This is a genomic window from Halalkalibacter suaedae (assembly GCF_017939705.1).
Taxonomy (GTDB): Bacteria; Bacillota; Bacilli; order Bacillales; family Bacillaceae_D; genus Halalkalibacter; species Halalkalibacter suaedae.
On sequence record NZ_JAGKSQ010000010.1, the window covers coordinates 1 to 112,412 of the forward strand.

The following is a 112,412-nucleotide window of genomic DNA, read 5'->3' on the forward strand; positions in this document are numbered from 1 at the left end:
GGTCGCACTTATTATACCATTTAGGGGGTTTTTTCTGTTTAAATCCGAAGGATGTATTTAATTTCTAATAACTAATTCCTAATTTCGAGATAAAAAGACTAATTAATCGACTTTTTCACCAGTCCCGAACCGTCCCCAAGTTTCACAAGTTTCACCAATCCACTTCACCATTTCTCCCTCCTTCAATCTATATAACTATTGAAGGAACAATCCCCAAGGAGGAATTGGCATGAAATCAGGAAAGATTGATCAGTTTGCTCATTTAAGTGAGTTCAGTACCCTTAAGCAATTCAACAGAACGATTACACAATTCTTGGAGACACACGGACATCATTTCACAAAAAGTGAACGAATTGCTTTATTCACGTTGACTCAGTTTTCTGCAAAATATATTGGGGTGTGTAATGCACGGATTGCCAAGCTCGTTGAAGCCGCACAAGTACAGCAGGGTGGGATTTCGCGTTCATCGTTTGAGCGGATGCTCCGAAAAGCGAAGAAGCTTGGCATCTTGTCCATCCATCATACCCTTCGAATCAAAGGCGGCCTCTCCCATAATGTGTATGTGTTTCACCCATTTGACGGAGCCACCACAGACAAATTGACAGACCGTCCCAAAGCTGAAAAGCCAGTTCCATCAAAGGATTCCACACCGAAAACGCAGCCTGATACTCTATTACTTAAAACTACTAAACCATTAAAAGAAAAAGAATTACGTACAGAAACGGTCGAGGAATTGGATGCTAGTTTTGTTCCTTCTTCCATCCCAACGACTTTTGTTAGAGCCGTTAAACCCTTTTTCTCTACAGCAAAGGAAATTGACTTTCTCTGGCAGCGCGTGCGAATCGCATACCGTTCGTTAAAATTCACAACATCAGTAGAGGATCTACTCCAGCCAATCATTCAGGCGTTCAAGGAATGTGTCTACCGTTATAAGCAAAAGCAAATCCGAACGACGTTTGTTCAATATTTCTATCGGACGGTAGAGGCTGTCCTACTAGTGGAAAAACGCCGAATCGTTGCGAGTGAAACCGGTTGGGGAAGTTGGTTAATGGGATGATACGTTCTTTCGTTGTCAAAGGAACTACTCCCTATGTCTAGTGTGCTAAGCATGCATTATCGAGTGACAGGGAAAACAATGGCGATGATCCCATCTGCACTTCGATCATTTCAAATGACAGCCTATGAGACCGATCGACTCGTCTATGTAAAAAAATCTCAATCGCTAACACTCATCAAATATGCCTGCATGAAGTGGCGCTCGTTGCCATTAGATAAGCACGGACAGGAGAACATCTATGCCTTTCAGCCACATGCTCTTCCAACCGCCGAGAGTGTATGGATCTTTAGTAAACATGTCAAATCCGTTAAGCCTATGAAGCAGATACCTACTCACTCACTGATTACGTTTCATAACGATCAGATACTTAAAGTCGATGTGCCTTACAGGGATATCCTTTATCGAATGCAGAGGAACAGTTTTTATATCGCGTTATTTACGTTTGATTGATAGAGGGAACTAGTCGCTTCAGCAAACAATTGTTGATGCTGAACCTAAAACAAGCATAACCCCGTTCTTAATTTAAGAAGGGGCTAAAATATAGTTATTAAAAACGATAAGAAAACACTAGTAGATTACTACTGTTTCTTATCGTTTCATTTCAAGGTATTATTCGTTTCACTAAATTGAATAGCTCTAGAATATCCTACGTATGTTGAAGTAACAATATCATGTAAAGAACGCTTATCTCCTCTGGTCAAAGCCAGGGCAATACTGCCTATGGCCACGGGAAATAGTAAATATAGTACACTAATGAAAAAACTTCTAATAAGTAGCGTTTGAAATGTTAAATTATCACCGGTTAAGGTTGCAATTCTAATCCCCATCACTCTCTTACCAACTGTCTGACCGCTCCAGAGTAATGGAACAAAGGTAAAGTAACTAATATGACCTAGTATAACGATAACAGCAAGAATGAATTCAAGATAAAGGCCATTTATAGTTATGATTGAATTGCTAGAAAAAAGTATGATTAATGTACCAATAATAATCAGGACCTCATCGATAAATAAAGCAATTACACGCTCAATTAATTCTACACTTACAGGGCTCTCCTTTGTAAACATAAGTTCCTCCAGACTTCGGTTCGGTCTTTACTGCACTAGAATTTTTAAGTAACCTTTATAAATGAGTATTTGAAAGCTATCACTATGTAAATAGATTAGTTGAACAAGAAGGGACTCTTATTAAACAATCGTTTCCTACGACATTATTTCTCTAAGGCAATCTCTAATAATTGATTACAAAGGTCAACACAAAGGCCTTGTGTTTTATACCTAATCAGCATTTCATTCAAATCAATAAATAATCCATTATCAACTAGCATTTTCTCAAATTGCCCAAATGTTACATTTGGAACAATCTTTGCTTTCTTGTCAGGAAAAGATACTTGAAGCGTTTGATTGATCTCATCTAATTTATTGCTAAGGCCTATTGCAGTAGATGTAAAAGTCAAAACGGTGTCAATGAAATCAATTTCAGTACTTGATAATCCTTTATGGCTTAACCATTCACTAACAGTCTCATTCGACATAGCCATTCCCCTTTATGTATTCATTACCACAATAATATAATACAGTTAACTTTACAATTGGGTCCGAATGTTGAACATCAATTAAATTGCTAATTCAATAAGAAAATTTTGATAGATACAAAAAAGCAAAATGAAAACGCAACGATACCTAACACGCCGGAACCTTTATTACCCTTTTTAAACTCCCTTAATCCCATTACTAACATCGTTAAACTTAAAAACAACATCATATATGGTTGAAATTTAAAATCCATAGTAATCAAACTATACCCTGCAAGTGAAACAACTGTTATTGTTAAAAGTATATGAAGAATCTTTAACAATCGATCACCACCACCTTTTTCCTTTTATACATATTCTAATGATGGTTCAATTATCCTGCTTCGTTACTTCAATATAGAAAAAGAGCTGCTGACCCTTCGTGAATCTTCAACTCAAGCACCCTAAGAAACAGGGGATTCACTTTTGTTTTCTCACATTCCTTATCAGCCATTTAATCTCACCTTTTGCAATATTACAATTTAACATCCACCATAAAAAAATAATTTTATGGTGATTTATAAAAGTATGGTCCACAATACTCTTCATGTGTGTACACATAATTCCATGAAAAATCTTGATCAACTATATAGATATCATCAATAAATTCGCCAATCCCTTCAATATCTTGTGCTTTTACTTGTTTTACATCTTCTATCCAAAAAGCATCCTCTTCGCGCTGTGCAAAAATATAGATAGGAGACGTTCTCAACTTATTAAAAGTATCAACGGCATATTGTTTTTCTAATGCAGATAGCTTTTTGTAACTAAAAACATGCCAGTAATAGTCTTTAAAAAAGATCTTACTTTTTAGTGATTCAGTTAAATGATTTGCGAATACTTCTGCCCACTGTTCTCTTAGTTCATCACCTTTACCTTCTAATTTGATAAATTCGACACCCTTATTTCCCAAAAATCCCTCTATTTCCATGTTCAGTTCCCCAACCTTGTTTCTTAATTTAGCTTCAACAGGCCTGCCAGTTACTTCAATATAGAAAAAAGAGCTGCTGATCCGTCTTGATCTTCAACTCTTGTCCCCATCTGTTTAAAAGTGTTACATGATTAGTTAGTGCTTAGTCATTCTTGAATATTGATATATACTTACTAATCCTATAAAAATTAAAACAGTCATTGCGCTGCCAAAAAAAATTGACTTAAAAGCCTGGTTAAGCGAATCCATATTACTTACCATTGCAGAACCTAACACAAAAAATAATACCAATACCAGCCGTATTCTATTTTTCATATATTTAATCCCCCATATAACCTTCCACAGTTCTGCCCCTATTCTTCAATAAGAAAACGAGCAATCCCTGCTTCTTAAAAGTTTGGTTCCCCGGTGGTTGAATAAGCGAAAGTCGGCTTACTTTGTCCTTTTTCCAGACATGGAACTAATAAAGCTATAAAATCCTGTAATGATGAGAGAGATCACAATTGGATAACCAACATAAACTGCTAGATTCATATGTTCAACTAAACTAAATTCCCCCCATTCAAGCCATATACGCCAACCCATGCCAAGGCTACTTACTAATAAGCAAATCATAAGAACAAACCATAATCTTGCTTTAAATAGACCCACAAATATGTTCGCTACCATAAAGTACATAAAAAGCGTGAAAATCATAAAAAACAGGTCAAACCCCTTCAATCCAGGAATCACGAACGTAAAGGAGATTCCAGAAAAAAATAGAATAAGGATAATAGCGAAAGCGAAAAATCCTTTAGATGATTTTTCTACTTGAGTATAAAACGGTATTTCTAAAATGTGATTTCACCTCCGATTTCTAAGCGGTCAACCATGTCCGCGATCGCTTACTTTACTAACATAGAAATCCAATTACGGTCCGATGTACTCAATAAAGCATTGTTACCCCTTCTAATACTAATAATTGAGAATCGTTGTAACACCATGCTCTGTCACTAACGTACGATGCGATAATTCTTCTAACCATCTTTTTTCATTTAGTTTAATTTTTCCATGCTCATATTGATATGTACGACTTCCAATATTGATTGTAATGTGCATAGGATTTTCCAATACATTTCGAATGGGGGCATGGTACCATTGTTGTACAGGGATTCTGTATAATTCAAGAACATCCCCTACTTCCATATACTTATCTATATAAGTCCAAAAGTCTTTGTTGCCCAATCCACTTGCTTCATATAAATATGACAAGGTTAGAATTGGTTGTACGATTTCAATCCAATATGGATCCAAATCCCAAACATAAAAACTCGATCCTTTTCCAAAAAAAACACTATTATTTTCAATATTCTTAGGAATACTAAAAGGCTTTGTTGTTGCTAAAAATTGAATTTCAGACATTGTATCACTCCCCTCCTTATTAAATAAAATAGTTTCTGGTATGTTTCGTTTATCAAAAAGGGTTCATGCAGAAAAGCACCCAGTTACTTCAACTTTTGCCTCCGTTATTTTAGTGTTTCTTTTTACAATGTCAAGTTTATCTATATGTCTTACCTTAGAGAGTTAATTAGTGCTTATACTTATTACTTCCTGGAAGTCTTTTGATTCTATTCCAGGCTTCGATCGCTGCTTTCCGACTTTTCTCTTTATTTTTGGGGTCCGCAAAATAATCACTAATAAATTGATTATATTCAAATTGAGGAGCGATGTTCTTCTTATATGTAGGGTCTTTTTTTCGTTCTTCTTCCTCATGCCAAGCAACTACAACATCACTATATGTTCTTCCGATGTTATTTTTAAAGTAATTTTGGATCGCTGTAGAAAAATGAAATTTGGGGATAACCGTCTTAAAAAACGCTCTTACCTCTTGACTACAACGGTGGTTTTCAGTAATAACTGTTTCAAGACTCAATTCTGTTTTACTTTCTATCTTTTTATTTATTTTTGTTTTCCTAATTGGCTTTCTAATTTCTCCTGTAAGAAGATAGGTTTTAACCCTATCAAAAATTTCTATTTTTGAACCAGATGTACTAATCCCCTTTTCCCTGCAAAATGTTTGTAATTCTTCCTTTAACCAATAGTAATCATCGAAATCTTTCATACTAATTTCTTTTGTTAGTTTCGGTCTGACAGTCTCCACCTCCTTTTAATCTTAGTTAAAACCAATAAATCTAGTTCACAATCCTGCACAGAGTTCTCTTTGAGCAAACATAACGCCTGCTGCTTTCGCATAATCTAATTCTTCTTTAGTTAAATAGGTGTCAGTCCAACCAATTGAAGACCAATAACGTTTAAAAAGTATTTTTAGTGCTTTTTTATTCACCATATGTTTTTGTCACTATCCTTTAATATAATTCTGTATTAAATGATACTGCCGGTTACTTCAATAAAGAAAAAGAGCTGCTGATCCGTCTTGATCTTCAACTCTTGCTCCCAATTAGTTGAAGAAAGGCTAGTAGCAAAAACAGATTTAATTTTGAATTTTCTTCTAAGGATTTTCGTTGTCGGACACTTTATTGATGCTATACATTTCTTCACTTTCGAAAATGAACACTTTTTGCCTCTTAATGTCTTAACTGATCCAACACACTTGGATCCTTAATCTTCTTATCGTCTGCAAGCATCATCACCTTGGATAGGATCTCCGCTGTTTTAGGATCTTCATCAAGGAATGGAAGGAAAAGCTTTCCTCTGTGCTGCGAGTGAACTGGAAGGATGTTTAGGTTTCCACTCGCATGTTTATAGGCCATGGCACTACCTAAGTGGACGCCGTATTCACCGAGACTTCCTGATATCAACGCGAAGCTCCCTTCAATTCTTACATTGTTGATCTTCATGACTCGCAATGCTTCCTGTAATATGGCTGCTCTCATTTCAATAGTTGTAAGGCTTGCTTCTGGGTCTACTCCACCAACATGGGCAACACTTACAACTAGGTCCACATCTCTCATGGTTTCAGAGAAGATAATCTTAGGAATCCTTGATAACTCTATGCTTTCATAGGTATTTCGATCAAAGAATTCCACTGTTTCAAGTGCTGGACTTTCGACATCAGATGGTGTGAACCAATCTGCAATCGCATAAATTTTTGCAATGATGTTTTCCTTATGATAAACCTTTTGTAGTCCTTCTTCATAGTTTACTGTCCACATGCGATTTTTTAACAGGGCAACAGCTTTCTTTGGTTGAATCTGATGTCCTGCATATCGTCTTGACTCTGTTCCTGCAGATTCTTCGTCTACATTTAGACGGTATAGTTCGCGGAACACCTGCTTAAATGGCTGCTTAATCTGATGATCAAATAGATAACGTTGGTACTCACTCCAACTACCACTTTCATATAAATGTACCGGGTGAGCAATTGTGATTGACTCATTCATCTGTAAACGATACCTTTTACCTGTTGGAGTTTGCAGTTCTTCTCCAGTAAAGAAGCCTAATTTGTCATCTGTTAGAAATACAAGCTTTTTCACAAGTGGGGCAACAACTGGATTATTCATCATGTTGACTAGCTCTTGTGAATTGAATGGTGTTTCTAGCAGCATTGAGCGTTCTAGTTCTACTTTTGCTCGGTTGAATTGCTCCTTCATTCCTTCGTTGATTGCCTTTAGCTCTAGGATGTATTCATGCTTTTTATATTTGGTTGGAACGGATTTAAGCTCTTTGTTGTTTTTGATAACTTTGATAGCACCCTTCCCGTCCTCATCGATTACTAGCTGCACTTTCATGTCATCAATCTCAACCGGTTCAAGAACATGTATCACCTCTTCCAGTTTACGGGCTTCCATATCCCAGCGTAGCCTTGTTACATCCTTATACCTAGCATTTCTAGCAAGGTTAGCTAGTGCAATCTCTACAATCTTTGCTTCACTTGCACGTCGCTGTGCTCCGAACTGCCTACTTTCTTTTAAAAATTTCTGTATAAATTCATAACGGTTTAGCACATCATTTGTCATGTCCGAATCAATTGGAATCAAGCTATAACACAGTAAATGATCCTTGTTTCGCTTTGTTTCAACAGAAGATTTCATATCCTTTAAGTTTAGTTTACCAAGCGTTGCATCTGCAAAAAGTTGGGCCCGACGATGGTTGGCACCTGCTGAAATATATTTTGCACAATCATATAAAATGTTGAAACGCTCCTCACCTAATTGTGCATATGCCTCTTTGAACCAATCAATATCAAAGGCACCCTCATGGAATTCCTCTGGTGTGATTGGTGAATAATGAGCAACAATCGTTTCTTTCTCAGCAGAAAAAGATTCGTTCGTATGCGCATGGAAATACCAGGCGGCACTCTTCAGTCCATCCCATTTTAGGTAGGCTGCTACAAGATCAAGCCACTGCGTGGCATACATTGCAGCTTCAAGTAAACGTTTGTCAGTAATTTTCTTTTCTAATACAAGCTGTGCAAGAAGATCCTCGTTCTCACCAACCTTTGGATGACAAACTTGAAGTAAGTGGCTCAACGATTCCTTCTTCGTTACATTCATATTGCCATAATAATAAAAATAGCCACGGACGAACGATTCGTTGTCGAGTCCTGATAAAAGGGTTATCAAATACTCCATACCTTCGTAATACATGATACCTGTTGCATGAGGAGTGACCTCGGTTTGGAGGTCGCCTCGCTTTAACTCTATATCTAAGATACGGGTAATCACCTTCTCTTTAATTGGCTCAAGGGAGGGGTGTTCTTTCGTTAAACCCTTCTTTGCATCTGTTAAGTCTACAATATGATCTCTACTATTCTCTCTTCCTAATAGCTCTTTTGTCAGTTCGTTCTCGTCGATAAGCTCTACTTCATATGCTCGGCTAAGCTCTGAAAGGGTCGGTCCAAAGCTCTTGAAATGATTCATAGTGTATAACGTATATACTAGGTGAAAGTATAATCTGTAGGAGTCATCATCATACACATTTGCCTTTGCCCAATCTAGCCAAGGGAATGCTATAAGCTGATACATCTGGCGCTCTGACTTCCGCTTCTCTTCAGGAAGTGCTTTGATCATCGCATGAAGCATTCCAATAGCTGTTTTGAAAATGTCTTCATTGTCTAAATCTTGGAAATATGACGACACAACTTCGTTCATCTGCTCATAGTAAAGAATATTAGTTGCAAGGCTATAGAAGGCTTTTACCTTTTCTAACGGATAAATCTTATCGAGAAACTCCTTACGCCATTCATTCGGCTTCTTGTAGTCATCCATTTCCCAGCTGTTAATCTTTTTAAAGCGATAGCGATACACTAGGTCTAGACTGAACATTACATTAAGTTCGATAATCTCTTGTGAAGTCAGATTTTTGAAATAATCCTTCCAAACCTCTGCTAGTGGCAGGTCATTGATCCCCTCCCGCTTATTCTGTATTTCAACTGTTCGACTTCGAGTTAGAGTTGCGCCAACTAAGTGTGTTTCCTTGTAGCCGTACCAGTCAACTTCATATTCATACTCCCGATGCTCGTGAATTAACTCAGAAAGACCCGTAAGGATCCCTTGAATTTTTGTAAGGTCCGTAGAAAACAAACTTTTGGGTTCAAGTTCCGGTATATGGTCAGTGGGCGGCTCGAATTGCTTTTTTGGGTCGAATAGACCAAACCCATTCTGTAAGCTATATTCCTGATTAGTTGATAGCTTGTTGATTAATAGGTTTTCCTTTTCAGTCGGTGCCTTGATAACCTTCCATTTCTCCTTCATCTTTATGAATTTTTCCTGTGATGTTTCTTTTAACTCTGATATTATTTCAAGTCCACCTACCCGTTGAAGTTCACTTTTGCTCGTTAAAAGTCGGTTTAAAGATTGTTCTAGTAAAACGTTTTCTAGCTTTAATAAAAGCCTAATGGCACTTTGACGAAGACTTCCTGTTTTTAATTTTAGAATAGCTTCAATCTTGTTTATTTCGTCAGATACGAGTTTTAAATCATTCATCCGTGTCATCGCTTTTTCACGATTACTCATGCTTTTATCAGACAAGCATGCAAAGATGTACTCACGTTGAACTGGATTGGAATCATCTGTTGTAAAGCAATCCAATAGGTAGCCTCTTGTTTCTGAGTTATACAAGTCTTTTTTCTCTATGATTTGTGCAATAAGTTCATGATCCATGTCATAAGCAGTCAGGTAAAGCATCTTCCTGACAATGACGTCAGCAGATAATACAACCTCTAAACCGCTGAACACTCTGGATTTGAACGTACTTTCTTTTTTGGGAGCAGATTCTAGCATTTTTCTAAGAAGAATGAACTGGCGTATACGTTCAGACTTCTCTTCTAGTGTCGGAATCCGTTCAAACTGAATCTTATGGACATACTGGTTGGTTTTACCGTTCCAATTCCATGAAAAGAAGCACTCGTAAGTATAGTTTGTGAGCAAAAAGACCTGCAGCTCTTGGTCAGTTTCCTCTAGATATTTGGAAGCAATCGTAAACTTTAGTAAGTCGTTCTGACTCTGGGAGAGCATATATTGGGCGACAATCTTTTGATAGGTTTCTCCTTTATTCATAAGCATATAGACATGCTGCTCAAGGTCCTCCTCCTCAATCACTGCACTCGCCCACAGGCTAGTGTACAACTTGTTCATATCCTCACTATTCAGCCATTGCTTGCGAAGGTCAGGATTTGTTAGACAGTCATGGATGTATTGAATGATTTGCTTAACAACTCGCGATTGTTCAGCTTCAAGGGTTAGACCTGTCCACACGTCGATTGCTCTAACGACTGAGCTGTATCGGATTAGGTTGTTTTCAAGGATAACTTTTAGCAGGTGCGTTGTTGCCCAAAGTGTACCTTCATCCATTGTTTCAACAATGCTCTGACGGAGGCCTTCTTGAAGCCTCGCTGCAACGAGGAGTTCCCCGATAATCGTGTACGCTTCCTCACGATGGCTAAGCAGCATTCCCTTAATCATCTCTCTTGTGAAAAGAGCTGTATTATTGTCGCCAAAGATGACTTCTTTAAGCGCATCTAGAACGTCGTTGTTTTCTTGATCTAACTCGTAGGCGATAATGTCACTGATTATCTGATTATCTAGGTCAAGGTGTTTGTTTGTTAGAATATCCATGATTGTTACACGGTGCTTGTCTAGATCATGAAGTAAAGCACACTTTTCGACAATCCTACTTAGGTGAGCTGTAGTGTTTTTCGTACGGAACGGTCTTCTCTCGTAGCCTGTTGAGTAGGAATACTCTGTTGCGTGATTGATGATATATTGCATGACTATAGCGTTGTAATCGCCAAGTAATTTGCGCGTTAATTCTACTAGTCTGTTAAGCTTATTTTGATCGGTTTCAACTTGCTGGTTTAATGTTTTAATAAAGCGACGGATATGTCGGTCCTGGTTATAGTAATCGGCTTTCATGAACTTTAGGATATGTTTAGCCAGCAATTGATCGTTTTCATCTAGGGTCGCAATCTTTGCTTCAAATTCTTTGAAATAATGATTGGTTGATTCGATCGCCATATTGTATCCTCCTTTTGAATTTACGGGCGGTTTTCTTTGTCCTTCCAATCTGGTTTGAGTCCAGTAAGCCTACCACATTCTGCCCGTGAGCATTGTCAGACGTATGAACACAACCTCGGAGTCTTCTGGTATCTCTAGTGGGGTATCTAACTGCTCAGCTTTTTCATCATTTATGAACACTCGGTATAAGCCATCCTCAAAAGCTTGAATAGAGGTTTCAATTGCCTTGTTTAAATCGGCTTGACTTTCATTGTAAATTGTTTGAAATCCAACCTTTCCTACTCGGACTTGCTGCTCGATATCTGTAGTGGAAAGATAATTTACAATTCGTAATTCTGGATTACTAGCTTTCTCGTTGAACTGTTTGACGTTTTGTGTGACGACTTCGATTATGAGCTCTCTCAATGAGTTTGGTTTGGCTTGGAGCGGGTATGATTGTTTGGTAATGAAGTTCTTTCGTTTGGCTAACGATTTTAGAGTTAGGTATATGTTCATGGCTAGATTACCTCAGTATTTTTATAGTTTTTAACATATTATAGTATGGGTTGTATGTATATTAGAAGATTTATTCCGTTGCTTTAGCTAATTAAGAAGACAATAGTAGGTATTAACGTAATCAATCATATACCCTTCATTTCCATCAATTTGTTTGGCTTCTTGTATTAACTCTTTAGATGGTTCTACACCAACAACAACTGCCCCTTCCCTGTGTAATGCCCTACTTAGTACACCAGTTCCACAACCTAAATCTGCCACTTTTTTGTTATTAAAATTAATTCCTCTAAGTTTTAAACTTTCCAATAGCTCAATGGGTAAATCATTTCTATATCTGGCGTAATCTTTTGCGACATTACCGAAATTAACCTTCATTTTCATCCCTCCAAATAAAAATTCTAATCATTCAAACTCAATCATAAGATGGTTACTCTTCTAAACTAATGATAGCTATACTTCAATAAAAAAAGAACAATCCCTGCCTCTTAAACGATCGCACCCAGTTAACTTAAGAAGCTCTCAATAGCAAAAGGTACCTAAAATATGAAAAACTACAAAAAAGGAACCATCCCATGCTTCCTCCTATTTGCTAAGTTTACTAGCTTAATGTTGGGGAATGTTTATATATAACACTAATCTTGTAGAAATGAAATTAGCGTTCTTAAATCTTTAGAGGAGGAAAAAATGGTGGTTACTATTATAAAGAGAATGCTTATGGGAGCAGCGGCTTTAGGCCTTGTTTTATTAGTCTGGGGTCTAGTGGAACCTTACTTTATTGATGTAAATGAGGAAGAAGCAACGATTGAAAATTTACCTCCAGAATGGGAAGGTAAAGAGGTTGCAGTTATAGGAGATATGCAGGTTGGAATGTGGATGGATAACACGAATACCATCTCTAGAATATCTGAAGATCTAGCGGAAATGGATCCGGAAGCTGTATTGATCCTTGGGGACTTTATTTATCATCCAGGGGAAAATGCTGAGACTAATTTAGATAAAGTGAAAGAGGTACTTAGGCCTCTTACTGAAACAGATATCCCGGTTTTTGCAATTCTCGGAAACCATGACTACGCGATGACCAAAAAGACAGATAAACCGAATATGAAGGCAGCAAATAGCGTTATCCAAGCATTAGAAGAAATGGATATAACGTTCCTTCAAAATGAATCTGTAGCATTACAACTGAATGATGCTCAGGAAGATGGAGAACCTCTTTATATAACTGGTTTAGGATCTGAGTGGCCAAGTAATGTGGATACAGAAAAAGCATTACGTGACATCCCTGATAATGCAGCTAAAATAATGATGATGCACAATCCTGAAACATTTAGTAAAGTGCCTGCTGACACAGCACCTTTAGCTGTTGCTGGCCACACACACGGAGGACAAGTTCGTATTCCCTTTACACCGGAATCATCGTACTTAACCTTTGCGAAAGAATCCGAAGTACATGCTGATGGTTGGATTGAGGATTACGGAGAAAAAGGCAATCAGCTATATGTCAATCCAGGAATTGGTTTTAGTCATTTGCCTATGAGAATAATGGCACCGCCACAAATTACTTTATTTACACTATCTTCGTCATGATAAGAGTTCGGAAGCAACGGAAATTTCTTACGAACGAAGTAAAAGGGCAATCCCTTTTCCTTTAAGGATTACGCCCTATAGTTAAAGAAGGACAATGGCCAATTTTATGACCATCGTCATTCAATCTTGCAATGCAGTTAGTGCACTATGAAGCAATTATCTCTTTAAAAAAAGTTGAACATAAAAAAAAGCCATGTAAAGTGATGACATTACCCTAGTGCTTTATCCAAATAGAAAAAGTCGATAAATAATTATCGACTTTTTCTACTGCCAAAATAGCTCCCTCTTTTAAGTTTCACGTTTGGGGTCGATTTTTTAACGCCAAAGTTTAGTTCGCTTTGAGTTCTAAACAAACGAATTTCTTCATCTAATTGTTTGTTCGTGTCCACAAGGCGCTCACTCTCATTGAAAATTTCATTAATTTCTTTCCATTGAGTACTTGGCATCTCAATCACCCTCCTTGGTTAATAAATATATTTTATCATAAAGTAATAAAGTTGCACAGACGTTCACATAAAATTCAATCGCAAGTAGGTCATCTTCAGAAAAACCCTCTATATTTTCAGACTGGATACAAAGAACTCCAATTATAGTATCTCCAACTTTTATAGGCATTCCCATTATAGACAGAAATGAGTACCTTCCATTCTGCTTTTTATTAAAGCGTTTATCTTGAGATACATCTTGGACCATTTCTGCAAAACCTTTTTCCCAGATACTCCCTGCAAAACCTTCTCCTTTTTTAAATCGCCTGGAACGAGCTGAACGAGCACCTATTCGAAAATACTCTCTAATGTGTAATTTTTGATCCTCTTTAATTTCAAATAAGGCCACTGACTTATCACTTTGATCTTTAGTCAGAACAGTAACTGACTCTGAGAGTACATTCTTTAACATTTCATCAACATAAACTTTTTTCCCAGAATTCTCTTCTAATAGAAAAGACATTGATCCCATTATACGGCTGGTATTTTGATGATGCCTAATGAAAACTGATAAATTAGATCTCAAATCTTTAATATTGCTTTCAAGTTTATTTCTCTGCATATCAGAACGTTTAAGAAGAGCATTAGCCTTTTCAAGTTGGTTTGATAACTCTTTAATCTTTTTCTTAAGATGATGTCCATTCTTATCAAAACTTTTATCATAAAAATAATTTGGGATTGAGTTTAATCCAAAAAGATTTATATCATGCTCACGACTTCTCCATAAATTGCCTTGTACCGTTGTTCCATGCACTAATAAATATAAGAAGCCAATAGTTCCAATAGATATAATCATTTTATGTAAACTTTGGTCTTCTAATGCCTTAAGTTTATCTGTAATAGCCTGTCCAACAAATACATTAATAAGATTATATAAAGCAAATATAATAAAAAGTGTTAATAAAAGAGCTAGAGAATAACAAGCAAAGTTTATCCAAAAACGCTTACTTTTTCTGACATCGTCATTTGCATTCATGGAAATCACCACCTATTGTATATAAAAGGATTATTATAACTTTTTCAATAAAATGGTCACGTTACTTTTGCAACTTCTTTTCCTTCACGAATAAGGGTTACCCATTGCGTATTACAACTGTGTCTTTCGCAATAGGTGCAAAGGTTACATTGGAAACAGAATATAGTTATTAAATATTCTACTTCAAGAGTAAAATAAGACTGCTGCTTGTTTCCAGAATCACTGCCCTTAGTTGAGTATCATATGCTATTTAAGTGTTTTGCTTAATCGTTTCTTCTACATAACTCAGAAGATTACTGTATGGGGAGTTCCCTTTCAAAAATTGCGATACCACATTAAGAGGTACTATCACCATATCCCTCTTTTTAGAATAAAGAACACTCTGATTTTTGCTATTACTCAACTCACCATCAAGATTGGGCGAATAATGACGTACAGAATTAGACTCATACCAGTAGAAGTCTTGATTCATGTTACTTTTAATAACCTCACCAATATACGCACCTATTCGTTCCGCTAAATTATCAAAGTGCCTACTTAACAGTTCATTACCAAACGCCGTATTCATTAATCTTTTTGCATAGATATCAATAAAACGGACGCTTTCAATAGTGAAGTCTAAATTTCTTTTAGTAAGGTTTTCTTTATCCCATGAATCATCTGATACATCCTGATACATTAATTTCGCAATGCCCTTTAAATCATCTTTTTTTAATTTTGTCTTAATGAAAAAACGAAACATATGATAAGATTGCTCCTTTATCAATTGACTACATGTACTGCTATTTCACAATCTCAAGCCGAAAAATAAGAATCACACCCAGTTACTTTTTTGATTCTTCTCTTTTTCTGTGGTTTAAATTAATAACTAACTCACCAATCCCCATCGCAATAAAACCATTTAGTAGACCAAAAGCAGGAAAGAGGATGTCCTGACTATTAAAGAATGTCATTATCAATAGAGTAGTACTAAAAAACACAAAGATTAAACCTAATATGTATAAAACGCGACCCACAAACAAATTCCAGGCCTCCTATATTTTTTTAGACTTTCGCTCTCATAGTTTAACATTAATTTCCTTTTCGTTGACATAAAAAGAGCATTCCTTCTTGCAGGAATGCACCACTCAACTCCCTTATATTAAAACTATAGCCGATTCCACTAACCGACACCGGCAGAAAGAAAAAAAACGACTGCTACTTATTCCGCAATCGATTATCGTTAATTAAGGAAACCTTTTCTCTTTAACTACTTTCATCCTTTTTTATTTTAAATTTTGACGTCACTAAATATACTGCAATGAATGTTAATATGAAATCAGTATAAGGACTACTAGAACCACCTAGAAGAAATGCACCAAACGTAAAAACGATAAATGTCAAAACAATTAATGCTAATACATACACACCAAAATTCCCCATCATAACCCCCATTAAGTTCTAAACAAATCTTTGGTTTTCATTAATGCTGCCCGTTTGTTTTAGAAGGATTTATTCGTCCTCTAAATCGTCTTCGTTATCTTCATCTGATATTGAAATTATAAATTCTTTCAAACTAGAAGCATATTCTTCGATTTCTCCATCTTCGTGATACCAAAGATACATCTCATTCCCCATTATTCCGTCGTTTACTTTAAGGCATAATTTATCTCCTGAACCATCATCACCGATTGCAATAAGAACCTCCGACATATGTCTTTCTCTGACTTCAGTATTTTGTCTAACAACATCATCCCAGGTCTTTTTAGTATTTCCATGGTCTTTGACAGGATAAAGGATCCATTCACCTATTTCTGCGTTATTAACTAACTTGAAAAGTTCTTTATATTGGTCTGGAAAAACAGCACCTAACTTATCTTCTGCTGCTTTTATATCAGATTCATCTACCCCTGATTTCCTTGTATGAATTCGTTTTCTAACATCTTTCATTTAAAAAACACCTACCCTATTAAAGAGATCATTCATAACATTATTTAAAATACCGTTCGCTTTGTTTAGCAACATTATACCAACGCAAATGATCATTCGAATAGTACTTCGGAGCGAACTATTTGTATCTACCTTCAGTAAAGTTGAAAAATGAAAGAGAAATTCCATAAAAAGTTCTTTTAAGTTAGATTTTCACAGTCATTACCCTCTCTTAATGTGTGCTCCATTTATATATATTTAAACACACTTTTCCGTTCCACCTAACCTTTTGTCGTTCTTACAACACACATATAATAAATAAATACGGTCTTTTTTTCACAACCTATGAGAAAACAACAAGGTGTGGTTAGTAAATGGGTATTCTCAATAGTTCAAAAAAAGAATGGGTCGGAAACATCAGAGGTGATATATTAGCTGGAATCGTCGTTGCACTTGCTCTCATTCCTGAAGCCATCGCCTTTTCTATTATTGCGGGAGTGGACCCAATGGTTGGTTTGTATTCATCTTTTCTAATTCCAATAACAATTGCCTTTTTCGGCGGGAGACCTGGTATGATTTCTGCTGCAACAGGTGCGATGGCTTTACTTATGATCAGTCTGGTTCGCGAGCACGGCTTGGAGTATCTATTAGCGGCCACAATATTAACGGGACTTTTACAAATTGTATTTGGCTACCTTAAGTTAGCTAGATACATGAAATTCATTCCACGCTCCGTCATGGTCGGCTTTGTCAACTCGTTAGCTATTCTGATCTTCACATCACAGCTGCCTTACTTATTCGGGCATGGTTGGATCGTTATAGTTATTGCCGTAGTGACCTTAATGATTATTTACTTATTTCCTTATCTAACAAAATCAATTCCGTCCACCCTTGTTGCTATTGCAGGAGTCACAGCCTTCACGATTTATTCTGACATAAACATTTTCACCGTTGGGGACATGGGAACGTTAACACAAACCCTTCCTGTCTTTCTTTTACCGCAAATTCCTGTTTCATTTGAGACGCTAGCGATTATCTTTCCTTATGCGATCGGACTAACCGTTGTTGGTCTTCTCGAATCTCTATTAACTGCTGCCATTGTCGATGATATGACAGACACGTCTAGTAATAAGAATAGAGAAAGTAAAGGACAAGGGATCTCAAACATTGTTGCGGGTTGCTTTGGGGGCATGGCCGGTTGTGCGATGATTGGTCAATCTGTGATTAACGTGAAATCAGGCGGAAGAGGAAGACTGTCTACACTCGTTGCTGGCGTTGTCTTAATTCTATTAGTCATACTTCTTGGAAATGTCGTCGCACAAATTCCTATGGCTGCATTGGCTGGAGTAATGGTTATGGTATCAATTAGTACGTTTGACTGGAATTCTTTACGAACACTCTTGATTGTGCCTGCTTCTGACGCGATTGTCATGGTTGTCACTGTCATCGTTGTTGTGGTTTCACACGACCTTTCATATGGTGTCTTCACGGGGATATTGTTAAGTGCATTGTTCTTTGTTTCAAAAATTTCAAAAGTAAGTATAGAAAGTACGCTAGATGCCGAGAAAAGGAAAAGAACCTATTTTATAAAAGGACAACTTTTTTTCGCGTCTATCTCAGAACCAGTTGAAGAATTTGACTTTAAAGAGGATCTAAAACAAGTCGAAATTGATTTAACATATGCTCATATCTGGGATGACTCTGCTGTGGCTGCAATGGAGAAAATCATTTATAAGTTTGAGGATAATGGAACCCAGGTGGAAATTACTGGTCTTAATGAAGCAAGTACATTGTTAGTAAATAAATTACGAAATAAATTAAGTAGCCATTAGGAGGTAACGTATGTTTACAAAGATTTTATTGGCCACTGATGGATCGGAGCATGCATTAAGGGCTACCACGAAAGCAATTGAAGTGGCTCAGTGCAACCCCGATTCTGTCATTCATATCGTGTTGGTTGTAGACGATTCGAAATCGGAAGTATTAAACAACTGGAATGGATTAGGTGCAGAGGAGCATCGAAGAGAACGAGTCCTCCCTTCTGAAGAAAAAGTAAAAGAAGCCGGAGTTCAATATGAGGTTGAATATCTTCATGGTGAACCAGGACCAACCATCGTTAAACACGCTAATCAAAATGAGTTTGATATTGTTGTCCTCGGCAGCCGAGGCCGAAATCGCTTACAGGAACTTGTGCTAGGAAGTGTTAGCCATAAGGTGGCAAAACGAAGTAAGTGCGCTGTTTTAATTATTAAATAATCATCAATTATAACAATTGATTAGACATGAGAAAGAATAGCGTTTATTCATTGATAAAAATCTATCCAATCGGGATAGCTCCGCTAAAAAAAGGGACCCAGTAAACTGGGCCCCTTTTTATTATTTTATAATTAATACAGGACTTTTACTCTCTCTACTTTATTTTACAATAAGTACAGGGGCCATCACTCGTTTTGCGATTTTATGACTGACACTCCCCAAAACGAAGCTTTGTAGTTTGTTAAGTCCTCTACTACCTACGACAACGAAATCATAATTATTCTCATTAGCAAACTCAACGATTATCTCACCTGGTTCGCCATGTAAGATATGAACATCGTGATGGATCTGACGTTTTGTTAATTCTTCTTCAAAACCGTGTAGCTTTTCTTTTCTATCCTTTTTTATTTCTTCCTTACTGTTATGGTGAAGAACGTCATACTTAGAAGCTGTACCACTTACTACATAAACAATATCAATGGTTCCCTGTCTATTTTTCAACAACCCTATTGCTTGTTGAAATGCTCTAAAAGAATGCTCTGAGCCATCTGCAGCTAAAAGAATTCGAGTAAACATCCAATCCACCTACTCACCTATGAATTTTTGTCTTCCACTTTATGGTGTCAATACAATTCCTACATATCTTCTTCTAAACTGATGATTTTTCACCCAATCGATTCAGATTTGATATCTAGAACTTTCTTAAAAGAAGGATCTTGTCTCCATTTCCAAATTGTCATTCTTGAAACATTACATTTATGCGATATTTCATTTATTGAGTACCTTTTAGAACTAAGCAATTCAATAGCTAGCAACTGTTTCGGTTCAAGTCTCTTGTACACTTCTATCCACTTCTTTCTTTCTGATAAGTATTAAAAAAACACAGAGTTAGAACCAATGGCCAACTCTGTGTTACCAATACTAGTGACCAGACGCTTTCGATAACCCACCAATTTTCTTTTTCAAATTCTGACTTTCTTTATTTAGTCCTCTATACGAAACCACTATTCCATTCTGTTCAAATTTCATTTCAATTTTATCTAAGGCACCAATAGCAGAATCATCCCATAAATGTGCTTCTGTTAGATCAAGGATCACTTCTTTACTTTTTTCATTGTTATAGTCAAAACGTTGATGTAAATCACTTACAGAAGCAAAGAACAATTGGCCTTGTAATTTATAAATAGTACCAGAACCATTTGGGATCTTTTCTACTTTGACTTTTGAGATTTTCGCTGCAAAGAATATGGCACTTAGTACGACACCTGCCAAAACCCCTTGCGACAGGTCATGTGTGTATACGACGGTACCAACAGTCACAATCATGACAGCGGCGTCGGTTTTTGGAACCTTATGCAGAGACTTGAGTGAACCCCAATCAAATGTTCCAATTGATACCATGATCATGACACCAGCTAAAGCAGCCATTGGAATTTGAACAACTACTCCACCTAAAACAATGATTAGGAACATAAGGAAAACACCCGCTACCAATGATGATAATCGTCCTGTTCCACCCGATTTCACATTAATAACTGATTGACCAATCATTGCACAGCCAGCCATACCACCGAAGAATCCAGTTACAACATTGGCAAAACCTTGTCCACGACTCTCTTTGTTCTTGTCACTTTCAGTATCAGTCATATCATCAACGATATTGGCTGTAAGAAGAGACTCTAGTAATCCAACAATCGCAAGTGCTAACGAATATGGAAAAATAATCATGAAAGTTTCAAAGGTTAAAGGGATCGTTGGAATAAGAAATATTGGCAAACTTTGAGTAAGAGTGCCCAGGTCTCCAACTGTACTAACCCCAATGTTCCCAAAAATCACAATGGCTGTAACGACAATGATAGCAACCAGAGTTGAAGGTACTGCTGTAGTTAGCCTTGGCAACAAGTAGATGATAGCCAAAGTTAACGCTACTAAAGAGTACATCACCCACGTTGCTCCCTCAAAATGTTGTAGTTGAGACGTGAAAATTAGAATAGCTAAAGCATTAACGAAACCAACCATAACTGACCTTGGAACAAACTTCATTACTTTTGCGAGCTTAAAAACTCCGAAAAGGATCTGTAATATCCCTGTTAGAATCGTTGCTGCGAGCAAATACTGTAAACCATGATCAGCAATCAAGGTCACCATAAGAAGGGCCATTGCCCCTGTTGCTCCAGATATCATTCCATGACGGCCTCCTACAAAAGCGATAACAACAGCAATACAAAACGATGCGTAGAGACCGACCATCGGATCTACTCCTGCAATAATGGAGAACGCGATGGCTTCAGGAATTAATGCAAGTGCAACAACTATACCTGCAAGAACATCTCCCCTTACATTTCCAAACCACTCCTGCTTAATTGATTGTAAATTCAATTTCGCACCTCTTTCTTTATTTTGTTATTTATGTTTCGACTTTCGACTCTCACGAAAGTCGGGGTCCGTTATCAACAAAACGAATCATAACATAAATATTGATCATTTCGAAAATCCCATGTAAGCGAAAACAACATAATGTAATCTTGTTTTTACTCGTTATTTCTCACAAATGCTATTATATATGTACCAATTATATTTAAATATAACCTTTTATAACTGAGTATATTTATTTATATAAATGAAGTTTTTCAAGTCTAAATATAGTATGATGAAGATTATGTTAAAACTTTGCTCTGGAGGGATACAGATGGAGAAAGAAATAATGACCGTTTCCCAAGTAGCTGAATATCTTCAACTCAGTGAAATGACCACATATAAATTGGTACAAGAAGGGAAAATTCCGGCTTTTAAAATAGGCCGACATTGGCGTGTAAAAAAAGAGGATTTAAGTGAATTTATTGAACGGTTAAAAAACGGAGAAAGAATATAAATAGATATAAAAAAGAGGCTGGGACAAAAGTGATTTAACTAATGGAAAATCCGAACAATAGTGGTTGGCGGACGTAACCGCTCCTGAAACATACTTCGCTTTCCGCGGGAAGCCGGTGAGCCTCCTCGTGCTTCGCACTGCGGGGTCTCACCCTTGGCTTTTGGATCCCGCAGGAGTCTACGTATATTTCATCCGCTACATAATTGCTTTGTTCGGCATTTCAGTTAAACACTTTAGTTATGTCCCAACCTCTTTTTTATGTGTTCATTCCCTTTACGTCAGGAACTCTCTCAATTAATTGAACAAGAATTACATTTTTATTACTGTTTACCCGATTGTTCATACGGGTCATTAAACGAATACACATACATCTCAACGTCTAAAAAAGCATCTATACTTGCAGCAAACTTACTAAATTCAGGGTAAACCACTACTGCCGGAGTATCTCCATTGTACATTTGTATAACTAACTCTAATTGAACATTTAAATTAAGTTCTTCTTTTAAGTGATTAATGGCGTCTGTCTTTGTTTCGAATACCTCTAGAAGCGGACGTAATACATCTTCTGCATCTAGTGATTCTTTCGTTTCTATTTCAAAATACCAACCAGTATTTAAATGGACTGAGTGATTGATTGGATGATTCGGTACCACTCGTTCTCCTACTTTACAAGTTTTCGTAGGGTTCACGCCAAGTCTTTCTGTAACGACCTCTAATGGGAAATCATCATTTCCACTAAATAGAATATATGAATATAGCGATGTTTTGTTCATATACGACTCCATTCCTTATTTTACTTAGTGACGATCAAGTCTTTCGTAAAAATTGATCCCAAATGCTTTCATCTACAAAAAAATACTCTTCGTGAGAACACACAGCTAATATACATTTCTCATCTTGATAAAACATTAGATCTTCTGGTAGTTCACCAATCCAATCAAAGAGAGAGTGACTACGTTCTTTCAAAAATTCAGCTGTAGCATGATTCAAGTGAAAATAGAAAACATAAGCTGTGTCTTCACTAAGTCTAGTGGTTTCCCACTCTCTTTGAATTCGTTTTTCAATTAAATTCCATTTAATATCTGAAATCATATCATCAACAAAGGCAAGACGTTCTTCTTCAATTTCCATCATTCGTCTATCTTCAACAAAAGCAAAGCGGTTACAATTCCTTGAGAGTAAGTCTATTAATTTCTTATACTGTTTGCCCTTTATATTTTTGTAAATCGTTAACATATCAACCTAACCTCCGACTACTTTGCGACATACAGATGGCAACCCGTTCTCTAGTATCAAGCAGTTTAAAATCCTGCGAAGAAACGAGTATTGAAGAGGTATCCCTATCTAACTGGGGAAATTAAATATGGGTCGTACTATTTTAAAGTATGTAATTTTTCACTGATTTGTTTTAGGTGGTGTGCATCGTGTTTAACGAAAATCTTCACAAAACTTTCTGCTGAGAACTTTCTTTTCCCTCCACCAATTGTAAACCTAACATCTTCGTCTAAACTTGAAATTCTTTCCGTTAATTCTTTTCGAGTTACAACAAAATTATTTATGATCGTTTCAACTGAGTAATCTCTAAGAAATGTCATCGCCTCTTCGTTATGCTCGTCATGGTCTGGGAACTTAGGTAGATCAGCATCTTGAACCATTAAGGGTACCATCTTTTCTAGATTGAATTTATCCCAATAATATAGATGGCCCACGATTTCTCTAATTGACCATTTTCCTTCTTTAATAGGTTCAGTTCGTATCTCTTCAGATATTTCCTTTAAGTCCAAAATAGTATCAATCGTCTTTTCAAACTGACTTAGCGTTTTATTCATTTTATATCATCCTTATACATTTGTTAGAGTATTGGTTCATTTACTTTCTATGACTAACCAGTTGGCCCCTTTTAAGAAATACCTTCAATGTAAAGAACGATGTGTGGTAAGAAATAGAATAAGACAACTAAGCCTAAAACCGTTAGTGAAAATGCCCATACTTTTTTTAGCTTTAGCTGTACAAAAGTGGATAGTACGACAAGGATATTAAAAATGGCAATAGCTGTGAACCAAACCTCATATGTTCTACTTGGGTCTGGTGGAGCAGGATTATATACTCCTCCCAAACCAATAACAGTTGCGAATAGGAATATTAAAACGTGTACCAAAATCACCACCAATTTAAACATCCAATTCTCTCCTTTCCTATGTGTAAAACACCTATTGGTTTTAGTTTAACATTAATTTCCTTTTTGTTAACAAAGAAAAAACACCCTTTTGTAGGAGTGCACTCGTTACTTGAACAGATTCTGTTTTTTCTTTTTATAGATATGCTTTAATCTCCAACACTGGCTACAGCACTACCTAATATAATGAAACTAACAACCATCAAAACTCCTTCCTCAATGGATTATCAATCACTTCATTAATCTAACATCTCATAGTCTTTTAATTGCCTATTCTGATCTAACACTGGAGCATTGTTGAATTATTTTGATCTGTTACTTTAAGAAAGAAATTCATTTTTCAAATCTAACTAACGTTTTTTCAGGTATTTTAATCAGGTCTATATCGAAGTTATTGATATGTAAGGATAGTTCACCCTCTCGCTTTTCATCTTCTTCTCCTACCCAACAACTATACAACTCAAAATAATCGCCCTGTTTAAGATAACCATTCATTCTTTCACATAGTTCTAGTAGCTTCTTTTTTGATTCTGCACACGTTTTTTGATTCATATATTCCGTAATCTCAATTCCCCAATGACTTGATACTTCATAAACATATGGAGTAGTAAACTGATATTTCTTTACATTTTGCAAATCTTTATCGCCTGCAAAACATCCTCCAATATATAAAGAATCATTCGAATATTCATCATCGGTAATCGGTAATTCTATATTACAACCAATATAACTAGCTAAACTCATTTCCACTCACCTCTTTTCAACTTTCTTTGACTATTCTGCCTCGCTACTTCAATAAAGAAAAAGAGCTGCTGATCCGTCTTGATCTTCATACAGATAGGTAAGGGTTTGAAGTTATCGCTCCCTTTTCCCCCTGTTCACACCGTACATGCGACTTTCACCGCATACGGCGTTCCAACTAATCCAATTCATTCAGTTCTATGTATTGTGAAATAAGCTATTTATTCTAATTTATGATTAAGTCATTTCTGCATAGTTTGCGTAGTTCATTTACTATTTGGATTTGCTTTTTATTTAACTTCAAAGATATTACTAAAGTTTTAATTTTACTATTATCTTTCAGATGTATCAGTCTGTGAACAGGCTCAAATAGGACAATTAAATTTGAGTATGTATCATCTCTTGAGAGATGATGTGGTGTCTTATGGTGACAGTGCCAATCATGTTTGCCTAGTTCAATACCTGTTACTGCACATTTTCCATATTGGGCAATAAACTTGCTAATGCGGTTATCATTATACTCAATCGTTCGATTTGGAATAAAACTTTTCATGATATAACTTAGTACACTTTTATTAATCGCTCTTAGGTTCTGGTGTATCTTTATTCTACCACTGCTCGTATAGTTACAAATGTCTTGGGAGAAACATAGATTTGTTTTATGCCGTTGGGCATAAACTGGCACAAACACCATATCTTGAATTTTATAATATTTTGGTGAATAACCGTTATAGCGTTTTTGTAATGTTCTAGTCAACTCATTAAAATTTGCTTCAGTTCTGATATTTTTCAGTCGATTATATAGTGTCTTGTTTAGATGGGAGGACAACTCACTTAAGTTTTTAGAGATTTGAGTAGCTGCTGCGTAATAGTTTTGTATTCCCATTACGACAGTATTATAGTGCCAAACGGTTTCGGCACATGGCTTTTTCTGAATTGTTTTTATAGAATCCTTAATCTTTATAAGTGCATTGGACTTTGCTTTCTTCGTCATATCAGATTTGGCTACATAACCAAATCTAGTCTTTCCTTTTCTTATTACTCTGAGAGAGAATCCAAGGAATTCTGACGAATTCTTTTTTAAGTTAATAACTTTTGATTTTTCATCACTTGTCTCAAGATGTAACCTGGTTTTAAGAAAATCCTTAATGGCGTAATTCATTTTAATAGCTTGTGACCGAGTACGGCATAATACCTTGAAATCATCTGCATATCTTACAATGTAGCATTCTTTTAAGTTAGATTTCTTGAGTTCCTTCACTTTGCTTCCATTATGTTTATAATTATGGTTGCTTTGAAAAGTTTCCCATTGATTACTCACCCACCAATCTAGTTCATTTAGTACAATATTAGATAAAAGTGGCGAAAGGATACCTCCTTGCGGGGTTCCTTTAGTTGGTACACCTTCTCCAATGATTTCTGCATTTAATAGCTTGGAAACAATGGAGAGTAATGTTTTATCTTTTATTCCTATCGACCAGATTTGTTTAAGTAATTTACTGTGGTGGACATTATCAAAAAATCCTTTTATATCTACATCTATGCAATGATAAAGACCCACCATATTGATCAGCGATTCTAACCTCGCTTTTGCATGATGAGTGTTTCTGTTTGGTCTAAAGCCATAGCTATGTTTATGAAATTTCGCCTCACAAATGGGTTCTATTACTTGTAAAATGCATTGTTGAAAAATTCTATCCCATATCGTTGGGATTCCAAGTGGTCTTACTTTCCCATTTGTTTTAGGAATAAAAACTCGTCGAACACTTTCGGGTTCATATGCTTGAGACATAGTTTGAATGTGTTCAATTACTTCTTTTACTGACAAGTGTTTAATATCATCAATCGTTAGATTGTTTGTCCCTGCTGTTTTACTCCCTGTGTTTCTTTTAATATTTCGATAAGCAAGACGTATATTTTCATTGGAAATAATCAGTTTCATTAAATCATAGAAATTTTGACCATTAACACTTTGAGCGTACAGATTATCAAAGCAATGTTGCATATCATAATACTCACTGTGTCTCAGTTTCTTCCGTTTCAACAAGTCGGTGACTCCCTTGGGAGTTGAACCTCTATTAGTCTCACAAGAACCTTATTAATCGATAAAGAACTGTCTTACATGGTTGAATGATTCTTCATTAGTCTAGTGGCTATCCCTTCGGGTTGATTAGACCTTTCATCGGTACTGTGCCACCACTTTCACTGATATAAAGATAAGTTATACAATAACTACTCTCGTTATTACTTTCCTTATCACCGCTTCATTAGGAGTAAGCCCTCTGCGTTATCAGCTTACAATGTTGAATTATATCTATTATAAAATTGAACTTAGGTGCTCCCTGTAAGCCTGTTAGCCGTTCATATGCCTGTAACATATCATGGACTTTCATATGAGTTAGTCTTACTCATCCACTGCTAACCTCACAATATAGTGATATACACATTTCTATGTATTGAGCGTCTAGACCCGTACATTCAGAAGTTTGTCAGCTTAACCTTTTCTTTTAGGTTTATTTGCATTCTCACCATATTCATTTAACTCAAGCGTCATGATTTACACCTCCCCCGCGGTTAGGTTTTCGTCAGCTAAAATTCACTGTTACGGTAAGTTCTTACGCCTTTTCACCGAGCTCTTAACACTATCATTCTTACTAATTTCAGTGCTAATCGATTAAGAGAGAACCTTTCAGGGCGTTACCCCATCATTTGATTCTTCGATATAACCCTTCAGTTCCAATAGGAACTGCCTAGCCTTTACTAGAGTGATGTGACCACCCTCCATTTAAACTAGGAACATTTCGCACAACTCTTGCTCCCGTTTGTTTAAGTGACGTAATTCACAAAAAAATATTCGACTACATTACTCATAAAACTCACATTGGAATATAACCTTTTGTTGAGTAAACAAAAATAACCACTGGAACAAAACTAAATAGCATAGCTAAATTGCTTAATGCTAAAAGTCTATTCTTTGCTAAGTAACCGAAGTAAAAACCTATCGGGCTAAGAATAAATGTTAACATTCCATAGGGTTCTTGAATGTCAAAAACCAGATAAGGCACCCATGAAATAATACCAAAAATAAAAAGAGTTAAGGATAGATAATAAAATATTTTTGTTCTTAAATTGATTGTACTCATTTCTTCTAATCTCCATTCTAATACTAATGGCTTCTTGAATTAAACCATCTTTATTTTAACATTAATTTCCTTTCCAGAAACAGAGAAACAGAGAGACACAGGGGGACGGTTCTCGCGTTTCCAATTGCCCTCCCTTTTTCAATTCCAATAATCTGCCTAATTCAGACAAGTCTTTCCTTCGTCCTTCACTCCTCACCTTTCTAATCCAAAAAGTAAAAGGAAACACGAGAACCGTCCCCGCGTTTCCTCGCGTTTCCTATGTAGTTCTTTGAATAATAAAGTGGGAAAAGAAAGCAATATCTTTGTAAGGACTGATCTTCCCTAGTTCTGATTCAAGTGCAAGAAGATCATCAACATGACTGGCATGCTGCAGCGTACTCTTTTCATGAAGATAATCAAACACACATCGAATCCCATAGTGCTTCGTCAATTGGAATTTCAGTAGATCAAACCATTTGTAGTACGTCTCTGTACTGTATTGATGTACAACAGCTCCAATTAGAGGGTTGAATTCCTGTTCTTCTCCAATGACTTCCTTTGCCTGAGTTAGATCTTCTTCTACCAAAGCCTTTTTTAAAACCTTAGACGCAGGATTATGATTGATTATTGAAATATAACCATCTTGTGTAAGAAGCGATTGAAGTTTTTCCAAGATTTCAGTTGGATTTTCCATATACCCAAGAACATTGTGGCAAAGAATAAAATCAAACGCCTCACTTTGGAGTATCGGTTCTAAACTAGTCACATCCCCAACTAGAAACCTTATGTTCAGCCCCTTTTCCTCCGCTTTTTGTCTTGCAGTTTCAATCATATCTGGGGTAATATCGATACCTGTTACTTCATGTCCGAGCTCCGATAGCCAATTACTTGTTAACCCAAACCCACACCCGATATCTAGGATTTTTAATGGTCTTTCTTTTTTTAAATGAGCCTCAATCTGATTCCATGTGATCGAATAAAAAAGCTTACCAGAAGGGTTTTCAACATCACTAAGATAGTCAGGTAAACTTTTCGTAAATGCGTCAATTAAATGTTGCTTCTGTTCCATAGTTCCACCTACCTCATTCATCTTCTAAGTTTCAATCATGCATTGTTTTACATTTTAGCATAATTCTATAAACCTATATGTAAGCGTCCAATAGTCCCCACCTATAAATGCGAGGGGGACTATTGGACGCTTATTTTCTGTTTGATTTACTTTGACTTTAGTACACTAATACTATACCCGAATCTTACTAAGTTTAGGCACCGACCTTTGTACTCCATCACTTTCATCTCTGATGTTACTACTTTATTTCCTACAATCTTTTGCATTTCTTTCTTAGTCTACAAAAAGGGAATGCATATCACCTTTCTAATCCAGAAAGTAAAAAGAACAAGAGAACCGTCCCCATGTTTAACGAAAAAGAAGGTTTCAAGCAATTTTAAAGCAACATTATTAAATTCTCTGGAACCAACTTTAATTTACTATTTTTAAAATCACTTATTGGCTTCCAATACAATTTGAACGCTACCCCATTATCTTCGTATCCCTCAAAAGAAGGTTTCTCATAAAACGACTTGTCAACAAATTCTGCATCATATACAAAGACTATTTCATGTCCAAGGTCCCCATTATAAGTAAATATATTTTCGGTTACACCTAAAAAGTGTACGTTTATTATGTTGGCACCAATTTCCTCAAGAACTTCTCTCTTTAACGCATTAGAACTTGTTTCCCCGTATTCAATCCCACCACCAATTGGACGATAATAATACTCTTGTTTAAACTCGTCAAACCCTTCGCAAACAAGGATTGAATCTTTTTTCTTAAATACACAAATAGCAATTGCTCGAATGGTTCCTTTCTTCATCTATTCACGAACTCCCTTCTTAGCACAATAAACTCCGCCTATAATTGAAACCCAAATCCAGTTATTAAAATACCAATGATAAAAATAAAACCAGAAACGAAATATATGTACGACATCATTCGGCTTTTCACTTGTAAATGATAGCCCCCGAATAGAAGCAATGCCATTCCAAAGAGTCCACTTATCGTAACCTCTTCTCGTCTTACCGTTGTTCCACAATCCAGCCCGTTACTTCAATAAAGAAAAAAGAGCTGCTGATCCATCTTCATCTTCAACTCTTGCCTCCTTTAGCCAAAGATGACCAATATCATTCCCGTAAAAAGGACCAATGCAACAGTTAAATAGGCATAGCCAAGTTTCTTGTCACCATCTTTTTCTTTAACCTTTTCTAACCCGAATAGTAAAAACATTATAGCTAATAACGAAGAGAGTATATTCATTGAAAATTCGATACTATCAATAAAATGATGATAAAAAATTGTACTCAATACTACTACTGCAATAATAAAATTTAATTTCCTTAATAATTTCAAATAATTTTCCTTTCTTGTTAGACACCCCTGCCTCAATAGTGAAATAGCAACTACTGCTATTTCACATCTCAACCTGCTAGAAAAAGAATCGTACCCAGTTATTTTTTTGATTCTTCTCTTTTTCTATGGTTTAAATCAATAACTAACTCACCAATCCCCATCGCAATAAAACCATTTAGTATACCAAGAATAGGAAAAAAGATGTCCTGACTATTAAAGAGTGTCACTATCAATAGAATAATACTAAAAAACACAAAGATTAAACCTAATATGTATAAAACACGACCAACAAACAAATTTCAGGCCTCCTATAATTTTTTAAGACTTTCGCTTTCATAGTTTAACATTAATTTCCTTTTCACTGACACAGAAAGAGCATTCTTGCAGAAAAGCCACCATTTGCTTTACGTAGAATACTTCATAATCTCCTATCAAAAAAACGGATCACACCCGATTTCGCATCACCTAATATTTAGTTACATTTATAAATATTAGATGATGGTGTACACTTAATAAAGAATAACTTCTAAGGAGTGAGAGTTGTTGAATTTTAAACAGAGGATTAATCTTGCTATTATTTTAGGAGTGATTTTATTTATTCTGTTAACATTGATCGATTACTTCCGAAGTAGTGAGTTGAATCTGTTAAACCATTTTTTACAGAGCATTGTAGTAATGTTTGTCATTTTCATTCTTTCTTGGCTTACTAGATCGAAAAAAAAGGATTATTAAGAAAGAAAAAAGAGCTGTTGATCCGTCGTGATCTTCAACTCTTGATCCGTTTTGAAAAAGCATGTCATATAGATGTACTCAGTTTCAAAGAAAAGATTAATTCATCGACATTTCCTTTTACTGTTTTTCCTGTATTTATAAAACCGAAACTCTCGTAAAGGTTCTTTGCTCTGATGTTATCCGGCTCAAAACATATCAGAATTTCCGTGCATTCATATTCTTTCTGCATTTCCAAAACAACAAGTTCTAAGGCCTCTTTACCAAATCCTTCACCTTGAAAATGGTAATCAATCATTAATCTACAAAGTTCATATCCTTTTAGTTCACTTGAGTATCCGTACATAGTGAATCCAATTAGAGTGTCTCCATTATATATAGCTTTTATCGTCCAACCCTCTTCAATACTTGCTTGAGCAATTGATAAACAATTTGAAGCAATCATTTCTTCAAATATTTTATTTTTTTGGTCTTCACCACTACATAATAGAATGACATCTATCCAATTTTCTTTATTTATATTATCTACATATAGCACTTAAAACCTCCAAATACCCTTGAAATACATTTTTCCTGCATAAGGTATACTATCCAATTTCGCTATCCTGCTCCAATAGTGTAATAAGGCGTGACAGGGTAGAGTTAATAAACTCTATCCTGTACTCAAGATACGCTGTTTCCTATGTTACTATTAAATAAATGATGATCTTTGTTATAGTCTTCAGATCAGTTCTTACAAACTGTTTGCTACCTTTTCAATTTCCTCACGAGACAGCTCGCCTTTTATAGAGAAATAATGTTGTTGTGTAACCCACAATATCTCCGACTTTTCACTCTCAAAGATCATTAATGTAGCAGGTTGGCCATGAATGACAATATCTTCAACAAGGGTATCTTCAATATCAGTCGCGAGTCCAACGGCCATACCCTCTTCCACTGATTGTTGTTTGATTCTAAATGCTCGATCCTCATCACTTTGATAATTAAGACTTATATCGTTACTCAATTGACCCTCTCTTTTTACGATTGTTACATCAACGAGAGAAAAACCTTCTGGAATATAACCAGGTGTAATAATGGGAAAAGTAGTTGCTTTTTGTGCCTCTTCTAGTGACATTTGTTCAATCACTAATTGGCCATCTTCATGTACATATTCGTTTGTAGGTGTTGAAGACTCAAATTCAGTTTCATCAGATGATGTGATAAACGTATTTTTAACCGTTCCTTGCACGTCTGAAAATAGATTTGTAATAAAGCCAAAAGAAGAGCTTTGTTGAGGAAACACAATCGAACCACCAAAAGCTAAGAATAGTATAGCTGCAGCATACATGACATTTCGTCTTTTAGATTTTGATTTCTTGCTAGAATGTTGTTTCTTTTGTATTTGTCTCCAAATGTCATCCTTTGAAGAAATAGGTGGAGGGCTACCTTCTAATTCCTCTTCAAGGACATCTTTCACAAATTGATCAAACTTACTGTGATTCATACAATGTAACCTCCTCTCCACTATTCTGTTTGACATAAACCTCTCGCAAACTCTGTTTCGCTCGATGTAGCCTTGACTTTGTAGCACTTACACTCAATCCGATGGCCTCAGATATTTCGGCATCTTTCAAATCAAATGTATATTTGAGCAAAATGACCTCCTTGTACTCTGGCTTTAGGTCAGACAATGCCAATTTCACTTGTTTTTTTAATAAATTTAATTCAAATTCCTTCTCTACTGTGTGACTGATAGAAGTCCTATTACTTTCTATCTCTATATAGACGTCATCTGTTGGCGTTTCGCTTCGCTTATTTTTCTTACGTAAGAAATCAATTGAAGTTGTGGTCGCAATACGTCCAATCCACCCTTTTAATTTACTGCCATCCTGAAGCTGATCAATATTGTTGAAAATCTTCAAAAAGGTTTCTTGTGTGATGTCCTGTGCCCAATGAGGATCTTTGACAATATAGTATGCGGTTTTATAGACTAGTTGAAAATACTGATCATACAATAATTTCTCGTAATCCTTTGTCTTTTCTTGTTTTCTCTTCTTTCCAAACACACAAAACCCCTCCCCTCTAGTCCAAGAATATCATAAATTATGTAAAAACTTACATTCCTTTTTATATTTTCACTCTAGTTTACTTAATCCCCGTCTGTTTAGTGCTGTATTTTTAAGACTAGTACATCAAATCTTGTTTCCTTTGTAGGCTGTTACTTATTGTAAGGGATGTGAGTTGGGATTGAATAAGCGATTTACTAAGGGACAAAGCTTCATAGTCGACTACATGCACTTTAATCAAAAAGGAGGATTTTTGTTAGAAAAGAAGATTTGCATTTTTTGTGTTTTAATGTGCCTTGGAACTAATATACCTGGTGCTAATAGTTGAGCCGGCAATTGAGCTGTATTGGATTTTCTCAACTCACATTCAGGTAGAATAATCATATGAAAATAAAAGGAGACTCCCTGATTGGAGCCTCCTCTTTTTCTACTGTTATAACTCATTACTAATAGATCAGTTACTATTTAAAAATAAATCGTTACACCCGTACTATCCATTTTTGTTACTTTTGTTGCACCGGTAACAGACAAATTGTTGGTGCTGATTTTCACACCAATACTACCTGCAATTGCCACCTCTGTATGAGAGTAATGTCCATAAGCATTTGCTGATGTGTAATTCTTATTTGATCTTTCTATTTCTACGTATGCAAAACCTCGATGGTTTACACAAACATAATCTCCATCTCTTCCTTTTAGATCATACCTAAAAGCTACACCTGGATCTTTATCTTGTGCGGACCATACGTATCCACTCTTAGTATCATAATAATTACCACCAAATACATTTTGATATCGATCATAAGTATACTTGAGATACTCTGAATTAGCTAAATAAGTTAAGTGACTAGAATAGCTTATTCCTACTGCATCTTGTAGTACAAAAACTGGTTCAGTCTTCCAAGTGTAACTGTTTTTAATTGCATATTTATTGTTACCTAAGGAAGAAACAGTTGTAGTCATTTTCATCCAACTTAAATCTTCCGTATCAGGAACCGCTTTAAAAGCCTGCGTGCTCACTTCTCCATGATTATTTACTGTTTGATTCTTAGCTTTTTCGATTTCAATTAACGCTTCATCTTCAGGTACAACTTCTGAACCTTCTTTGGTAACCTTATAATATGTATCTTCTACGCTAACTAAGCTACCATGTTTATCTTGAAGCTTTGCAATGTCAGCTTCAGTAAAATCTAATACTTCTTCCTTTGAAAAACCAAGCTCTGCATATCTTAAAAAATCTTTATTCTTTAATTTTAGTTGTTTTTGAGTTTTTAATTTACTTTTCGAATTTAGTTCGACCTTTTGTCCAACAGGTTCCTTTTCATTTAAAAAAGTATCTTCTGGATTGGCTTCAAGTGTGCTTAGATTTTCGTACCCTAATTTTTCAAATAATTTACTTTTATCCCCATTATTCACGCTATCAGACTTTGCGGCAAAGCCGCTCAATGGAAATGCGAATACAAATGAAACAATTAATATAAATGACAACAATTTTTTCACTATAATCCCACCTTTGCTTAAATTAAGTTACTAACTAGACTCGTAAGTGCTCCTCCTTTCTTCAATTCTTAAAAACTATGACGACTAATCACTAGATTTCGATTCGCAATTTGGAAGAAAATATTATTTTTTACAAAATTTAAAATAGCACCAACTTATAGTCGGTGCTATTTCATGAATTTCATATTTCAGCTGATAAAACTTGATATTGTTATAGTTCCTACGATATAGACAAAAGCAAGAGTCATCCAAAATGTATTTTTGGCTGTATCCTCCTTCTGGTTTCCAGATACCTTCTTCAATATCTCAACTAGATTAATACAAAAAACGATTGCTAATACAGGATTGATGAAAACCGAAGCGTAAATTAAAAATCCCATTAAGATCCCCCCACCATTATGTTATGTTAATGACATTATGTCAGCTAACTCTTCTCGAAAACCACATCTGCCATGGGTGTTCCACTATTAATCCCATAGGTGTTACTAGGAAGTTCTGTTAATTCCAACACCTGCTGTCATCAAAAAGTCCAAATAAAAGAAACAAAATAAACAATCCTTTATACTTCATATATAATACCCCCTATTGAAAATCTCATCTATAAGACGTAGTTTAGGAATCTAAAGATTCGAATTTTTAAAAAGAGAGCATCGGTTTATCGAATTGATACGTCTATATAGTGACTACTATATTAGGAGGTTTTCATTTGAAACTATTTAGATTCTTACTAGTTGCTATTATAGCTGTATTGTTATGGGGAACAACAGAAATATCTGCAGATGCAAAACAAAAGGTAAATGAAAGACCAACTGAGGGAGTTGCAGCAAAGAGTGATTTAGGTGAATCTTCCATAGACATTCGCTTTTCAATTCAGGCTTACAGATACATGGAAGCTGGCTATAACTACCTCCGTCTAGCTCAGTATGGTCAAGCTGACATAGGTGGAGAAACTCATGCTAAACAACAAGTAGACAGCATAGGTGTTGATGTCTACTTACAAAAATGGAATTCTGATCAGAAAAGATGGGTTGATTTATTTAAAGCTGATTCTGCCTCAGCTATTAATTCGAGAACGGTTGAAACAAGCAAAAAAGTCAGCCTAATAAAGGGCTCACTTTATAGAACAAAAACATACCATTGGATTGTTGATGGCTCCAGTTCAGAAAGTACCACTGCCTACTCTTCATATCTTACCGCAAAGTAAATAGAAAAACATTATGTAAAGAGCCTTCATTTTGAGCGGAATTGAATCGAGATGAAGGCTTTTTGTTGCAATAACACTCCCAGTTACTTTAATAAACAAGTTATTATTTTTTTAGCAATCGTACTAACAATTGTCTTGTTTTCTCGAAATTTTTATACTCCTGAAAGAACTCTTTATAGTTATCAATTTTGTCTTCAAAAAATGTATATTGAGCAAATTGTTGAAAGAAAGACATTTCTAAATCACTAATTTGACATTTTGGTATTTGGCTTGTATTCCTAGCTAAAACATAGCTCAGAGTACCTGCAATATTCATACAGTAAGTATTAAAATCACCCGTTAAAAAATCTTCGTCTTCCAATAGCTTCAAGAAATCAGCAGAAAAGTCTTCTTGGATTTTATCAATATCACTATAAGGAAAGGGCTTACTCAAATCATTTTTTATTTCAGTTAGTTGATTTATAATATTATCCATAATTCCCCTCTCCTTAAGTAAGCATTTTTCTAATTTCTCATGTTTTTACTATTGCACTAAACTGCTTTAGTTTTTTCATAAATTCCACCTCAGTTTAGTATTAGAACCTAAACTGGTCTTATTCAAGGATTCTGTCTCGTTAGTTAATTAATTCAACCATAAAGAGCGATTACCCTTTATTAAGCAATCGCACTCCGTTTGTTGAACTAAAACTGTCTTAAGTTTAAGAATTACTCAAAATGTTTTTTTATAGCTTTAAGGCTTTGTGTCTGTAGAAGCACTTCTTCATTTGGTCCACCAATTATAATGGAAGGGAGTATCTTAATATCGAAATGCTCTGTATAAACAGGATCAGGGTTAATAAAGTAAACAATATGGTCTACATTACAAACATTCATGGATTTCCTTAATTTAACTTTGAAATGTTCTGTAGGGTTTTCTTCTATAAATACGGTAATTGTTTGTTTTCCATCAGTATTTGGAGTAATACCAAACTCCCCTTCTGTACTTTGGTTTACTTCTTCCTCTAATACCTCACAAGAATTACTATTGTGTCTACAACCAACCATCATTACTATGAAGAATACTATTGCCATTAATTTATAAATAAAAACCATCCCCTGACTAATTACCCTAGTTCTACTAATCTACCCCATAGTAAAATATTAAAGCGATTTTTTCTTAATAGTGAAAACTACTATAAGGTTTACTAAAGTACCCAATACCAATGAAACAGAAAAATAAACACTGATAATCGCTATACCAAAACCTCCACCAATTATGCCAAAAGAGGCAAGAATTGCTGGTACTAGAAAAACTAAAATAGCCAATAACACAAGCATTATAATTGGTGTAAACCTTTTTGAATAATTGATTTTCATTGTCCAATAAACAGAAGCTACAATTAGTATAAATGGTATTAAGAGCCCAACGATAATAGTAGTCATTGATGTATCCAAGATAACTCCCCCTTCAATACAAGTTACCACATCCGCCCTTTAGTTTAACATTAATTTCCTTTTCTGTGACATAAAAAGGAGCACTCCTTGTTGAAGGAATGCTCCCAGTTAGCTTAAGTACACCTTTTCACAAACTTTTACAGTTTAACGATTACAAAATGGATTACCCTTCAACAATTGCAAGGTATTTCAAGATTTCTCCTTCTAATTCAACGATTAAAATATCTCCTCTTTCCTTGGCTGAAAAAATCTTTGCACCAACTGGAAGTTTATTTGCCATTTCATCTTTGAAATCTGTATTAGTATCATTTTTTGTTTTTATTTCACCGATTTTAACGTCTTTTGTTAAAGACAATTCTTCTACCCAATCGATATTAGTTTTGTAGATTAATCCATCATACTGAAAAATATCAGCATCAGGGTCTAATGTTATTACTTCTTCAGCATCAATACTATCAATTGTTACTTTTGTTGTTTCCCCTCCATTAGAGCATCCAGTAATCATAAATAATACAAATGTAATCAAGACATAAAATAATTTTTGAACCAACGTATTACCCCCTTTTTATATATAGACGGTTATTCTCTATCAAAAGTTCCATCTTCAACTAAACTGTCATTTATTTCAAGTGAAATTCTTCACAATATTACACACCTTCTAACTAAATCATATCAGAGATAACGAATTCCTGTTTATATTTTCCAAAACCATAGTAAAGTCGCTACACAGTATTTAGTCATATTTGAAGTAGAGACGATTAGCAATTAAGTAATCGTCTCCGTAATTAACAGCTAATCACACCGTCATTAACATTCCGAGAAGGCAAAAAAGAAACATGAGAACCGTCCCCATGATTATAAAAAAGCGACTGCTGCTGTTCAGCAATCGCTCCATATAGTTGAACAACAAAAAGACATTAACAAAAGTTTTCATGAACAGTTAAAAATATAACAATCCTTTATTTCATTCTTTACTTCGCTTTTCTAACAGTTGAATAATTCTTTCGTTTTGCTCTAATTGAGTTTCACTATTCTTCTTAATTCTGTATACCCATATCAAAAGAACAGCAACTGTCACAGGTATGCTAAATACTAGTAAAACTAAATAAAAATCCATATTATAAACCCCTCAATTACTTATTCCTTGTAATAGTAAACTGCTTCTATACGTCCTATACTTCAATAAGAAAAAGGACAATCGTATCTTCTTTAAGGATTGCACCCGTTACTTTAAGTACACTTTTTCACAAAATCTATATACTATCTTAATTAGTTGACTCTTTCAGATCTGAAATGCTATTGTGAAAATTAGATATTCGATCCAAACAGTCTAACTTCATTTTATCTCCAACATTTCCAGTCATTGCAGTTTCAACAAACCCATAAATAATTTTTATCATTGCTTGTGCATCATTTTTATCCAACTGCTCAATTCTTCCTTTTATATTATCGTCTATCAATATATACACTTCCTTTCAAATAATCAATATCCTGCTCCTTATATAACAAAACGATCAGCACTAACTGACTGCATTTTCTTATTCAATTCTCGCCCTCTAAGTTTTTGTACAACTATTTATACTTCATTTAATGTTTTTAACGAATTCATAATTTGGTGGAAGTTCTTTAATTTTATTTTCTTCAAAGGCTTTTATCAGAATTTTTTTGTTTTTCATAAAATGATATTCAATTTTTAACTCTTTAGGAACAGTGTTAGAAGCTATTCCATCGTTAAGGAAAAGATATAAATTAAGCAATGTGCCACCACTATGGCTAGGCTTTCCACAAATCATATAAGATTCTATATCCTCCCATCCAATTTCAACGTCTCTTTTATCTTTTTCAACAATTACACCTGCTTCAGTCAAAGTTATAACTAATGTTGGATTTATTATTTGTTTAAACGTATAAACGATTACACGTAAGCAAATGAAGGAAAATAATAGTTTAACAACCATACCCGCCCAATATTTCCAATTCATTTCAAATGTTAATATAGAGTAAGTAGTAAATTTAGCAATCCAGAAGAACAAATAACCAAAAACAATTAATGCTAACAACATAAAAATTCTAGAGTTATAAAACTTTTTTTCTTCCAACTAATTACTTCCTTTCTTTTATAATACGAACATGATGTATGCTAATATATAAGCAAATACACTGGAATACCTTTTTATCATAATAATTACTCCTACAAAATTCTTCGCAAATGCTTATTCATTAAAGCTCCTATTTAGCTGAAGATTACATCTTTAATAAATTCATTAGCTTAACAATTTGATTCCTCATATTCGAGCAAGTCACCGTTCTCGTCATCTACTTGAATAGTCCCAAATTCGCAATCCTTGTCGATTTCCCAATCAACGATGTACTTCCCCCAACCTTTGCTGACAGATTTTTTTTTTAATTTTATCTTTATCTTTGCTGAAGTTTTCTGTGAGGTCTTGCACAACAATTGATTCTGCTCCGGCTTGAGTAATTTTAGATTGAGAATTCCCACAAGCAGCTAATAATAAAAGAAGTAAAACAAATAACATAGAGACTATTTTTTGCATGTTTTTGTCCATCTCCTTTTCTAGCTTAAATTAGATTGATAGGTACACTATGTCCTTATTAAAGTGGCATTATATACTTCAATAAGAAAAGAACAATCCCTGCTTCTTGAAGGTTTGCTCCTGTTTGTTGATTAAAGTGTCACAACAATGGGTCCATTTTTAGTAAGAATAATCGTATGCTCTAATTGTGCTACATAGCTTTTTTCTGTAGCATAGGTCCAACCGTCTTCCTTTAGGAATACCTCTTCTTCAAAGGTTGAGATAAATGGTTCGAATGCGATAACCATTCCTTCCTTTAATATTTCCTTATCCCATGGATCGTAGAAATTTAAAATATGTTCAGGTGCTTCGTGTATGTTACGTCCAACACCATGTCCAGTTAGGTTATTAATAACAGTGAATCCATTTTGGCTAGCTGTTTCAAATACCGCTTTTCCTATTCTACTTAATTTGGATCCGGGTTTTGCTTTCTTAAGACCTGCTTCAAATGCCTCCTTAGCAATCTTACACAGTCTCGTTAATTCCTCGTCTCCTTCTCCTACGACAAATGAGATTCCTGTATCAGCGAAATAACCGTTCTTCGAAGCAGACACATCGATATTTACTAGATCCCCTTCTTGGATAACTCGATCACCAGGAATACCATGTGCAACTTCTTGATTTAGGCTAATACACGTGTAACCTGGAAAATTATATTCACCTTTTGGAGCTGAAACAGCACCTGCTTTTTCTAAAAGTTCTCTCGCTACATCATCAAGTTCTTTCGTCGTTATGCCAGGAATGGTTCTTTGTTGCATTTCATCTCTAATGAACGCAATAATCTTTCCGATTTCCTTCAAACCAATAAAATCTTCTTCTGTTTTTGCAATCATTTTTTTCCTACCTCATTATTTTTATTGTCAATAAATTATTTAAGTATGAACAGGGGAGTCCCTTCTTCTTAAAGGAACGCTCACGTTTGTTGAAGAAAATCTTATTAACCTTATTCGTTTTAATTGTTCGGCCTATCACTCTTCTAACTTCTACGAATAAACTACCTGGATGTTTCATGAAATGTTAAACATTCAAGTATCCTGCTTCAAGAAGAAAAGAACAATCCCTGCTTCTTGAAGGTTTGCTCCCCGTTACTTTAAGTGAAACTATTCACAACCCTTTCTCTTTTTGAAGCAATTTTTTAATCAATTAATAGCTGGGATTAATCCTCCAAATAGAGATTCACCTAGTTTCCTCTCTTTATTATAAAAAAAATTCTGATAATCGAGAAGTAATAAAACCTTCTACAAAAGCAGCTATAAACAATAATGGCATAACAACTATTATGTAGCTTCTTAAAGATTGCTTTAATAGTTTTCCGATTGGTTCTGAATCTTTCTTTTTATGAAAGTATACTTTTGTTAAGATATTTCGATTAAGAAAGTTCCCTATTGCTGTGCAATAAATAAGTGCAGTAAGTTCAATGAGGGCGTGAGGTAAAAAACTATAAGCAAATGCACCTATTACATTGTGTCCCATTGCATAAAGTCCCCCAAATACAACACCAACTATAACAAATTGTAAAATTGCAAATAAGGAAGGCAATCGATAGAAAGGGATTAATCCAAATAATATTGCAATGATCCCTATCTTGAGGTTGTTCCAAAAAATCACTAAGAATGTTTGTATATTTGACAGTCTACTTGTTTTTTCACCTGACATTTCAGCTATATTGTTAGCTATATTTTCAGCAATTACTTTTGTTTGTTTTATGAAAAAATCAGCCATAAAAAAAGATAATGTGAAACAAAATATCGCAATAATAATTGCAAAAATGAAAGTCCATCGAAAGCTTTTTTGATACTTTTTTTTGTAAATCTCAAATTCCTCCGAATAGACTTTCTTCATCTTTAATCCTCCGTTTCTTCTTGATTATTTAAGTAATCTCGTACCATCCATCTTAAAATTAAACTAATTAAGATTAGGTATCCAATCAACTTCGGATATGTAATAGTAATTATCGAGTTTTGAATTAGCAACGTCCCAATAAGTAAAACGAGTATAGTTAACCAATACATAAGATTTCCTGCAAATAAGGCATTTTCTCGTGTACGTTGGTCATGCTGAAGATTAATCTTATTCCAACTGCCTTTCTTCTGAATACCAAGACCAAAAGTAATCAATTGAATTGTTGCTAAAATAGCAATGACTAGTGTTAGTTTAGAGTGTGAGATGAAAAAATAACTAATAAACAGAAACAGTGGAATCACCATGCGCAAAAGAAAATTGCTTCGATACGTTAGATTCATTTTATTCCTCTCCTTCAATCCAAAATAATTTTTCAAGCGTAGTTTCTAAAGTAGTTGCTAATTTAAGTGCAGTACCAATAGATGGTTCATATCGTTGTTTTTCAATCGCTATAATCGTCTGTCTTGTGACGGATATACTTTCAGCCAATTGGTCCTGTGTGATACCTTTCTCCTTCCTAAATTCTTTGACAGAATTTCGCACCCCATGCTTCATGAATTACACCCTTCCCAAAATGTAACGTATGCATTACATAACCTAATAGTATAAAACTTAAAATGTAATGTCAACATTACATTTTAAGTGATACAAATTCATCTTATTACTTGTGAACTAAAAACAGTCAGCACCTATATAAAAAAGGACTGACTGTTTTGTATATAAATAAATCTTGTCGGATTTTGAATTAAACCACTCTTCCTCCTTAAAAAGGAATAAACAATCGTTGTTATTGAAATATAGCACTCCGTTAGTGAAAGATGTTAAGCCTCTTCTTGATATAAATTAAATCTAAGTGGAGGATGGTTCATTGGAACTTTGAATTCATCAAGATTTTCTATTTCATTAAAAAAGTCATCTACATCACCATCTGTGTCAAAATACCATTCAGATGCTTCTAATTTCTTAAACTCCTTAATCGGTTCAAAAACGAATTCACAATGTAATTGCTGAATGTCACCATTTCCATCAGTGAATTGTCTAACAAAATCATAATAAAATAGTTTTTCACCTGTGAAGTCATACATCCCACACTGAAATAATATGGCTTTTTCTTCTTCACCTACAACAGTTTCTTTTGCGAATAACTTAAATTCTTCCCACACTTTTTGAACATCTTTTGTGATTTCACCAGTTCTATTTTTGAGGTGGCTTTCAGCATTAGCAATTGTAATCATAACCTACATCTCCAATCAGAAAAATCATTAAAGGTTAGTATGCCCGATATGGCTTCTTAAATTAATCTGCCCTTTAATTTAAATGAAATCCTTCACAATATCACATACCTTCTAACTAAATCATATCAGAGATAACGAAATCCTGTTTATATTTTCCAAAACCATAGTAAAGTCGCTACACAGTATTTAGTCATATTTGAAGTAGAGACGATTAGCAATTAAGTAATCGTCTCCGTAATTAACAGCTAATCACACCGTCATTAACATTTCGAGAAGGCAAAAAGCAAAAAAGAAACATGAGAACCGTCCCCATGATTACATGATTATAGTATCTATATACCACTCTCAACTTCTTCTGGATACACATACATATCAACCTCAATGGTTGTACCTGTTAGATAGCAGAATTCAATTATTTCTTCATTAAACCCCATTAATGGTTGCTCTTCGCCATAAATACTGGGAACAATCATAATTACATAATCTACATCATATTGTTCCTTGATTTCCTTTAACAGTGATATTTTATTTTTTAAATTTTTAATTGTGTCCATGCATTGTGCTTCAACATCTAACCTACCTATGTTCGATTTTTCAGCAGCCCATTGCGAAAACAAATACTTCGAACCATTCTTTCTTGTATCACCATAGTTCCAACTGCTAAATGGTTGGATTCCAAGTAGCTTCGTTATATCATTTGGATTGAAAATACCATTTTCATAAGCAACTAAGCCTCTATGGTCTATTTCTGCTTTACTCCCTATTGAAAAATAAGTATAACTATTTGTTTTTTCCATTTTCCACCTCATAATTTTAGATTTTTATAACCCTAACCTGCACCGTTATTTCAATAAAGAAAAAGAGCTGCCGATCCGTCTTGATCTTCAACTCTCGCCACCCATTTAGTTGAATATAACTGTACCAATTTTTTAGTAATCCGACCTATAATTAGTACGATATTTGGATTGGAATGTAGCAATGAAGGGAAATAAAAATGAAGGAATAACTATTGATATCAAAACTGCCAATAGATAATAAATAAGTGAAGTATATAGAAACTTCTCTATTAAAAATAGCGTTAATATAAGTATAGGTAGCATCATCAAAGAAACTACAACCTTTGAAGGCGTCTCTATAAAATGTTCTGTATTACATTCCTTGCAATTCAAAGGTTGATTATTTCCAATTTGGGATTTGTAAATTCGGCTCCAGCTAAAAGCGGTTAAACATTTCTCGCATTTTTGCACAACAGAACCCCTCCTCTTGAAATATCACTTCTCCTGACTTCAACAAAGAAAGGCGAATACCCTGTTAAGCAATCGGGAGCTTTAGTTGAAGTACTATTGTTAATTCCAATCTTTCTTTAGAAGTGAATAGGAAAAATGGTCATAGTATTTTCCTCTAAACAAATGTTTGTCACGATAAATCCCTTCATTTCTGAAACCTAAGCTTTCTAATGTTTTTGATGACTTTTTGTTTTCCACAGCTACATATGCATTTATCCTATTTAGTTTCATATTACTAAAGCCACTCTCTATTGCTGCGATCAATGCCTCTTTCATATATCCTAATCCCCAAAATTCATACCACAAATCATACCCTATTTCAGCAATATGATTTGTTCTGTCCCATAAATGAAACCCACAGGTACCAATCTCTTCAATGCTGTCTTTTTTCTCTATAATCCATCTATTGTACCCTTTTTCTTCTGGATTTCTATTCCACTCAATATATTCGATTGCATCCTCTTTTTTCGTAAATATCTCTTCATCATATAGAAATTCACATATCTTTTCATTACTGAAAAGTTTAAAGATAAACTCGGTATCAGCATCTTTGACGTTTCTTAATTTTAATCTGTTAGTCTCTAATTCAGGGAAAAACCTTTGCTCCTTCATGGTAAAAACCCCTTTACATATATTTGCTTCTTATTAAATTATCAATACAACCCTACCCCGATCATTCAACAACTGCAGCTCTAACCCTACTTGAATTAATCTCTCAGATAGTTAACGAGCTTCTACAGTTTAAAATGGATTTGTAACTTCTTTCTTAGAAAGTGTAAGAAGAAAATAAAGATAGTAACTATTACAAGAAATGCTGGGTTTCCAATCAGTCCAGAAAATCTAAGGAGAAGAATAAGGCCAAAAATTGGGATACCTATAATAAAATAAAGACCTAAATTATTCACAACCTTCTCCTTCCCCGTTATCCTGTTTGCCCGATAGTAAAATAACGGACTAAACCTGTTCAGCAATCACCCTATGTTAGCTGAATATCCACGGAACATTCATTTGTATTTCAAACTGAATAGTTGGTGTTGGGAACTCTTCAGGCACTAAATCTAAATCCTCGCTAAAGCCTATATCAATTCCATTCTGTTCTACACAGTTTGGCGATGATGTTTCACTTTCTTCCGTAGTTGGAGCCCATAATTCAGGGCCTTCAATTATTGTACCGACAATATGATAAAAGACATGATACAAATGAGTTCCATCTTTATTCTCCAAATAATGAGAAACCTCACCCTCTTTTCTAGGGTCAATGCCAAGCGAATGAAAGAGATCTTTCACACTTTGGGGGAGTTTCTCACAAGCTAAAACATAATTAGCACAGTAATCACACTTACAATCCTCAGTAATTAAGTGACATTCATCATAAAAACTCGTTGTTTTACCTACATCTATCGCAATAGTCCAAGCTCCTATTTTTATTTGTTCCATATGCCCACCTATATCTCATTTTTCGCTTTTCATTTTCTCTGCCACTATACTTCAATAAGAAAAATGCAATCCTCTCTCCTTTTAGAATTGCTCTCAGTTACCTAGGAAACTTGAATGCCCTGTTTAGCTGAAGACCTATTTATAAATCAAATTCACACCTCACCTCCCCTTTTATATTTTTAATAATCTGTTTAACCAGCAGCCTCTATGGAAATTCCATTTATTCTTCTTAGGCTAACCTATCACTATCGTGAAAGAGCATAATTGCTTCGTACAGATAAGCTCCTAATTGACGATGTTTCTTATGCAGGCTCCATTGTCTCTAAAACCCGTGGACTATTTTCTTCTGTTGTGTACGCAGATATATATTCTTTATTCTTCTCAATTAATCCCCAGGCTAGTTCATCTTGCACTATAATCCTAAACGCTTCTTCCTTCGTTTGGTTGTTTGGGTCATAAGCTTTGATCCAATATTCCTCGTCCTCGCTCGAATAACCTTTCTCCACAACAATCAACATGGAAGAAGTAGTCGTTGGAGTCTTGACTGTATAACCACAGGCCGTAAGCAATAATAACAGAGTCATCATTACAAAACTGAAGGCTTTTTTCATCGAGATCACCTCATTTTTATTGAGCTATACTTAAAGTTTAACATTTATTTCCTTTATTAATAACCTAGGAGAAAACTGTTTTTTCCTAGTCTAAATATGTTCATCCTTCTTCTTTATTTCTCTTATCATTTATGTACTCCGTTCAATATAAAACAAACAAACCAGGGATAAGAAACAAAAGAACCGTCCCCGCGTTGATATTTACAAATTATTAACTTGTTAACAAAATTCACCATGTACTATCATTGTAAATAGCGAAGTGCTAGTTTAGTAGAACTTATATCCGTATAAGTGTTAGTAAAAAAATTTCATATTGGGGGATTTTTCTATGTTGAAGAAATCGTTGATGTTTATTTTTGCATTAATTCTGTCGTTTACTGCTTTGCAATTTGACCTGCAGACAGCCGCTGCGTTTCCACCTGGAACACCTTCAAAATCAGCAGCTCAATCTCAGCTTAACGCACTGACAGTAAAGTCCGAAGGCTCAATGTCCGGCTACTCTCGCACTTTGTTCCCACACTGGAGCAGCCAGGGAAATGGATGTGATACTCGCCAATTGGTGCTTCAGCGTGACGCTGACTACTATAGCGGCAATTGTCCTGTAACATCTGGAAAGTGGTACAGTTACTTCGACGGTATCACAGTATATTCACCATCCGAAATCGATGTTGATCACATTGTACCTTTGGCTGAAGCTTGGCGTTCTGGGGCTAGTAGCTGGACGACGAAAAAGCGCCAAGAATTCGCAAATGACCTTAGTGGCCCACACCTGATCGCAGTAACGGCAAGTGTCAACCGCTCAAAAGGTGACCAAGACCCTTCAACATGGCAGCCCCCACGTTACAGTGCACATTGTGCTTACGCGAAGTGGTGGATCAACACCAAATACAGTTGGGACCTGAGCCTACAGTCTTCGGAAAAATCTTCTCTGCAAACAATGCTCAACACCTGCTCATACTAGATTCATCACTATATTTTACAAGGACTGAAGACTCCTGCACGCGTCAGTCTTGAAACGAATTTTTGCTACGAAAGGAGGCACTCGTATGGAAAAGTTATCGACCATTTTCACCGCCACCCACGGTGTAATGACAAAGGAGGTTGGCGTAATTAGCGGTGAGCTTGAACTACTCACCACCTGTGATGAATCCGGTGATCTTACACTCGCCATTACATATGCAGGAGCTGCGGAGTGGTACACCCTTCCCGGGGAGGATTACTATTTGAACGACCCAAGTGATCACGGCGTCGTCCACCGCATGCTCGCCACTGTGCTTGAACGTCCTTGACACCATATGCCTTTGCCTAGCTCTAATATGCTTGGACTAGAAATTGAATAGGATTGTTATAAAGCCCTCGACATGTACTCATTTCGTATATGTGGGGGGTTTTTTGTGTGCAGCACATATACTGTCCTTTCATAAGAGATACCCGCTTTAAAATAACGCACCATCAAATCTACTTGTTAACCACCTTCATAACGTCAATGGGGAGTAGCGGCAAGACAGAGACCATTCGAACACTGCGGTGAATATTGGGGGTCGGTACCCATGTTTCCCTTTTGTTTTCTTTCTCTATTATCAGTTAAAGACCTGTTATTCTTCTTTTTCTTTTTCTTTTTCTTCTTTTTATTGTCCACGTTACGTCGACGTATCGTAAAAATTAATACAGACTTATCCCCTAGTCTATGTATCTACGTATGTCCACTTTCCCATTTTAAGTCACTAACCTCAACCAAGATTCCACCCAATCCCTCTCCCCATCTTATATATAGCATGTTCCTCTACTATTTGGTGAAGTGAAGCTAATCTTTCATTTATCAAGGTAAAGATCCTCCGAGGAAATCTGGGCATTAGTTCCTTTATTTTTCTTACACAAATTGAATCCAACTAATCCAAATCGATATCTATAAAAAAGAAACATGAGAACCGTCCCCATGCTTCTTGCTTCTCCATGCTCCTTATGCTTCTCTATCTCTCACAAGCGAAATTATCTTTATCTCTATCCATTTTAGGTTGATAGGCTGGATGATCTGAAGCTACGCCATTTGGATATTTCTTTGTTAGTTCAGTACAATTGGCAAAGTTCTCTGTTCCACTACTTGAAGCTGCAACTGTAGCTGCTTGGGCTTCTGCCTTCGCCTTAGCTTCTGCCTTTGCTTTGGCTTCTGCTTCCGCCTTCGCTTTGGCTTCTGCTTCCGCCTTTGCTTTGGCTTCCGCTTCTGCCTTTGCTTTGGCTTCCGCTTCTGCCTTTGCTTTGGCCTCCGCTTCTGCCTTTGCTTTGGCCTCTGCTTCGGCCTTCGCTTCTGCTTCCGCTTCTGCCTTCGCTTCTGCTTCGGCTTCTGCTTCTGCTTCTGCCTTTGCTTTGGCTTTGGCTTTGGCTTTGGCTTCTGCCTCCGCTTTCTCCTCTGCTTCTGCCTCTACTTTCTCCTCCGCGTTTGAAGTATTCGAACTACCAGATGAACACGCTACCAAACTAAAAGTTAAAAATAAAGCAAATAAACCTACTATATACCTTTTCAATGTTGTAACCCCCATAATATTTTCTCTATCTTTTTATAACAATATCATATTTTGTCATATTTTTACTTATTTCAGGAAAATTTTTATTCTACGATGGAATAAAGGGTCAAGATTTATATGATTCTCTAAACTACCTTGCATTTAACATTTATCCCCTGTTTATTCCTGTTTAAAAAACTAATAATTTACTTATTGAAATTAAATGTAATAATTTGCTATTATATCAATGTATCACCAATTGCTAGTGCAAAACTAATAGAGAGGGGATGACCTTTACCCTGCATTGATAGATTACAATTTTTTTAGAAGGTATTGACAAAAATGAACAAAAATCTGAACTATCTCTTATTCTTTGCATCAGGGATTATAATTCTCGTACTCCTCATTCTCGTTATTAGGAATGACAATGTTCCTAGCAGTGAGGGGAAAGCAACACCCCAACAGAAGATTGAGAACTGGGCTCTTGACTATGTTGGTTCTGACTCAAGTAAAGTTACCGATCCTATAAAAATAGCGATATTGGATAGTGGTATCAATAAGAAGCATAAAGAATTCAATGATGTAATCTTTAAAGAATACAACGTAATTGCTCCGGATGAGAAGATTACAGATGATTTGGGGCACGGGACTGCAATCGCTGGAATTATAGCAGCAAAAGGCATTAAAACTACTGGCATTATACAAAACGTCATACTTTATGATGTAAAGGTGCTCAATGAAAAAGGGCAAGGAAAAATTGAAGATGTGGTCGAAGGAATCGAGTGGAGTATAAAACAGAATGTAGACATGATTAACATTAGCTTCGGTTTTTCAAGTGATAAGGCGGAACTAAAATCCTCAATAGAAAAAGCAATCGAACAGAATATTGTCATCACTGCCGCCGCAGGAAACACTCTGGGTCTAACGGTAGACTTTCCAGCTCAATATAATGATGTTTTATCCATTTCTTCATTTGATAAACACTTTAAACTTGACCCTTTTTCAGGAGTCGGAAAAATTGACTATTCTGCTCCAGGTGTTGAGGTTATCTCTACAGATAACAAAGGTTCCTACTCAACATTTTCAGGTACCTCTTTCGCTACTGCTTATGCCACAGGTGTTATTGCAACTATTCTAAATGACCCATCAGTGCGTAATACCGATATCAAAAAAGAAAAACTCCTCACGTATGTTGTGAAATTAGGTGCAGAAGAACAATTTGGGGAAGGTTTTCTAACATTAAAAAAAGAAAAAGTAGAGGAGCTTCTTTATGAAAAAGAACTTGATTAAATTATTAGTTGCTACACTTTTGTTTACTAGTATTGCAGGAGTTTCTCCGACTGCGTTTGCCGAAGAACCAAAAACAGAAGATCCTTTTGAAAGTGCTCAACCAATTGATGTGAATTTTGAGGAATCAGTTGAAGAAGTTTCTAGTGATGATGATACAATAGTGTATGAAGTTACTGCAGAAGAATTAGGAATTAATAATGACTCCTTTAAGATGGTAGTAGAAGAGTCTACAGAAGAAGCAGAAGAAATGACTGTATACTCGGAGTTTGAAACGGGCTATTTGTCATTTGCATCAGAGCTATCAATTAATATTGATACTGGTGATTTTCATGTCACTGAAGAACAAACATCGGAAACTGGACAAGTAACAGAAACAACATATGATATCTTTTTTAATGAAATAGAGGGTGAAAATTTCATAGCCTACTTGATAGACAGAAATACCGGCGAGCTTTATGAGGTTAATACTATTGATGCTCAGGCTTCCGCTATTCCCGTCCTTGCCCTAGTTCTTAAACAAGGTGCAAAATGGGCTATTAAGAAATATGGAAAGAAAGCATTAATTAGTGCTTTTGGGAAATACGCACTGAGTAATGCCATTAAAAAAGTTGCTAAATTAACAGTGAAAGATAAACACCTAAAAAGTGATAAAAGAGGTTATCAAAAGTTTAATACTGATAGCCAAACTACTGCAAAAGGATGGATTAAAGAAGCATTACAAAAAGCGTCGGTTTCTAATTTTGAAATAAACGATAATGAAAAGTTATCTTTTAAGTTTGAAGTCAATTTAGGAAAAAAAGTAGGAACCAAAGGTGAAACAAAAATAAGAATAGTGATAGGATATGATGGTAAAATATGGACCGCATTCCCAGTAAAATAAACTTTGAATTCAATTTTGTTTGTGATAAGAACATTATTTCGAATAAGGATAAAAAAGATATCCCTACTATATTAGCTGTAGAGGCCACACTTACAATAAGAATTAATAATGAATTGTACTTCGAAACTGAACTTGCAATACTTGAATTTTATAAATCCTTGTATAGATGGAAGGAAAAGATTACGGAGGGTGATATACCAGAATTTCATTATTATACCGTTGAATATGATGACTATGAGGATGGAGCCATTCTGTCATTGATTCCCTTTTCCAATATGGCCAGAGTGAAATCTATATGGGCAGAACAAGATTTGTATAATGTTTTTGATTTAGACTATATTGTAAAGGAATTCATACTTTTGGAGGAGACCCTACAGCGGGATATAGAAGAATACTTTGAAATTAGTTTAAAAGACTTCATTAAATACATCCCCCACCAATATAGTTAACAAAAATGATTAGCATATATTATAGACTAACCTAGATAAAAGAGACACTATAAAACACCTTTGAAATAGACACTTAATTCAAGTGCTAATTCGGAGGTGTTTTTTCATGATCAAAATCAATTTTGACGTGAAACAAAGTGAGCAGTAGATAAGAACTCTTAAGAACTTCTTTAAGAAAGAAGGCTAAGTTAAGAAAATAATAATTAGATAAAGGCGCTTGACTATGGCCAAGTGCCTCTTTATTTTTACTGGTAAATACGTTTATTCTCTTACACATGAACCTTTTACTTTTTACCCCTATTACCAGTTAAAGATCTGTCTAATCTCTTCGTTCCTCCCAAAGAATCATTTAAAATCCTAGTGATCTTTGAAAGTATGAATAGGACATTCCTTGCCAGGCATACCTTTTTCTGAGGTGAGATGATGAACAGCATTGTTCGACTTCCAAAGAGTAAACTAATCACTGTATTCACAGAAAATGTCTCAAATGAGGATAAAAGAAGAATTGAGAAGTTGAAAGATCAATTTTTGTTACTTGATATACTTGTTCCTGTAGAGCAAGATCCCGATGAAGATGTTTACTATGTAGTCGGGAAGTACGCTATCTATGATGTTTATTATAATGAAGATGATCACGTATACTGTTTACTTGAAGAGTATTCTGGGACTACTCGGAATCAGTTAATTAAAATAGCAAGGAGATTTCTATTCCATCATCTCAGTAGCAAGACGAAGCAACGGATGGTTGATCAACTGATCATGAACCAATTCACAGAACATGAAATCTTTACTCAAACATATTTTCAACCTAGTCAAAAAAAGACTTACTTCTATCATGCTGATGTTCCTAGTTACGTCATTTCACAGAATGAGCAACACAGTCGCCCTAGTTCCATTGCCACGATTAATCAAGTTACCAGAATGACTAACCATAATCAACTTCCTGATCATATCCGCGTAAATCTTTTTGCTAGAGCCCACAATCGTACACTTACTCAAGAACAACTAAGAGCAGTTGGTAAAATGTTAAATCAGACCGAGGGATTTTTAGAACTTACTGATATACAACAAAAGAAAGTCCTACAGTTTGTTCTCTGCAACCAAGCGTTCCTCATCAAGACATGGCAACAAAAAATAGATAGTTATCTAACCGGCAAAAAGCTCTAATCGAAGATTACGTTCATCCTTCTTCATTATTTTCTTTATCGTATAGACATACCCGACTAACTTTAAATATGGAAACAAGAGAACCGTCCCCCCCGTTTACGTTTACCCCGTTCAAAAAAATCTCCAAATGCGACATTTATGCCGTGGTCACTCTCTTCTATCAGATGGATAATGTCTGTAAAAGGAGAGGACGACGTTGAGTGATGAGCAGGAGTATAAGACACAATTGGGCAAGGCCATTCGCAACAAGCGTACCGAACTAGGTGCCACAATTGAAAAAGTCGCTGGGATCGCCGACATCCATACTCGAACGCTTCAGCGGATCGAACACGGTGAAACCTCTCCACAGGTAACGACCTTGGTTAAGATTGCCATTGCCCTTGATCTTTCCTCGACTGCCGAACTACTGAAGGACGCTGACAAAACGGTCTACCCTCTATTTAAGAAAGCGTACGAAGAAGAATAGCATTCTCTCTTTACATAAAAAACTACCTCTAGCAGGTAATCATATAAATGACAAACAAACCTCTCCGTCCCATCACAACAAAAAAAGCCACGTAAGGAGCAACTGCCCATGAATCAACTCATTCTCCAGCAGTATGACATTACGAAAGACACCATGGCCCTAATCCCAGGACGACACACTGATTACGAAACACTAATCCTTGAACCACACCAGCAACTAGCAGTCACTCAAAGCGCACTTTCGATTCTAAAGATAGCCTGTCTAGAAGGCGGCTCCACCTACGACGGACGCCGACAAGCCGTGATTCATCAAACAGGTGCCCAGAGCAAAGTCCCTATCCCAATTTACCCAAAAGAATCAATCTTCACCTTCCCCACACACTCAGCAAACTCCTATGAATGCATCTGGCTCTTCTACCACCATATTAAATCAATCAAACCACACGAAAAAAAGCCCAATTATTCAATTGTCACATTCAAAAACTATCAAACATTCGAGGTTAACGTATCGTATCAAAGTCTGATGAGACAGCTGCAGCGGACGAGTTATTGTATAGTTAAGTTTGGGTATGTTGGTTTGGAAGTTTGAGAACATGATTCCAAAGACTATACTAGCTTATAAATTACATAGCATTCAGTTTTGATCTTAAGAACTAAACCCTCAGTCATAATCACTATCTATCATCAAACCCACAGACCATGACCTGCAATTAATATACGGTTCTATTTTCGACATATTTCGAGTGAAGGCAGGTAAACAAGCTACACTATTTCATTTAACTTTTTATCATTTTTTATGGGGGGTTTATAAAGGACGGAGGATTTCATATCAAGATTTGATGGTAAATACTATGCCAGAGGGTGGAAATGGACATGGAGTAATCAGAACCACAAATGACTTCGTTCTCACCATAGAATCAGGAACTGTACCAATAAGTGCCTCTAGGAGTTTCCCGATCTTCCTACCTGAGGACAAAAGCTAGAGTAAGAGCTAATTTACTATCAACAAACGTATTGTCTCTATATGAAAAGCACCCAGCTAAATCAAATTTAGCTGGGTGCTTTTCTGTTCAACTTTATCTTATTTAGGCTCAGGCACTCTGCCCTTGTCTCGGTACCTAATACGTATCACAATAATGGCTATATATAAAATGCCAGCTAGTAATGGGTAAGCTTGCAATCCAGCAAATGCAGAAAAAGCATCTGCTGCTATGTCGGCTTCAAATCCCAAAAAGCCACTTTGCTGTGCTTCTGATATATCAGAGGCTAAAGGGTTCAACATCCGAAAGAATTTATAACTCATGAAAAACAAAATCGGAACCATCATCCAGTTAGTGAAATTAGCTTTTAAGAAATGTAACCCAACGGCAGTTATACTGAAAATGACAAATAAAAATTTCAACGTTCCTATTGGTGACTCACCGTATATTAATCCATATCCACTACTTAAATTAGCAATGGTTTCATCCATCAATAACAAAACAATGACTAATGAAATATTTGATAAGACGCCAAGAATCACCCATATAATAGTAGGCTTTTTTACAATCGCTGATGATGGAGTTATTGAAACAGCGGTTTCCAGATTTGCTCCTTCTAACGACTTGATTTGTGTATCAGGATCATTAGTGCTACTAGTAACAGAACCTTCTCTTAAATTTTGGCCACAGTTCATACAATAATTAGGATCACCCACAATTACATTTCCACCAGAAGTACAATAATGCGCAGACGTTCCTTGATTGCTACTAGTATTAACATTAATAGTTTTGGAATTCAAAAAACCACTAAACTGTCTAGCAACTAAAGAAGCTATCGTTAATCCGATAACTGAAAGCAAGGCAATGAAAAACCCAAGACCTAATGAAAATTCTCCTATATCTAACTTATTAGAATAATAATTTGAAAAAACTTGTCTTAAAATTGTTAAAACAGAGAAAGCTATCGTTGCATTTTTTAACCCCTTATGAGAATAATCTTTACTAACCTTATGTAGTGTTATACTGCCAAAAACCAGTGGTAATATTAAGGATACAATGATAGCAAGAGTTACAAAACTCCCAAACGAAGAGCTACCTGTTTGAATGATAAGAGATATGTAAGAAAAGATTTGTTCAAATAAGTTGCTACTGTTTATGTCCAAGAACTCACTTCTACTATCCCCTGGTACAAACTTTGTCCATGGTAGGAAATATGAAACGATTAATAATAGCAGGAAGAAAATCTTTACCTTTTTTTCTTTATTATGTGTAACTGCCATCGCTGTGCCCCTTCAAATAGATAGTTTGATGTAGAAATCCTAACCATCATTTTACAATACTTATAAAACTCCATCTAGCCCAAAGCTAAACATAAATTTAACTTTGGGCTTACCCGTTTGACTTACTTTATCACATTAACACTTATCTTATCGGGGCCAGGCATATTGGCTTTTTGATCAAGATAGGATTATGACTAACGAAAGTGAATAATATTAGCTTAGCTTAAAAGGTATTATATGTTAATATATTAAATAAAAATAGAAAGAAAGGATTAAAAATGAAAAAAACACTTTTAAACATTTTTTTTAAAACGGAAAAAAATCATAATGCTGAATCAATCAACAATGCTTGTTGGATTACTTTATTTTTATGGGGTTCAGTACTGTTTATAAATTCGATAGGAGAACTTTTTTTTAATGGTCCTGTTATAGGTAGTTCACAATTGGTTCTTTTATTAGGAGTAGTAATATTTTTTTTAAGTGACTTTATCTACAAAAAAAGAGCACGCCCCTATTAACCTGCGTTATAAGTTTTATTTTCTCTACTTCCTCCTATCAATCTAAACAAACCAATCCAGCCGCACCAACCAACCCAGACATCTGCCCCAACTCAGCCTCAACAATCTCAGTATCCCTTCCAGACGGATTTAACGCATACATCCTTACATACTCTCTAACCGTCGCAAAAAGCAAATCCCCCGCCTGACTAACCCCTCCACCAATAATCACCTTACCAGGATCCAAACTATTAATGATCGTCACACAACCCATTCCAATATACTCAAATGTATCTTGAATAAACAAAGACATCTGTGGATCACCCAGTTTAGCGAGCTCAATCACCTCTTCTGTTGTTACTGGTTTCCCCAATATCATTGAGGCTCGTTTAGCTATTGCGGTTCCAGAGGCGAGTGAAGTCCAGCAGCCTCTTTGCCCGCAATCACATGGATCCTGTGATGCATCTAGAACGACATGACCGAATTCTCCTGCATTTCCGGTCCTTCCTGAGATCAACTTACCGTCCAAAAAGATTCCCGCTCCTATGCCAGTGCTAATTGTAAGGTATACAAAAGAATCATCTTTTTGAGCTGCTCCCACCCATTTTTCTGCAACGGCAGCGGCATTGGCATCATTCTCTAGTCGAATGGGTAAATCAACGTATTTCTTCATTTCATCGACTAAATGAAAGTCTCTCCATTTCGGTAGATTGGGAGGAGAGATAATAATTCCTTGGCTAGAATTTAAAGGACCAGGAGCACCTATTCCAATTCCTTTTAGCTCAGATTGATTAATACCAACTGATAACAACAATTCCCTTAATGAATCTATCATCTCACGTACCATTTCAGTAGGGGGTATATTCTGATTCATCTTGATCGTCTTTTGAGCTTGGATCACACCTTGGTCATCAACTAGTCCTATGGCTACCTTCGTACCACCAATATCAATACCTACTGCATAATCACCCATTACAATCCCTCCCTTCAGTTGATCGTGCCCAATAACTAGCAAGTATTTTCTGCATTTGTTACCTCTATATTAAACGATCTCTTTACCCCAATCTAGCTATACACCTAGCTTTAGATTCCAATAGATCCTTCCTGATTCTAAAGGGGGTGACGGGCACCATTCTACCAACAGCTACTCCCAAACTAAAAAAAGCACAGCTAGTGTTTTCTACACTAACTGTGCCCTTCTTACTTACAGCTGCACTCTGCGACGAGTCACAAAGTATGTGATTGCTCCGATTAGTAACAAACCAAGTCCAACGACTAGCATCGTGTATGTTGATGTGGCTGTTGATGGTAGTTTGCTGCCTTTTTCAGTGTTGTTCTTGTTGGTTGACGTTGATGTTTCGTCTGTTCCTTCTTCTTTCTCAACCGTTTCTTTGTCATTCGAGGCAGTATCTTCCTCTTTGTCCGCGATTGGCGTTCCTTCTTCTTCCTCGACAACTGGATCTGTTGTATCTCCGTCATTTTCTTCAGCAGGAGGGGTTACTTCCTCTTCCTCCTCAGCATCTGGATCTTCTTCGATTGGAGTAGCCTCCTCCAAACGATCAATTGCCAATTGTAGTGCAGCGATTGACGCATTCAATTCTTCATCCGTTTCAATAGTAGTCAGTGCCTCTTCCGCCACTGTGATGGCTTCTTGAAGGGCTGCGAACGAACCTTCTGTATAGCTTCCATCCTCATTAGAATAGCCTTGTGCTGCTTCAATTAACGTTTCTAGTTCACTAACATCTAGTTCCTCTTCTTCAGTGTCTGAAAGAGGGGCCACACGGTTAAGCGATGCTTGCTCATACGCGTAAGATAGTTCAATTAGCTTCGGCTCACTGTAAGCCATTGCAGAGAATGTGACCCCAACCGGAAGACCTTCTGATGTGTAGCCACCAGGAACGGTAATGGAAGGATAACCTGCTCTTGCTGGAGCAGCTGCACCATAGTTTTTCGGGAACAGGATGGCATCTAAATCGTGTTCAGCAAAAGCCTTATCAATTCCCTGTTCTCCAGAGTAAAGAAGGTCCAAACGACGGCTTTCTAAATAGTCAGGGTCCTTTTGATCATCACTCATACCTTGTGATTGGATGAGATACGATTGACCATATGGAATTGCTTCTGGATGTTCTTCGTTCCAAGCAATAATATCGGCTAGCGTTTTAACCGGGACATCATCCGACGTTTTACTTAAATACGCATTTAGATCATGCTTAAATTCATGGAATAAGACGATGGAGTTATTGCTTTGAATGTTGAGTTCAATAGGATCAATGATGATCGCGCCTTTTTCCTCCATAAGTGCGATGGCATTTTCCATGATCTCGACTTCTTCTTCAGAGAGCCAGCGATAGGTACTACGATCCACCCCTATACGAGCTCCTACTAATCCCTCTTCATTTAAAAAGTTACTGTAGTTATGGGTGTTTCCTTCACTCGTTGCCGTTACCTCATCAGCAGGATCATATCCAGAAATCACAGTTAGCATTGCGGCTGCATCTTCAACGGTTCTCGTCATCGGACCAGCTGTATCCTGACTACTCGCAAGCGGGATAATCCCTGTTCGACTGACTAACCCAACTGTCGGCTTAATCCCAACAAGCGAGTTACTGCTAGATGGACTTAAGATTGAACCTGAAGTTTCTGTTCCAATCCCAGCAGCAGCAAGGTTTGCAGCAACCCCGCCTCCAACACCAGAGCTTGATCCACCCGTATCAAAAATTCCTGGACCATACGGATTCATGGCTTGACCACCAAACCCACTAAACCCGTTCGGAAGACCTCTCGTTAAAAAGTTAGCAAACTCAGACATCGTACTTTTTCCAAGAATGATCGCCCCTGCATCGCGGAACTTCTTTGCAATAAATGCATCCTCACTAGCGTAATTATCCTTTAGGACAACAGCTCCTGCCGTTGTTGGCATGTCGTCAATGGTATCGACGTTATCCTTAAGCATAATTGGTATCCCATAAAGAGGTCCTCGAGTGCCCGACCCTCTATTGGCATCTAACTCCGCCGCAATGGCCAACGCATCCGGATTGATTGAGATATAGGCATTGACAATATCTTCGTACTTCTCAATCCGGTCTAAGTACATCTGGACAAGCTCGACTGAAGTCAGTTCCCCTGATTGAAGGGCAGCTTGCATTTCGGCAATTGTGGCCTCTTCAATCTCAAACGTTTGTGTGATCTCAGTTGCAGCTAGTGTGGTTTCTCCAAAGCCCCCAACAACTAACGCATATGCTAGAGAAACAACGCCTGTCATCTTTACAAATCTCTTAAATTTCAGCATACTATGTACCCCTTTCATCTAGTAAGTTGGATAATTCCTCCTTATGTTCAAATAATAGTCTACTCATCAAACACTCTCTACAAGATTGAAAGATTTTCTGACCACGTAATTTTCGAGTACCGAAATATAAATAGACAAGAGCTATAGTTAAACCTGAAAAAGCTCCTATCTCTTTTACTGAGAGATAGGAGCTTCTACTATTTATCAATGCACAATAATATACCAATGGGAACATTTTTAAATCACCAATTTTAGCAAGCTCATTCGCTTCTTCTGTAGTAAATGGTTTTCCTGCTATGCTCCTTAATCTCTCACAGCTACATCACTGTTCCTATTTCATTATCCTGTTGAAAATGGTCAACATATCATACAAGGCGTTTTCTGCTTCTACTTGACGCGTATTCTCATCTTTATAATGCAATGGATTATGTCTACTTGGATAATGAACATAAGGATTTCTAACATTAGAACTCCTACTAGTAAAGGCTGTATATTCCTAATCAGATTGAATGAGTCCAATTTCTTTCGCCTTCCTTAGGAGTGAGCGGTAATCCAATCTCTTCAAATCGACATCCAATTCCTTACGAATCATTTTTTCAATTAGTGCTTGCGAGAGCATGACTGTCGAAATATAGTTTCCATCTATGTAACTTTTGGTGGCCTCACTTAAAATGTCCTCTGAATTCGGGTAAGAGTCGATCCAAATTAGGTATTTATTATCATCAAAATAGTTATTAACAAACATTTTCCTTTTTGCTCTAGCTTTTCTACTTTTCTTGTCACTCTTTTTTAAATCCTTCTTGATGCTTTTAAGATCTAAATTGCTTTCTTTACTATGATTCAATGCTCTACGTCCTCCTTTACGCTTCTCTATTGTGATTGAATTAGTCTAAAACTTTAATTTCAATGTATCAGTTCACCAGTCATGCGATTTATGAATTTTAAAAATAATAAAAGAACAAAAGGTTATGTATTAAAACATAGCCTTTTGTTCTTTTATTAAATCTATCATTTAGACATTATATACGGTTTCAATTGCATTACAATATCATCGATCGCTTGCTTTGAGTTAATTGTTGTTGACTCAGAGCCTTTTAAACGAATATCTTCTAGAATCTTCAACAAATGTTGCTGAGACAATTTTTGTTCTTGCTTTGTCGCTAACATATAATCCTCCATATTTCATTACTGATGTAAATCAGACACATTATTTACTTATATTAACACAGACAAAAGTATTGAGGAATCTAAATATATCGACAATTTTCTCCATTTATAAACGGTAGATCTAGTAGGATTGTTAAGTTTTAATCTTTTGAAGGACCGTAGCCATTTGTATTGAGCTTACATCTATTCAGCGTCTTTCTAGCCATCTAAAAACCCGGTACATACTTTCACGTGTACCGGGTTAATTATGCAATTAGACAACTATTAAACAACCTGATCCTTTTTCACCCCATTCTCACTCATCTACTATTAGCTTTCTGTAACTGTGCCTTCAGTGAGTGAGAATTATTCTAAGAACATGTTGTTGAACGTATGGAAGAGAGGACTAGAAGAAAAAGATATCGAAGTCTTCTTGGAAGATTATATAAGAGATATACTCGGACGGTACGAGCAGAAAAGTTTGATTATTACTTCTAATCTAGAGCTTAGTCAATGGAATCTTATTTTTATTGACTCAAGGCTAACTGCAGCACTGGTGGATCGACTAATTCACCACGCTCATGTCCTAACATTCACTGGTGAAAGTTACAGGCTTTCTAATGCACTTTCCCTACGAAGATAGATTTAAAAATTGGGTTGCAAAACTCTGCATTATCTTTTGCATTTTTCTGCACTTTTTTCTTGCAAAACACAGCAACCTTAACACACTAGAGAAGTTCTAGGCAGACAACAGCTGGTGTAAACGTTAAAAAATAAACATAGGAGACTGTATTTATACGTACAAAGAGCCCCCAGCTATATCTAGTGTTTAGCTGGGGGCTCTTTGCTCAATTTACTTTAGTGTACTAACGCCTTGTCATTTCAGGGTTCTGGAACCTAACTTATTTTGTTCATGCGATTATAATTTTCATTTTTTTACACATCTTAGCAGAAATCTAATAATGTATTAAACTTACCACCCGCAAAAAATATTTAAATCTTTTTTTTAAAAAGTTTATATATATTTAGCAAATAGCTCTTTTCTTCTTTATTAAAAAGGAGGAAAAAAGAGAATAATATATATCCTATGGTAATTATTGTTCCTGCAAGCATCAAATCCCAAAAATTATTTACCTGGAAGTAAAATTGGATAATAATACTTAAAATAATTACAAACGACGCACCAATAATTGGATATAGCAAACCAACAAAATACTTCCGCAGTGGTTGATTAGTCACTAAAGAACTATATATTGGAATAAAAATAACATTCTTAGCTATTAATGAGATAGCACCTGCTAAGACGATACCATAAAGTCCTAAATTAGTATATACTGATAATGAAATAGCCAATATAAGGTTGATAACCCCTAACATGATCGTTGCTAAGCCTGGAAACATTAGTTTATTTACGGCTGTAAATATATGATTTAAAGGTAAAGGACTAAGTGTAATTATTAAATATGCGCAGCTTAATATTAGAAGCCATTTATGTGCTACAAATTCAGGTCCTAACCAAATATTTAATATCGACCCCGCAAATCCACAAATTAAAGAAGCTGGTAAAGCTATCAATAAACCATTTAATTTAACTGATTTGTTACAATAATTTATAAGGGCTTCCATATTTTTACTGGCATAATTTTTAATTATTACAGGAGCAAATACGGACGAAGTAATGTTTGCAACTGTTCTCAATAATAATGGGAGCTGTAACATAGCTCCATAAACTCCAGCTTTTGATGCACCGAATATTATATTCGCAAGTATAATTTCAACTGAGAGAAATAATATAACTCCGATTTGTCCAATTGAATTCCATATTCCAGAACTAAGTAACTCTTTTAAAATATTTAAATTAAATCTTTTAAAGTTTATAGCTATTACTGGTATTAATTTCTTAAAAAAGAAAATACTCAAAAGCAAAGAGATAACTCCAGCTATCATTGCAGCTAAATTAATATACCATATTTTCGGGGATAATACGGTAAGCAATAATAAAATAGCAGCCCCTTTTGTAACTGCATTTATAGCTTCTATACCTTTAGTAATATATAACTTATTTACTGCAAATGGACCAGCTAAAAATAGAGAATTAATAAAAGTAATAATAACCAATGTTCCGCCAAAAAATATTGCTAGTTTTACATCAGTCAATAAATACTCAGGTACGTCTATTAATTTGTTTATCTTTGTTATTAATATCACTATAATTACAATTATTATTATTGCTCCAAAGAGTGTTGAAACCAAATAAGTATTAAAATACTCTTCTGCCTTTCTATTATTACCTTTTGAAATAGATATCGCTAAAAACCTTGCAATTACAGAACTTAACGCAAAAGTTAAAACAGACAATATACTAATAACTTGTTGAGTTAATGGTATAAATCCGTAAGCTTCCGTTCCTAGATTGGTAATTATCAACGGAGTCATCCAAAAAGTAATAAATACGGTTAGAAGAAATGTAAGGATGGAGGCCCCTAAATTATAAATCAAGTTGTCTTTCATACCTATTTCCTTCCAATTGAAATCTAATGTTTCTAAAACAAAACTAAAAATCATTTCCAAAAAATGTGATATAATATGTTATAAGTAACAGATTTCTATCTATTATTATTTGTCATACTTTATTGATGATTTTATTTCTTCCAATACCTCAATGTTAATGTTATACATTAATTTCAATTCTTTTTTCTTTTCTTTCATCTTGCTTTTATTCTTGCTATAATCCCTTAATAGTTCATTTGTTCTTTTAATTGCACATGAATAGTCACTTATTAACTCATGCAAAGTAACCATATTTTCTTCAAAACCTGTCAATTTAAAGAACTCCGTAACTTTTTGTTGCCAACTAACACCAATGAAGGGGATATTTTGGGATAGTGCGACTATTGTAGAGTGCATTCTAGTCCCAACTAAAAAGTCCAATTTATCAAATAAAAGAAGAGTATTCTTTAAATTCATGAAGTTGATAAATTCCAGTCTACTACTATCGATATTCATGTATAATTTTAAGTCCTCTATAGCTTTTACATCCAACTTTTCAGTACAAAACACTGATATATTATATTTTGAATTTTCGAGGTAATGATTTATTATCTTTTTTAAATTCAAAAGATATTTCTCGTATATCTCATCTGTATAGTCTGCTAATCTTATATCCATGACATTAACGCCAATTGTTTTAATTTCACTCTCTTGTTTATCATTGTTTTGTAGAAAAATAACCGGATCAACTGTTTGAAATAACTTGTTTTGCCCCTTATTTAATTCGCTAACGAGGTCATATGACTTTCTATCTCTTACAGTTACATAATTGGCCATATCTAACACTTCAATAGTTTTGTTAATTTGGGATTTTGTTTGGAATGGACCAATACCTACGTTAATTACAAAAATAGGTTTTCCTTTCTTTTTGGCCTCTTTGAGCATTAGACCAAAGTAAAACGCTGATGATGAGCTTCTTTCAGTATCAAATATTGCATTACCTCCACCAATAATTAAAGCATCTACTTCTTCAATTTTTTTTCTATATGAAATAAGATTTTTATTTTTAATTGCTTTTTTCTTATTAAAATAGTCTCTTAAAACTGAAATTAAATAGGTTTTCCTTAAATGCTTTCTATATAAATTATTTATAAAATTGCTTGCCTTTATAGATTGAGGATGATGAGGACTGTAGTCAAAAGATTCATCTAAAGACCCATAAGAAGATAAATTAAAATCAAACCTATAAATTTCTTCCACGTAATCATTTAGCAATTTTTCAAGCTCTCGTACAATTAATTCGTCACCTAAATTTTTACTGCCATATCTGCTTATAAAGATTACTTTCATAGTTCCACCTGTTCTCTAAAGTAATATTTCCCACTCACTTATTACATTTCTATAATTATATTTCTCTAAGTTATTATTCGTATTATTTGAAAGGTATATTCTTAAATCTTTATTTAAAATTAACTTACTTATTGCGTTTGAAAATTGACTTATATTGTTTTTTTGTACTAGAAGGCCATTTTCATTATCTCTTAGTATACTTCTAGGACCATAATTACAATCAAAAGCTATAACTGGAATTCCCACCTTTAATGCTTCAATAATAATCAGACCAAATGATTCAAATCTAGATGGTACAACTAAAAAGGCGTATTCATTATAAATACTATATATATTTTCTTTGTATCCTTTTAAATTAATATAAGTTTTTAAGTTTTGTTTCGAAATTTGATTTTTAATATTAACCATTTCTGGCCCTGAACCAAATATATCTAATCGCCAATCATCATCACTAATTAAATTCAATACTCTACCAAATGATTCAACTAATAAATCAGCACCTTTCTCATAGCTTAATCTCCCAACGAAAAGTACTTTTTTGCTATCGCTATTATAGGATGATTCTATAATATTTGGATCAAGTGCATTAGGAATTGTTTTAATTTTAGATTTTTTATCCTTAAATATTTCAGCATACTCTCGCTCATTTTCTTCTGTTAATACAACAAATTTATCAGAATACCTAATTGTATGTTTTAGACCTAACCAACTTAAACCAAATCTACTATAATTACTTAATCCGGTATGGTCACGTACAATAACTTTAATTGACTTGTCTTTCAAAAACTTTTTTGGTATGAAAGGAACCAGTCCTACCCCTTCAACAACAAGAGTAGTAAAGTTTGCAGATGAAAGAAGCCTTTTACACTCAAAGTAAGTTTTTAAAAACACCTTTTTTAAATCCACATTGCCTTTTAGTGATCCTTTTAAAAATATAGTTTCAGGACCAAAGTCATATTTTGTTTCCTCAAATTGAAATAGTGATATTATTGTAACTGAGAACTTTTCATTATTCAGTGCTTTTGCTATTATTGATAACGATTTTTGTATCCCACCACCAGTTGCAGCTGAAGAAACCAAAAAAGCAATATTTTTCAAATTAGACACCTACTTATAAATTTTTCGTTCAACTTGAATATTCTGCAAGCAAAATTATTTTATTAGTCTTATTAGTTTTTCTACAATTTAATATCATCTGAGTTTAACATTATATTAATTAGGGACTACGTTATTTTGAAATAAGCTGTAATTAATCTTACTCATCTTTTTTCCAAAATAATTTAAGAAGAAAAATGGAGTCTATCTTTGAAAATTATGGTCAACCTTTAGTTAAGCCTTAACTGTGATAACTTCCCTTTCCTGTCTGTTACTTAACAAAAGAATATAAGTAAGGGAAAACCATAATATTGGTTCAATTAAATAATTACTTCCAGATAGTAAATTTACAAAAGAAAACAAAAACAAACTAAATGAAAAGTAGTATCTAAAATCACATGAATTTTTGATCGATTTTGTAAATACGAAAATGATAAATAATATGCTAATAAGCAGCAAAAATACTCCTCCATCTATTAATAAATCTAAAAATAGATTGTGAGAAAAATGCGCAGAAGGATGAATTAAATATACAGAACCAATACCATGTCCCCAAAAAGGACTATTTTGAATAAGTTCTAACGAATCTCTATATATAACTAATCGTCCAGATGTATTTTCCCAATCAATTAAGCCACCGCCACTAAGATCTAAGAAACTAAATCCTCGAAAAATACCATCCTTAAGAGTTTCATTGTTAAGGACAATGAAACTTACACTAACTAATAATAAAGATGTTAAAAGCACTAATTTACTTGTCTTTTTAACACTGACTTTTGTTTGCTTTAATACATTAAAAAAGAATAATACTAGGAAAATTATACTTAGTACCATTGCTCCCCTACCACCCGAGAAAAATAAAGCTGTATATGATATAACTAAACTTGTTAATATCAAAATGCTCTGTTGCACTTTTCTAGTAGAGTTTTTCAGATATAAATCAAATAGGAGGACAAAGCTCAACGCTATGTTTAGAACAGAAATGTAAGAAAAGTCATTATAATTAACTCCACCAAAGTTTAAAGTATGGGCTAAAAAAAATGAAGATTTATTTAAATATAAATATTTTAATAGTGATAATGAAATTAAAATATTTATTAATTTAACTTGTTTTACTTGCCAATTTATAGTCTTTCTCGTCAAAATATAAGCAAGGAGTATCATTGGAAATGCTCTTATCACTACTGTCAAATACTTAGTTTCTGCAAAACTATCAACATTTCCGTGAATAGACATTGTTAATAGTATAGAAGAGATCATGATTAAAGCTATTAAAATAATCATAACAAGCTTTTTTGGGATAGTTTTCTTAATTAATACATCCCTTAGAAATACTATTGCTATTATAAAAAAAGTAAGAAGTGTTAATGTCCTGTAAACCGTACTGTTATAAGTAATATTTAACAGGTTGTTAACTACAGGATATAATTCTGTTAAAAAAATAAAGATATATAAATACATAATATTAAAGCACCTACTTTACACGATCAATACTGTATGCATCTTTTTGAAATATCCTTATAGGAAAATTCATGTATCCCCTTTTGTTCAGCCACTTCTTTCATCCCTAGATACTGATCTCTATTATTATATAGTTCTTCAATTACTAGCATAATCTCATCAATTGAGTCTTCATATAAAAACTTACAGTTTCCGCCTAGATCAACGTGTGTAGTCCCTTCCCAGTACTTCACTACAATGGGCTTTCCTAGGCCTACCACTTGTTCCCATAGGACAGAATGTCTTCCAGGAAAAACAACTAGATCCGATGACGCTAAATGTTTATAGCTTTCATGGTTTTCAAGCCACCCAATAAATTGGACCTTTTTCCCATCACATAAATCATTTACTTGCTTCTTTAAATCATTTACAACCGAACCAAAAACAACTAATTTAATATTATCATTATTAATATTCTTAATAGCTTGCATTAACAGAAGGGTTTGTTTTTTTGCATGATCTATTTTTCCACCAGTCATAACTAAAAAGTCCTTCTCCTCAATGCCGTAACTATTTCTTACTATTTGTTTTGACTTTTCACTTTTTGCCTTTTCTACTTCATCATCGTCAGCTCCCATAACTAACAGCTCTACCTTTTCTTCTGGGATCTTATACATATTTACTAGAAAGTCTACTCTAGCTGGCAACACTCCATAAAATTTTGTTGTATATGGCTCTATCTCAGACGCACAATGTTTCCATACAATTTTATGAAGGATATGTTTAGAGATCCAATTCTTAGCACTATTTGAAAAGTCCGCATGATTATCAACATACACTTTAACCAGAGGATTTTCTTTTACGTATTTGACTATATATTTTATATCATAAAATTGACAGCCATGTATAAATATAATATCAGGTCTAGACTTCTTTATTGCTGCAAAAGTTCCTTTATATTGACGTAATCTTTTGCTAAACTTTGATTTCTTATAGTCTAATCTAGTAACTGGAATATCATACTCATTAATATAAGAACCACCTGATTTCATTAAGCAACTGTTTCCATTCTCATCAAAAGACACCAGAGAAGCGAGTATTTCTACATCTAACCCCATTTGTTTATGATGCTTTGGCAACATATTTTCTTGATATGAATAATTATCGATATAAAAAGATGCTAAGCATACATGTAATACTTTCAAATTCTATTCTCCTAACTTCAAAAAGGTTTTAACGTCATTAAAACAATTGGCTTCTCTTGATAAAGTAATATCTCCCCATTCCCACCAATTGCTTTCTAAAAGCTTTTCTATCACATCGTCATCAAAACGTTTACGTATAAATTTTGCTGGATTACCTGCCCATATTTCATATGCACCAACATTCTTGGTAAGGACTGAACCCATACCAATAACCGCACCATGTTCTATTTTGATACCACTTTTTATCAAACAATTATTACCAATCCAAACATCATTTCCAATAACCGTTTCTTCCACAGTATTATACTCATGAGATGCAAAGTTTTTTTTCATTATATTACGTCCTTCATGGAAAACAGGCGAGCTAGAAACCCAATCTATAGGATGACTTGCACCACCAATAATACAGTTATCGGCAATTGAGCAAAAACTTCCTATTGTTACATTAACAACAGTGCAAGAATTTCCTATATAGGAATACCTCCCTAACATAGTATTTAATACATGAGAAGCAGAACATACTCTCGCCGTCCTATCAACTCTTGAATTTCTGATTGCAGGAATTTGAACTTTTTTTATAAGCTTTGCTAATAAATAATTATATTTCATTTATTCCTCCAAGGTATAATTTTCATTTTCTCCAAACAACTCTGTTAACGTAATCAGTATAAGACAATATAATCCTAAGTACCTTATCCGATACATTAGGCATGCTATAGTCTGCAACTTCCCTTAAATCCCCTTCTTTTTGAGTTTCTAATACTTCTAGTCCCTGAAGGATTCGTTCTTTCTTTAGTCCTACCATCATAACTGATGCTTCTTCCATTGCTTCTGGTCTTTCGTGAGCTTGTCTTATATTAAGAGCTTTAAAACCTAGAATTGAAGACTCTTCACTAATCGTTCCACTATCGCTTAGAACTGACTTAGATTTAATTTGTAGCTTTACATAGTCATTAAACCCTAATGGTTTTAACGTCTGAACTAAAGGGTTAAACTTTACACCTTTGGCATTAATCATATTTCTAGTTCTGGGGTGTGTACTAACAATAACAGGTGAGTTATATTTCACCGCAATTGCATTTAAACTATCAACTAAATCTTGAAAGTTAGTGTCCGAACTAATATTTTCTTCTCTATGAGCCGAAACGACAAAATAATTTCCTTCTTCTAATCCCAATCTTTCTAACACATCAGAGCTCTCAATATCGTTTTTTCTTGAATTGAGAACTTCAAACATAGGGCTGCCAGTTTTAATAATTCTATCTGCAGATAAACCTTCTCTTAAGAGATACTCTCTTGCAATATCACTATACGTTAAATTAATATCTGCAGTATGATCCACAATTTTTCTGTTTGTTTCTTCTGGCACCCTTTGATCAAAGCATCTATTTCCAGCTTCCATATGGAATATTGGTATATGTCTTCTTTTCGCAGCGATTGCACATAAGCAACTATTTGTATCACCTAGTACTAATAAAGCATCTGGTTGAACTTCTTCCATAATTGGATCAATTTTCACAAGAATATTACCTATTGTTTCAACAGCAGTGCCGTTAGCTGCATTCAAAAAAAAGTTGGGTTTCTTCAAATTAAAATCTTTAAAAAATACTTCATTTAATTCAAAATCATAGTTTTGGCCTGTATGAACAAGTGTATGATCTATGGCATTTGATTCTTCTAATTTATTCATAACAGCCGACAGTCTGATTATCTCTGGCCTAGTACCAACGACTGTCATAACTTTTAATTTTTTCATATGGTTAAACCTCCAGGTAGTAAGTATCTGGCTTTTCTGGATCAAATAGCTCATTTGCCCACATAACAGTGACCATATCCGTATCACCAAGATTCTCAATGTTGTGCGTATATCCAGTAGGTATATCAACTACTTCCAACTTGTCCCCACTGACAAAATATTCAATAACTTCATTAGAATCAATTTCTCTAAAACGAATAACTCCATGTCCGCTGACAACCAAAAACTTTTCATTTTTTGTATGATGCCAGTGATTGCCCTTTGTAATCCCTGGTTTAGAAACGTTTACTGAAACTTGACCTCGCTCTGGTGTTTTAATAAACTCAGTGAATGAACCTCTATTATCTACATTCATTTTTAAATCATAACTAAATTGATCTTCTGGTAAATAACTTAAATAAGTACTATATAACTTTTTAAGAAGTGAATTAGACATATTAGGTATTGTTCGTTCTTCTCGACTTTGTCTAAAAGAATAAATCAAATCAACAATTTCACCTAGAGTAATAGTGTATACTACTGGTACCACACAAAAATCATCATTTTTATTTTCACTACCTTTTAATGCATTAATAAGTTCTTCTACAACATCATCAATATAAACTAAATTCATCTTGATATTCGGGTCATTAACATTGATTGGTAAACCATGAGTAATATTATGACAAAAGGTAGCTATTGCACTGTTATAATTCGGTTTACACCATTTCCCGAAAACATTAGGAAAACGATATACTAGCACTTTTGCTCCTGTTTGATTACTGTATTGAAATAGTAAATCTTCGCCTGCTTTTTTACTGATACCATATGGGTTTTCTTGCTTGGCTTGGATAGAAGATGAAATCATAACTGGACAAGGGTTGTTGTACTTTTTTAGAGTTTCTAGTAATGTAGATGTAAAACCATAGTTTCCCTCCATGAATTCAGATTGATCCTCAGGTCGATTTACTCCTGCAAGATGAAATACAAAATCCGTATCTCTACAATAATCGTCAAGTAAAGATGAATCTGTGTCCCTATTATATTCATAGATATCAATATAGTTTTGGTTTCTTAACTCTGCTATGAGATTTTTACCAATAAAACCTTTTGATCCAGTTACTAGTATCTTCATCATTTATTCCAACCTTTCAATTCTTCATGCACATAATCAAGCATTAAAAGTTTATCTTTAATCGCCTCAATTCTTAATCGCTCTGTGTTATGAGAATTATACTCCTCTTCAGAAGATAAATTTTGGTCCCCTTCTTCAAAGTACTTTTCATAGTTAAGATCTCTTTTGTCTGCAGGTACTCGATAAAATCCACCTAAATCTTTTGAAACTACATGTTCTTCTCTTGTAAGCAACGTTTCATATAACTTTTCACCATGACGAGTGCCAATGACTTTTATCTCATTATCAACATTAAATAATTCCTTAAGTGCCTGTGCTAAATCTCCAATAGTTGATGCTGGTGATTTTTGTACCATAATATCACCGGCTTCAGCATTCTCAAAAGCAAATACAACCAGTTCAACAGCCTCTTCCAAACTCATAAGGAATCTTGTCATGCTAGGATCAGTAACTGTCAAGGGTTGTCCACTTTTGATTTGTCCAATAAATAATGGAATTACAGAACCTCTTGAAGCCATTACATTTCCATAACGAGTTCCACAAATTAAGGTTTTCTCTGGATCTACTGTTTTTGCTTTAGCTACAAATACCTTTTCCATCATAGCTTTTGAAATCCCCATCGCATTTATAGGGTAAGCAGCTTTATCAGTAGAAAGACAAATAACTTTCTTTACCCCACTTTCAATAGCAGCGTTTAAAACGTTCTCTGTTCCTATTACGTTTGTCTTAACAGCTTCTAGAGGAAAGAACTCACAAGAAGGAACTTGTTTTAATGCAGCTGCATGGAAAATATAATCTACCCCATACATGGCATTTTTTACACTTGCCACATCTCTTACATCCCCTATATAAAACTTAAGCTTTTCATTTTTATAAAGCTTTCTCATATCATCTTGTTTTTTCTCATCTCGAGAAAATATTCTTATTTCTTTTATATCTGTATCTAAAAACCTTCTCATAACGGCATTACCGAAAGAACCGGTACCACCCGTAATTAGTAGTGTCTTATTATTAAACAATTTGTTTCGCCTCCAATTTCGGGTTATCCCCTAAGTTCAAATCCATTCTATTTAATAAATCATCCTTATTAAAATTTCTATCATAGTAGACTTTTGCATTTTGACCTAATTGGATTAATTCCTCATTTGTTTTTGATAATAACTCAATAATAATCTCTGAAAGTTTCTCTGCATCACCAGCGGGACTTGAGAAACCAGATTTTGAATCTTTAATGATCTGACATGTTTCACCCTCAGCAGAGGCAATTATTGGCATCCCGCACGCCATATAAGATTGTAACTTTGCAGGAATTGTCATAGAGAAAAGTGGACTATTTGTTAAACTAAGGAAAGCCGCATCACTAGCTGCCATAAATTCCGGTATTCTACTAGCAGGTTGTTTCTCTATAAAATTAAACATATCTGATACATTGTTTGAATCAACCATATTTACTATAGTTTCTTTATACCTTCCATCTCCAACTATGTTAAAACGAATTTTCCTATTTATTTTTTTTTCTTTAATTAATACGGCTGCTTTTGGTAAAATATCTAAACCTTGAGCATTTCCAATATTACCAGCAAATATTATATTGAATGCCTCATCATCTGGAATTTCGACAATGCTTTTTTTGTTCAGTGGTTTATAGAACTCTTCAGCATATTGTGGCCAATACTCTACTTTTTCCTTGTCTACATTACGCTTAACAATTGAATCTACAAAGCTATTTGATGTAGTGAAAATCTTAGTACAACGTTTATAGATATAATCTACCATCCTACCAATACTACCTATAACATATTTATTTTTGATTCCTGTAATAATCTCCACATTTTCAGGCCAAAGATCTTGTACATATAAATAACAAGGAATATTTTTCCTTTTCGAGTACCATACCCCAGGTAAGGCTTGAGTCATTGGGGAAACCTCAAATATAAATACATAATCCGCTTTTATTTTTGTGAATACATTCCAAAAGAATCCTGATACTACAAATGATAAATAATTTAAGGCAAGCATTATTGAATTATTTCCTCTTGGAATTAAAGGTATTCTAACAATATTGATTCCATTGTATGTCTCTCTTCTTTTCTTTAAAAGTCCATATCCTTCATAATATTTACCTTGCGGATAGTTTGGTATACCAGTTATAACAGTAACTTTATAACCCTTTTTTACCCATTCAGTACAAATATCATTAATCCTAAATTGTTCAGGGAAGAAATATTGTGAAATAACTAAAATATGCTTATTCATATTCCATCAACCCTCCATAGTTATTTCTCCGTCAATTCAATTGTTTTCTGGAGATCTCTTATTTGATAATTCTCTTTATATATACTCATGCTTCTTTCGTAAACCAAATTCCCAAACACTTTATTAATAATATCTAATTTTAAACCCAACAAGTTCAATATTGGATTAAACATCTTTGTAAGTGTAATATCCTTACCGTGATATTCAGCTATAATCTTTACCATTTCGCTGGTCCTTACATACTCTCTATTTTGTGGAAAAAACAATCCGCGTTCTTCGTGATCAATTAAAAGTCTAATAAACTCACTAAGATTATCAATATGAAGCATACTACGCTTATTATCTATATCAGGAAATAAAGGTAATATTTTTGCCGCCTTAGCAAGCTTAGGATAATTACCTTTCGAGTTTTTCCCATATATCATTGGCGGTCTTATAATTGCAACTTTGAAACTTTCACTATCTAATGATTTGATACCTTCTTCTGCCTGCAGTTTACTATTTCCATAGAAGTTACTAGGGGTAGGAGTCGTGTTTTTATCGATAACTCTTTTTTCACTACTGCTATCACCATATACAATAATACTACTCATAAAAATAAATTGCTTCACATCTTCAGCTTTTGCCTTTTTAGCAGTTTCTATTGTTAAATCACGATTAACCTTATAATATAGACCCTCCATTTTCGGATCTGATGAGACATGAGCAATTCCAGCAACATGGAACACAACATCATAGACAGAAAAGTCCTTTTCTTTCCAAGAATCATCTCTTAGACTAATTAAATCTATTGAATACCCATCATGATAATTATCGAGCCAACTCATAAGGCTCTTCCCCACATAACTGTTTTTTCCCGTTATCAGTATTTTTTTCATTTAGAAATACTCTCCTTGCTACAAGCAACTTCCTTCTTAGGGCCAGTTCCGCCTTCAACTACCCCGTCACTTTTAACAACACTTACAATCGTTCCAAAGAAACACTTAACATCCATCCAAAGATTAATTTGCTCAACATACTCGCCATCTAACTTAGCCTTAACCTCAATAGGGAGTTCGTCTCTTCCATTGATCTGAGCCCAACCTGTTAATCCAGGCGGGATATCATTAGCACCATACTTATCCCGTTCTGCGATAAGGTCATACTGATTCCAAAGTGCTGGTCTTGGCCCAATAATACTCATTTGCCCAATAAATATATTCCAAATTTGTGGTAACTCATCAAGTGAAGTCTTTCTCAAAAACTTACCCATTTTTGTAATATATTGTTCTGGATTCCCTAACATGTGTGTAGGAGTATCCTTAGGGGTATCAATCCGCATAGTACGGAATTTTAGTATATTGAAATGTGTTTTATTTATCCCGATACGCTTTTGCTTAAATAATACTGGACCTCTTGAGTCAAATTTAATAGCAATTATTAAAATGATATAGAGTGGTGATAAGACTATAAGTCCAATTAAAGAGAGTATAATATCTATTAATCTTTTAAATTTCATATACATGCAGTAGCACCTCTCAAAAAAGTTATTTAGTAAATTAGAATATGACTGGTGATTAATTATCCTTTCCAATAAAATTCTGATCCACCAAATCTTTATTAGGATAGTTTAATAAGCATAAAAAAATAAAAGGGGACCCGACTAAGCCCCCCTTAGAAACTGAGAGCGAATTACTCCACTCTTCCCAACACAACCAAATCCCTAACCCTGAAGTTAGCAATATCCAATAACTCCCGCCTTAACTCCTCACGACTCTTCTGTTGAAATCTCTCAACCATATCAAACGTAACATTAATATTAACCTCAGGCGTCTTCCCACGATAAATCTTCGGATACACCTGATCACCATGAACTTCATCAGCACCAAGTAATTCCTCAAACATTTTCTCACCAGGTCTCATGCCAGTGAATTTAATTGGAATCTCTTCCTCGGTGTAGCCCGATAACTTGATAAGGTTACGTGCCAAGTCAACAATTTTAACTGGCTCACCCATATCAAGTACAAACACTTCCCCACCTTCAGCAAGTGCTCCAGCTTGAAGAACAAGTCTTGATGCTTCTGGGATTGTCATGAAGTAACGAACCATATCTGGATGCGTAACAGTTAATGGTCCACCATTTTGAATTTGCTCTTTAAATAACGGAATGACACTCCCACGGCTACCTAATACATTTCCGAACCTTACAGCAACAAATCTTGTATCACTAATAATGTCCATATGCTGAACAATCATTTCTGCAATTCTCTTTGTTGCACCCATAACGCTTGTTGGATTCACAGCCTTATCTGTTGATACCATCACGAATGTATTAACCTTTGCTTCACTTGCTGCTTCGGCAACATTTTTCGTTCCGATGACGTTGTTTTTAACTGCTTCTTCTGGGTTTCGTTCCATTAGCGGGACATGCTTATGTGCCGCTGCATGGAAAACCACATGCGGCTGGTGATCTAGCATAATTGCTCGAATTTTTTCCCCATCTTGAACATCCGCTATCTCTGTAGAAATATTTAAGTTTGGTGCCGTACGTCTTAACTCCATTTCAATTGAATAGATACTATTTTCTCCATGTCCAAGTAGGACGAGTTCTTTTGGAAAGAACATGGAGATTTGGCGACAAATTTCCGAACCAATGGATCCACCAGCACCTGTAACAAGTACCGTTTTCCCTTTAATGTATTGCTCAATTCCATCAATATCTAGCTCAACGGGTTCTCGGCCGAGTAAGTCCTCGACTTCAACATCTTGAAACTGTGTTACAGATACTTTCCCTGACATGACGTCCTCAATTCGTGGAAGGATTTGCGTTTTCGCCTTTGTCTTTGAACATTCTAAAAAGATTTTGTTTAATTCTCCTCGTTTTAAAGAAGGAATGGCAATGATAATATGTTCGATCTTCTTGTTTGCTACGACTTCTTCAATCAAATCGATACCACCGATAACGGGGATATTCAAGACTTCGAGTTTTTGTTTAGTCTGATCATCATCAATAAATGCGACAGGATGTAGCTCAGATTCGTGACTTTGTTGTAGCTGTCTTGCAACCATTGTACCTGCTGCTCCTGCTCCAATGATTAATGTGTTGGTTTTGTTTTCTGTTTGCTTAATAAAGCCATCTCGATACAATCTCCATGCAAACCTCGAACCGCCAATGAATAGAATGTGAATCATCCACGTAATCACTAGTGTGCGTAATGTAATTGCTTGGAAGAAAACTAGTTGCATAGCTCCCGTTAGAATGACGGAAAGTGTTACGGCTTGGAAGATTCCTGTTAGTTCAGAAACACTCGCATATTGCCAAACCTTGTTATAAAGCTTATATTTTGCCGCAAAGACATGATGACCAATTAGTAATGTAATCGAACTGAATAATAGCATCAATGTAAAAGGATTCGTTAAGGGCACTAATAAGAAATAACTAATAAAAATGGCAGTTAAAACAATGAGTGAATCACCCATAACCAATGTTGCTATCCTTTTGCGATAGGTCATTAATCTTCCTCCTCTTTTTGCCTTATCAGAAGGCTAGTTTTTTTGATAAGGCAAATTTCAAGTTCATATTATTTCGTTGCAAGTTTTTGCTTTCTTAATAACTCTTCCATTTCTTTGAGCAACGGTTGACGCAGTTCTTCATTCTCCAGAGCAAACTTTAACGTTGTTAACACAAATCCGAACTTTTCACCAACATCAAACCGTTCTCCTTCAAAGTCATATGCATAAACGGATTGAATTTCATTTAACGCTTGAATGGCATCTGTTAATTGGATCTCTCCACCAGCACCGGTTTCTTGCTTTTCTAATAATTCAAAGATGTCCGGCGTCAGGAGGTAGCGTCCCATAATCGCCAAATTCGAAGGGGCAGTACCTTGAGCTGGCTTTTCAACAAAATTACTAACCTTATACGCCCGTCCGTTTTGCGAAATGGGATCGACAATTCCGTAACGGTGTGTCTGATCTGCTGGTACTGTTTGCACACCAATAACTGCCGAGCCTGTTTCGTTATAGACATCGATTAATTGTTTCGTGCAGGGCGTGTCTGCTTGAACAATATCATCACCAAGTAAAACTGCAAACGGCTCATCACCAATAAACTTGCGTGCACACCAAACAGCATGTCCTAAGCCTTTTGGCTCCTTTTGACGTATATAATGAATATCAACCTTTGATGCCGCTTGAACTTTTTCAAGTAGCTCGAGTTTGTTTTTCTCAATTAAATTTTGTTCAAGTTCAAATGCGTGATCAAAGTGATCCTCGATCGCTCTTTTACCTTTACCTGTAACGATAATGATGTCTTCAATTCCAGCTTCAATCGCTTCTTCAATAATGTATTGAATTGTCGGCTTATCAACAATTGGTAGCATTTCTTTTGGCATTGCCTTTGTTGCTGGGAGGAATCTAGTTCCTAGACCAGCTGCAGGTATAATCGCTTTTTTTACTTGCTTCATATTAATTCACTCCTAGGTTAGATAAATAAACTGTAAAACACTAAGCATTAAACCCAAATGACGTTAGATTTACTGTTTAGTGTTCTAATTAAATGGTTTATGATTTAGGAAAATAGGGTAAACACCCTTGAGGCATTTAACCCCCCCTCACATCATACCAACGACAACAAATGTGTCTAAGGCAATACGCCCACAGCATGATCGAGTGCCTCCATCGATAACGGCAAGGAGACATTGCCAAAAGCAGAAAACGTTATTGGCTAACCTTCTCTTTCTGTTTACGCATTGCAATGGCTTGTAATACCATATGCTCGATCTCTTCTAACCTATCTGACGGTGCATCTTGTTTAATATAACGAATTGCTTTTACAATTGACTTAGGATAATGATCAATCTTCTTCATCAGTACATACTCGCTCCTCTAGAAGAATAACTAGAAAATTCCAAACACTTTCTTTCTAGCAATGACACGTTCAGGCTGTCCACCAAACACATGCTTCCCCTCAACCAACAACTCCGCATTCTCCTTAAACCCAAATACAACATTCGTCCCAAACTCTTTCTCAATCAAACCATATGCCTCTTGAAGTCTGAATGGACGCTCGCCTTGGTTATGAGCATCAGAAGCAATGAAGTGAGCGAGATTCGCTTCAACTAATTGCTCAGAGAACTTCTTGATCTTCTTGCCGAAGTGACCCGTTATACTCGATGATGTTACTTGAGCTAACGCGCCATTTTTGACAAAATCATAAAGAATGTCTGGTTTTTCGATTAGTACTTTGTTGCGCTCTGGGTGAGCGATGATTGGAATATAGTTATTTACCTGTAAATCATAGAATAGTTTTGTTGTGTAATGTGGAATATGATTTGATGGAAACTCAATTAAAAGATACTGGTTGTCTTGACCATAGGTTAAAAGGTCTCCTACTTTTAGCTGTTCGATCATGTCACCGTGAATCCTAATTTCTTGCGATGGGACTACTTCGATGTTAATATTATTTTCTTTCAATTGAGTATTAAGTTCATCTACAGCCCTAAGTACAGATGGGCCGTCATTCATGAAAGAAGGATGTTGATGATGTGGCGTTGCGACAATTGTTGTGATTCCGTCTCTTTCTGCTAGTTTTGCTAGCTCAAGACTTTCTGCTAATGTTCTAGGTCCATCGTCAATGCCTGGCAATATATGACAGTGCATATCGATCATTTGCGACACCTTCCTTCTCTCTTACTTTAAATCACTAAAACCTACCGTTCTACATTTCTACATATTATCACATATTTTTAGTAGATGATAGCAGAATTTACAGTTTACTGGTTAGAATAATAGTAGTACTGTCCTGAGTCTATTTTCTTATTATTAAGAACTGTACCGATGATTTTTGCCTTTGATTTTAGTAATAAGTCTTTTGTTTTGATAATTTGCTCTCGTTCGGTTTTTCCACTTGATAGAACGAGGACAACACCGTCACATTTACTAGCTAGAATTTGTGCATCTGTTACCGCCATGACCGGTGGGGTATCGATAATGATTACATCGAATAGCTGTCTAGCACTCTCTAATAATCGTTTCATCATGAATGAGTTTAATAGTTCTGCCGGGTTTGGCGGAACAGGCCCACTTGGGAGGATTGATAAATGATTAATTTTCGTCTTGATCACAGCATCTTCAAGGTTATCCTTTTTTGTTAAGACAGATGTGAGGCCAGTGATATTCTGAGTACCGAACGTATAATGCATTGTTGGCTTACGCAAATCAGCATCAATAAGCAATACAGATTGCTCATTTTGAGCCATAACGATTGCTAAGTTAGCTGCTGTTGTTGACTTTCCTTCCCCAGGGCCTGCTGATGTGAACATAATTGTTTGGATGCTTTCATCTACAGCTGAAAATTCAATATTTGTTCGAATCGTTCGGTATTGCTCTGTAATTGGCGATGTTCGATCTGTATCAGCAATTAGCTGTCGTTGATTGTTGGCTTTCATTCGTCTTGCCATAAATGGTTCGCTCCTTTTTCAATGAATCTTTACCTTTTGATGATTTTTGCATCATCCATGTTCGGGATTACTCCGAGGATCGGTAAGTCTAATACTTTCTCAATGTCCTGCTCTGATTTCATTGTTGTATCTAGATATTCAAGTAAGAAGGCTAGTCCAACTGCTGCCATTAAACCGACAACAAAGGCAATCGCCATATTTAATACTGGGTTCGGTTTAATTGGAGAAGGATTTTCACTAATCTTCGCTTCTGACAAAATGCTAACATTATCAACCTTCATGATCGTGACGATTTCACGCTGAAATACTGTCGCAATTGTGTTGGCAATTGTTGCAGCTGTTGCTGGACTTTCATGTTCGACTGTAATGGTTACAACCTGTGAGTTATTTTGAGAACCTACGCTAACTAAGCTATTTAGAGCACCGAAGGATTCATCTAGATTTGCCTCATCAATAACTTTATCTAAAATGATCGGGCTTTTAATGATTTCGTTATACGTATTTATAAGTTCAATATTTGTTCGGATATCTGCCTGGCTAAAGGCTTGATCTGTTTGGGCTTGATTGACTAGAATTTGTGTCGAGCTTTGGTAGATCGGTGTTAATAGTAAATAGCTTACTAGGGCACTTACGGCAACCGCAAGAACTGTAATGAGGACAATCATTTTTGACCGTTTTCTTAGTGTTTGGAATATCTCTTTTAAACTAATTGTTTCTTCCATTCTGCTTGAAACCCTCCTAAATTTAGTCACAATAACTATTGGATTATATCATAGTTTGTCAAATACTGTTTGTAGAATTTTGTTGCCCGATAGCTCTACTTTAAATTATAATGACCTAAGAAATCTATACCTTTTTTTTGGAAATAGTGTTTTCTAACAATCTACTATAGAGAGGCGTATGCTTACACATGAAAAAAAAGATTTTAATAACGTTCGCAATTATCATCGGTGTGCTGTTTCTTTCCGTTGCCGGTTATGGGTTATATCTATATAAATCAGTCGCAGACACGGCTAGTGAAATTCATCAACCGATTGATCGTGAACCGACACGAGCGATCAACATCGAGGAGAAAGAACCATTGTCCTTCTTAATTACCGGTGTTGACTCTAGAGGGAATGATCATAAAGGTCGTTCTGATACAATTATTATTATGACGGTTAATCCGTCAAAGCAATCAGTGAAGATGCTTAGTCTCCCTCGTGATACGAGAACAGAAATTATTGGTCGGGGAACCATTGAAAAGATCAATCATGCCTATGCCTATGGTGGGGTTGAAATGGCGATGGATACAGTTGAGAATTTCTTAAATATTCCGCTTGATCATTATGTCAGTGTTAACATGGAAGGCTTTAAGGAACTTGTTGATGCAATGGGTGGTGTGACTGTTGAGAATGCCTTTGCTTTTTCATCAGGTGGGTTTTCATTTAATGAAGGAGAAGTATTCCTAAGCGGGGATGAGGCTCTTGCCTATTCACGAATGAGATATGAAGATCCTCGTGGTGATTTCGGTCGAAATGATCGTCAGCGTCAAATCGTTGAAGCCGTGATTCAAGAAGCTGCACATATTGGTTCAATCACTAAAGTCAGTGAAATTCTCAATGTCGTCGGTGGTTCTGTTAAGACGGATTTAACGTTAGATGATATGTGGGATGTTCAATCAAATTATCGTGAGGCTCGTCACTCTGTTGAACAGATGCAAATTACCGGGACTGGTCGAAAGATTGACGGAACTTACTATTTAGAAATTCCTGATGAGGAAGTCGCTCGAGTTAGTGGAGAGCTTCGAGCTCATTTGGGGCTATAGGGAAAAGGAAAGAGAGCTGATCCGGTTGGATTGGCTCTCTTTTTTTGGTTGTTTGATGTTATACGGTGCGGGTTAGATCTTCTTGTTGTTGTTCGATGATCTCTGTTAGTGGTGTGGCTTTCTTCTTTTGTTTGTTGATTCTGTTGTTGACGGTTGTTGTTAATCTGTCTTGAATATAGGTCATGAGTAGTGAGAAGCCTAGGACAAATAGCAACCGGGTGATGAAGTGATCTGGAATGATTGGGATGTCATAGAACTTTAGGAGATACAGTGGGACGACATGCCAGAAATAGAGTATGAGTGATGCGTTTGAGTAATAGAAAACGAACTTGTTGTGTACGAATCTTGTTACGGCTCGTAAGGATAGTAGCTGGTAAAGGGCAAAGCTTACTAAGAGACCGTAGCTCATATAGTACATTGTCGGCGGATACTTAAATGCTTGGATTGGTAAGTAGTTATTGGTATATGCAAGTGCTGTAAATAGGACAAGCAAGATACCAGTGCCGAGCATGAGATTTCTTTTACTTAATTGTTTGAAGCGAATGCCGACTGCTGCAATGAGAACATAGCCGATTGGCTGGATCAGATACTCTTTAATCGTCACCGCTGTTTCACCTGAGATTGCTTGGCTCGCGTTGATTGTGATGTAGTATAAGCCGTACGCTACAGTTAATATAAGAAAATAGACTAGATGGCTTTTGATTCGTTTGCTTAATGCGAGTAAGACTGGGCTTACTAGTGCGACGATAAAGAACACATACATGACCCAGACATAGCCGATGCCATCAATTAGCTTAAATGATTCGAGAATCATCTCTGTTTCGAAGTAGAAAGCCTCACCTCGGAGCTTTGCTAACGTCCAGAACAGTAGGAAAAAGAGTACGAGAAACTTCCACGTACTGACAATGAGTCGTTGGAATCGTTTGTAGATATAGCTGCCGTAGTTGAGTGATTTGTTACTTTGACTTATATAGAATGAGACACCCATCAGCATGACCATTAGGGTGACATCGAAGTTACGAAGCCTGAATAATAGATCTGGTGGATCAATATGGGCGATAATAATTGCGATAATTGCGATGAAGCGTAACACATCAATGGTTTTGTCTCTTTTTTGATGCAAAGGGGATTCCTCCTCGGGAAATCTAGATAGTTAGAAGAGAAATGTATCATGAAAGCAGGGGAAAAGCGATGGTAATGAAAAGGGAAATGGTTGATCATTCTATAAGGTGGTGGCTCTCGTTTACACAGTTTTCCAAAAATAAAAAGGCATTGGTTCAATATATCGAACCAATGCCTTCAGCTTATCCTTTAGAAACGTTTTGCTCCAAGATATCTTGGACCCCAGTAGCTGTTTGATAGGCTACTGATTGTGACACCCGTTGATGAGCCACTATGGATAAATTGGTTGTTACCGATGTAGATCCCGTTATGAGACGGTCCATCGTTGATGGTTGCAAAGAAGACGATGTCTCCAACTGCAGGTGTTGAAACGGCTTGTGCACTGTTCCACTGTAGTGCGACCGTTCTTGGCAGGGAAACCCCTTGCTGGTTGAACACGTATTGAACGAATCCACTGCAATCAAATCCAGCTGTCGTTGTTCCACCCCATTGGTACGGAACCCCAATTAACGTCGCCGCTTCGGCAAGGAGGTTTGTAACAAGAGCTCCTGAACTTGATGAAGGGGATTGGGTTGGTGTCGTTGCTTTGTTCGTGGCAACTTCCTTTAGCTTGGCAACGGTTGCTGCACTGGCAATTCCATCGACGGTTAGATTATGTATTTTCTGGAATTCGCGGATTGATCTTGCTGTGATTTCACCATAATAGCCTGTTGGTTGCTGGTGAAAGACACCAACTGATCTAAGCTGTGCTTGAAGCTCAGTAACCGCTGCACCTGTGCTTCCGATTTTAAGGATTGTAGCGGGTTGTGGTTCTTGAACTACCGGGATTTCCGGCTGATAGACTGGCGTTGTTTCCTGCAAGGCTTCCTTCATAAGATAAGAAAGGGTTTGCGGGCCGACGATGCCATCTACCTTAAGTCCGTTTGCCTTTTGAAACTCCTTCACCGCGGCTTCTGTTACACGACCGAAGTAATCCGTTGTTGATGTTCTGAAGTGGCCTAATTCCTTCAGCTTCTGCTGAAGCTCCTCCACATGTGCTCCCCTTGAGCCAACACGGATCAAGCCTGTTGTTGCTGCAAGCTTACTTGTTGAAGCGGGTGTTTGGGTTATTTTTGAAGGTGTCGTCGTATTGACTGGAGTTGGTGCTGGTGTCACCGTCTTGACTGGTACTGGTGCGACAACTGGCACTTGTCCATCCATTTCTGCGAGCAACTTCGATAACGTCTGCGGACCAGCAATGCCGTCCACTTGCAGGTTATGCTTCTGCTGGAACTTTCTTACCGCATCGGCAGTAATCGATCCATAGTAGCCCGTTGATTGTGGGTAGGTGAAAAACCCTTTCTGCTTTAATGCATCCTGCAGATCTTTCACATCCGAATCGGTCATCCCTGTTCTTAATGTTTGATCACCAAGGGCAGCTTCTGCCACATGTGGTGTCGCAATAAAGAGACCTGTTGCAAACGTAGAAGAAATGACAACTCTCTTTAATGTTGAATTCACTCCTTGTTCCTCCTCAATCTCCATAAAATTCTAGTATTTTGTTTAATTTTACCTTTAATATTACTAGATTTCTATCTTTTTTTTGGAGAGATTAGTAAAACGCTTACATATTAATAGAAGAAACTAGGTTTTTTAGTGAATAGTTGGGTTGGGATTGAGGTGATAGTGAGGGGGGTAAGGAGCAGAACCTAGTGTGCTTTCCTGCTCCTTGTTCTTTTTATTGGATCATGTTCTCTAGTTCTGTAATACCAAACGACTTTAAGGCCTCGATTTCCTCATCGGTCAATCGTTCATTAAGTAACTCTAGCAACTCTTCCTTATTTGTCGCACCCTTTTGGACCTCTTCATAAATAGCTAGCAATTCCTCTAAGGAGAATTTGCTCATGACGACTTCAATTGCTTCGGACTGTGCTGCTGCAGGTACAGCTTCTGTTTCATCCGTTTCGGTTTGTTGCTCGGCGGCTTCTGTTTGATTGCTTAATGTATCTGACTTGGCTGTTTGTGTCTCGATATTGAGTTCTTTACTAAAGTCATTCTCAATCTTCTTCGCTAGGTCTTCACTTGTTCGTTCCGTTGTTAAGGATTGATAGCCTAAATAGCCCGCTCCAACTAAAAGTAATAAGGTAAATATGAATCCGGCAATCATGCCCTTCCACATTTTCTAACCGCCTCCTTTGATTATTCTCTTCTCATTGTGGACACGGTTATGTGAAGGCATACTTGAATTTATGTTTATTTATCTTTTAGTTTGGCGATGTCGCGTTTGTTTTTGAGAGATTCGTCAAAGAGAAGGTTATGTCGGCAGGGGATGACCAGGGAGATGTGGGGATTTACCAGAGTGGAACTTTATTCACTATGCTAACGGACATATGATCACTTATTTCCGTATTAATCTCTATTTCAGCTAGTTTAAAGGACATATGATCCGCTATTTTAGATAAAACCGTCAAAAATGATAGTCAAAGCATCTAATAACGGATCATATGTCCATTAGCTTATGATTATTGCCTATTTCCGATCGATTAGCGGAACAGATGTCCGCAACAATCTCTCGACCACAGCATATCCTCCTTTCCCTTTAGTACCGGTCTTTCCTAATGATTAGGTATACAAGAAATCCGATGAAAGGGAAGAATAGGGTTGCTACTAGAATGATGAGGGCATATTCAGTGCTTCGGCCGTTTCGGCGGGCGTCGCGGTAGCACCAGATGCTTGTTAGGATGTTGAGGATGAAGCCTCCGAGTATTAATAAAAGAATAATGGAGGATGCGAAGATTAAGTCCATGTTGTCGATCGCCTCCTTTCTTTTCATTTTTAGATATTCTACGTGCGTTTATGCAAAACCGTCTCATTTTCCTCTGTTTTTTTTGGGAATAATATGTATACTTGGATATAGAGAGGATGTGAGCTATGGACTATATCAACATGATTCGGCAGCTTGCAGGGTCACAGCCTTTGATTTTAACTGCTGCATCCGTGATCGTCACTGATTTGAATGGACATGTTCTCCTTCAGCATCGGACTGATACGAATAGCTGGGGATTGCCTGGAGGCTTTATGGAGCTTGGGGAGTCAGTTGAGGAAGCGGCTCGGCGTGAGTTAAAAGAGGAAACCGGATTAACAATTGGTAAAATGCAACTGTTTACAGTCTTTTCCGGTAAGGAGTATTATTTTAAATATCCAAATAATGATGAAGTATATAATGTGATTGTCTCGTTTTTAACAAGTGATGTTAGCGGGGCATTACAGAAGGATCACGAAAGTCATGAACTGAGGTACTATAGCATAGATGAATTACCTAAGAACATGATTCCGACAACAAGAAAGATGTTAGACACATACATAGAAATGTTAAGGTGATAGGGATGAAATGGTTTAATATTTGGTGGGCTGTGGCTATTGGTTGGTGTATTGCAATTGCAATCGCTACAAGGGCTCCATTTTTCACTGGGCAATCTACGGAGAGCTTGTTCGAGTTTCCTTTTTTTAATGCAGAAATAATTAACTTCTTAGCTCGGAAAATGACTCATTTAGTAGCGTTTGGCATGTTAGCTGTATTTGTTTGGCTTGCTTTGAATAAGCTTGGCGGACACAAACTACGCTATTATATCGCTTGGTTCGTTGCAACCTTTTACGGTGCGGTTGATGAATGGCATCAATCCTTTCTACCTGAGCGAACGGCTGCAGCAACAGATGTACTAATAGATTCAATGGGTGCTCTTTTCTTTCTCTTACTTATCTGCTCAGTAAAACAGCACAGGACAGAAAAGCATCGCCAATCTAAAAACAAATAGTGATGCTAGATTCTAAACAATTGCAAATGCAATTGTTTTTTTGTGTTGGGTGGTAACGTTTCTCGAATGAAGTATTTCCCGGGAATTTGTCTAATTTTGTCCAATTGAAAATAGACCTATTTTCATTTTTTGCTGTCATCTCACCTCTTCATTTCGATGATATGGCTTAGATGATTTCGTCACTATGACATCTTCGAATCCGTTCAAACTGTCATTCTGCCAAGATGCACTCGCTCGGATATCAGATTACATTGTTCTTACCGGGAATAACTGAGAAGCGCTTCTTCAAAAGGAATTATCAGTGATTGATTTTCAGGAAGTATCTGTTCAATTTGAGCCATTAATTAGAGGACAAATCAAAAAGCTTAATTTATATCGGAGCTATGATGAGTATTACCAGCTTGGGTTAATTGCATTATGGGAGGCTTGTCAGCGTTTCGATCCGGAAAAAGGAGCGTTCGAGGCGTTTGCCCTACATACCGTTCGTGGTCATATGCTGATGCAGTTGAAAAGGGAGAAGCGTTTTTCAGACAGGCATTTCCTCGGCGATGATGCTATGCAAGCGGTGGAAAGCGTCGTTGCTATTGAGCCAGAGGATCTACAGTTATTTGATGACTATCTTAATCATCTTTCAGAGCGGGAGCGGGCCTGGTTCATTGAGGCAATTGTTCAGGGTAAGAAGCCCGCTATGATTGCTAGTGAATATCAGGTTTCTGTCAATACCGTTTCAACATGGAGAAAGAATGCCTTGAAAAAATTAAGGGTATTGGTCAAGCAGTAATCAAAAAGGAAGCAGACGGAATTCATTCCCGCCTGCTTCCTTTTCATTTTATTCATTTGAGACCTTAAATCCTTGGACTAGATGAGTAAGATTACTCGCCATTTTTTCGAGTTCATCTCCCATTGAAGACAGCTGCTTGACTGATGTCGCTTGCTGTTCCGTTGATGCTGCAATTTCCTCTGTCCCTGCCCGAGATTGCTCTAATACAGCAGAGGCATTTGTCACCGATTCATTGACAATCTCTCCGCTCTTAACTAGCTCTTTAATTGCTTGGGTAATTTGATCAGTTTGGTTCTTGATCGTCAGTGTCGCATCATTAATATCCTTAATTGCCTTTTCCGTTCCCTTCACTTCATCGACCATTGTGTTAATTTCCTGGCTACTGACGAAGCTGTCTTCCACAATTGCATATATTCCATCTTGGATATCCTTGATTAGCTGTTGAATCTGAACAGTAGAATCCTTTGATTGTGTCGCAAGTGTACGAACCTCATTCGCAACGACGGCAAAGCCTTTGCCATTTTCACCAGCACGCGCTGCTTCAATTGAGGCATTCAATGCAAGAAGATTGGTTTGCTCAGCAATATTTGTAATTAAATCAATCACATCATTGATCGCTTGTGATTTTTCATTTAGGCTAACGACACTCTGGGCTGTTTGGTCGACTTTAGTTTTCGCGGAGTCTGCCTTTTCCATTGATTTGGCGATGGCTGTATCTCCTATTTTCACATAAGCAAGAACGTCAGATGCCGATTGATCGACTTGCTCTACACTGACGGAGAACTGCTGCAGACGTGCGGTCATCGTATTGGTTTCTTCAACAATTTGGGAAACGTCCTCTGCCATCTGTTCAGAACCTCTACTGAATTCCTCCGTGCTTGAAGCAATTTGTTCTGTCGACATTTTGGTTTCTGCAAGTGATCTCTGTAACTCCTCAGCTTGACTAGAAAGACTTTCATTTGAGTTCTTCATTTCTTTAATCACTTTTTCAATTTGGTCAGCGGTTGCATTGAACACAAGACCTAATTGCCCGAATTCGTCTCTTGTTTTAATATCTACTCGCTTCGTGTAATCATTTTCCAGGAATGCATTTGCTAGATTCGTTAATTCAGCAAGTGGCTTCCTTACAGTGTACCGAATCATGAAATAGGCTCCGATTGCTCCGATAATGACAGCTCCGAATGTTCCTATTATTCCTACTAATACCTGGTGTTCGGCCGAATACCTGTGAGTGAGTGAACCAATGAATGTTCCTAGGCTTGTAATAACATATATTAAGATGACGACCATGATTGTTAGCTTTGCTTGCAGTGAAAAGCCTTTTCGTTTCTTCGATTCCATCTGAATAATTCCTCCTGAGGGGTGTTGTTAGGTTGCTTGCAGAAATCCTTGTTTTAAGAGATCCTCGAATTCTTGCGTTGGTACTGGCTTACTGAACAAATAGCCTTGAATTTGATCGCAGCCCTTTTCCTTTAATAATTCTAGCTGATCCTGACACTCGACTCCTTCGGCAACAACCTTCAGATTCAAGCCTTGAGCGAGCTGGATGACACTTGATGTGATGATTTCATCTTGCTTGTTTTCCGTGATGTTTCGGATAAAGGAACGATCGATTTTCAATGTATCAATCTTTAATTCTCGTAAATGAGTTAACGAGGAATAGCCTGTCCCGAAGTCATCTAGGGCAATTCGGAAGCCATGCTTCTTGAGCTCTGCAATAATCTCAATCACTAAACCCATATTATTCAAATAGGAGCTTTCTGTAATTTCAAGTTCAATTAATGTAGGGCTAATCTGAGCCGTCTCTAAAATGGAAACTAGATTCATAATTAGGTCTGTCTTTAAGAAGCCTTGTGCTGAAACATTAATCGAAATCGGGCAAATGTGAGCACCTTCATTCATCCACTGTCTTAGCTGCTGACTTACTTTTGTCGCAACGACATCTCCTATTTCAGTAATCAATCCTGCCTCTTCAGCAATTGGGATGAATATGCCTGGTGGAATCATGCCTTTTTCTGGGTGCTGCCAGCGAATCAATGCCTCGGCACTAACAATTTCTCCAGTGGCTGCGTCGACACGCGGCTGGTAATACACGGCGAATTCGTCGTGGAGCAATGCTTTTCGAATATCCTGTTCAATCGAGTATGACTTTTGAGTTTTGACGCCCATACTCTGCGAGAAGAGCTGGTAATTATTTTTGCCACGCTGCTTCGCCTGGTTCATTGCTGCAATCGCATTTATCATCAGTTGGTCTTGGTCTGTGCCATTGTCTGGAAACACGCTAATGCCAATACTTGTTGTGATGTACAATTCATAGTCATCAACAATAACAGGGTCCTCTAATAGTGCCATGATTTCCGTTGCAACCTTGATCGCTTTCTCTGATAATGCCGTTTCCTTACTAACGACCACTGCGAATTCATCACCGACCATTCGAGCGACAAGAAGTGAATCCCCCAACGATAACAGTCGTCTAGACACCTCTTGGAGGATCGCATCCCCAACGAAATGACCTAATGTATCATTGAAATACTTCATCCGGTCGATGTTCAAGTAAATAACAGATAGCTGCTGACTCGAACACTTGACTTCCTCCAACAATTCCACGAATCGTTTTTGGAAAACACGCCGGTTCGGTAGCTCCGTTAAAAAATCATGATGAGCTAGATAGTTCATTTGTGCCTCAGCCTGCTTCTGCTCCGTCACATCTGAGGTAATGCCATCAATTCGAATCAGCGTACCATTCTCATCTAGCGTCGGAGTAACTTGATCTGACACCCATTTGATTTGCCCACTTGGATGAATAATTCGGAATTGTCGTTTAAGCGTTTTTCCTTTAAAAAGGTCTGCTTGTTTTTCCACGATACGGTCAAAATCATCAGGATATACGACATCACGCCAGAAGTTATCCTCTGTTTCGATTTGTTCTGGTGATTTCCCGTAAATCGTTGTGAAGCCTTTTGAACAAAAGATGATTTTATTTGCAAGAACGTCAAACGACCAGATCGACATGTCGAGATTGTCATAGATGATTTGCTTCTCGTCCTCGCTTTGTTTAAGCAAGCTCTCCATCCGACGCTGGTCGGTAATATCCTGGATGGTCCCAATGATATGGATGAGCTCTCCCTTTGCATCAAGGATGACATCCGCTTTCATACAGATGATTCGTTCCTCACCATTTTTCTTCAATATCCTGAGTTCAGTTTGGAATGCTTTCTTATCTTTGTTTGTTTGTTTGACAATATTTATAAATAGCTCACGGTCCTCATGGTGGATGAGTGATACAAATTCATCATTGTTTGGTGGAGTGATTGCATCAGTTTCAAAGCCAAAAATCGTATACATATGCTTTGACCAGTAGGCTTCATCATTTTTGACATCATAATCCCATGTCGCAGTATTCCCTACGGCTTGAATATGATTATAGTTTTCCTGAATATGCTTAAGCTTCAGTTCCTGTTGCTTGATATAGGTGACGTTCTTTCCAATCGCAATAAAGCCAACTTGTTCATCACCATCTTTTATGAGAATACTCCTATTTTCAATCACAATCGCTGAACCGTCTTTATGCTTCAATGTGTATGTATCATATTGAGGTTTGCCATTTGTTAAGCTTACGAGGTTCTCTGCCGTTCGTGTATGATCAGCCCTTTGGATAATGGAAAAAATTGACTGATCCAGTAATTCCTTACGTTCATAACCTAACACCTTATTTGCCGCATCATTAAAGTCGATGATGACTCCATTAAGGTCACTGAATATAACAAGATCCGAGTTATTACCAAAAAGCAACTTACACGCTTCAAGCTCATTTAGATCAATTGCAGTAACTGTCTTTAAAAAATCAATCGACCTTAACTTCTCTTTTAGTGATTTCATCATCGTCTACCTTTCTAGGATGCTTTTTGAAAATCTTTGTTAGTAATACGAATTAGTATACAGGATAGGAATCGCAAATATTGTCGTTTAATGTAAAAAAAACATTTTATTTGTTTAAAGAATTATGTTGATTTTTTTGAATATTTCGCTATGTGATAATGTTACTAGTTATATTATCACAGATTGTGTCGAATTTGTGTAGAATCATGAAAAAAAGTGCTTTCTATTGAAAGCACTTTCTCACCTGTTATATCTGGTTCATTCCATTGAAGAGCATGGCAACCTGTTCCTTGACTAATTCTTCAATTGATTCATGCTCTTCACCTTGATAATAATAGATCATTTTCAAGCCATGGGTGATTGTGTTTGCGGCAACCCGTGTATGGATTGGCCGTAACTCCCCAATTTTGATTCCGTCCTCTAAGATCCCTTTTAACTTAAGAACAAATTCAGACTGCTGTGCAATAAGCCAGAGCTGGGTTTCTTCTGGAATCTTGCCCATATCATTTAACATTAAGTCGCGAAATTGTGTTTCCGTCTGGAAAATAGTTAAGTGACGTAAATACATACGTTCAACCTTCTCCTGAATCGTCCCCTCTTGCTCTAGGGCGACGGCGAGTTCTGTAATCAGGTAGTCAAAGCCTTCGCGAACGACGTCATTGAAGAGAGCTTCCTTGCTCGGGAAATATTCATACGTCGTTCCTTTGCCCACACCTGCCGCACTCGCAATCCCTTGCATTGTTGCTCGCTCGTAGCCTTCCTTCAAGAAAATCTGAAGGGCGGCCTCGATGATCTTGTCACGTTTGTTTTGTTTAATCAATTGAATCGACCGCCTTTTTTCGTCTCCAAGAAAAGGATCCGAAGCGTTTCGTCAAGTTATCTAAAAGAACATACATGACTGGAACTAACAGCAATGTGAAAAACGTCGACATCATCAATCCGAAAATAATAACAACCGCCATCGGCATTTGCGACTCGGCCCCTTCACCGAAACCAAGGGCTAATGGCACCATCGCAAGTGCTGTTGTGAGTGTCGTCATTAAGATTGGACGAAGACGAGAGCGTCCTGACTCAATAATCGCTTCATAGCGATCGACGCCTTTTTCACGAAGGATATTAATATAACTGACGAGTACGATCGCATTATTAACAACAATCCCGGCAAGCATGATGACCCCGATTAATGCCGGAACACTAAGCGGCTGACCTGTAATAAAGAGTCCACCAAACACCCCAACGACCGTTGTTGGTAAAGAGAACATAATAATAAATGGATAGATAAAGGATTCAAATTGAATCGCCATAACCATGTAGACAAGAAAGACAGAAAGAATCAATGCCATTCCAAGCTGTCCAAATGACTCAGCCATATCCTGTGCCTGGCCGCCAATGGTCATTGTATAGCCATCTGGCTTATTCATTGCCTCGATCTGCTCTTCAACCTGAGCCATTGCTGTCCCAAGATCAACGCCCTCTAGCTCACTCGTGACACGTACTTGACGCTGCTGATTGCTTCGGTTAATCTCAGTCGGCCCCTGTACCTGCTTCAGCTCTGCAACAGAGATTAGAGGGATCTCTACCCCTTGGTTATTACGAATCATCATCGCCTCAACATCTTGAATCGTTTGACGATATTCTTCAGGCAAAATAACACGTACATCAAACTCATTTCCGCCTTCACGGTAGCGTGTCGCCACCTGCCCTGTGTAGCCAAGCGTGATTTCATTCATAATTTGTTGCTGACTTAAGCCATACTCTGCTGCCATATCACGATCGACAACAATCTGTAGCTCAGGTCGTCCTTCAGCAATGGTGCTCTCGACATTTGTAACGCCTTCGTTCTCCTCAATCATCCACATCACCTGCTGTGAAAGATCTTCTAGAACATCAAAGTCTGGTCCACTAATATTAATCTGAATCGGTGCACCACCACCAAGTCCAGCATCAACACCTGATACAGTAATCTCCGCACCTGGAATCGCACCGATCTCGGCCTGGAGTGCTGTGACAAATTCATCTGTTGTCATGTCTCGTTCATCAGGATCCTTTAGTTGGATCGTGTAATTCGCTTGGTTTGTACTGCTATTAAATCCTTGCGAGCTACCACCAATTGTGGCATAGCTTGTATCAATCGTATCGCCGAAGCTCGCGATTTTTTCTGAAACCTCTGTCGCTATTGCCTCCGTTTCAGCAAGACGCGTCCCAGCCTGTGTCACAACACTGACTTGAACCTGTCCTTGATCGGATTCAGGAATAAACGTTGTTCCAATGAACGGATACAAAGCCAAGCTTCCACCAATTGAAAGGAGCGTAATTAAAATCGTCGTTTTCGGCTTTCGAAGGGCCCAGTCCAACATACGATGATAGACATTTGTTACTTTTTCAACAAATTTATTAAAGCCCTTTGGTTCTTCCTCTTCCTCAACTTTGACCTTATTCAAGAGGCGAGAGGATAGCATCGGGATTAACGTTAACGAGACGACCAACGATGCAAATAACGAAAAGGCTACCGTTAGTGCGAGTGGTCGGAAAATTTCTGCAGCGAGTCCCTCTACAAAGATAATCGGTAGAAAGACGACAACACTTGTTAAAGTGGAGGCAAGCACCGCACCAGCTAGCTCCGATCCACCCTCTTTTGCTGCTTCAATCATCGTGTAGCCCTGCTGCCTTTTACTAAAGATGTTCTCGAGAATAACAATCGAGCTATCGACCATCATCCCAATCCCAAGGGCAAGCCCTCCCATTGATAGCACATTCAACGTTTCGCCAGTGAAATACATAAGCGTGAATGTTGAGATAATGGCAATTGGAATAGATATCCCGATCACGAGCGTTGTGCGAATGCTTCGTAAAAATAACAGTAAGACCGCAATTGATAGCACACCACCAATAATCATATTATTGACAACACTTGAAATCGATTGGCGAATAAATGTCGATGTATCAATAATCACTTCCATTGAAAGGTCACTCTCTGCAAGTTCTGCCTGCATTTCTTCAACCGCTCTATACATATTATCTGCAACCTGCACGGCATTTCCATCTGATTGCTTCATAATTGAGAGAACGACTGCTTCCTCTCCGTTCACCACTGACTTCATTGAAACATCACGGAATGTGTCCGTCACTTCCGCTACATCGGCGACTGTGATCGTTCCACCAGTTGGAAGAGCAATCGGTGTGTCCTCAATGTCTTCAATCGAGGTGAATTCTCCATTTATCCGCAACTGTAAGTCCTGTGTACCACGTTCAAGATTTCCAGCTGATGCAGATCGATTTTCTCCACTAATGGCTTGGACAATCTGCCCACCTGACAGCCCATAAGCAGCAAGCTTAGCCTGATCCATTTGAATTTGAAGTTCTCGTGTGAGACCACCTTCAATACTAACCGAGGCTACTCCATCAACCCGTTCAAACATTGGCTGTATTTCACTTTCAGCAATTTGCTGCAATACATCAGCCGATGCCCCTGATAGCCCAATCGACATAACAGGCATTTGCTGTGGATCAAAGCGTAAAATCGATGGGCGACCGGCTCCTTCTGGTAAGACTCCTGCCACTTGGTCAATACGCTCACGAATCGTATTCATCGACTCATCGATGTCACGCCCCCAATCAAACTCCATGATGACAAGTGAGGAGCTTGGCGAAGACATTGATTCGATTGACTGTATTCCTTCAATCGAACCAACTGCCGATTCTACTGGCCTTGTCACAAGCTGCTCCATTTCTTGCGGGGCTGCTCCTTGATAGGATGTTGCAATAACTGCGATAGGAACATTAATATTTGGGAACAAATCAATTGCTAAGTTTTTTAATGAAATGCCACCAAGTACGAGGGCAGCAAGGACAATCATAATAACACTGACCGGGCGTTTAACCGACGTATGAACCAGTCTCATGCTACACCTCCCTATTGATGCGAACCACGGACCCATCCTCAATCAAATGCTGCCCTTTGACGATGACCTCTGCACCTACTTCGATCTCGCCACGAATGGCAGAAAGCTCACTATCAAATCGAATCACTTCAACATCAATTTCTCTCGCTACGTCGTCTTCAACGACATAGACGAATGCACGACCTTGACCTTCAAGGATCGCTTCTGTCGGAACAATTCGTTCGTTCTCAACAAGCACTTCCTCGGTAAAAATGGTTGCTACCATCCCCTGACGAATCGCTTCATCTGGGCTCGCTAATTCAACCTCAACCGGGAATAGACGCGTCTCACCAACAGATGAGGCAATATAACTGACTACCCCTGTCTGTGTTCCAGAAACACTACTTACTTCAACGTCAACTTCCTGTCCCTCGTTAAAATAAGCAAGCTGATCTGCCGTGACATTAACCGAAACAGTTGCTGTATCTAATGAAATGATCTGAGCAAATGGTGCCTGCTGTGAGACGATATCACCAACTTCACCTTCAACGGCAAGTAGCTCCCCGCTCACATCTGCTCGAATAACCGCATCATCTAAACGCTCTCGTGAACGCTCGACCGCCTTTTCCGCTTGCTCCACCATCCGCTTCGCATCCTGAATGGCGAGATCTGCATCCGTTGTAGACGCCTCAGCTAGCTCGACGCCTTTCTTCGCTTGTTCGACCGTCGCTTCAATTGAAGACAGGCTCTGCCCTGCACCAGCCATTGAGCCACTGCCCTGCTGCGAGGCAAGCAAGCTTTGAAGAAGCTGCTCCGCCTGCTTGACCTGTTCCTCAGATGCTCCACCCTCTGCAAGTGAACGAGTGAGTTGATCAACCGTTTGCTGTGCTTCCTTTATTTGCTGCTCAATTGCCTTTTGCTGGGATGATTGCGCTGACTTCGCATCCATCAGCCCTTGTCGTGCCTGATTAAGAGACGCCTCGGCCTGACTAACATTCGCCTGAGCCTGTGTCTTACCATTTTCCGCTCGCTTCAAGCCATTACGAGCCTGAGCAAGCTGAGCCTCATCCGCTTCAAGCTGCAGCCTAAGATCCTGATCATTGACCTTCGCTAGCACCTGTCCCTCTTCAACCGTATCTCCCTTTTTCACATTAACTTCAACAAGTTCACCAGGAATTTTAGGAATAATAGCAGACTGCCCTCCCGCTTGAACCTGTCCGATAAATCGATTAGAACCGAGTAAACTACCTTCATATACTTCTTCAACCGCAACCGCTGTCACCTGAGGCTCAACCTCAGTCTCCGCCTCATTCCCACAGGCAACAAGCGTCAAAGCCGAAAACATAACGACCCCAAGTGCCGTAATACGCTTTTTCATCCATTCTCCACTCCTTATTCTCTATTACTATTTATTCTTCTTTCTTTATTCATAAAATATCCGACCGACCGGTCAGTTCTGTATCTTATTTGATTGTATGTAATCCAAGCCCATAGGTCAATCTAAATGTACTGGAATAAGTCACCAGAGAAAAAAGCCCACTATGAGAGGATCTCACAGCAGGCTTTTAGTTGCTATTATTCGTCTTCTTCAACAGGCTCTTCAGCTAACTCGTCACCTGTATCTTCACCTTCGATATCAACATCCTCAAGTAACTCATCGCCTTCACCCATTTCTACATCCTCTTCACCTGCAAGTGGCTCATCCATCGGAACTTCCTCAATCTCTTCCGTTCCAACTGGCTCTTCGATTTCAACCTCTTCCTCCACTTCACCACAAGCTGTCATAAGTGTTGCTGATAAAGCTACAGTTGCTATTGTTAATAAGAATTTTTTCATTAAGAAAACCTCCATGTTGTTGAGTTATTTAGGCTTACATGATGTTAGTCTTTGCTTGTGTTGGGGAGATTATTCTTTTGGTGAGTGGAGGGTGGAGTTTTGGGTGGGTTTTGGGTGTTTGATGGTGGCTTTTTGGTCATATAGGGGTTGGGAGGTTTGAATCTTGTGTAGAACGGCGGATATGGGTGGTTATGAGCGCGAGTGGTGGAGTTATGAGCGGGAATGGTGGTTTTATGAGCGGAATTGAGGGAGTTATGAGCCTGGAGTCGATCATGGTGTTGACGTTTAGTTGTGGCTGGGTTGAGGTGGTTTGATTTTGGGTGGTTTTGGGTGTTTGATGGTGGCTCTTTGGTCATATAGGGGGTTGGGAGGTTTGAATTTTGTGTAGGGAGCTGCGGATATGGGTGGTTATGAGCGGGGTGGGCTGGATTATGAGCGGGATTGATCATTTTATGAGCGGGATCGGTGGAGTTATGAGCCTGGGTTGATCAGATGTAACTTGTAGCTACTCCCTCTTTTCTCACCTATCTTTTCTAATTGAAGAGAGCCTAATAATTTTGAAGTAACACTACGTGATTCAATGTCTAGAAAATGACGTGCTTGTTCATTTGTAATTGCGGGACCGAAAAGTAAGTAAGAATCATTTAATGTTGAACGATAGGCATGTGGATCGGGCTCTAAGCAAGCAGGACAAAACCAAATTCCCTTCTTACGAGGTAGTGGCAGACGATTGCAAATAGGACAGTGGACTCCTGTCTGCAGTTCACAGGCTGCAATTTTATATTGTTCTAATACTGAAAAATCGGATGATGTATGTTGTTTGATTAGTACTTTCGCCAAGCGGGTGATATCTTTTTTTGAAAAGATAGGCTCTTGATTTAGATTTGTGAAGTCATTAATTTTATCGAGAAGGCATTCAGCATGAATTACTTTATTGTGGACGTCATTTGTATTTGCTTTGAGGACAGCGGAGGGATGTGTACTTACAACTAAACCGAAAATAGGTATCTTAGGGAATTTGTTAACTAGCAACCAGTGCTGCAGGCGTTGGTGCTGTACACGGAGTTGAATTAGAGGATTCAAAAACTTCTCTTCTTCTCCTCCTTTTGTTCGGATGAGTTGATTGAATTTCTGATCAAAGAAAAGAGTGCCGGAGATGTGCTTCACCTCGAGGATTAGAAGAAAATGTGGTGTGATGATGAGGGTATCTAATTGAAAATAGCTGTCTTCAGCGTGTCTGATTCTAAGATCGTGGAGAATGTCGTGGGTTGATGGAGAGAGCTCTTTCAGGTAGTAATCAAGTGACTGCTCCCCTCGTAATCCTGCCTTTCTTATGTTCCAGTCCTTTTCAATCAATGGTCTCTGACTATGATTGAACGGTAATCGGCGGAGTAATGCTTCTAATTTTAGTATTTTTAATGGGATATCTCTTTGTTTTTTGATCATTTCATCACCTCTCATTTGTTATGGTTATGGTTTTCTTGATGTAGGGGCTGTTTCCCTGCTTGGTTATCTCTATTTTTTTGGAGTTATGAGCTGATTGTGTGGCTTTATGAGCCTGGGTAGCTATTTTATAAGCCTGAGCTACAGCTTTATGAGCGAAATAAGCCACATTATGAGCGGTACCCCTTTTGGTTGGATCTTCATTCATTATTTACTTCTGAAATGTAATTTAACTTCCAGCCAATTTATTAGCTATTTCGCAGAGGCAAACACCTTTTCAGCAAAATGCAGCTGTTGATCAAGGGTATGGCTCGCTTTATGAGCGGAATGCCTGACTTTATGAGCCGAATTCTTTGTTTTATGAACGGCATCCGCATCTTTATGAGCGAGATTGACCACATTATGAGCCGAACCCCATGGCTGGCCTTTAATTCACTATGCACTTCTGAAATGATCTTTATTAATCTAACTTCCAGCCAATTTACCTGCTTTTTCACAGAGGCAAACATTTTTCAGCAGAATGCAGCTGTTGATCAAGGGTATGGCTCGCTTTATGAGCGGAATTTCTGACTTTATGAGCCTGATTCGTTGTTTTATGAGCGGCATTCGCATCTTTATGAGCGAGATTGACCACATTATGAGCCGCACCCTTTGGCTGGCCTTTAATTCAATATGCACTTCTGAAATGACCTTTATTAATCTAACTTCCAGCCAATTTACCAGCTATTTCACAGAAGCAAACACCTTTTCAGCAGAATGCAGCTGTTGATCAAGGCTATGGCTCGCTTTATGAGCGGAATGCCTGACTTTATGAGCCGGATGCACGGTTTTATGATCGGAATCAGCATCTTTATGAGCGAGATTGACCACATTATGAGGCGCACCCCTTTGGCTGGATTTTAATTCATTATGTACTTCTGAAATGATCTTTATTAATTTAACTTCCAGCCAATTTACCAGTTATTTTCGCAGAGGCAAACACTTTTCTAGCAGAATGCAGCTGTTGATCAAGGATATGGCTCGCTTTATGAGCGGAATTTCTGACTTTATGAACCAGATGCACGGTTTTATGATCGGAATTAGCATCTTTATGAGCGAGATTGACCACATTATGAGCCGCACCCCTATGGCTGGCCTTTAATTCACTATGCACTTCTGAAATGACCTTAATTAATCTAACTTCCAGCCAATTTACCAGCTATTTCGCAGAAGCAAACACTTTTTCAGCAGAATGCAGCTGTTGATCAAGGATATGGCCCGCTTTATGAGCGGAATGCATGACTTTATGAGCCGGATTCGTTGTTTTATGAGCGGCATCCGCATCTTTATGAGCGAGATTGATAACATTATGAGCCGCACCCCCTCGGCTGGACATTAATTCACTATGCACTTACCTAAACTATGCCCTCACCACACCAAAAACACCCCTATCATCAGATAGAGGTGCTCATTCACTTATAATTCTCTCATCATTTTCTCGCAGTCGTCTGAGGGGACGGGTTTGCTGAAGTAGAAGCCTTGGGCGCGGTGGCAGCCTTCGCTTCTGATGAGTTCGAGTTGCTTTTCGGTTTCAACGCCTTCGCAGATGACGGAGACGCCTAGGGTTTTGGCCATTTCAATGATGAATTTGACGATAGCATCATTGGCTTTTGATGCTTGGCCTCGGACGAATGATTGATCAATTTTCAATGTGTCGATTGGGAACAGATTAAGCTGGCTTAGTGAAGAATAGCCTGTCCCAAAGTCATCGAGCGAGACATGAATGCCTTGCTTCTTTAAGCTTTGGAGCTTTTCTCGAATGTCTTTCGCTTGGAGAATCGCGGTTTTTTCGGTAATTTCCAAGCAAAGATATGCTGGTTCGAGCTGTGATTTTGTTAATGCTTTTTCAATGCGGGCGATGAAGTCCTTCCGCTTGAAGAAGTCCTTGGACACATTCACTGAAACAATCAATTCATTGAAGCCACTGTCATGCCACTTCTTGCCTTGCATGCATGCCTCATTTAAGACCCATTCGTCCATATCAGCTAAGAGACCGATTTCTTCAGCAAGTGTAAGGAAAATCGCTGGTGACAGCACACCATCTACTGGATGATTCCATCTCACTAATGCCTCGACACCAAACGGTTTCCCGTTTTCAACGTCAACCTGGAGCTGATAGAAGACTTCTAGCTCTTTTTTCTTCAATGCTTGAATGAGTGCACTTTCTAATGAAAGCTTCTGGGCGGTGCGGGCATTCATTGCTGGCTCGTACACTTGGAAGTTATTACGTCCGTCTTCCTTTGTTCGGTACATCGCACTATCTGCATTTTTCAAAAGGGTATCCACGTCCTGGCCGTGTTCTGGGTAGTAGCTGACACCGATGCTCACTGACATGAAAAATTGATGCTCCTTGATCTTGAATGAAGACTCTTCAAAGGCATCAAATAGACTACTGATTAATACATTGGCATGCTCATCAGATGTATTTCCGATGCAAATGGTGAACTCATCACCACCGAAACGACTGACCGTACCGTGATCACTAATCACGCTCTGTATCCGCTCACCGATCTGAATTAATAGTTCATCGCCAACATCGTGGCCGTAGGAGTCATTAATTTTCTTGAAACGGTCGACATCAAGAAACAGAACCGCCACTTTCCTGTCGTCACGATTCGCATTTGCTATTGCTTGCTGGAGTGATTCTTTAAAGTTCAGGCGATTTGGGAGGTTTGTCAGCTCATCATGATATGCCAACTCTCTCATCTTCTCTTCCTGACGCTTACGTTCAGTGCTATCCCTGATGATTGCGATGAAATAGCATTCTCCATCTATGTCATTAATCGAAGTTATCGTAAGATCTGACCAGAAGTCTTCGCCATTCTTTCGCTTGTTGAGAAGCTCCCCTGTCCAAGAGCCTTCTAATAGAACGGTTTCGTATACCTTTTCATACACATCGGGAGCTGTTTGTGCGGACTTAAGGATATGGGGGTTTTGCCCCTCAACTTCACTCATTGTAAAGCCCGTCATTCTCTCAAAGGCTGGATTTACAGCAACAATTTCACACTTTGTATTGGTCATCATTAACCCGTCATTCATGTGGTTAAAAAGCGTTTCAACGTTTTTTTCATTTTCTACAAAACGCGTAATAGCTGCATTCATTCCCAGGCCTCTCTTTCTTATGTCTAAACGTCTATTTTTGTATGGCGAAGGTCATGTCTAATTCTGCAGCTATTTCTCCATCAACTGTTGCAACAGCATGTCCCTTTCCGATTGGGCCTTTCATGCGAGTAATCTCGACTTCAAGTCGAAGCTGGTCTCCAGGCTTAACTTGCTTTTTGAAACGACAATTATCAATCCCAGCAAACATTGCAAGCTTGCCTTTGTTTGCTTCGAGCTTTAGGATTGCTACAGCTCCAACTTGAGCTAACGCTTCAACAATTAGTACTCCAGGCATGACTGGGTAATCTGGAAAATGTCCATTAAAAAATTCTTCATTCACCGTTACATTTTTGATACCAACAGCTCGTTTGCCTTCTTCAAGCTCTTCAATACGGTCAATTAGTAAAAAAGGATAGCGGTGTGGAATAACTTCTTTAATCTCTTCAATTGTTAGCAAAACATTCATCCTTTCAATCTCTATTTATGCAATTATACCATAATTTTCATTGTTTTCTAATAATGTTTAGAATTCCAATGTTTTCTCCATTTGACAATATCAAAAAATCCGAGGATTAGCGCCCTCGGATAATATCGATCATACGATACCAAATATCTGGATCTAAAATGTCAGATGGATTCTCTCCATCTCCAATTACACCAAAGCCAACCATTAGGCCAAGGATCAAGCTACCACCAATAAGGACAATTGAAATCAGTAATCGTAACCAAATCGGAATGATACGTAAGCGAGGTCGACGTCTTCGCTTACGTCGTGCCTCACGCTTCTCAGTCTCAGTCTCTTGCTCCTCATCCTCAGCCAGCTTGGATTCCTGCTTATCATTGGTTACTTGTTGATCCTCTGATTCATTCTCCAATTCAGCTACGGACTTCGAGTCAGAATCGTCGTCATAGCTTGGTTCTTCCACTACATCCGAGTCAGAGTCTACCTTCGTCTCATCGTCTATGATCGTATCCGCGACAGACTTGTTGGCAGGTGCGTCAAGATTCTTAGCAACTGTATCTTGGTCATTGGTGCTTGTCGCATTTAGATCCTCTATTTCGTTAAGCTGTTTGTTTTTCGCTTCTTTTTCAGTCATCGTATACTCCTCGATCTACTTCACGATTACCTACGAATTCCGTTGATTAATCCAGACATATCGTCTGCCATAGAAATCGATCGTGCATTAAATTGGTAATGACGCTGTGCCGTAAGCAATTCGCTCATTTCTTGTCCAATATCGACATTCGACCCTTCCAGCATACCTTGACTGAGAGCCTGTTGGTTAAGTCCAACTGCTTGAATGACATCAGCCTCAGCAAAACCAAGAGCAGCAAAATCACTAAGTTGGTACAAATTATCACCGACACCTTCAAGAAGCTGCGGCTTGAGTACTTGAGTTAAGCCAAGCTGGCCGAGGGCTTGTGTTGTTCCATCACCCATTGTTGCAACAAGCTGGCCGTTTGATAAACTAATAGATTTAAAGTTATCCGGTACATTCATTCTGTTGCCATCAGCACCTAGGACATAACTCCCACTGCTTGTCACAAGCGACCATTGTCCAGGAGCTTCTTCGCTCTCCGTTAAATAAAATGCACCATCACGTGTCAATCGTTCTGTTGCTACGCCATTTTCAATCGATTCAATCCTGAAGAATTGGTCACGCTCTGTTAAAGCGAAGTCCAATTCACGATCGGTTGGTATCATTGAGCCCTGATCAAGACGGAGTGCCGTCTGAGCAATTCTCGCACCTGAGCCTACACGAAGACCAAGTGGTGTTAAGCGGCCAACTTCTTTGGAAGGAACCGTCTGGTTATTGACTTGTTGAAAGAGCAAATCCGAAAATGTTGCTTCTCTACGTTTGTAACCAGTTGTGCTTGCGTTAGCCATGTTATGAGAAACGGTGTCTATTTTCTTCTGTAGCTGCCCCATTGTGACAGACGCGGCAATCATTGATGTATTCATCGTTATCCCTCTTTCATTTCATTACGGTAACTAACCGATTCTTCCAATCTCGTTCACTGCTTTTTCCATACTTTGGTCATAAGCTTGTAGAATCTTTTGATTTGCTTCAAATGAACGATAAGCACTCATCATCTCAGTCATTGTTTGAGAGGCATCTACATTAGAACGCTCAAGAAAGCGTTGCTGTAGCTTAAAGCCCACTTCTCCGTTACCAACAGCTGTCGGAAGATCACCTTCACCTGTAAAACGAAGCAGACCATTTCCTTCCTTCACTAGCTGCAGTGGATCCTGAGCAAAGACAACATTGATCTGTCCAGCCTGTTGATCTTGGTCATTGAAGACAACACCGTTTTCATTCACGCGGAAACCATCGTTTCCAACCTGAATACGTTCTCCAGCTGTACTAAGGACATAATGACCTTGGGCAGAAGTTAAGAAGCCCTCCCCATCAATCGCGAAATTCCCGTTTCGGCTATAACGTAGTTCACCGGCTTCATCTTGCATTGTATAGAATAACGCACTTGGTGTGCCGTTTTCATTCGGTGGCATGACTCCTTGTAGAAGGGCAATATCCGTTGCGTTGCCTGTTTCCATTAAGTCACCTTGACGGAAATTCGGCATACGTTCCTGTAAATACACACCTGTTGAGATCTCACCGATTAGAGAGGCTTGTCCACCTGGAGCACCTTTTGTGTCCATTGCATGAAGAAGCATATTTGGAAATGCTCGAAGTGAAGCTTGGTCGGCTTTATATCCTGGTGTATTCGCATTGGCTAAGTTGTTTGTCAGCATTTCTTGGCGTTGTTGCTGGGCAATCATCCCTGCAGCAGCCCCGTACATTCCTCTTAACATGATGGCCTCCTCTAATCGTCCCGTTATGCAACGATCAGTCTCGTTATATTCTTACTTTTTTACTAGACATGCGGTCTAGATTCTCTAAAATAATCCCTGTTCCCTTCGCAACACAATGCATAGGCTCTTCTGCTACTAGGACAGGTACCTTTAATTCATCAGCGAGTAACTGGTCAATTCCGTGTAAGAGCGCTCCACCACCAGTCAAAATTACGCCGCGATCAATAATATCGGCAGACAATTCTGGAGGGGTTTTCTCAAGCACGTGCTTTGACGCTTGTACAATATAAGAAACAGACTCTTTTAAAGCCCCTTCTATCTCTTTTGAGTTTATCGTAATTGTTCGTGGAAGTCCACTGACCATATCACGTCCGCGTATGTCAATTTCTTCCTGACGTGCACCCGGAAATACGGTTGCCACTTGTACCTTTATATTCTCAGCTGTTCTTTCTCCAATAAGGAGTTTGTATTTCTTCTTGATGAATGAAAGGATATCCGCGTCAAATCTGTCGCCTGCTACTTTCATGGAAGAAGCGGTGACGATGTCGCCCATAGAAAGAACAGCAACATCTGTTGTTCCACCGCCAATGTCAACTACCATGTTTCCGCTCGGTTGGAAAATATCCATTCCAGCCCCGATTGCGGCAACTTTTGGTTCTTCTTCCAAGTAAACATTCTTCCCGCCGCTTTTCTCTGCTGCTTCACGAATGGCCTTTTGTTCCACCGACGTAATATTTGTCGGGCAACAAATTAGAATTCTTGGCTTAGAAAAAAGACTTTTGACGTTGATCTTGCTTAAGAAATGCTTAAGCATGGATTCGGTCATTTCAAAGTTAGCTATGACCCCGTCTTTCATCGGGCGTAAGGCAACAATATTTCCTGGTGTACGTCCAACCATACGAAACGCTTCTTCCCCAACGGCAAGTACTCGCTTTGTTGTCGTATCAATTGCTACAACGGATGGTTCATTAAGAACGATGCCACTTCCTTTAACGTATATGAGTACATTCGCAGTACCTAAGTCTATTCCAATATCTCGACCAAACATGATTATTTCTTCCTCCCTGTTTCCGAACATAATCGTACCTATACTAATACGATTTACCTAATTCCTAATTTTATCACAGAATGTCCGAACAGGGTGGGATTTTTTTGAAAATTTAGTTGCGTGTTTTTACAGCGGTCTTACTCTCTTCATCTTCCGACTTTCGGTATTTCACTTTCGTTGCTTCTCCGCCTCTTAAATGACGGATTGATTTGTGATATTCCAAGATTTCCTTCACTTCATTCGCAAGCTCTGGATTAATTTCTGGTAAACGCTCTGTGAGGTCTTTGTGTACGGTACTTTTCGAAACCCCAAACTCCTTGGCTATCGTTCTCACCGTTTTCTTGGACTCGACAACGTACCTACCAATCTTGATGGTTCGCTCTTTGATGTAATCGTGCACACGACTCGCCTCCCTAATTACTATCTTGGTGATTGGTACAGTTTATTAGGAAGAGCCAGCAGATATACCACATTATTACAAAGGACAGGGTATGAGATTTATAATTTTCAAACAAAAGGGACGTTCTACCTGTTTTTTGATTAAAATAAAGATTTTTGTTGGTGGACTTTGCTTTTTATTCAATATGTCATTAAAAAACCATCTATTTAATCAAATTTCCAGCTACTAAGAACCTCCCTCCTTCCAGATTCAACTGTAAATCGAAGGGCAGCGGTCTGTTATGAGCGAGATATGCACTTTTATGAGCGGAACTCAGCTACTTATGAGCAGGATCCGCATCTTTATGAGCCAAATCTACATAGTTATGAGCCTCACCTCAAAAACAGCATATGGCACTAATGGCTGCCCCTCAGCTAACATGCTACCTTTATCTAAAGGTGAAGGTTTTCCCTGCTGGATCTTGCTTTTTATTCAATATGTCATTAAAAAACCATCTATTTAATCAAACTTCCAGCCAATAAGAACCTTCCTTCTTTCATATTCAGCTGAAAATCGAGGGGCGGAGCTGTCTTATGAGCGAGATATGCACCTTTATGAGCCGAACTCAGCTACTTATGAACCAGATCCGCATCTTTATGAGCCAAATCTACTCACTTATGAGCCGCACCTCAAAACAGCACATGGCACTGATGGCTGCCTCTCAGCTAACATGCTATCCTCATCTAAAAGTGAAGGTTTTCCCTGCTGGATCTTGCTTTTTATTCAATATGCCATTAAAAAACCATCTATTTAATCAAATTTCCAGCCACTAAAGACCTCCCTCCCCCCATATTCAACTGTAAATCGAGGGGCGGAGGTCTGTTATGAGCGAGATGTGCACCTTTATGAGCGGAAGTCAGCTATTTATGAGCAGGATCCGCATCTTTATGAGCCAAATCTACATAGTTATGAGCCTCACCTCAAAACAGCACATGGCGCTGATTGCTGCCCCTCAGCTCACATACTACCCTCATCCAAAAGTAAAGGTTTCCCCTGCTGGATCTTGCATTTCATTCACCATGCCCTTAAGAAACCATCTATTTAATCAAACTTCCAGCCACAAAGAACCCCCCTCCTCCATATTCAACTGTAAATCGAGGGGCAGCAGCCTGTTATGAGCGAGGTATGCACCTTTATGAGCCAAATCCACTCAGTTATGAGCCTCACCGCACAAACAGCAAGCATCATGGCAACACCCACACAACAAAAAAACAGCCAGAGCTCCACCCCTGGCCGTTTCCCACATCTCTATTTCCCATCATTCATCCATACTTCCCCGTCACGATAGGTCATTTGCTCAGGGTAGCGTAGATCGACGACTTCATCTTGAATTTTTTGCGATGGTGCTGCTGTTTTAAGTGAGACGATCACCATCACTAGGAAGTTGATCGGCACAGCGATTAAGGCCGCACCTGTGTCCTTGATCCCGAAGAGCATGATGCCACTTCTAGCAAGGAATATATACGTTAAGGCAACAACTAAACCAGTTAACATCCCGGCAATGGCCCCTTTAGCATTGGCACGTTTCCACCATACGCCTAGCAGGAGCACAGGGAAGAACGTTCCACCAGCGAGACCAAACGCCCAGGCGACAATTTGGGTGATCACTCCAGGTGGATCTAAGGCAACGACTCCGGCTACGATTGTCGCGAGGACAATTGCCCAGCGGCCTGCCTTTAATCGATTTTTGTCGCTTGCTTTTGGATTGACGAGGCGATAATAAATATCATGGGCGAAGGAAGACGAAATGGTAATAAGTAATCCACCTGCTGTTGAGAGGGCTGCAGCCATGGCACCTGCTGCGACTAGTCCTATGACGAATACGCCTAGATTAGCAATCTCAGGTGTCGCCATGACGACGATATCATTTTTAATGATTAGCTCTGACCATTGTAGGATCCCGTCCCCATTTGTGTCAGCAACCTGCAACAGGCCTGTGTTAACCCATGCTTCAGTCCAAGCTGGTAGTTCACTAATTTGTTGTCCGGCTACTCTTGTCATTAGGATGAAGCGCGAGAAGGCAGCGTAGGCTGGTGCGGATAAATATAAAATGGCAATAAACACTAATGCCCATGCCCCACTCCATCTAGCGGCTTTCATCGTTGTGACCGTATAAAAACGGACAATCACGTGCGGCAATGCTGCCGTACCGACCATTAGCGTGAACATTAACGCAATAAATTGGGCCTTTTCACTTTGAGCAAATGGGGTGAAGTATTCAGTAATTCCAAGCTCACGGTCGAGGGCTCCTAATTCACTAACAATATTTCCGTAGGTTAACCATGGTAATGGATTACTCGTAATTTGTAGGGACATGAAAATGATTGGAATGACGTAGGCGATAATGAGGATCATATATTGGGCTACTTGTGTCCAGGTGATCCCTTTCATTCCACCGAGTGTCGCATAAATCGCGATGACAACGACCCCAATCATCGTCCCGTACATTGCCGGGATGTTGAGAATACGCCCAATCACGACTCCGGAGCCAGACAATTGGCCGATAATATAAGTGAAACTAATGATGATCGTTGCGATTGCTGCAATTAAGCGTGCTGTGTTGCTATCAAAGCGGTCACCGATAAATTCAGGAACCGTGTATCTTCCATACTTTCTAAGCTGTGGTGCAAGTAAAAAGGTTAAGAAAAGGTAGCCACCGGTCCAGCCCATAATATAGGCAAGGCCATCATAGCCCATGATCATAATCGTTCCAGCCATCCCAATAAAGGAAGCCGCACTCATCCAGTCTCCACCGATCGCCATTCCATTCCAAAACGGCGGTACGCCTCGACCGGCTACGTAAAAGTCCGAGGTTGCTTTTGCACGGTTATAAATAGAAATACCGATATAAAGCCCAAAGGTTGCTAAAATCAATAAAACCGAAACAACGGATTGCTGATCCATATTATCGCCTCCATTTACCTAGTGATCTAGAACTTTACCTGCACTAATCGTCGTATTATGCTCCTCATCAATTCCAAACTTACGATCAATCTGGTCACTAATTACTGCGTTAGCAAAGAGTAAAATAACAAAGGTTAGAACCGCCCCCTGGGCACCCATGTAATAATGGAGTGGCATTCCCAAAAAGCTGTAGGCAGAAAGTTGTTCGGCAAAAGCAACGACACCAAATGAAACCAAGCCACCTAGAATCAGACAAATCACTACAAGTCTTGTCCGTGCACGAAAATAGGCATCAGCGACACTCTTATCAATCTTCCTCATCTTCACATCCCCTTTTTTTGATATTGTCTCCCAAAGCAATTCGATTGATCTTGTCTTTCATTGCTCCTCGGTAACTGTGTTACACGAATCATCACAAACAGTGTGAGCACCGGTATGGCAAGCAAACAAAATGGATGAATAATAATGGCATAGACGATGATTAATAGAGCGAGGAAACCGCTTACAAATATCAGCTGTTTAATCGGGTTTGACTCTTCCTTTGGTTCCTTTTGACATATCATAGGCAGTACCTCCTAACGTAAGCTAAAGATGAATTTCAATGTTTCAAAAAAACCTAGCGGAACCATAGAAATCTGGATAATGAAATACACAATGATACCGGCAAATGGCACAGAAAGCCATAATGGTTTCTTTAAACGGATGGCAAAGAAAATTGAGAGCACTAAAAGAAGTAGAAAGAAATAAATCATGATGAGGACCTCCACTATTAGATTATGTAAGCGTTATCATAATGTGGCAAAAAAATAGGCTGTGGTTGTATTCTATGGTGGCTAGAGGGAATATATGCAAAAATTTTCCTTGTTTTTTTTATTATTTCAAACAATTCTTTTATCGTCAAGCTGTTCTTTTCTTAGTTAGATAATCTACTTATTTTTTTACATAATGAATCTACAGTTGTTAAACTATGGTAAAATAACTAATCATTGTAACACTTATGGGGGAATCATATGTTTATTTTGAGAGAATTCATTAAAACAGGTTTGAGCTGGCTCTTTGCAATCTTGACGATCATCCTGCTCGTCTGGATTCCAAGAGAGGTCTCATTTAGTGTAAGTGAGTACGATGTGCATTTATTCTATGGGTTCTCCATTGAAAGATACATAGAACAAGTTTTACAGTATATCAGCATGCTCATGAACTTTGATTTGGGGACAACGAAATTTGATAAGTCGGTGGCTGGAGAGGTAAGTCTCTATGTTAGTCGTAGTCTAATTGTGATCTTCATTGCCTTTGTCATCTCATTACTCATTGGCACAGCTAAAGGTTTTTTTGATTATCGTACGAGACATAGTCGTTTTCGTCTGCTTGGTCCTCCAACAACGTTCACATTGCAATCGATTCCTGACTTTTTCTTCATTATTGTCTTCCAGATGATCATGCTTTGGCTCATTGATCGTGGCTTCCCTCATCTGAGTATCTTTGGCTATGAGAGCTGGCATAACTTTGTCATTGCTGGTAGTCTTCTAGCTATTTTCCCAACAATGTATATGGCTCGAATTGTTTGTTCGGCTCTGATGACTGAAGAAGGTCATCCGTATATTACGACAGCCCGTAGTAAAGGCTTATCCGTCTTCTTTGTGTTATGGAAGCATCAATTTACGAGTGGACTCATCCATGTTGTCCCGCATCTTGCTGGAATTTTCATTTATGTCCTTTCTAATTTAATTATTATTGAGTATTTAACCTACTTTCGCGGGGCTGCTCTGAGACTATATCAAGCACTTGGATTTGCCGAGTCTAATATTACTGGGAGAAACCGATCTCCCTTCAACCCGGAAATGTATGAGCCAGAGCTTGTTATTGCTATTCTTGCGGTATTCATTAGTTTAATTGCGATGATCCAGCTGATTAGCAAGGTATTTATGCACCTGTCTCCACTGCTTAAAGGAGGCCGCCATGAATAATCAATTAAAAGTTGCGATTGTATTATTATCAATACTAGTCTGTTTCTGTTTGCTTAGTTTTTTTCCTGATATTCTTCAAAGTGAGGATGAGATCAAGACGTTTTACACAGAAGAGGACGGTACCATTTTGATCCCGCCCTATCCCCCTTCTAGTACCAATTGGTTAGGTACAAACCAGAACGGGGAGGATATTCTTACCCTTTTAATTACAGCAGGTAGAGATACATTACTGGTTGTCCTTGCCATTTCCCTGATTCGTTTCGTAATTGCCGTCCCTCTTGGGATGCTTTCCTATCAAAATAAGGGCATCTGTCATTGGATTATTCATGGCTTAAACACCTTTTTCTCAATGGTTCCGATCTTAATTTTCACCATTTTGGTATTGAATCTGCCTTTTCTCGTTGTGTCAGAGCAACGATTGCTTTGGGCACTGGTTCTTATTGCCTTACTTGAGTGTGGCCGGGTTGGTGTCTCTGTTCAAAACCATGTCAGACAAGTGTATCAATCAAGCTATATGGAGGGGGCCATCGTGAACGGAAGTCGCCCTTCAACCATTTTCAAATATTACTACTGGCGTCACTTGAAGCCACAGTTGATTGTCATGTTCTTTTTAGATACATCAAAGGTGATGCTGCTGCTTGGGCAGCTCGGATTTCTATCGATCTTTCTGTCGCAGATGTGGCTGGATGAGGAAGGTGTCGGCATTGTTGTCCGTAACACACTCCAGCTCTGGCCCTCGATGTTAGCTGATACAAGACAGTACCTTCGCTCAGATATTTGGATTCCCCTCTTTCCTGCACTGCTCATTGCCTATACCATCTTCTCCCTACAGCTATTCGGAGAGGGACTTCGTAAACAGCTTGAGCAACGTAAGTAATCTTCTCCATGCTAAAGGCCACTGAAATGGTTATTTTCAGTGGCCTTTTATTGCATTAACATAGAAGCTTATCCTAATTCATCTTCTGTGTCAGCTGGGTCTTCATCAGACTCGGCTGGAGCTTGTTCATTTGTTTCTTCTTCTTCCTCAATTGGAGACTCTTCAACATTCGTTTCTTCTTCTTCAATTGGGGCTTCCTCGTCAGCAGGAGCTTCTTCTTCAGCTGGTGTTTCGTCTTCAGCTGGAGCTTCTTCTTCCTTCTTGTCAGCTTCCTTCTTGGCTTCATCTGCGATATCTTTTACAGAATCAATTGGCTGATCGAAGACACTGTTTGGATTTACTTCAACACCATCTTGACGAATTTCGAAGTGAACATGAATGCCAGCTTCTTTGTTATAGACATTACGGCCAGCAGCACCAAGGATATCTCCTTGCTTCACATTGGCACCTTCTTCAACTTCGATTGATTCTAAGCTATGGTAATGTGTTAGTACATCATTTTCATGTTGAATTTCAACAACATAACCTAAAAGCTCGTCCTTCTCTGCTCGAATAACTGTACCACTTAATGATGCAGCTACATCAAAGCTTTCGCCATCAACCTGTGCGAAGTCCATCCCTTTGTTCGGAATGTATTCATTATTGTAGTACACTAGAGCTTCTTGCTGCTCCTCATCTGTCCCATTCATATCATAGAAGTAACCAACGACATTGATATCTTCTTCATCCGCAACTGGCATTTGAACTTGTTCTGATGACGCGTTAACCGGAACAGCCTCTTGCCCAAATGGATCCATGTCCGTTCCTGCGATAGGTCCTGTTTCTGTCGTGCCTGTTTCTGGTGTTGCAACTTCATCCCCATCTTGTAGCATGAATACAGCACTTAATACAAATGCAGCAACGACTAAGTATAGTGCAGGTACAGCCCAACGTTTACGAAGAATGCTTTGAATGTTTGCTTGTTTTTCCTCAGTTTTAGAAGAACGATTATTGTCTTCTCTCATTTCTCATCACCTCAGACATCATTCTGATCAGATTCTGGGCAATATATACATTTGTTAAAAACTTTTTTTGAATTAGTTTTCGACAAAGTGGTTTTGATTATGCATTGTTTCATGAAAAAGATTTGAAGCTAGTAGGAATGACATGATAAGAGCTTCGGCTTCGCTACCGGGATGGGGGGCACGCTTTCCGCAGGCGGGCGTGGAACTAACTGGCTTCGCCAGTGGATTTCCACCTGCCCTTTCATCCTGCAGGAGTCGGCCCTCCCATCCCGTCCGCTTTGTGCTAGACTAAATCCGGATTCATTTATGTCTCAAAAATTTTATACCAACAGTTACGAGACAACTGACAGTTTCTATTCAAAATGATTAAGACAATGAGGCTGGGCCATAACTAAAGTGTCTAACTGAAATACCGAAACAAGGCAATCATCTAGCGGATGAAATATACGTAGACTCCCTCAGAGAAAGTTGATCTGACGGGGGTCTTCGTCTTTTTTTGTCCTCTTAAAAAAAACTTTTAGTACAGTCCTCCAAGATTAATATACACATACTGTAATTTAAAAC

General features: G+C 37.4%; 124 protein-coding genes and 1 pseudogene. 23 read left to right on the forward strand and 102 right to left on the reverse strand.

Features of this window, described 5'->3' with window-relative positions; genetic code table 11:
• Positions 1-229 precede the first annotated feature (229 nt).
• Both J7W16_RS18285 and J7W16_RS18290 read left to right on the forward strand, forming a co-directional pair.
• The gene (locus tag J7W16_RS18285) at positions 230-1,057 is read left to right on the forward strand and encodes a hypothetical protein (RefSeq protein ID WP_210598933.1); all 828 of its coding nucleotides are present in this window, start codon (positions 230-232) and stop codon (positions 1,055-1,057) included.
• 33 nt (positions 1,058-1,090) lie between these two features.
• Positions 1,091-1,507 carry a competence protein ComK gene (locus J7W16_RS18290; RefSeq protein WP_210598934.1) on the forward strand — a complete coding sequence of 139 codons (417 nt, stop codon included), beginning with the start codon at positions 1,091-1,093 and terminating at the stop codon, positions 1,505-1,507.
• Positions 1,508-1,653: 146 nt separating this feature from the next.
• On the opposite strand, the gene J7W16_RS18295 is transcribed toward J7W16_RS18290, so the two are convergent.
• The 11 genes from J7W16_RS18295 to J7W16_RS18345 all read right to left on the reverse strand — a co-directional run bounded on the left by J7W16_RS18295 (position 1,654) and on the right by J7W16_RS18345 (position 11,885).
• Positions 1,654-2,124 carry an RDD family protein gene (locus J7W16_RS18295; protein ID WP_210598935.1) on the reverse strand — a complete coding sequence of 157 codons (471 nt, stop codon included), beginning with the start codon at positions 2,122-2,124 and terminating at the stop codon, positions 1,654-1,656.
• A gap of 143 nt (positions 2,125-2,267) precedes the next feature.
• Positions 2,268-2,591, reverse strand: a complete 324-nt coding sequence (locus tag J7W16_RS18300) for a hypothetical protein (protein ID WP_210598936.1) — start codon at positions 2,589-2,591, stop codon at positions 2,268-2,270.
• 89 nt (positions 2,592-2,680) lie between these two features.
• A complete protein-coding gene (locus tag J7W16_RS22005; RefSeq protein WP_346726968.1) occupies positions 2,681-2,845 on the reverse strand; it encodes a YczI family protein in 165 nt (54 codons plus the stop codon).
• A gap of 293 nt (positions 2,846-3,138) precedes the next feature.
• Positions 3,139-3,561, reverse strand: a complete 423-nt coding sequence (locus J7W16_RS18310; protein WP_210598938.1) for a DUF4275 family protein — start codon at positions 3,559-3,561, stop codon at positions 3,139-3,141.
• 432 nt (positions 3,562-3,993) lie between these two features.
• Positions 3,994-4,257, reverse strand: coding sequence for a hypothetical protein (locus J7W16_RS18315; protein WP_246880102.1), 264 nt, complete (start codon positions 4,255-4,257; stop codon positions 3,994-3,996).
• 258 nt (positions 4,258-4,515) lie between these two features.
• Positions 4,516-4,962: a hypothetical protein gene (locus tag J7W16_RS18320; protein ID WP_210598939.1), complete on the reverse strand. Its 447-nt coding sequence runs from the start codon at positions 4,960-4,962 to the stop codon at positions 4,516-4,518.
• A 166-nt stretch (positions 4,963-5,128) separates the two neighbouring features.
• Entirely contained in the window at positions 5,129-5,662 is a 534-nt protein-coding gene (locus tag J7W16_RS18325; RefSeq protein WP_210598940.1) for a DUF6434 domain-containing protein, read from the reverse strand.
• 75 nt (positions 5,663-5,737) lie between these two features.
• A complete protein-coding gene (locus tag J7W16_RS18330; protein WP_210598941.1) occupies positions 5,738-5,887 on the reverse strand; it encodes a hypothetical protein in 150 nt (49 codons plus the stop codon).
• Positions 5,888-6,125: 238 nt separating this feature from the next.
• Positions 6,126-11,015: a DUF4132 domain-containing protein gene (locus J7W16_RS18335; protein WP_210598942.1), complete on the reverse strand. Its 4,890-nt coding sequence runs from the start codon at positions 11,013-11,015 to the stop codon at positions 6,126-6,128.
• A gap of 69 nt (positions 11,016-11,084) precedes the next feature.
• Positions 11,085-11,510, reverse strand: a complete 426-nt coding sequence (locus tag J7W16_RS18340; RefSeq protein WP_210598943.1) for a hypothetical protein — start codon at positions 11,508-11,510, stop codon at positions 11,085-11,087.
• 87 nt (positions 11,511-11,597) lie between these two features.
• The gene (locus J7W16_RS18345; protein WP_210598944.1) at positions 11,598-11,885 is read right to left on the reverse strand and encodes a class I SAM-dependent methyltransferase; all 288 of its coding nucleotides are present in this window, start codon (positions 11,883-11,885) and stop codon (positions 11,598-11,600) included.
• A gap of 309 nt (positions 11,886-12,194) precedes the next feature.
• On the opposite strand from J7W16_RS18345, the gene J7W16_RS18350 reads away from it, so the two are divergent.
• Positions 12,195-13,097, forward strand: coding sequence for a metallophosphoesterase (locus J7W16_RS18350; protein ID WP_210598945.1), 903 nt, complete (start codon positions 12,195-12,197; stop codon positions 13,095-13,097).
• Between the two features lie 251 nt (positions 13,098-13,348).
• Here J7W16_RS18350 and J7W16_RS18355 read toward each other — a convergent pair whose 3' ends face one another.
• From J7W16_RS18355 to J7W16_RS18380, 6 genes are all read right to left on the reverse strand, one after another.
• The gene (locus J7W16_RS18355) at positions 13,349-13,543 is read right to left on the reverse strand and encodes a hypothetical protein (RefSeq protein ID WP_210598946.1); all 195 of its coding nucleotides are present in this window, start codon (positions 13,541-13,543) and stop codon (positions 13,349-13,351) included.
• 1 nt (position 13,544) lies between these two features.
• Positions 13,545-14,558 carry a GAF domain-containing protein gene (locus tag J7W16_RS18360; protein WP_210598947.1) on the reverse strand — a complete coding sequence of 338 codons (1,014 nt, stop codon included), beginning with the start codon at positions 14,556-14,558 and terminating at the stop codon, positions 13,545-13,547.
• Positions 14,559-14,808: 250 nt separating this feature from the next.
• Positions 14,809-15,300 carry a hypothetical protein gene (locus tag J7W16_RS18365; RefSeq protein WP_210598948.1) on the reverse strand — a complete coding sequence of 164 codons (492 nt, stop codon included), beginning with the start codon at positions 15,298-15,300 and terminating at the stop codon, positions 14,809-14,811.
• 82 nt (positions 15,301-15,382) lie between these two features.
• The gene (locus tag J7W16_RS18370) at positions 15,383-15,580 is read right to left on the reverse strand and encodes a hypothetical protein (RefSeq protein WP_210598949.1); all 198 of its coding nucleotides are present in this window, start codon (positions 15,578-15,580) and stop codon (positions 15,383-15,385) included.
• A 223-nt stretch (positions 15,581-15,803) separates the two neighbouring features.
• A complete protein-coding gene (locus J7W16_RS18375; RefSeq protein WP_210598950.1) occupies positions 15,804-15,980 on the reverse strand; it encodes a hypothetical protein in 177 nt (58 codons plus the stop codon).
• Positions 15,981-16,049: 69 nt separating this feature from the next.
• Complete coding sequence (locus J7W16_RS18380) at positions 16,050-16,487, reverse strand: SMI1/KNR4 family protein (RefSeq protein ID WP_210598951.1); 438 nt, start codon at positions 16,485-16,487, stop codon at positions 16,050-16,052.
• 353 nt (positions 16,488-16,840) lie between these two features.
• On the opposite strand from J7W16_RS18380, the gene J7W16_RS18385 reads away from it, so the two are divergent.
• Together J7W16_RS18385 and J7W16_RS18390 are read left to right on the forward strand one after the other, a co-directional pair.
• Entirely contained in the window at positions 16,841-18,298 is a 1,458-nt protein-coding gene (locus J7W16_RS18385) for a SulP family inorganic anion transporter (RefSeq protein WP_210598952.1), read from the forward strand.
• Between the two features lie 10 nt (positions 18,299-18,308).
• Positions 18,309-18,722: a universal stress protein gene (locus tag J7W16_RS18390; protein ID WP_210598953.1), complete on the forward strand. Its 414-nt coding sequence runs from the start codon at positions 18,309-18,311 to the stop codon at positions 18,720-18,722.
• A gap of 159 nt (positions 18,723-18,881) precedes the next feature.
• On the opposite strand, the gene J7W16_RS18395 is transcribed toward J7W16_RS18390, so the two are convergent.
• The 3 genes from J7W16_RS18395 to J7W16_RS18405 form a co-directional block, all read right to left on the reverse strand.
• Entirely contained in the window at positions 18,882-19,298 is a 417-nt protein-coding gene (locus J7W16_RS18395; protein ID WP_210598954.1) for a universal stress protein, read from the reverse strand.
• 89 nt (positions 19,299-19,387) lie between these two features.
• Positions 19,388-19,564, reverse strand: coding sequence for a phBC6A51 family helix-turn-helix protein (locus J7W16_RS22515; RefSeq protein ID WP_210598955.1), 177 nt, complete (start codon positions 19,562-19,564; stop codon positions 19,388-19,390).
• A gap of 79 nt (positions 19,565-19,643) precedes the next feature.
• Positions 19,644-21,101 carry a SulP family inorganic anion transporter gene (locus J7W16_RS18405; protein ID WP_210598956.1) on the reverse strand — a complete coding sequence of 486 codons (1,458 nt, stop codon included), beginning with the start codon at positions 21,099-21,101 and terminating at the stop codon, positions 19,644-19,646.
• 310 nt (positions 21,102-21,411) lie between these two features.
• Between J7W16_RS18405 and J7W16_RS18410 the strand changes: the two genes are divergently transcribed.
• Positions 21,412-21,594 carry a helix-turn-helix domain-containing protein gene (locus J7W16_RS18410; RefSeq protein ID WP_210598957.1) on the forward strand — a complete coding sequence of 61 codons (183 nt, stop codon included), beginning with the start codon at positions 21,412-21,414 and terminating at the stop codon, positions 21,592-21,594.
• A gap of 320 nt (positions 21,595-21,914) precedes the next feature.
• Here J7W16_RS18410 and J7W16_RS18415 read toward each other — a convergent pair whose 3' ends face one another.
• From J7W16_RS18415 to J7W16_RS18465, 11 genes are all read right to left on the reverse strand, one after another.
• Positions 21,915-22,367, reverse strand: coding sequence for a DUF4279 domain-containing protein (locus tag J7W16_RS18415; protein WP_210598958.1), 453 nt, complete (start codon positions 22,365-22,367; stop codon positions 21,915-21,917).
• Between the two features lie 34 nt (positions 22,368-22,401).
• Positions 22,402-22,830, reverse strand: a complete 429-nt coding sequence (locus J7W16_RS18420; protein ID WP_210598959.1) for a stage III sporulation protein AH — start codon at positions 22,828-22,830, stop codon at positions 22,402-22,404.
• A 137-nt stretch (positions 22,831-22,967) separates the two neighbouring features.
• Positions 22,968-23,423: a DinB family protein gene (locus J7W16_RS18425; RefSeq protein WP_210598960.1), complete on the reverse strand. Its 456-nt coding sequence runs from the start codon at positions 23,421-23,423 to the stop codon at positions 22,968-22,970.
• A 71-nt stretch (positions 23,424-23,494) separates the two neighbouring features.
• The gene (locus J7W16_RS18430; RefSeq protein WP_210598961.1) at positions 23,495-23,773 is read right to left on the reverse strand and encodes a hypothetical protein; all 279 of its coding nucleotides are present in this window, start codon (positions 23,771-23,773) and stop codon (positions 23,495-23,497) included.
• Between the two features lie 330 nt (positions 23,774-24,103).
• Positions 24,104-24,514, reverse strand: a complete 411-nt coding sequence (locus J7W16_RS18435; protein WP_210598962.1) for a hypothetical protein — start codon at positions 24,512-24,514, stop codon at positions 24,104-24,106.
• A 223-nt stretch (positions 24,515-24,737) separates the two neighbouring features.
• Positions 24,738-26,555 (reverse strand): group II intron reverse transcriptase/maturase, encoded by a 1,818-nt coding sequence (ltrA, locus tag J7W16_RS18440; protein ID WP_472924499.1) that lies wholly within the window; start codon positions 26,553-26,555, stop codon positions 24,738-24,740.
• 832 nt (positions 26,556-27,387) lie between these two features.
• Positions 27,388-27,654 (reverse strand): hypothetical protein, encoded by a 267-nt coding sequence (locus tag J7W16_RS18445; protein WP_210598963.1) that lies wholly within the window; start codon positions 27,652-27,654, stop codon positions 27,388-27,390.
• Between the two features lie 256 nt (positions 27,655-27,910).
• The gene (locus J7W16_RS18450; protein ID WP_210598964.1) at positions 27,911-28,702 is read right to left on the reverse strand and encodes a class I SAM-dependent methyltransferase; all 792 of its coding nucleotides are present in this window, start codon (positions 28,700-28,702) and stop codon (positions 27,911-27,913) included.
• Between the two features lie 376 nt (positions 28,703-29,078).
• On the reverse strand, positions 29,079-29,507 hold the full coding sequence (locus J7W16_RS18455; RefSeq protein ID WP_210598965.1) for an NUDIX hydrolase: 429 nt from the start codon (positions 29,505-29,507) through the stop codon (positions 29,079-29,081).
• Between the two features lie 287 nt (positions 29,508-29,794).
• Complete coding sequence (locus tag J7W16_RS18460) at positions 29,795-29,995, reverse strand: hypothetical protein (RefSeq protein WP_210598966.1); 201 nt, start codon at positions 29,993-29,995, stop codon at positions 29,795-29,797.
• A 143-nt stretch (positions 29,996-30,138) separates the two neighbouring features.
• On the reverse strand, positions 30,139-30,336 hold the full coding sequence (locus J7W16_RS18465) for a hypothetical protein (protein WP_210598967.1): 198 nt from the start codon (positions 30,334-30,336) through the stop codon (positions 30,139-30,141).
• A 247-nt stretch (positions 30,337-30,583) separates the two neighbouring features.
• On the opposite strand from J7W16_RS18465, the gene J7W16_RS18470 reads away from it, so the two are divergent.
• Positions 30,584-30,772 carry a hypothetical protein gene (locus J7W16_RS18470; protein WP_210598968.1) on the forward strand — a complete coding sequence of 63 codons (189 nt, stop codon included), beginning with the start codon at positions 30,584-30,586 and terminating at the stop codon, positions 30,770-30,772.
• A gap of 64 nt (positions 30,773-30,836) precedes the next feature.
• On the opposite strand, the gene J7W16_RS18475 is transcribed toward J7W16_RS18470, so the two are convergent.
• The 5 genes from J7W16_RS18475 to J7W16_RS18495 form a co-directional block, all read right to left on the reverse strand.
• Positions 30,837-31,307, reverse strand: coding sequence for a GNAT family N-acetyltransferase (locus tag J7W16_RS18475; RefSeq protein WP_210598969.1), 471 nt, complete (start codon positions 31,305-31,307; stop codon positions 30,837-30,839).
• A gap of 195 nt (positions 31,308-31,502) precedes the next feature.
• Positions 31,503-32,255 carry a DUF4367 domain-containing protein gene (locus J7W16_RS18480; protein WP_210598970.1) on the reverse strand — a complete coding sequence of 251 codons (753 nt, stop codon included), beginning with the start codon at positions 32,253-32,255 and terminating at the stop codon, positions 31,503-31,505.
• Complete coding sequence (locus tag J7W16_RS18485; RefSeq protein ID WP_210598971.1) at positions 32,242-32,817, reverse strand: RNA polymerase sigma factor; 576 nt, start codon at positions 32,815-32,817, stop codon at positions 32,242-32,244. The genes J7W16_RS18480 and J7W16_RS18485 overlap by 14 nt, the downstream gene beginning before the upstream one ends.
• Positions 32,818-33,282: 465 nt before the next feature.
• Positions 33,283-34,317, reverse strand: a complete 1,035-nt coding sequence (locus J7W16_RS18490) for a hypothetical protein (RefSeq protein WP_210598972.1) — start codon at positions 34,315-34,317, stop codon at positions 33,283-33,285.
• 188 nt (positions 34,318-34,505) lie between these two features.
• On the reverse strand, positions 34,506-34,697 hold the full coding sequence (locus J7W16_RS18495) for a hypothetical protein (protein WP_210598973.1): 192 nt from the start codon (positions 34,695-34,697) through the stop codon (positions 34,506-34,508).
• A gap of 326 nt (positions 34,698-35,023) precedes the next feature.
• Between J7W16_RS18495 and J7W16_RS18500 the strand changes: the two genes are divergently transcribed.
• Positions 35,024-35,521 (forward strand): DUF6147 family protein, encoded by a 498-nt coding sequence (locus tag J7W16_RS18500; protein WP_210598974.1) that lies wholly within the window; start codon positions 35,024-35,026, stop codon positions 35,519-35,521.
• A gap of 103 nt (positions 35,522-35,624) precedes the next feature.
• Here the strand turns inward: J7W16_RS18500 and J7W16_RS18505 are convergent, their stop codons facing one another.
• The 18 genes from J7W16_RS18505 to J7W16_RS18590 form a co-directional block, all read right to left on the reverse strand.
• Positions 35,625-35,996, reverse strand: a complete 372-nt coding sequence (locus J7W16_RS18505) for a YxiJ family protein (protein ID WP_210598975.1) — start codon at positions 35,994-35,996, stop codon at positions 35,625-35,627.
• A gap of 230 nt (positions 35,997-36,226) precedes the next feature.
• Complete coding sequence (locus J7W16_RS18510; protein ID WP_210598976.1) at positions 36,227-36,613, reverse strand: hypothetical protein; 387 nt, start codon at positions 36,611-36,613, stop codon at positions 36,227-36,229.
• Between the two features lie 48 nt (positions 36,614-36,661).
• Entirely contained in the window at positions 36,662-36,955 is a 294-nt protein-coding gene (locus tag J7W16_RS18515; RefSeq protein ID WP_210598977.1) for a hypothetical protein, read from the reverse strand.
• 163 nt (positions 36,956-37,118) lie between these two features.
• Complete coding sequence (locus tag J7W16_RS18520; RefSeq protein WP_246880103.1) at positions 37,119-37,505, reverse strand: hypothetical protein; 387 nt, start codon at positions 37,503-37,505, stop codon at positions 37,119-37,121.
• 414 nt (positions 37,506-37,919) lie between these two features.
• Positions 37,920-38,072, reverse strand: coding sequence for a hypothetical protein (locus J7W16_RS18525; RefSeq protein WP_210598978.1), 153 nt, complete (start codon positions 38,070-38,072; stop codon positions 37,920-37,922).
• Positions 38,073-38,220: 148 nt separating this feature from the next.
• A complete protein-coding gene (locus J7W16_RS18530) occupies positions 38,221-38,415 on the reverse strand; it encodes a hypothetical protein (RefSeq protein WP_210598979.1) in 195 nt (64 codons plus the stop codon).
• A 123-nt stretch (positions 38,416-38,538) separates the two neighbouring features.
• Positions 38,539-39,054, reverse strand: a complete 516-nt coding sequence (locus tag J7W16_RS18535) for a hypothetical protein (protein WP_210598980.1) — start codon at positions 39,052-39,054, stop codon at positions 38,539-38,541.
• A gap of 261 nt (positions 39,055-39,315) precedes the next feature.
• Complete coding sequence (locus J7W16_RS18540; RefSeq protein ID WP_210598981.1) at positions 39,316-39,510, reverse strand: hypothetical protein; 195 nt, start codon at positions 39,508-39,510, stop codon at positions 39,316-39,318.
• Between the two features lie 131 nt (positions 39,511-39,641).
• Positions 39,642-40,382, reverse strand: a complete 741-nt coding sequence (map, locus tag J7W16_RS18545; protein ID WP_210598982.1) for a type I methionyl aminopeptidase — start codon at positions 40,380-40,382, stop codon at positions 39,642-39,644.
• 364 nt (positions 40,383-40,746) lie between these two features.
• Entirely contained in the window at positions 40,747-41,391 is a 645-nt protein-coding gene (locus J7W16_RS18550) for a stage II sporulation protein M (RefSeq protein WP_210598983.1), read from the reverse strand.
• A 2-nt stretch (positions 41,392-41,393) separates the two neighbouring features.
• Positions 41,394-41,792 (reverse strand): hypothetical protein, encoded by a 399-nt coding sequence (locus tag J7W16_RS18555; RefSeq protein WP_210598984.1) that lies wholly within the window; start codon positions 41,790-41,792, stop codon positions 41,394-41,396.
• A gap of 1 nt (position 41,793) precedes the next feature.
• Complete coding sequence (locus tag J7W16_RS18560) at positions 41,794-42,006, reverse strand: helix-turn-helix transcriptional regulator (RefSeq protein WP_210598985.1); 213 nt, start codon at positions 42,004-42,006, stop codon at positions 41,794-41,796.
• A gap of 266 nt (positions 42,007-42,272) precedes the next feature.
• On the reverse strand, positions 42,273-42,686 hold the full coding sequence (locus J7W16_RS18565; RefSeq protein ID WP_210598986.1) for a hypothetical protein: 414 nt from the start codon (positions 42,684-42,686) through the stop codon (positions 42,273-42,275).
• 332 nt (positions 42,687-43,018) lie between these two features.
• Positions 43,019-43,483: a DUF4279 domain-containing protein gene (locus J7W16_RS18570; RefSeq protein ID WP_210598987.1), complete on the reverse strand. Its 465-nt coding sequence runs from the start codon at positions 43,481-43,483 to the stop codon at positions 43,019-43,021.
• 132 nt (positions 43,484-43,615) lie between these two features.
• The gene (locus tag J7W16_RS22520; RefSeq protein ID WP_210598988.1) at positions 43,616-43,933 is read right to left on the reverse strand and encodes a TIGR04104 family putative zinc finger protein; all 318 of its coding nucleotides are present in this window, start codon (positions 43,931-43,933) and stop codon (positions 43,616-43,618) included.
• Between the two features lie 99 nt (positions 43,934-44,032).
• Complete coding sequence (locus J7W16_RS18580; protein WP_210598989.1) at positions 44,033-44,584, reverse strand: GNAT family N-acetyltransferase; 552 nt, start codon at positions 44,582-44,584, stop codon at positions 44,033-44,035.
• Between the two features lie 369 nt (positions 44,585-44,953).
• Positions 44,954-45,409, reverse strand: a complete 456-nt coding sequence (locus J7W16_RS18585; protein ID WP_210598990.1) for a hypothetical protein — start codon at positions 45,407-45,409, stop codon at positions 44,954-44,956.
• 302 nt (positions 45,410-45,711) lie between these two features.
• A complete protein-coding gene (locus J7W16_RS18590) occupies positions 45,712-46,020 on the reverse strand; it encodes a hypothetical protein (protein ID WP_210598991.1) in 309 nt (102 codons plus the stop codon).
• 328 nt (positions 46,021-46,348) lie between these two features.
• Here J7W16_RS18590 and J7W16_RS18595 point away from each other — a divergent pair, with 328 nt between their 5' ends.
• Both J7W16_RS18595 and J7W16_RS18600 read left to right on the forward strand, forming a co-directional pair.
• Positions 46,349-46,981, forward strand: a complete 633-nt coding sequence (locus J7W16_RS18595) for an HNH endonuclease family protein (protein ID WP_210598992.1) — start codon at positions 46,349-46,351, stop codon at positions 46,979-46,981.
• A gap of 85 nt (positions 46,982-47,066) precedes the next feature.
• Positions 47,067-47,309: a hypothetical protein gene (locus J7W16_RS18600; protein ID WP_210598993.1), complete on the forward strand. Its 243-nt coding sequence runs from the start codon at positions 47,067-47,069 to the stop codon at positions 47,307-47,309.
• A gap of 681 nt (positions 47,310-47,990) precedes the next feature.
• Here the strand turns inward: J7W16_RS18600 and tolA are convergent.
• Positions 47,991-48,542: a cell envelope integrity protein TolA gene (gene tolA / locus J7W16_RS22210; protein ID WP_283246058.1), complete on the reverse strand. Its 552-nt coding sequence runs from the start codon at positions 48,540-48,542 to the stop codon at positions 47,991-47,993.
• Positions 48,543-48,863: 321 nt separating this feature from the next.
• Between tolA and J7W16_RS18610 the strand changes: the two genes are divergently transcribed.
• From J7W16_RS18610 to J7W16_RS18635, 6 genes are all read left to right on the forward strand, one after another.
• The gene (locus J7W16_RS18610) at positions 48,864-49,811 is read left to right on the forward strand and encodes a S8 family serine peptidase (RefSeq protein WP_210598995.1); all 948 of its coding nucleotides are present in this window, start codon (positions 48,864-48,866) and stop codon (positions 49,809-49,811) included.
• A complete protein-coding gene (locus J7W16_RS18615) occupies positions 49,792-50,691 on the forward strand; it encodes an SAR2788 family putative toxin (RefSeq protein ID WP_210598996.1) in 900 nt (299 codons plus the stop codon). The genes J7W16_RS18610 and J7W16_RS18615 overlap by 20 nt, the downstream gene beginning before the upstream one ends.
• Positions 50,667-51,140: a DUF7878 domain-containing protein gene (locus J7W16_RS18620; protein ID WP_210598997.1), complete on the forward strand. Its 474-nt coding sequence runs from the start codon at positions 50,667-50,669 to the stop codon at positions 51,138-51,140. The genes J7W16_RS18615 and J7W16_RS18620 overlap by 25 nt, the downstream gene beginning before the upstream one ends.
• Positions 51,141-51,563: 423 nt before the next feature.
• On the forward strand, positions 51,564-52,307 hold the full coding sequence (locus J7W16_RS18625) for a hypothetical protein (RefSeq protein ID WP_210598998.1): 744 nt from the start codon (positions 51,564-51,566) through the stop codon (positions 52,305-52,307).
• A 196-nt stretch (positions 52,308-52,503) separates the two neighbouring features.
• On the forward strand, positions 52,504-52,773 hold the full coding sequence (locus J7W16_RS18630; RefSeq protein WP_210598999.1) for a helix-turn-helix domain-containing protein: 270 nt from the start codon (positions 52,504-52,506) through the stop codon (positions 52,771-52,773).
• Positions 52,774-52,881: 108 nt separating this feature from the next.
• On the forward strand, positions 52,882-53,361 hold the full coding sequence (locus tag J7W16_RS18635; RefSeq protein ID WP_210599000.1) for a competence protein ComK: 480 nt from the start codon (positions 52,882-52,884) through the stop codon (positions 53,359-53,361).
• A gap of 492 nt (positions 53,362-53,853) precedes the next feature.
• Here the strand turns inward: J7W16_RS18635 and J7W16_RS18640 are convergent, their stop codons facing one another.
• The 5 genes from J7W16_RS18640 to J7W16_RS18660 all read right to left on the reverse strand — a co-directional run bounded on the left by J7W16_RS18640 (position 53,854) and on the right by J7W16_RS18660 (position 59,985).
• Positions 53,854-55,032 carry a hypothetical protein gene (locus J7W16_RS18640; RefSeq protein WP_210599001.1) on the reverse strand — a complete coding sequence of 393 codons (1,179 nt, stop codon included), beginning with the start codon at positions 55,030-55,032 and terminating at the stop codon, positions 53,854-53,856.
• Between the two features lie 555 nt (positions 55,033-55,587).
• Positions 55,588-56,502 (reverse strand): ROK family protein, encoded by a 915-nt coding sequence (locus tag J7W16_RS18645; protein WP_210599002.1) that lies wholly within the window; start codon positions 56,500-56,502, stop codon positions 55,588-55,590.
• 231 nt (positions 56,503-56,733) lie between these two features.
• Positions 56,734-58,818 carry an amidase family protein gene (locus tag J7W16_RS18650; RefSeq protein WP_210599003.1) on the reverse strand — a complete coding sequence of 695 codons (2,085 nt, stop codon included), beginning with the start codon at positions 58,816-58,818 and terminating at the stop codon, positions 56,734-56,736.
• Between the two features lie 496 nt (positions 58,819-59,314).
• Complete coding sequence (locus tag J7W16_RS18655) at positions 59,315-59,662, reverse strand: hypothetical protein (protein ID WP_210599004.1); 348 nt, start codon at positions 59,660-59,662, stop codon at positions 59,315-59,317.
• 164 nt (positions 59,663-59,826) lie between these two features.
• Positions 59,827-59,985 (reverse strand): YwzD family small protein, encoded by a 159-nt coding sequence (locus tag J7W16_RS18660; protein ID WP_210599005.1) that lies wholly within the window; start codon positions 59,983-59,985, stop codon positions 59,827-59,829.
• Between the two features lie 445 nt (positions 59,986-60,430).
• On the opposite strand from J7W16_RS18660, the pseudogene J7W16_RS18665 reads away from it, so the two are divergent.
• Positions 60,431-60,607 (forward strand): annotated as a pseudogene (locus J7W16_RS18665) (ATP-binding protein); the annotation flags it as partial.
• Positions 60,608-60,957: 350 nt separating this feature from the next.
• Here J7W16_RS18665 and J7W16_RS18670 read toward each other — a convergent pair.
• The 18 genes from J7W16_RS18670 to J7W16_RS18755 all read right to left on the reverse strand — a co-directional run bounded on the left by J7W16_RS18670 (position 60,958) and on the right by J7W16_RS18755 (position 79,832).
• Positions 60,958-62,475, reverse strand: coding sequence for an MATE family efflux transporter (locus J7W16_RS18670; RefSeq protein ID WP_210599006.1), 1,518 nt, complete (start codon positions 62,473-62,475; stop codon positions 60,958-60,960).
• A gap of 105 nt (positions 62,476-62,580) precedes the next feature.
• Positions 62,581-63,804, reverse strand: a complete 1,224-nt coding sequence (locus J7W16_RS18675; protein WP_210599007.1) for a polysaccharide pyruvyl transferase family protein — start codon at positions 63,802-63,804, stop codon at positions 62,581-62,583.
• Positions 63,805-63,819: 15 nt separating this feature from the next.
• Positions 63,820-64,902, reverse strand: a complete 1,083-nt coding sequence (locus J7W16_RS18680) for a glycosyltransferase (protein ID WP_210599008.1) — start codon at positions 64,900-64,902, stop codon at positions 63,820-63,822.
• 231 nt (positions 64,903-65,133) lie between these two features.
• On the reverse strand, positions 65,134-66,360 hold the full coding sequence (locus J7W16_RS18685; protein ID WP_210599009.1) for an O-antigen ligase family protein: 1,227 nt from the start codon (positions 66,358-66,360) through the stop codon (positions 65,134-65,136).
• Positions 66,361-66,386: 26 nt separating this feature from the next.
• A complete protein-coding gene (locus J7W16_RS18690) occupies positions 66,387-67,544 on the reverse strand; it encodes a glycosyltransferase (RefSeq protein ID WP_210599010.1) in 1,158 nt (385 codons plus the stop codon).
• 3 nt (positions 67,545-67,547) lie between these two features.
• Complete coding sequence (locus J7W16_RS18695; RefSeq protein WP_210599011.1) at positions 67,548-68,153, reverse strand: CatB-related O-acetyltransferase; 606 nt, start codon at positions 68,151-68,153, stop codon at positions 67,548-67,550.
• 22 nt (positions 68,154-68,175) lie between these two features.
• Positions 68,176-69,300 carry a non-hydrolyzing UDP-N-acetylglucosamine 2-epimerase gene (gene wecB / locus J7W16_RS18700; protein WP_210599012.1) on the reverse strand — a complete coding sequence of 375 codons (1,125 nt, stop codon included), beginning with the start codon at positions 69,298-69,300 and terminating at the stop codon, positions 68,176-68,178.
• A 4-nt stretch (positions 69,301-69,304) separates the two neighbouring features.
• A complete protein-coding gene (locus tag J7W16_RS18705; RefSeq protein ID WP_210599055.1) occupies positions 69,305-70,414 on the reverse strand; it encodes a capsular polysaccharide biosynthesis protein CapF in 1,110 nt (369 codons plus the stop codon).
• On the reverse strand, positions 70,414-71,433 hold the full coding sequence (locus J7W16_RS18710) for a polysaccharide biosynthesis protein (RefSeq protein WP_210599013.1): 1,020 nt from the start codon (positions 71,431-71,433) through the stop codon (positions 70,414-70,416). Before J7W16_RS18710 ends, J7W16_RS18705 begins: the two co-directional genes overlap by 1 nt.
• Entirely contained in the window at positions 71,426-72,670 is a 1,245-nt protein-coding gene (locus J7W16_RS18715) for a glycosyltransferase family 4 protein (protein WP_210599014.1), read from the reverse strand. The genes J7W16_RS18710 and J7W16_RS18715 overlap by 8 nt, the downstream gene beginning before the upstream one ends.
• Positions 72,671-72,690: 20 nt before the next feature.
• On the reverse strand, positions 72,691-73,548 hold the full coding sequence (locus tag J7W16_RS18720) for an NAD-dependent epimerase/dehydratase family protein (RefSeq protein ID WP_210599015.1): 858 nt from the start codon (positions 73,546-73,548) through the stop codon (positions 72,691-72,693).
• Complete coding sequence (locus J7W16_RS18725) at positions 73,545-74,174, reverse strand: sugar transferase (protein WP_210599016.1); 630 nt, start codon at positions 74,172-74,174, stop codon at positions 73,545-73,547. The genes J7W16_RS18720 and J7W16_RS18725 overlap by 4 nt, the downstream gene beginning before the upstream one ends.
• Before the next feature lie 167 nt (positions 74,175-74,341).
• On the reverse strand, positions 74,342-76,162 hold the full coding sequence (locus J7W16_RS18730; RefSeq protein WP_210599017.1) for a polysaccharide biosynthesis protein: 1,821 nt from the start codon (positions 76,160-76,162) through the stop codon (positions 74,342-74,344).
• 68 nt (positions 76,163-76,230) lie between these two features.
• Positions 76,231-77,115, reverse strand: coding sequence for a UTP--glucose-1-phosphate uridylyltransferase GalU (gene galU / locus J7W16_RS18735; RefSeq protein ID WP_210599018.1), 885 nt, complete (start codon positions 77,113-77,115; stop codon positions 76,231-76,233).
• A gap of 253 nt (positions 77,116-77,368) precedes the next feature.
• Positions 77,369-77,518, reverse strand: a complete 150-nt coding sequence (locus J7W16_RS18740; protein ID WP_210599019.1) for a hypothetical protein — start codon at positions 77,516-77,518, stop codon at positions 77,369-77,371.
• A 30-nt stretch (positions 77,519-77,548) separates the two neighbouring features.
• Positions 77,549-78,319 (reverse strand): tyrosine-protein phosphatase, encoded by a 771-nt coding sequence (locus J7W16_RS18745; RefSeq protein WP_210599020.1) that lies wholly within the window; start codon positions 78,317-78,319, stop codon positions 77,549-77,551.
• A 104-nt stretch (positions 78,320-78,423) separates the two neighbouring features.
• Entirely contained in the window at positions 78,424-79,110 is a 687-nt protein-coding gene (locus J7W16_RS18750; RefSeq protein ID WP_210599021.1) for a CpsD/CapB family tyrosine-protein kinase, read from the reverse strand.
• Between the two features lie 29 nt (positions 79,111-79,139).
• Positions 79,140-79,832 carry a YveK family protein gene (locus J7W16_RS18755; RefSeq protein ID WP_210599022.1) on the reverse strand — a complete coding sequence of 231 codons (693 nt, stop codon included), beginning with the start codon at positions 79,830-79,832 and terminating at the stop codon, positions 79,140-79,142.
• Positions 79,833-80,020: 188 nt separating this feature from the next.
• Between J7W16_RS18755 and J7W16_RS18760 the strand changes: the two genes are divergently transcribed.
• Positions 80,021-80,917: an LCP family glycopolymer transferase gene (locus tag J7W16_RS18760; protein WP_210599023.1), complete on the forward strand. Its 897-nt coding sequence runs from the start codon at positions 80,021-80,023 to the stop codon at positions 80,915-80,917.
• A gap of 58 nt (positions 80,918-80,975) precedes the next feature.
• On the opposite strand, the gene J7W16_RS18765 is transcribed toward J7W16_RS18760, so the two are convergent.
• The 4 genes from J7W16_RS18765 to J7W16_RS18780 all read right to left on the reverse strand — a co-directional run bounded on the left by J7W16_RS18765 (position 80,976) and on the right by J7W16_RS18780 (position 84,851).
• A complete protein-coding gene (locus J7W16_RS18765; protein ID WP_210599024.1) occupies positions 80,976-82,040 on the reverse strand; it encodes an acyltransferase family protein in 1,065 nt (354 codons plus the stop codon).
• Between the two features lie 188 nt (positions 82,041-82,228).
• On the reverse strand, positions 82,229-83,539 hold the full coding sequence (locus tag J7W16_RS18770; protein ID WP_346726966.1) for a C40 family peptidase: 1,311 nt from the start codon (positions 83,537-83,539) through the stop codon (positions 82,229-82,231).
• A gap of 217 nt (positions 83,540-83,756) precedes the next feature.
• Positions 83,757-84,197 (reverse strand): hypothetical protein, encoded by a 441-nt coding sequence (locus J7W16_RS18775; RefSeq protein ID WP_210599026.1) that lies wholly within the window; start codon positions 84,195-84,197, stop codon positions 83,757-83,759.
• A gap of 420 nt (positions 84,198-84,617) precedes the next feature.
• Positions 84,618-84,851 (reverse strand): PLD nuclease N-terminal domain-containing protein, encoded by a 234-nt coding sequence (locus J7W16_RS18780; RefSeq protein ID WP_346726967.1) that lies wholly within the window; start codon positions 84,849-84,851, stop codon positions 84,618-84,620.
• Between the two features lie 98 nt (positions 84,852-84,949).
• Between J7W16_RS18780 and J7W16_RS18785 the strand changes: the two genes are divergently transcribed.
• The 3 genes from J7W16_RS18785 to J7W16_RS18795 all read left to right on the forward strand — a co-directional run bounded on the left by J7W16_RS18785 (position 84,950) and on the right by J7W16_RS18795 (position 86,614).
• Complete coding sequence (locus J7W16_RS18785; protein WP_210599028.1) at positions 84,950-85,399, forward strand: NUDIX hydrolase; 450 nt, start codon at positions 84,950-84,952, stop codon at positions 85,397-85,399.
• Positions 85,400-85,404: 5 nt separating this feature from the next.
• The gene (locus J7W16_RS18790) at positions 85,405-85,833 is read left to right on the forward strand and encodes a VanZ family protein (RefSeq protein WP_210599029.1); all 429 of its coding nucleotides are present in this window, start codon (positions 85,405-85,407) and stop codon (positions 85,831-85,833) included.
• A 301-nt stretch (positions 85,834-86,134) separates the two neighbouring features.
• Positions 86,135-86,614 carry a sigma-70 family RNA polymerase sigma factor gene (locus J7W16_RS18795; RefSeq protein WP_210599030.1) on the forward strand — a complete coding sequence of 160 codons (480 nt, stop codon included), beginning with the start codon at positions 86,135-86,137 and terminating at the stop codon, positions 86,612-86,614.
• 48 nt (positions 86,615-86,662) lie between these two features.
• Here J7W16_RS18795 and J7W16_RS18800 read toward each other — a convergent pair whose 3' ends face one another.
• The 19 genes from J7W16_RS18800 to J7W16_RS18890 form a co-directional block, all read right to left on the reverse strand.
• Positions 86,663-87,955 (reverse strand): methyl-accepting chemotaxis protein, encoded by a 1,293-nt coding sequence (locus J7W16_RS18800; protein ID WP_210599031.1) that lies wholly within the window; start codon positions 87,953-87,955, stop codon positions 86,663-86,665.
• 27 nt (positions 87,956-87,982) lie between these two features.
• Positions 87,983-90,496 (reverse strand): sensor domain-containing protein, encoded by a 2,514-nt coding sequence (locus tag J7W16_RS18805; RefSeq protein WP_210599032.1) that lies wholly within the window; start codon positions 90,494-90,496, stop codon positions 87,983-87,985.
• 244 nt (positions 90,497-90,740) lie between these two features.
• On the reverse strand, positions 90,741-91,313 hold the full coding sequence (locus J7W16_RS18810; RefSeq protein ID WP_210599033.1) for a TetR/AcrR family transcriptional regulator: 573 nt from the start codon (positions 91,311-91,313) through the stop codon (positions 90,741-90,743).
• Positions 91,306-94,395: an efflux RND transporter permease subunit gene (locus tag J7W16_RS18815; RefSeq protein ID WP_210599034.1), complete on the reverse strand. Its 3,090-nt coding sequence runs from the start codon at positions 94,393-94,395 to the stop codon at positions 91,306-91,308. The genes J7W16_RS18810 and J7W16_RS18815 overlap by 8 nt, the downstream gene beginning before the upstream one ends.
• 1 nt (position 94,396) lies before the next feature.
• Positions 94,397-95,752, reverse strand: a complete 1,356-nt coding sequence (locus J7W16_RS18820) for an efflux RND transporter periplasmic adaptor subunit (RefSeq protein WP_210599035.1) — start codon at positions 95,750-95,752, stop codon at positions 94,397-94,399.
• A 197-nt stretch (positions 95,753-95,949) separates the two neighbouring features.
• Positions 95,950-96,210, reverse strand: a complete 261-nt coding sequence (locus J7W16_RS18825) for a hypothetical protein (RefSeq protein WP_210599036.1) — start codon at positions 96,208-96,210, stop codon at positions 95,950-95,952.
• A 471-nt stretch (positions 96,211-96,681) separates the two neighbouring features.
• On the reverse strand, positions 96,682-97,656 hold the full coding sequence (locus J7W16_RS18830) for an NERD domain-containing protein (protein ID WP_210599037.1): 975 nt from the start codon (positions 97,654-97,656) through the stop codon (positions 96,682-96,684).
• A gap of 1,195 nt (positions 97,657-98,851) precedes the next feature.
• Positions 98,852-99,028 carry a hypothetical protein gene (locus tag J7W16_RS18835; protein WP_210599038.1) on the reverse strand — a complete coding sequence of 59 codons (177 nt, stop codon included), beginning with the start codon at positions 99,026-99,028 and terminating at the stop codon, positions 98,852-98,854.
• Positions 99,029-99,108: 80 nt separating this feature from the next.
• Entirely contained in the window at positions 99,109-100,794 is a 1,686-nt protein-coding gene (locus J7W16_RS18840) for a sensor domain-containing protein (RefSeq protein WP_210599039.1), read from the reverse strand.
• A gap of 31 nt (positions 100,795-100,825) precedes the next feature.
• Complete coding sequence (gene fabZ / locus J7W16_RS18845; RefSeq protein WP_210599056.1) at positions 100,826-101,251, reverse strand: 3-hydroxyacyl-ACP dehydratase FabZ; 426 nt, start codon at positions 101,249-101,251, stop codon at positions 100,826-100,828.
• Positions 101,252-101,366: 115 nt separating this feature from the next.
• On the reverse strand, positions 101,367-101,891 hold the full coding sequence (locus J7W16_RS18850) for a DNA-directed RNA polymerase subunit beta (RefSeq protein WP_210599040.1): 525 nt from the start codon (positions 101,889-101,891) through the stop codon (positions 101,367-101,369).
• A gap of 26 nt (positions 101,892-101,917) precedes the next feature.
• The gene (locus J7W16_RS18855) at positions 101,918-102,757 is read right to left on the reverse strand and encodes a flagellar hook-basal body protein (protein ID WP_210599041.1); all 840 of its coding nucleotides are present in this window, start codon (positions 102,755-102,757) and stop codon (positions 101,918-101,920) included.
• Between the two features lie 30 nt (positions 102,758-102,787).
• Positions 102,788-103,609: a flagellar hook-basal body protein gene (locus tag J7W16_RS18860; RefSeq protein WP_210599042.1), complete on the reverse strand. Its 822-nt coding sequence runs from the start codon at positions 103,607-103,609 to the stop codon at positions 102,788-102,790.
• A gap of 43 nt (positions 103,610-103,652) precedes the next feature.
• Positions 103,653-104,657 carry a rod shape-determining protein gene (mreB, locus tag J7W16_RS18865; RefSeq protein WP_210599043.1) on the reverse strand — a complete coding sequence of 335 codons (1,005 nt, stop codon included), beginning with the start codon at positions 104,655-104,657 and terminating at the stop codon, positions 103,653-103,655.
• Between the two features lie 112 nt (positions 104,658-104,769).
• Positions 104,770-105,057 carry a sporulation transcriptional regulator SpoIIID gene (gene spoIIID, locus J7W16_RS18870; protein ID WP_210599044.1) on the reverse strand — a complete coding sequence of 96 codons (288 nt, stop codon included), beginning with the start codon at positions 105,055-105,057 and terminating at the stop codon, positions 104,770-104,772.
• A gap of 1,287 nt (positions 105,058-106,344) precedes the next feature.
• Positions 106,345-108,000 carry a sodium:solute symporter family protein gene (locus J7W16_RS18875; protein ID WP_210599045.1) on the reverse strand — a complete coding sequence of 552 codons (1,656 nt, stop codon included), beginning with the start codon at positions 107,998-108,000 and terminating at the stop codon, positions 106,345-106,347.
• Positions 108,001-108,018: 18 nt separating this feature from the next.
• Complete coding sequence (locus J7W16_RS18880; RefSeq protein ID WP_210599046.1) at positions 108,019-108,321, reverse strand: DUF4212 domain-containing protein; 303 nt, start codon at positions 108,319-108,321, stop codon at positions 108,019-108,021.
• Positions 108,322-108,323: 2 nt separating this feature from the next.
• Positions 108,324-108,563 carry a hypothetical protein gene (locus J7W16_RS18885; protein ID WP_210599047.1) on the reverse strand — a complete coding sequence of 80 codons (240 nt, stop codon included), beginning with the start codon at positions 108,561-108,563 and terminating at the stop codon, positions 108,324-108,326.
• Positions 108,564-108,575: 12 nt separating this feature from the next.
• Positions 108,576-108,752, reverse strand: coding sequence for a hypothetical protein (locus J7W16_RS18890; protein WP_210599048.1), 177 nt, complete (start codon positions 108,750-108,752; stop codon positions 108,576-108,578).
• A gap of 258 nt (positions 108,753-109,010) precedes the next feature.
• Between J7W16_RS18890 and J7W16_RS18895 the strand changes: the two genes are divergently transcribed.
• Positions 109,011-109,967 (forward strand): ABC transporter permease subunit, encoded by a 957-nt coding sequence (locus J7W16_RS18895; protein ID WP_210599049.1) that lies wholly within the window; start codon positions 109,011-109,013, stop codon positions 109,965-109,967.
• On the forward strand, positions 109,960-110,844 hold the full coding sequence (locus J7W16_RS18900; RefSeq protein WP_210599050.1) for an ABC transporter permease: 885 nt from the start codon (positions 109,960-109,962) through the stop codon (positions 110,842-110,844). Before J7W16_RS18895 ends, J7W16_RS18900 begins: the two co-directional genes overlap by 8 nt.
• Before the next feature lie 68 nt (positions 110,845-110,912).
• Here J7W16_RS18900 and J7W16_RS18905 read toward each other — a convergent pair whose 3' ends face one another.
• Positions 110,913-111,848: a stage II sporulation protein SpoIIQ gene (locus J7W16_RS18905; RefSeq protein WP_210599051.1), complete on the reverse strand. Its 936-nt coding sequence runs from the start codon at positions 111,846-111,848 to the stop codon at positions 110,913-110,915.
• Positions 111,849-112,412 lie beyond the last annotated feature (564 nt).

Excerpts from the sequence above, each read along its gene's own strand:
- J7W16_RS18790 (WP_210599029.1), top strand. The coding sequence starts at position 85,405 with ATGAAATGGTTTAATATTTGGTGGGCTGTGGCTATTGGTTGGTGTATT.
- J7W16_RS18525 (WP_210598978.1), bottom strand. The coding sequence starts at position 38,072 with ATGGATTTTTATTTAGTTTTACTAGTATTTAGCATACCTGTGACAGTT.
- J7W16_RS18800 (WP_210599031.1), bottom strand. The coding sequence starts at position 87,955 with ATGGAATCGAAGAAACGAAAAGGCTTTTCACTGCAAGCAAAGCTAACA.
- J7W16_RS18880 (WP_210599046.1), bottom strand. The coding sequence starts at position 108,321 with ATGAGGAAGATTGATAAGAGTGTCGCTGATGCCTATTTTCGTGCACGG.
- J7W16_RS18385 (WP_210598952.1), top strand. The coding sequence starts at position 16,841 with ATGGGTATTCTCAATAGTTCAAAAAAAGAATGGGTCGGAAACATCAGA.
- J7W16_RS18705 (WP_210599055.1), bottom strand. The coding sequence starts at position 70,414 with ATGAAGATACTAGTAACTGGATCAAAAGGTTTTATTGGTAAAAATCTC.
- J7W16_RS18555 (WP_210598984.1), bottom strand. The coding sequence starts at position 41,792 with ATGAATCTAACGTATCGAAGCAATTTTCTTTTGCGCATGGTGATTCCA.
- J7W16_RS18550 (WP_210598983.1), bottom strand. The coding sequence starts at position 41,391 with ATGAAGAAAGTCTATTCGGAGGAATTTGAGATTTACAAAAAAAAGTAT.
- J7W16_RS18780 (WP_346726967.1), bottom strand. The coding sequence starts at position 84,851 with ATGAAAAGAAAGGAGGCGATCGACAACATGGACTTAATCTTCGCATCC.
- J7W16_RS18585 (WP_210598990.1), bottom strand. The coding sequence starts at position 45,409 with ATGGAACAAATAAAAATAGGAGCTTGGACTATTGCGATAGATGTAGGT.
- J7W16_RS18505 (WP_210598975.1), bottom strand. The coding sequence starts at position 35,996 with ATGGATAATATTATAAATCAACTAACTGAAATAAAAAATGATTTGAGT.
- J7W16_RS18300 (WP_210598936.1), bottom strand. The coding sequence starts at position 2,591 with ATGTCGAATGAGACTGTTAGTGAATGGTTAAGCCATAAAGGATTATCA.
- J7W16_RS18750 (WP_210599021.1), bottom strand. The coding sequence starts at position 79,110 with ATGGCAAGACGAATGAAAGCCAACAATCAACGACAGCTAATTGCTGAT.
- J7W16_RS18290 (WP_210598934.1), top strand. The coding sequence starts at position 1,091 with ATGTCTAGTGTGCTAAGCATGCATTATCGAGTGACAGGGAAAACAATG.
- J7W16_RS18315 (WP_246880102.1), bottom strand. The coding sequence starts at position 4,257 with ATGATTTTCACGCTTTTTATGTACTTTATGGTAGCGAACATATTTGTG.
- J7W16_RS18580 (WP_210598989.1), bottom strand. The coding sequence starts at position 44,584 with ATGAAGGAGCAAAGGTTTTTCCCTGAATTAGAGACTAACAGATTAAAA.
- J7W16_RS18410 (WP_210598957.1), top strand. The coding sequence starts at position 21,412 with ATGGAGAAAGAAATAATGACCGTTTCCCAAGTAGCTGAATATCTTCAA.
- J7W16_RS18850 (WP_210599040.1), bottom strand. The coding sequence starts at position 101,891 with ATGACTGAAAAAGAAGCGAAAAACAAACAGCTTAACGAAATAGAGGAT.
- J7W16_RS18360 (WP_210598947.1), bottom strand. The coding sequence starts at position 14,558 with ATGAATGCAAATGACGATGTCAGAAAAAGTAAGCGTTTTTGGATAAAC.
- J7W16_RS18565 (WP_210598986.1), bottom strand. The coding sequence starts at position 42,686 with ATGATTACAATTGCTAATGCTGAAAGCCACCTCAAAAATAGAACTGGT.
- J7W16_RS18415 (WP_210598958.1), bottom strand. The coding sequence starts at position 22,367 with ATGAACAAAACATCGCTATATTCATATATTCTATTTAGTGGAAATGAT.
- J7W16_RS18860 (WP_210599042.1), bottom strand. The coding sequence starts at position 103,609 with ATGTTAAGAGGAATGTACGGGGCTGCTGCAGGGATGATTGCCCAGCAA.
- J7W16_RS18725 (WP_210599016.1), bottom strand. The coding sequence starts at position 74,174 with ATGTATATGAAATTTAAAAGATTAATAGATATTATACTCTCTTTAATT.
- J7W16_RS18350 (WP_210598945.1), top strand. The coding sequence starts at position 12,195 with ATGGTGGTTACTATTATAAAGAGAATGCTTATGGGAGCAGCGGCTTTA.
- J7W16_RS18395 (WP_210598954.1), bottom strand. The coding sequence starts at position 19,298 with ATGTTTACTCGAATTCTTTTAGCTGCAGATGGCTCAGAGCATTCTTTT.
- J7W16_RS18615 (WP_210598996.1), top strand. The coding sequence starts at position 49,792 with ATGAAAAAGAACTTGATTAAATTATTAGTTGCTACACTTTTGTTTACT.
- J7W16_RS18805 (WP_210599032.1), bottom strand. The coding sequence starts at position 90,496 with ATGATGAAATCACTAAAAGAGAAGTTAAGGTCGATTGATTTTTTAAAG.
- J7W16_RS18340 (WP_210598943.1), bottom strand. The coding sequence starts at position 11,510 with ATGAACATATACCTAACTCTAAAATCGTTAGCCAAACGAAAGAACTTC.
- J7W16_RS18675 (WP_210599007.1), bottom strand. The coding sequence starts at position 63,804 with ATGAAAGTAATCTTTATAAGCAGATATGGCAGTAAAAATTTAGGTGAC.
- J7W16_RS18895 (WP_210599049.1), top strand. The coding sequence starts at position 109,011 with ATGTTTATTTTGAGAGAATTCATTAAAACAGGTTTGAGCTGGCTCTTT.
- J7W16_RS18320 (WP_210598939.1), bottom strand. The coding sequence starts at position 4,962 with ATGTCTGAAATTCAATTTTTAGCAACAACAAAGCCTTTTAGTATTCCT.
- J7W16_RS18510 (WP_210598976.1), bottom strand. The coding sequence starts at position 36,613 with ATGGTTTTTATTTATAAATTAATGGCAATAGTATTCTTCATAGTAATG.
- J7W16_RS18885 (WP_210599047.1), bottom strand. The coding sequence starts at position 108,563 with ATGATATGTCAAAAGGAACCAAAGGAAGAGTCAAACCCGATTAAACAG.
- J7W16_RS18775 (WP_210599026.1), bottom strand. The coding sequence starts at position 84,197 with ATGTGGAAGGGCATGATTGCCGGATTCATATTTACCTTATTACTTTTA.
- J7W16_RS18425 (WP_210598960.1), bottom strand. The coding sequence starts at position 23,423 with ATGAATAAAACGCTAAGTCAGTTTGAAAAGACGATTGATACTATTTTG.
- J7W16_RS18840 (WP_210599039.1), bottom strand. The coding sequence starts at position 100,794 with ATGAATGCAGCTATTACGCGTTTTGTAGAAAATGAAAAAAACGTTGAA.
- J7W16_RS18875 (WP_210599045.1), bottom strand. The coding sequence starts at position 108,000 with ATGGATCAGCAATCCGTTGTTTCGGTTTTATTGATTTTAGCAACCTTT.
- J7W16_RS18685 (WP_210599009.1), bottom strand. The coding sequence starts at position 66,360 with ATGTATTTATATATCTTTATTTTTTTAACAGAATTATATCCTGTAGTT.
- galU (WP_210599018.1), bottom strand. The coding sequence starts at position 77,115 with ATGAAGCAAGTAAAAAAAGCGATTATACCTGCAGCTGGTCTAGGAACT.
- J7W16_RS18730 (WP_210599017.1), bottom strand. The coding sequence starts at position 76,162 with ATGACCTATCGCAAAAGGATAGCAACATTGGTTATGGGTGATTCACTC.
- J7W16_RS18740 (WP_210599019.1), bottom strand. The coding sequence starts at position 77,518 with ATGAAGAAGATTGATCATTATCCTAAGTCAATTGTAAAAGCAATTCGT.
- J7W16_RS18325 (WP_210598940.1), bottom strand. The coding sequence starts at position 5,662 with ATGAAAGATTTCGATGATTACTATTGGTTAAAGGAAGAATTACAAACA.
- J7W16_RS18645 (WP_210599002.1), bottom strand. The coding sequence starts at position 56,502 with ATGGGTGATTATGCAGTAGGTATTGATATTGGTGGTACGAAGGTAGCC.
- J7W16_RS18650 (WP_210599003.1), bottom strand. The coding sequence starts at position 58,818 with ATGCTGAAATTTAAGAGATTTGTAAAGATGACAGGCGTTGTTTCTCTA.
- J7W16_RS18830 (WP_210599037.1), bottom strand. The coding sequence starts at position 97,656 with ATGATCAAAAAACAAAGAGATATCCCATTAAAAATACTAAAATTAGAA.
- J7W16_RS18285 (WP_210598933.1), top strand. The coding sequence starts at position 230 with ATGAAATCAGGAAAGATTGATCAGTTTGCTCATTTAAGTGAGTTCAGT.
- J7W16_RS18820 (WP_210599035.1), bottom strand. The coding sequence starts at position 95,752 with ATGAAAAAGCGTATTACGGCACTTGGGGTCGTTATGTTTTCGGCTTTG.
- J7W16_RS18430 (WP_210598961.1), bottom strand. The coding sequence starts at position 23,773 with ATGTTTAAATTGGTGGTGATTTTGGTACACGTTTTAATATTCCTATTC.
- J7W16_RS18635 (WP_210599000.1), top strand. The coding sequence starts at position 52,882 with ATGAATCAACTCATTCTCCAGCAGTATGACATTACGAAAGACACCATG.
- J7W16_RS18335 (WP_210598942.1), bottom strand. The coding sequence starts at position 11,015 with ATGGCGATCGAATCAACCAATCATTATTTCAAAGAATTTGAAGCAAAG.
- wecB (WP_210599012.1), bottom strand. The coding sequence starts at position 69,300 with ATGAAAAAATTAAAAGTTATGACAGTCGTTGGTACTAGGCCAGAGATA.
- J7W16_RS18610 (WP_210598995.1), top strand. The coding sequence starts at position 48,864 with ATGAACAAAAATCTGAACTATCTCTTATTCTTTGCATCAGGGATTATA.
- J7W16_RS18755 (WP_210599022.1), bottom strand. The coding sequence starts at position 79,832 with ATGGAAGAAACAATTAGTTTAAAAGAGATATTCCAAACACTAAGAAAA.
- J7W16_RS18345 (WP_210598944.1), bottom strand. The coding sequence starts at position 11,885 with ATGAAGGTTAATTTCGGTAATGTCGCAAAAGATTACGCCAGATATAGA.
- J7W16_RS18295 (WP_210598935.1), bottom strand. The coding sequence starts at position 2,124 with ATGTTTACAAAGGAGAGCCCTGTAAGTGTAGAATTAATTGAGCGTGTA.
- J7W16_RS18855 (WP_210599041.1), bottom strand. The coding sequence starts at position 102,757 with ATGAATACATCAATGATTGCCGCGTCTGTCACAATGGGGCAGCTACAG.
- map (WP_210598982.1), bottom strand. The coding sequence starts at position 40,382 with ATGATTGCAAAAACAGAAGAAGATTTTATTGGTTTGAAGGAAATCGGA.
- mreB (WP_210599043.1), bottom strand. The coding sequence starts at position 104,657 with ATGTTTGGTCGAGATATTGGAATAGACTTAGGTACTGCGAATGTACTC.
- J7W16_RS18365 (WP_210598948.1), bottom strand. The coding sequence starts at position 15,300 with ATGTTTCGTTTTTTCATTAAGACAAAATTAAAAAAAGATGATTTAAAG.
- J7W16_RS18745 (WP_210599020.1), bottom strand. The coding sequence starts at position 78,319 with ATGATCGATATGCACTGTCATATATTGCCAGGCATTGACGATGGACCT.
- J7W16_RS18435 (WP_210598962.1), bottom strand. The coding sequence starts at position 24,514 with ATGAGTTTAGCTAGTTATATTGGTTGTAATATAGAATTACCGATTACC.
- J7W16_RS18760 (WP_210599023.1), top strand. The coding sequence starts at position 80,021 with ATGAAAAAAAAGATTTTAATAACGTTCGCAATTATCATCGGTGTGCTG.
- J7W16_RS18390 (WP_210598953.1), top strand. The coding sequence starts at position 18,309 with ATGTTTACAAAGATTTTATTGGCCACTGATGGATCGGAGCATGCATTA.
- J7W16_RS18825 (WP_210599036.1), bottom strand. The coding sequence starts at position 96,210 with ATGAAAAAATTCTTATTAACAATAGCAACTGTAGCTTTATCAGCAACA.
- J7W16_RS18570 (WP_210598987.1), bottom strand. The coding sequence starts at position 43,483 with ATGGAAAAAACAAATAGTTATACTTATTTTTCAATAGGGAGTAAAGCA.
- J7W16_RS18455 (WP_210598965.1), bottom strand. The coding sequence starts at position 29,507 with ATGAAGAAAGGAACCATTCGAGCAATTGCTATTTGTGTATTTAAGAAA.
- J7W16_RS18905 (WP_210599051.1), bottom strand. The coding sequence starts at position 111,848 with ATGAGAGAAGACAATAATCGTTCTTCTAAAACTGAGGAAAAACAAGCA.
- J7W16_RS18450 (WP_210598964.1), bottom strand. The coding sequence starts at position 28,702 with ATGGAACAGAAGCAACATTTAATTGACGCATTTACGAAAAGTTTACCT.
- J7W16_RS18620 (WP_210598997.1), top strand. The coding sequence starts at position 50,667 with ATGGACCGCATTCCCAGTAAAATAAACTTTGAATTCAATTTTGTTTGT.
- J7W16_RS18480 (WP_210598970.1), bottom strand. The coding sequence starts at position 32,255 with ATGAATCACAGTAAGTTTGATCAATTTGTGAAAGATGTCCTTGAAGAG.
- J7W16_RS18380 (WP_210598951.1), bottom strand. The coding sequence starts at position 16,487 with ATGAAAGATGTTAGAAAACGAATTCATACAAGGAAATCAGGGGTAGAT.
- J7W16_RS18375 (WP_210598950.1), bottom strand. The coding sequence starts at position 15,980 with ATGGGGAATTTTGGTGTGTATGTATTAGCATTAATTGTTTTGACATTT.
- J7W16_RS18560 (WP_210598985.1), bottom strand. The coding sequence starts at position 42,006 with ATGAAGCATGGGGTGCGAAATTCTGTCAAAGAATTTAGGAAGGAGAAA.
- J7W16_RS18660 (WP_210599005.1), bottom strand. The coding sequence starts at position 59,985 with ATGTTAGCGACAAAGCAAGAACAAAAATTGTCTCAGCAACATTTGTTG.
- J7W16_RS18640 (WP_210599001.1), bottom strand. The coding sequence starts at position 55,032 with ATGGCAGTTACACATAATAAAGAAAAAAAGGTAAAGATTTTCTTCCTG.
- J7W16_RS18670 (WP_210599006.1), bottom strand. The coding sequence starts at position 62,475 with ATGAAAGACAACTTGATTTATAATTTAGGGGCCTCCATCCTTACATTT.
- J7W16_RS22005 (WP_346726968.1), bottom strand. The coding sequence starts at position 2,845 with ATGGATTTTAAATTTCAACCATATATGATGTTGTTTTTAAGTTTAACG.
- J7W16_RS18595 (WP_210598992.1), top strand. The coding sequence starts at position 46,349 with ATGTTGAAGAAATCGTTGATGTTTATTTTTGCATTAATTCTGTCGTTT.
- J7W16_RS18890 (WP_210599048.1), bottom strand. The coding sequence starts at position 108,752 with ATGATTTATTTCTTTCTACTTCTTTTAGTGCTCTCAATTTTCTTTGCC.
- J7W16_RS18420 (WP_210598959.1), bottom strand. The coding sequence starts at position 22,830 with ATGTTAACGATTTACAAAAATATAAAGGGCAAACAGTATAAGAAATTA.
- J7W16_RS18815 (WP_210599034.1), bottom strand. The coding sequence starts at position 94,395 with ATGAGACTGGTTCATACGTCGGTTAAACGCCCGGTCAGTGTTATTATG.
- J7W16_RS18600 (WP_210598993.1), top strand. The coding sequence starts at position 47,067 with ATGGAAAAGTTATCGACCATTTTCACCGCCACCCACGGTGTAATGACA.
- J7W16_RS18900 (WP_210599050.1), top strand. The coding sequence starts at position 109,960 with ATGAATAATCAATTAAAAGTTGCGATTGTATTATTATCAATACTAGTC.
- J7W16_RS18695 (WP_210599011.1), bottom strand. The coding sequence starts at position 68,153 with ATGAAATATAATTATTTATTAGCAAAGCTTATAAAAAAAGTTCAAATT.
- J7W16_RS18625 (WP_210598998.1), top strand. The coding sequence starts at position 51,564 with ATGAACAGCATTGTTCGACTTCCAAAGAGTAAACTAATCACTGTATTC.
- J7W16_RS18715 (WP_210599014.1), bottom strand. The coding sequence starts at position 72,670 with ATGAATAAGCATATTTTAGTTATTTCACAATATTTCTTCCCTGAACAA.
- J7W16_RS18445 (WP_210598963.1), bottom strand. The coding sequence starts at position 27,654 with ATGAGTACAATCAATTTAAGAACAAAAATATTTTATTATCTATCCTTA.
- J7W16_RS18835 (WP_210599038.1), bottom strand. The coding sequence starts at position 99,028 with ATGTCCAGCCGAGGGGGTGCGGCTCATAATGTTATCAATCTCGCTCAT.
- J7W16_RS18590 (WP_210598991.1), bottom strand. The coding sequence starts at position 46,020 with ATGAAAAAAGCCTTCAGTTTTGTAATGATGACTCTGTTATTATTGCTT.
- J7W16_RS18540 (WP_210598981.1), bottom strand. The coding sequence starts at position 39,510 with ATGCAAAAAATAGTCTCTATGTTATTTGTTTTACTTCTTTTATTATTA.
- J7W16_RS18785 (WP_210599028.1), top strand. The coding sequence starts at position 84,950 with ATGGACTATATCAACATGATTCGGCAGCTTGCAGGGTCACAGCCTTTG.
- J7W16_RS18310 (WP_210598938.1), bottom strand. The coding sequence starts at position 3,561 with ATGGAAATAGAGGGATTTTTGGGAAATAAGGGTGTCGAATTTATCAAA.
- J7W16_RS18495 (WP_210598973.1), bottom strand. The coding sequence starts at position 34,697 with ATGGGATTTTTAATTTACGCTTCGGTTTTCATCAATCCTGTATTAGCA.
- J7W16_RS18330 (WP_210598941.1), bottom strand. The coding sequence starts at position 5,887 with ATGGTGAATAAAAAAGCACTAAAAATACTTTTTAAACGTTATTGGTCT.
- J7W16_RS18720 (WP_210599015.1), bottom strand. The coding sequence starts at position 73,548 with ATGAAAAAAATACTGATAACGGGAAAAAACAGTTATGTGGGGAAGAGC.
- J7W16_RS18355 (WP_210598946.1), bottom strand. The coding sequence starts at position 13,543 with ATGCCAAGTACTCAATGGAAAGAAATTAATGAAATTTTCAATGAGAGT.